Source organism: Mycolicibacter acidiphilus, from assembly GCF_018455725.1.
Taxonomy (GTDB): domain Bacteria; phylum Actinomycetota; class Actinomycetes; order Mycobacteriales; family Mycobacteriaceae; genus Mycobacterium; species Mycobacterium acidiphilum.
In genome coordinates this window covers 1-113,625 of record NZ_JAHCLR010000006.1, presented here as the reverse complement: position 1 = coordinate 113,625, position 113,625 = coordinate 1, and the positions used below count along the sequence as shown (strand labels likewise).

Sequence of the window (113,625 nt, the reverse complement as noted above, 5' to 3'; positions counted from 1 at the left end):
CCCGCTACGGTCCGGCCGCCACCTGAACGTGCACCCGGGTGGGCCGGCCGGGATCTGCCGACCCGTACATCCGATTGCCGTCGACGCTCGGATACCCGGCGGCCAGCAGCGGTTCGGTGAGTTCGTCGGCCACCGCCGGGGACGGCACCGTCACCTCAACATCGATGACATCCGGGGCGGTGAAGCCCGGGTCCCCGGAAAACACGGTGGGACCGATGTGCTCGACCCGCAGCGCGCGGTGCCCGCAGACGGTCCGCAGCCGGGCCACGATGCGCTGCGCCTGGTCGGCCCAGGTCGGATCCGCCGGCACCGTCTCCGTCGGGAACGGCACGGCGCGGCCGGCTTCGATGTTCGCCGCGAACGGCGCGATGCGCCGCTGCCACAGTTCACGGGCCTGCGCGGCCAGGTCGTCGGCGGTGCCGTGATTCTCCAGCCAGACGTCGGCCACCACCCGGCGCTGCTCCTCGGTGGCCTGGGCGGCGATCCGGGCCCGGGCGTCGGCTTCGGGCATGCCGCGCGACCCGGTGAGCCGGGCCACCCGCACCTCCTCGTCGGCGTGCACGACGACGACCAGCGGGAACAGCGGCGCCATCTGGGATTCGACCAGCAGCGGGATGTCCTCGACGACGATCGCGTCAGCGCCGGCCGCGTCGATCAGCTCCTGTCGACGCCGCGCCACCAGCGGGTGCACGATCCCGTTCAGGGTGGCGCGCTTGTCGTCGTCGCTGAACGCGATCGCCGCCAGCGCCGGGCGGTCCAGCGCCCCGTCGGGCAGCAGAATGCCCGGCCCGAAGGCCGTCACCAAGCCGGCCAGGCCTTCGGTGCCGGGTTCCACCACCTCGCGGGCGATGACGTCCCCATCGACGACGATGCCGCCACATTCAGCGAATGTGGCGGCAACCGTCGATTTACCGGCGCCGATGCCGCCGGTCAGACCGATACGCAGCATCAAGCAGCCAGGTCAGCCGTTATCAGGCGTTCCCGGCGAGCTTCTCCCGCAGCGCGGCGAGCTGCTCGTCGCTGGCCAGCGAACCACCGGCCGGAGCGTCGTCGCGGTGCGAACCGTTGGACACCCGCGAGGACTCGGCGTGCGCGACCTCGGCGAACTTCTCCATCTGCGCGGTGTGCATCTTGTGCCGGCGCTCGGCCTCCGCGTAGCGGGCCTCCCACTCGGTGCGCTGCTTGTCGAAGCCCTCGAGCCACTCGTTGGTCTCGGCGTCGAAGCCCTCCGGGAAGATGTAGTTGCCCTGCTCGTCGTAGCTGTCGGCCATGCCGTACTTCGAGGGGTCGAACTCCTCGGTGTAGTCCTCGTTGGCCTGCTTGAGGCTCAGCGAGATCCGGCGACGGTCCAGGTCGATGTCGATGACCTTGACCATGGCGTCGTCGCCGACGGCCACGACCTGGTCCGGCACCTCGACGTGCTGCTCAGCCAGCTCGGAGATGTGCACCAGGCCCTCGATGCCCTCCTCGACGCGGACGAACGCACCGAACGGCACCAGCTTGGTGACCTTGCCCGGCACGATCTGGCCGATCGCGTGGGTGCGGGCGAAGTGGCGCCACGGGTCTTCCTGGGTGGCCTTGAGGCTCAGCGAGACGCGCTCGCGGTCCATGTCCACGTCGAGGACCTCGACGGTGACCTCGTCGCCGACCTGCACGACCTCGGACGGGTGGTCGATGTGCTTCCAGGACAGCTCGGAGACGTGCACCAGGCCGTCCACGCCGCCCAGGTCGACGAACGCGCCGAAGTTGACGATCGAGGAGACGACACCCTTGCGGACCGCGCCCTTGACCAGCTGGTTGAGGAACTCGCTGCGCACCTCGGACTGGGTCTGCTCCAGCCAGGCGCGGCGGGACAGCACCACGTTGTTGCGGTTCTTGTCCAGCTCGATGATCTTGGCCTCGATCTCCTTGCCGATGTACGGCTGGAGGTCGCGGACCCGGCGCATCTCGACCAGCGAGGCGGGCAGGAAGCCGCGCAGCCCGATGTCGAGGATCAGGCCGCCCTTGACGACCTCGATGACGGTGCCCTTGACGGCCTCGTCCTTCTCCTTGAGCTCCTCGATCGTGCCCCAGGCGCGCTCGTACTGGGCGCGCTTCTTGGACAGGATCAGCCGGCCCTCTTTGTCCTCCTTGGTGAGGACCAGCGCCTCGACCTCGTCGCCGACGGAGACGACCTCGTGCGGGTCGACGTCGTGCTTGATGGAGAGCTCGCGGGACGGGATGACGCCCTCGGTCTTGTAACCGATGTCGAGCAGGACCTCGTCCCGGTCAACCTTGACGATGGTTCCCTCGACGATGTCGCCATCGTTGAAGTACTTGATCGTTTTGTCGATAGCAGCGAGGAAATCCTCGGCCGAGCCGATGTCGTTGATGGCTACTTGCGGCGAGGTCACGGTGGGACTTGGCATGTGTTGAGTTGCTCCGGACAGGTGAGGTCGTAGGGACAAAAGCTTTATTGGGTGCATGCCTGGGCATGCCTGCGGCCCGCGACCTGAGGGCGGACCACCTACCGAGGCTACTCGACACGTTGCACGCTGGACAAACCGGCTACGCTGCGTCGCTATGCGTCAGATGCGGATCCGCCCGCGGGCGGTCGGAGCACCGCGCACCGTGATCGTCCTGCTCGCCATCGTCACCGGGTTGCTGCTGCTGTTGTTCACTGCGGCCAACCCGGGCGGCACGCTCGTCGCGCTGGTGCTGGCGAGCCTGGCGATGCTGGTGGTACTGGCCTGCTACCGGTGGCTGGACCGTTGGGAACCGGAACCGCGCCGCCTGCTGCAGTTGGCCTTCCTGTGGGGCGCATCGGTGGCGGTGGTGCTGGCGGTGGGTCTGGAGACCTTCGGATCCCATGTGGCCACGGTGCGGCCGCTGGTGTCGAAGACCTTCGACGTGGCGGCGATCCAAGCGCCGTTCATCGAGGAGGCCGCCAAGGGGCTCTTCCTGCTGATCATGCTGACCGGCCGGCGGCGTCATCAGTTGAACTCGCTGACCGACTGCATGGTCTACGCCGGTATCACCGCGGTCGGGTTCGCCTGGATGGAAGACATCGTCTACATCGCGCCCGCCGACTCTCCCGACAAGATGGCCGTCGTGGCCATTGCCCGGCTGATCTTCGGGCCGTTCGCCCACCCGCTGTTCACCACGATGACCGGAATCGGCGTGTTCTTCGCGCTGCAGCGGCGTTCGTTCTGGTCCAAGGCCGTCGTGATCCTGCTCGGTTACCTCGCCGCGGTGGTCATGCACGCGTCGTGGAACGCCTCCCTGACCCTCGGCAACGCCAAGCTCTTCCTGGTCACCTACCTGTTCTGGATGGTGCCCATCTTCCTGCTGATGGTGGTGCTGGCCGTCCTGAGCCGGCGGCACGAACAGCATCTGGTCGCCGCGAAGCTCCCCGGGATGGTGACGGGCGGTCTGATCAGCCCCAACGAGGCCACCTGGCTGGGATCGATCCGCTGCCGCAAGCTGGCGATCCGCGAGGCGAAACGGATCGGGGGCCGGCCCGCCGCCAAGACCGTCAAGACATTCGCCGCGTCGGTGGTCGAGTTGGCGTTCGTGCGGGAACGCATCGACCGCGGTTTCGGCGACCCCGAGGTGTTCGCGTTGCAGCACGAGGACGCCTACGGGGTGGTCGCGGCCCGGGCCGCGGCGCCGGTGCTGCACACCATGGCCGGATACCGGTCGCCGCTGCCGGCCTGGGGCTGACCGGCCTCCCCGGTCTCGTTGACTCTGCGTCCAAGGCGGAAAAGTTCGAGAAGGCGGCGCCCTCAGCGCAGAGTCAACGTGGCGGACTGACTAGTGCGCGGCCGCGTCCCAGCTGTGCCCGTAGCCGACGGCGACCTCCAGCGGCACGTCCAGCGGGTAGGCGCCGCCCATCTGTTCGCGCACCAGCGCCTCCAGCCGCTCATGCTCACCCTCGGCGACCTCGAACAGCAGCTCGTCGTGCACCTGCAGCAGCATCCGAGACCGCAGGCCCGACGCGGCCAGCGCGCGGTCGACGTTGATCATCGCGACCTTGATGATGTCGGCGGCGCTGCCCTGGATCGGCGCGTTGAGCGCGGCCCGCTCCGCGGCGTCCCGGACCTGCCGGTTGTGGCTGTCCAGTTCCGGCAGGTAGCGCCGCCGGCCCAGCACGGTTGAGGTGTAGCCGTCCTTGCGGGCCTGCTCGACGACCGCGTGCAGATAGTCGCGCACCTTGCCGAACCGGGCGAAGTAGGCGTCCATCTGCTCTTTGGCCTCCTCGGTGGAGATCTTGAGCTGCTGGGCCAGCCCGTACGCACTCAGCCCGTAGGCCAGGCCGTAGGACATCGCCTTGACCCGACGGCGCAGATCGGGGGTGACCTCGTCGATCGGCACGCCGAACGCCCGAGACCCGACGAACGAGTGCAGGTCCTCGCCGGTGTTGAACGCCTCGATCAGCCCCTCGTCGTGCGACACGTGCGCCATGATCCGCATCTCGATCTGGCTGTAGTCCGCGGTCATGAGCGCCGCATAGCCGTCACCCACCACGAACGCATCCCGGATCAGCCGACCGGCCTCGGTGCGGACCGGGATGTTCTGCAGATTCGGTTCGGTCGATGACAGTCGTCCGGTCGCGGCGATCGTCTGGTTGAGGGTGGTGTGAATTCGACCGTCTGCGGCCGTCGCTTTCAGCAGCCCGTCGACGGTCACCTTCAGCCGGCTGGCGTCCCGGTGCTCCAGCAGGTGCTCCAGAAACGGGTGACCGGTCTTGTCGAACAGGATCTGCAGTGCGTCGGCGTCGGTGGTGTACCCGGTCTTGGTCTTCTTGGTCTTCGGCATGCCGAGTTCGTCGAAGAGCACCACCTGTAGCTGTTTGGGTGAGCCGAGGTTGATCTGCTTGCCGATCACCGCGTAGGCGGCTTCGGCGGCGTCGCGGATCCGGTCGCCGAACCGGCTCTGCAACTCCCCCAGCCGGTCCAGGTCGACGGCGATCCCGACGGCTTCGATGCCGGCGAGCACCCGCTGCAGCGGCAGTTCGATGTCGTCGAGCAGTGCCGCGGAGTCGATGCGGGCCAGTTCGGCGTCGAGCGCGTCGGCCAGGTCGACGACGGCCCGGGCCCGCAGGATCGCGGTCTGGGCCGCCTGCGGATCCTCATCGACGTCATCAAGCAGCGAAAGCTGTTGGTCCTCAGCGTTTTCCACCCGCAGTTCCCGCCGCAGATAGCGCACCGCGAGGTCGTCGAGGTTGAAGCTGCGCTGCCCGGGCCGGACCAGGTAGGCCGCGAGCGCGGTGTCGCAGGTGACCCCATTGAGTGTCCAGCCGCGCCCGGCCAGGTCGTGCATCGCCAGCTTCGCCTCATGCAGTGCCTTGGGTTTGCTCGCATCGGCGAGCCAGGCGCTCAGCGCCGCGTCGTCGTCTCCGGTCAGCGTCGCGGTGTCCAGGTAGCCGCCCTCGCCGTCGGCGGTGGCGATCGCCAGTGCGGTCGCGTCGCTGTCGAAGCTGCGGTGGCTGCCGGTGACCGCCAGCCCGCAGCGGCGGCCGTCCGCGGTGTGCTCGGCCACCCAGGCCGCGACCGTGCCGGGCGCCAGCAGGCCGCCGCGCACGTCGAAACCCTCGTCGGCCTCCGGCTCGATCGTGGACAGCGTTTCGAACAGCCGGTCGCGCAGCACCCGGAACTCCAGCTCGTCGAAGAGCCGGTGGATCTGCTCGCGGTCCCACGGCTGCAACTGCAGATCGTCAGGGGTCTGCGCCAGCGGCACGTCGCGCACTAGATCGGTGAGCTCCCGGTTGAGCAGCACGGTGGACAGGTTGGCGCGCAACGATTCTCCGACCTTGCCTTTCACCACGTCGGCGTGGTCGACCAGGCCCTGCAGCGAGCCGTACTCAGTGATCCACTTCGCGGCGGTCTTCTCGCCGACGCCCGGGATGCCCGGCAGGTTGTCGCTCGGGTCGCCGCGCAGCGCGGCGAAGTCCGGGTACTGGGTGGGGGTCAGGCCGTACTTCTCGACGACGGCGTCCGGGGTGAACCGGGTCAGGTCGCTGACGCCCTTGCGCGGGTAGAGCACGGTCACGTCGTCGGTGACCAGTTGCAGCGCGTCACGGTCACCGGTGACCACCAGCACCTGGTAGCCCTCGTTCGCGGCCCGGGTCGTCAGCGTGGCGATGAGGTCGTCGGCCTCGTAGCCCGCCTCGGCGAGGACCGTGATGCCCAGTGCCGCAAGCACTTCCTTGGCGACGTCGATCTGGCCGCGGAACTCGTCGGGGGTCGCCGAACGGTTGGCCTTGTACTCCGGGTAGCGCTCGGAGCGGAACGTCTGGCGCGACACGTCGAAGGCTGCCGCGACATGGGTGGGCGTCTCGTCGCGCAGCAGGTTGATCAGCATCGAGGTGAATCCGTACACCGCGTTGGTGGTCAGCCCGCTCTGCGTCTTGAAGTTCTCCGCCGGTAGGGCGAAGAACGCCCGGTAGGCCAGCGAGTTTCCGTCCAGCAGCAGCAGCGTGGGCTTGGCCTGCGTGTCGGGCGCAGCATCGGTCGGGGCGGTCTTGGCTGGGCTCACCCGACCAACTCTAGGCACCCGGGGCCAGCACCCGACGGCGCCGGTCAAACTGCAACACGTTTCAGTTTTGCGTTCGCTTGGCGGTAGGCTGACCGGGTGCCAGCAGCTACCTCTCAGCCCGCCATCGACGGGTGGTTCGCCACCGACGAGGCCGGCCTCCCCCACCTGATCGGTGCCAAGTGTCCGCAGTGCGGCACGTACGTCTTCCCGCCGCGGGAGAACAACTGCCCCAACCCCGCCTGCGACGGCGACGTGCTGGAGCCGGTCGCGCTGTCCCGGCGCGGCACGATCTGGAGCTACACCGAGAACCGGTACTCCCCGCCGGCGCCGTACCCGGCCAGCGAACCGTTCGAGCCGTTCGCGATCGCCGCGGTCGAACTCGAGGCCGAGGGGCTGATCGTGCTGGGCAAGGTCGTCACCGGCACCCTGGCCGCAGACCTGAAGGTCGGCATGGAGATGGAACTGACCACCATGCCGCTCTACACCGACGACGACGGCGTCGAGCGCACCGTCTACGCCTGGAAGAAGGTGGGCGCATGACCCCGCAGCCGCTGTACATCCTCGGTGCGGGCATGCACCCGTGGGGCAAGTGGGGCCGCGACTTCACCGAGTACGGGGTGATCGCCGCCCGTGCCGCCCTGGCCGACGCCGGCCTGGACGCCACCGCGATCCAGTTCATCGCCGGCGCGGACACCATCCGCAACGGCTACCCCGGCTTCATCGCCGGTTCCACGTTCGCCCAGAAGCTGGGCTGGAACGGGGTGCCGGTGTCCTCGTCGTACGCGGCCTGCGCCTCGGGTTCGCAGGCGCTGCAGAGCGCCCGGGCCCAGATCCTGGCCGGGTTCTGCGACGTGGCCCTGGTGATCGGCGCCGACACCACCCCCAAGGGCGCCTTCGCCCCGGTCGGCGGCGAGCGCAAGAACGACCCGGACTGGCAGCGCTTCCACCTGATCGGCGCGATGAACCCGGTGTACTTCGCGCTGCTGGCGCGCCGCCGGATGGACCTCTACGGCGCCACCTCCGAGGACTTCGCCCAGGTGAAGGTGAAGAACTCCCGGCACGGGTTGAGTAACCCGAATGCCCGCTACCGCAAGGAGTCCGCGGTGGCCGACGTGCTGGCCAGCCCGGTGGTCTCCGACCCGCTGCGCCAGCTGGACATCTGCGCCACCTCCGACGGCGCCGCGGCGCTGATCGTGGCCAGCGCCGAGTTCGCGAAGAAGCATCTCGGGTCGTTGGACGGGGTTCCGTCGGTGCGGGCGGTGTCCACCGTGACCCCGCAGTACCCGCAGCACCTGCCCGAACTGCCGGACATCGCAACGGATTCCACCGCGGTGGTGCCGGGTTCAGACCGGGTGTTCAAGGATCAGATCCTGGATGCCGCCTACGCCGAGGCTGGTATCGGGCCGGAGGACGTCAGCCTGGCCGAGGTCTACGACCTGTCGACCGCGCTGGAGATCGACTGGTACGAGCACCTGGGCCTGTGCGCCAAGGGTGAGGGCGAGCAGCTGCTGCGTAGCGGTGCGACGACGATCGGTGGCCGGGTTCCGGTGAACCCGTCGGGCGGGCTGGCATGCTTCGGCGAGGCGATCCCGGCGCAGGCGATCGCCCAGGTGTGTGAGCTGACCTGGCAGCTGCGCGGCACCGCAACCGGCCGGCAGGTCGAGGGCGCCACCGTCGGTGTCACCGCAAACCAGGGCCTGTTCGGGCACGGTTCGTCGGTGATCGTCGCCAAGTAGTTTCGCCAACGTGCAGAGTTGTCCACCCCCACCTGGGGAAACGCCGGACAACTCTGCACGCTCGCGGGAGACGGTCACCGTCAAGGTCAAACCCGGCAGCCGCAAGGGGCCGCTGGTGCAGACCGACGCCGACGGCCTCACCGTCTACGTGCGGGAACCCGCCGTCGAGGGCAAGGCCAACAAGGCGGTGATCCGGCTGCTGGCAGAGCATTTCGGGGTGCCGCCGAGCCGGGTGGAACTGGTCTCCGGGCCGGGCGCCCGCATCAAGCGGTTCCGGATCGGCCGCTGATCAGTCCTTGGCGTCCGGTTCCGGTTTGGGCAGCATCTCCTCCAGGGCCGCCCGGGTGATCCGCCGGAAGGCGCGCCGCGGCCGGTTGGCGTCGAGGATCGCTACCTCCAGGGTGCCCGGGCCGAGATTGCGCGGCTCCGAACCGTTCCCGGTGTCGGTCTTCTTCAACGCCTCGACCGCCAGGTGCAGGGCGTCGGCCAGCGCGGCGTTCTCGGTGTAGGACTCCTTGAGTGCGGTGATGATCGGCTCGGTGGTACCGCCCATCACGACGAAGTGCGGTTCGTCGGTGATCGACCCGTCGTAGGTGATCCGGTACAGCTCAGGCGGTTTCGTCTGCCCCTCGTAGGCGACCCCGGCGACGCACAACTCCACCTCGTAGGGCTTGGCCTGCTCGGTGAAGATGGTGCCCAGCGTCTGCGCGTAGACGTTGGCCAACTGTCGCGCGGTGACGTCCCGCCGGTCGTAGGCGTACCCGCGGGTGTCGGCGAACTGGATGCCGCCGCGGCGCAGGTTCTCGAACTCGTTGATCTTGCCCGCCGCGGCGAACCCGACCCGGTCGTAGAGTTCGCTGATCTTCTGCAGTGAGCGCGAAGGGTTTTCGGCGACGAACAGCACCCCGTCGGCGTAGGCCAGCGCGATCACGCTGCGCCCGCGGGCGATACCCTTGCGCGCCAGCTCGCTGCGCTCCCGCATCGCCTGCTCGGGCGAGATGAAGTACGGGAAGCTCATTTCTTGGCGCCCTTCGACTTCGGTGCCGGTGTGGCGGAATCATCGGTGCGAGTTCGGCTTTCGACGACACCGCGGGCGATGTCGGCGATCTTCTGCTCGGCCACGGCGACGGCGCCGTCGGCGTCGATGGTCACCGCGGTCGGGTAGATGCCGCGTACCAGATCCGGTCCGCCGGTGGCGGAGTCGTCGTCGGCGGCGTCGTAGAGCGCTTCGATCGCGACCCGCAGCGCCGAATCCGCATCGGCCACCTGCGCGTACAGCTTCTTCATCGACGACTTGGCGAAGATCGACCCGGATCCGACCGCCTGATAGCCCTCGCCCTCGATGTTCCAGCCGCCGGCCGCGTCGAACGACACGATGCGGCCCGCGTGCTGCTGGTCGGCGTCGTCGATGTCGTAACCGGCCAGCAGCGGCAGCGCCAGCAGCCCCTGCATCGCCGCACCGAGGTTGCCGCGCACCATGATCGCCAACCGGTTCACCTTGCCGGCGAAGGTCAGCGGCACGCCCTCGAGCTTCTCGTAGTGCTCCAGTTCGACGGCGTAGAGCCGGGCGAATTCGACGGCGACCGCCGCAGTGCCGGCGATGCCGGTCACCGTGTAGTCGTCGGTGATGTAGACCTTCTGGATGTCCCGGCCGGCGATCATGTTGCCCTGCGTGGAACGCCGGTCCCCGGCCATCAGCACGCCGCCCGGGTATTTCAGCGCGACGATCGTGGTGCCGTGCGGCAGGTCCGCGCTCGCCCCGGAACGCAGGTCCACCGCGGCAGTCGGCAACAACTCCGGCGCCTGACGACGCAGGAAATCCGAGAACGACGACAGGTCTACCGAATTGGACGGGAACACCGAGGCCGCGGAGTTGCCGGGCAGCCGATCACGATACGACCAGCTCACTGGCCGCCCTTTTGGACGTACGCCCGCACGAAGTCCTCCGCGTTCTCCTCCAGCACGTCGTCGATCTCATCGAGCAGGTCGTCGGTCTCCCCGGCCAGCTTCTCGCGACGCTCCTGACCTGCGGCAGCGCCGCCGGTGGGTTCGTCGTCGTCGCCCCCGCCACCGCCGCGCTTCGTCTGCTCCTGAGCCATCGCTGCCTCCTGCATCTGTATCGGCGGTGCACCAGGCGCACGCCGGTTTCTTCACCCTACCGCCCGGTGCCGACGTTGCCCCGGGTCTACGTCGTGAGTTGAGCGACGAGTTGAACCGCGTTGTCGACCGAGTCCAACAGCGCGCCGACGTGGGCTTTGCTGCCACGCAGCGGTTCCAGGGTGGGGATGCGCACCAGCGACTCGCCGCCCAGGTCGAAGATCACCGAGTCCCAGCTGGCCGCGGCGATATCGGCCCCGAACCGCCGCAGACATTCGCCGCGGAAGTAGGCGCGGGTGTCGGTGGGCGGATTGTGCACGGCGTCGAGCACCTGCTGCTCGGTGACCAGCCGCTGCATCGAGCCGCGGGCGACCAGCCGGTTGTAGAGCCCCTTGTCCAGGCGCACATCGGAGTACTGCAGGTCGATCAGGTGCAGTCGCGGCGCCGACCAGGTCAGGTTCTCCCGCTGCTTGAAACCTTCCAGGAGACGCAGTTTGGCCGGCCAGTCCAGCAGGTCGGCGCATTCCATCGGATCGCGCTCCAGCTGATCGAGCACCCGGGCCCAGGTCTCGACGACGTGCGTGGCCCGCGGGTCGGGGTCGCGGGCGTCGACCAGCTTCGACACCCGTTCCAGGTAAATCCGTTGCAGCGCAAGCGCGGTCATCTCGCGGCCGTCGGCCAGCGCGACGGTGGCCCGCAGTGACGGGTCCCGGCTGATCACGTGCACGGCGCGCACCGGGCGAGCCAGGGTCAGATCCGACAGGTCGATCCCGCGCTCGGGGCCCTCCTCGATGAGATCGAGCACCAATGCGGTGGTGCCGACCTTGAGGTAGGTCGACATCTCGGCCAGGTTGGCGTCGCCGATGATGACGTGCAGCCGGCGATATTTGTCGGCGTCGGCGTGCGGCTCGTCGCGGGTGTTGATGATGCCGCGCTTGAGGGTGGTCTCCAGCCCGACCTCGACCTCGATGTAGTCGGCGCGCTGCGACAGCTGGAAACCGGCCTCGTCACCGGCCGGACCGAGACCCACCCGACCGGACCCGGTGATCACCTGCCGGGACACCAGGAACGGGGTCAACCCGGTGATGATCGACGAGAACGGCGTCTGCCGGCTCATCAGATAGTTCTCGTGGGTGCCGTAGGAGGCGCCCTTGTTGTCGATGTTGTTCTTGTACAGCTGCAGCTTCGCCGCGCCCGGCACGCTGGCGACGTAGCGCGCGGCGGCCTCCATCACCCGTTCACCGGCCTTGTCCCAGATCACCGCGTCGAGCGGGTCGGTGACCTCCGGCGCGGAGTACTCCGGGTGGGCGTGGTCGACGTAGAGCCGGGCACCGTTGGTGAGGATCATGTTGGCCGCCCCGACCTCGTCGGCGTCGATGATCGGAGCGGGCCCGGTCGAGCGACTCAGGTCGAACCCGCGGGCGTCGCGCAGGGGCGATTCCACCTCGTAGTCCCAGCGGGTGCGTTTGGCCCGCGGCAGCCCGGCGGCGGCGGCGTAGGCGAGCACGGCCTGCGTCGAGGTGAGGATCGGATTCGCGGTCGGATCCGACGGCGAGGCGATACCGTATTCGACTTCGGTCCCGATGATCCGCTGCATCGCTCCAGCCTAGGCGAGAGCGCGGGGGTGACTCCCACTGGCGACCCACTGCCGCGAACGTGCAGAACTGTCCGGCCCCACCCGGGGCTTCGCCGGTGAAGTGTGCACGCTCGCGGCGATACGGTCCTACAGGTACTGGCCCAGGTTGGATTCGGTGTCGATGGCGCGGCTGGCACTCGAACTCTTGCCGGTGACCAGCGTGCGGATGTAGACGATCCGCTCGCCCTTCTTACCCGAGATCCGCGCCCAGTCATCAGGATTGGTGGTGTTGGGCAGGTCCTCGTTCTCGGCGAATTCGTCGACGATCGAGTCCAGCAGGTGCTGGATGCGCAGGCCCGGCTGACCGGTCTCCAGCACCGATTTGATCGCGTTCTTCTTCGCCCGGTCGACGACGTTCTGGATCATCGCCCCGGAGTTGAAGTCCTTGAAGTACATGACTTCCTTGTCACCGTTGGCGTAGGTGACCTCCAGGAACCGGTTGTCGTCGATCTCGGCGTACATCCGGTCGACGACCTTCTCGATCATCGCCTTGATGCACAGCGTCCGGTCGCCGCCGAACTCGGCGAGGTCGTCGGCGTGCACCGGCAGATCCACGGTCAGGTACTTGGAGAAGATGTCCTGCGCGGACTCGGCGTCCGGGCGCTCGATCTTGATCTTGACGTCGAGGCGGCCGGGCCGCAGGATCGCCGGGTCGATCATGTCCTCGCGGTTGGAGGCGCCGATCACGATGACGTTCTCCAGGCCCTCGACACCGTCGATCTCGCTCAGCAGCTGCGGAACGACCGTCGTCTCCACGTCCGAGGAGACACCGGTCCCGCGGGTGCGGAAGATCGAGTCCATCTCGTCGAAGAACACGATGACCGGGGTGCCCTCCGACGCCTTCTCCCGGGCACGCTGGAAGATCAGCCGGATGTGCCGCTCGGTCTCGCCGACGAACTTGTTCAGCAGCTCTGGGCCCTTGATGTTGAGGAAGTACGACTTGGCCTCATGCGAGTTGTCGCCGCGCACCTCGGCCATCTTCTTCGCCAGCGAGTTGGCGACCGCTTTGGCGATCAGCGTCTTGCCGCAGCCGGGCGGGCCGTAGAGCAGCACGCCTTTGGGTGGGCGCAGCGCGTACTCCCGGTAGAGCTCCTTGTGCAGGAACGGCAGCTCCACCGCGTCGCGGATCTGCTCGATCTGCCGGCCCAGGCCACCGATGTCGCTGTAGCTGACGTCGGGCACCTCCTCGAGCACCAGGTCTTCGACCTCGGCCTTGGGGATACGCTCGAAGGCGTAGCCGGCCTTGGTGTCCACCAGCAGCGAGTCGCCGGGGCGCAGCTTGCGGGGACGCCGGTCGTCGGCGGCGGCGTCCGGAATGGTCTCGGGCAGGTCCTCGGCGACCAGCGGCTCGGCCAGCCAGACGATGCGCTCCTCATCGGCGTGGCCCACCACCAGTGCGCGATGCCCGTCGGCCAGCACCTCGCGCAGGGTGGAGATCTCCCCCACCGACTCGAACGCGCCGGCCTCGACGACGGTCAGCGCCTCGTTGAGCCGGACGGTCTGGCCCTTGTGCAGGGTTTTCGCGTCGATGTTCGGCGAGCAGTTCAGCCGCATCTTGCGGCCCGAGGTGAACACGTCGACGGTGTCGTCGTCGTGGACGGCCACCAGCACGCCGTACCCGCTCGGCGGCTGACCGAGCCGGTCGACCTCCTCCCGCAGCGCGAGCAGCTGCTGCCGCGCGTCTTTGAGGGTGTCCATCAGTTTGGAATTGCGGGTGGTGAGCGACTCGATGTGCGCCTCGAGCTGACGCACGTCACGCCCGACCCGCGCGGTGCTGTGCGCGCCGGGTGCGCTGTCCAGTTGGTCCCGCAGCACCGCGGCTTCGCGGCGCAGTTCCTCGAGTTCTGCGAAGTCCTCGCCCGAAGCGGAAGCTCCGAAGCCCTCAGAACGCTCAGCGTCTCCCATGTGCTCCATAGTGCGCTCCTTTCCCGAACTGGAAGTTGAAGCGAACGGCTACCTCAACGCTACCGGCCATTGTGCATTGGCGTGCGCACTGACAATCCGACACACCGGCCGCGCTGTTAGCCTGAGCGGGAAATCTCGTCACCGAAAGGACCGCGTTGACCGTGAAATCCCTAGCCACAGGTGTTGTCGCCGCCGCGATGATCGGTGCCGCCGGCACAGCTGTGAGCTGCCTGGCAACCGTCGCGCCCGCCGCCGCCGAGGCGCCTGCGGTGGTGTTCTTCGCGCCGATGCCGCTGGATCCGGCTGCCGCTGTGCCACAACCGGATCAGCTGACCGACGTCCTCAACACGCTGGCCGACCCGGGTATCCCCGCCGCCGGCAAGTCCAACCTCATCGAGGGCGGCCTCGGCCCGCTGGAGATGAGCGTGATGGACCGCAAGATGGCCAAGGGCGTGCAGAACGGCAAGTTCCCGCTGTCGATCAGCGTCGCCAACATCGCCCCGGCCGGAATCGGCGCGGCCACCGCCGACGTCACCGCGTCCGGCCCGAAGATGGAACCGCGCTCGGTCAACCTCAGGTTCGTCGACCAGGACGGCTGGAAACTGTCCAAGACCTCGCTGATGACGCTGTCGCAGATGACCTCGTCGAACTGATCGCGGCTGGATGCACCGGCAACGCGCAACCATCATCGCCGCCGCACTGGCGGCGGTGATCGGATTGTCCGGTTGCACGCATCACGCAGCGCCCACGCTGCCGCTCGACGAACCCGAGACAACCTCGGCGTCGGCGACCGAGCCGCCCGCGGGAGCGCTGCCCGCACCGGAGGCGCTGACCGACGTGCTGTACCGGCTGGCCGACCCGGGGGTTCCCGGCGCCGACAAGTTGACCCTCATCGAGGGCACGCAGCCCGCCGATGCCGCCACCATCGACCGGTTCAGCACCGCGTTGCGCGACGGCGGCTACCTGCCGATGACGTTCGGCGCGACCGACGTCACCTGGTCGAGTCGGTATCCGGGAAATGCGACCGCCGACGTCAGCATCACCACCAACAAGCCCGAGGGCAGCGAGTTCACCTTCCCGATGGAGTTCAAGCCCTATCAGGGCGGCTGGCAACTGTCCCGGCAGACCGCCGAGACGCTGCTGGCGTTCGGCAAGGCGCACGCCCCGGCCACCCCCACCCCGTGACCATGTGGATCGGCTGGCTGGAATTCGACGTGCTCCTCGGTGACGTGCACTCGCTCAAACAGAAACGGTCCGTGGTGCGTCCGATCATCGCGGAGTTGCAGCGTAAGTTCACGGTGTCGGCCGCCGAGACGGATTCGACCGATCTGCACCGACGCAGCGGCATCGGAGTGGCGGCGGTCTCCGGCGACCGCGGCCATCTGGTGGACGTGCTGGATGCGGTCGAACGATTGGTGGCCGCGCGTCCCGAGATCGAACTGCTGTCAGTGCGCCGCGGCATGAGCCGCAGCGACGACTGACGGCACCTCAGTCAGGTCTGCTTGCGGCGGCGCCGCACCGGCGCGACCGCGCCCGGCGCAAGGCGGCGCACCGAGACCAGAAACGCGGTGTGCCCGCGCATGTTGTGCTGCGGGCGCACCGCCAGCCCCACCACGTCCCAGCCGCGCTGCAGGGTCTCCCAGGACCGCGGCTCGGTCCAGCACTGCTGCGCGCGCAGCGCCTCGACCACCTGCGAAAGCTGCGTGACAGTAGCGACGTAGACGATCAGCACACCGCCGGGCACCAGCACCCGTGACACCGCGTCGAGCACCTCCCACGGCGCGAGCATGTCGAGTACCACCCGGTCGATCGAGCCGTCGGGCAGGTCGGTGTCGGAGATGTCGCCGAGCACCAGCCGCCAGTTGTCCGGCTCCCCGCCGAAGAACGTGTCGACGTTGCGGCGGGCGTGCACCGCGTGGTCGTCGCGCACCTCGTAGGAGATGACCTGCCCCTCGGAGCCCACCGCCCGCAGTAGCGAACAGGTCAGCGCGCCCGATCCGGCCCCGGCCTCCAGCACCCGGGCGCCGGGGAAGATGTCACCCTCGTGGACGATCTGCGCGGCGTCCTTGGGGTAGATGACCTGGGCTCCGCGGGTCATCGACATGACGTAGTCGGCCAGCAGCGGCCGCAGCGCCAGGAAGGCGTCACCGCCGACGGACTGCACCACGCTGCCCTCCGGCAGCCCGATCAGCTCGTCGTGGCCGATCGCCCCGCGGTGGGTGTGGAACTCCGTGCCGGCGGCCAGCACGATCGTGTAGCGCCGCCCCTTGGCGTCGGTCAGCTGAACCCGATCGCCTTCGCAGAACACCCCGGTCGTCGTCACGAACGTGCAGCCTACGCACCGGCTCCCCTGCGCCTGGCCTTAGGCTGGCTAACCATGTGTGCGACGACCGGCAGCTACTACCGTCGGGCCGGCACCGACGTCTTCGACTCCACCTCGCTGACCCGCAGCAACTGGGGCCCGAACCTGCAGCACGGCTCACCGCCGCTGGCCCTGCTCACCCGGGCCGCCGAAGACCTGATCGCCGGCACACCGATGCGCATCGCCCGGTTGAGCCTGGACATCCTCGGGGCGATCCCGGTGGCTCGGCTGCGGGTGCAGGCCCGGGTGCAACGGCCGGGACGGCGGATCTGCCTGCTCAGCGCTGCGATGTGCGTCGACGGGGACGACCGGCCGGTGGCGCAGCTCAGCGCGTGGGTACTGGCGACCAGCGACACCGCGGATGTTGCCGCCGACCGGCACCCGCCGCTGGTCGAGGGCCCCGTCCAGCCACCGCCGGACTGGTTCGGTAGGACCGCCGGGTACGCCCAATCCGTCGAGTGGCGGGTTCAGCCGGACAACGCCGACGGCACCGCAGTGGCCTGGTTGAAGCCGGTGGTGGCGCTGATCGACGACGAGGCGACGACGCCGCTGCAGCGGCTGGCGATGGTGGTCGACTCGGCCAACGGGGTCGGCGCAGCGCTGGACATGGACCGCTACACGTTCATGAACACCGACACCGTCGTGCACCTGCACCGGCTGCCGAGCGGCGACGACTTCGGGTTGCAGGCGCGGGCATCGGTGGGACCGGACGGTATCGGCGTGACCACCGCGGAGCTCTTCGACCGGACCGGGTTCATCGGCACGTCGGCGCAGACGATCCTGGTGCAGCAGCGCTGACGCGGCCGGCTCAGAACACCGGCGGCACCGGGCAGTGCAGCACGCCGCAGACGGTGCGCAGCAACTCCGACTCCTCCACGGTGAGAACCCGATCGGCCATCACGGTCGTCACGACGGCGGAGACCACGGCCGCCTTGTCGTTGCCTTCGAGCCCATCGATCACCGGCCACACCTGTTCGAGGACGGACACCCCGAGACCCGGCATGAACGGAATGCTTTGCTGCGGGTACGCCACCGCGATGCCCGCCTGGAACGCCGCGGCCGCGGCCTGCGGGTCGCTGTTGCCGGTCTGCGCCAGCACCGCGAGCAGGTTGCAGACGGCGCCCTGTGCCCCGGCCAGGTTCTGCCGTCGACTCTGCCATGGCGACCCGGAAGTCAGGGCCTCATGCAGATGCACGAAAACCAGTGTGCCGAGGCAGTATTCGAAGACGTCGACTCGCCCGTCGGCGTTGATCAGCTCACCGAGCACTGAGGTCATCAGTCGCGTCTCGGTCGCTGGGCGGCTCCGCAACGCGGGAAAGGCGATGGCCGCAACCGGCAGTCGCAGCTGCGGGTCGAGGTTGAGCAGTTCACCGGCGCAGCGCCACGCCTCGTCGGCCAGCGGCTTTCCATGATGCCGCGCGATGACGGTGTACTGGGCTTGGCGCACATCGGGTTTACGGTCGAACACCAGGCCGTAGATCAGCGGCACCACGGTGTCCGGGTTGTGGGCGAGATGGGCGATCCGCTGTGGAATCGCATCGCGCATCCGCGCGCCCGCCGCGTAGGAGGCGGCCGTCGGGTTGCCGACGGCCGCGGTGTAATCACCCGCGCTGCGCGGCCCGGGCGGCGGTGCCACCGAACCGCCGGCGAAGTTCATCTGCGCGTCCTCGGCCAGTCCGTTCGGCCGCTGGCGAGACCAGCGGCGACGCAGCGCTTCGAGGTTGCCGGCGGCGAAATCCGGTTCGAAGACCCGGATCCGGTCGAGCAACGGTGGGTGCGTCGCGTACAGCGAGGACAGCTTCATGCCCGCTCCGAACAGCATGTGGCTGACGTTCTCCACCTTGGCGCTGTTGAGCTGCGAGCCGGCTTCTAGACCGCCGATCTTCTTCAGCGCCCCGGTCAGGCCGCTGGCCTGCCGGGTGTATTGCACGGCTGAGGCGTCGGCGAGGTACTCCCGCTGCCGGGAGACCGCCGCTTTGATCAGCCGGCCGAAGAACACCCCGATCCAGCCCGCGGCCATGATCACCAGCCCGGCCAACCACAGCGGAATACCGTTGCCACGATCCCGGTCCCGACTGCTGCGCCCGTCGCCGGAGTAGTACAGCACCCGCCCGATCACCGCCAGTACCGTGATCCCGGCCAGCACGCCGATCAGCTTGAGGCTCAACCGCATATCGCCGTTGACGATGTGACTGAACTCGTGGGCGATCACGCCCTGCAACTCGTCGCGGTTGAGCATGTCGAGTGTGCCCTGGGTGACGCACACGACCGCGTCGGCCGGGGTGTACCCGGCCGCGAACGCATTGATCGCCGGTTCGTTGGGCAGGTGGTAGAGCACCGGGACCGGGGTGCTCGCAGCGATCGCGATCTCCTCGACGACGTTGCGATACCGCTTGAGTTGCGGGTCGTCCGGCATGTCCGGCACCCGCACGCCGCCGAGACTCTCGGCGACCTTGATCCCGCCGCCGTGCCGCAGCATCAGTGTCTGCACCACCGACACCGCACCGATCATCAGCAGCACGAAGACGCTGACAGCCAGCGTGACCAGAACGAGTTGCTCCGTCGTCACCGGTTGAGGCAGGGCCGACGTCGCGAACGCGACCAGTGGCACGTCCACCACCGCGGTGATCCCGAGCACCGCGAGGATGAACAGGAACACCATCCTTTTCGACGCCGCGCGGACCTTGCGCTGGCGCTCGAAGAAATCCATGGCGTGCGGTTAGAACTGCACGCGCGGAACCTCGCGCGTCTCCGGGCCGGCCTCCAGCGGCGCCGCCGCGGTGAAACCGAACGTTCCGGCGATCATGTTGGCGGGGAACACTTCCCGCTTGTTGTTGTACGCCAGCACCGCGTCGTTGTACGCCTGCCGCGCGAACGCGACCCGGTTCTCCGTCGACGTCAGCTCCTCGGACAGCTGCATCATGTTCTGGCTGGCCTTCAGATCCGGGTAGGCCTCGCTCAGCGCGAACAGCCGGCCCAGGGCACCGCTCAGCGCCTGCTCGGACGACGCCAGCTTCCCCATCGCCTCGGGGTCGCCGGGGTTGGCGCTGGCCGCGGCCTGCGCGGTGACGGCGGTGTTGCGCGCGGCGACGATCGCCTCCAGGGTGCCCCGCTCATGCGCCAGGTAGGCCTTGGCGGTCTCCACCAGGTTCGGGATCAGGTCGTGCCGTCGGGTCAACTGGACGTCGATCTGGGCGAAGGCGTTCTTGTAGCCGTTCCGAGCGCGCACCAACCCGTTGTAGACGCCGAGCACGCTGAAAACGACGAGCGCCAGGACGGCGATGACGACGATGACGGAAATGCTCATGCTCTCCACCTCTGCTCTCGATGCGCGACCGCGCGCCCTATCGTTTCACAGGTTGCGGATTAAGGCTTGCTACAGCACCGCGGTGACGGCGGCGATCGCGAACCCGCCCAGGGCGGCGACACTGTCCTCCAGCAGCGCGACCGGCAGGTCATGGCCGCCGTTCGCGGCGACCATCCGCTCCCGCAGACCCACGCCCACCAGTGCGCCGATCACCGCACCGATCATCGCCGCACCGAGGGCCGTCCAGGTGTAGTTCCAGGCGGTGCCCAGCACGGCTCCGGCGAACGCGCCCAGCAGGATTCGCGCGACGAACTGCACGGCGGCCGTGCGCCGGGGCACCCCGGGCAGCAGATCGACGACGAGTTCGGCGACGGCCAGCACTGTCAGCACGGCGACGGTCACCGGCCGGCTCAGCCACTCCGCCCAGGTGCCGTCCAGGTTGATCCAGTGCAGGGCGGCCGCCCACGCCATCACCGCCGGGGCGGTGAACGCCCGTAGACCGGCGACGGCGCCGATCAGCAGCGCCAGGGCCAGCACGTAGAAATGCGTCACCACAACCTCCCGGGCCATCCACGACGACAACCGGACGCTAACACGGCAGCTGCCGCGTCAGCGGCTCAACGGACACTGTTCAAAATCGGCAGAAGCGGATGTCCGAGGCCAGAATCGCCTTCGCGCCGATCGCGGCCAGCTCATCCATGATCGTGTTGACGCCGCGGCGCGGCACCAGCGCACGGACCGCCGCCCAGTCCGGATCGGCGAGCGGGGCGATGGTCGGCGATTCCAGACCCGGGGTGATCGCGGTGGCCGCGTCGAGTACCGAACGGGGGCAGTCGTAGTCCAGCATCAGGTACTGCTGGCCGAACACCACACCTTGCACGCGGGCGGCCAGCTGGTCGCGCGCCGCCGCGGTCTCGGCACTGCGGCCGTTGGGCTGTGCAGCTTCGATCAGCACCGCCTCGGAATCGCAGAGGGACTCACCGAACGCGACCAGTCCGTGCGCCCGAAGCGTGCGCCCCGAGCCGACGACGTCGGCGATCGCGTCGGCGACACCGAGTTGGATCGAGATCTCGACGGCGCCGTCGAGCCGGATGACGGTGGCCTCAATACCCATGGTGGCCAGGTCATTGCGGACCAGGTTCGGGTAGGCGGTGGCGATCCGCAGCCCGGCCAGATCGGTGACGGCCCAGTCCCGGCCGGCCGGTGCGGCGTAGCGGAAACTCGACGCGCCGAAGCCCAGCGCCAGCCGTTCGGCGACCGGGGCCCCGGATTCGGCGGCCAGGTCGCGCCCGGTGATGCCGAGATCCAGCTCGCCGGAGCCGACGTAGATGGCGATGTCCTTGGGCCGCAGGAAGAAGAACTCGACCTTGTTCGCCGGGTCGATGACGGTGAGGTCCTTGGCGTCGGTGCGACGCCGGTAGCCGGCCTCGGCCAGCACCTCGGCGGCCGCCTCGCTCAGCGCGCCCTTGTTCGGAACCGCGATACGCAACATGGCCGGGGTCACAGCTTCCGGTACACGTCGGCCAGGGTCAGCCCGCGGGAGAGCATCAGCACCTGCGTCCAGTACAGCAACTGGCTGATCTCCCCGGCCAGCGCGTCGTCGGACTCGTGTTCGGCGGCCAGCCAGACCTCGCCGGCTTCTTCGAGGATCTTCTTGCCCAGGGTGTGCACGCCCGCGTCCAGTGCGGCGACCGTGCCGCTGCCGGCCGGGCGGGTCCGCGCGCGCTCACCGAGTTCAGCGAACAGGGCTTCGAAGGTCTTCACGGGCAGCGATTGTTTCATGCCCCGACCGGCAAAGTCACGCCGGATTAGGCGTGGTCGGGCATGTCCTCCAGCGACACGCCCCGGGTTTCGCGGACCCAGCGCCACACGAACAGCCCCGACAGCAGCGCATTGAGGGTGTACGCGGCGAACGCGAGGCCCAGTGCTCCGCTGAGCACCGGGAACGTCGCCGCGATCACCCAGTTCGCCAGCCACTGTGCCGCGGCCCCCAGTCCGAGCGCGGCCGCCCGGATCCGGTTGGGGAACATCTCCCCCAGCAGCACCCACACCACCGGCCCCCAGGACACCCCGAACGCGATCACGAACAGGTTCGCCGCGACCAGGGCGACGGCCCCGGGCACCGGCGCCAGGTGCGGGGCGCCGTCGACGATCGGGGCGCGCGCGAACAGGACCGTCATGGTGGCCAGGGTGACGGTCATGCCCGCCGACCCGGCCAGCAGCAGCCGTCGTCGGCCGACCCGGTCGATCAGGCCGATCGCGACGACGGTGACGGCGACGTTCACCGCGTTGGTGGCGACGGTGATCGCGAACGACGAGCTCACCCCGAACCCGACGGCCTGCCACAGCACCGTCGAATAGAAGAAGATCACGTTGATCCCGACGATCTGCTGGAACACCGCCAGCCCCAGGCCCACCCAGACGATCGGGTACAGCCCGCCGCCCGGACGGTGCAGCACCCGCCACGACGGCGGCACCTCGTGGCCCAGCGTTTCGCGGATCGCGTCGACGGTGGCGTCGGCGTCACGTTCGCCGTACAGCAGCGCGATCACCCGGCGGGCCTGCGGAAGGCGTTGCACGGCAACCAGATGCCGCGGTGATTCCGGCAGGGTGATCGTCATTGCACCGTAGGCCAGCGCGGGAATCGCCTCGGCGAAGAACATCCACCGCCAGGCGGGCAGTCCGAGCCACAGGTCGGCGTCCGCGCCGCCGGCCAGCGCCATCAGCGCCCAACCCACCAGTGGCGCAACGAAAATGCCGCAGACGATCGCCAGCTGCTTCAGCGAGCCGAGCCGGCCGCGCAGCTGCGGCGGGGACACCTCCGCGATGTAGGCCGGTATCACCGCGGAGGTCACGCCGATGCCGAGGCCACTGATCACCCGGAAGACGACAAGCACCTCGATGTCGATGGCCAGGCCCGCACCGACCGCGCCGATCACGTACAGCGCGGCGGCCAGGCGCATCACCGCCAGCCGGCCGAGCCGGTCGGCGATCCGCCCGGTCAGGATCGCACCCACCGCGGCGCCCAGCAGCGACACCCCGGCGACCATGCCCAATACGACGGGGCCGATCACGAATTCGTCGCGGATCGCACCGATCGTGCTGTTGATCAGCGAGACGTCGTAGCCGAACACCAGCCCGCCGATCGCGGCGGCCGACGCGGCCCGAACTGCTACGCGTGCGTGCACAGCTGCGCGTGGACGTCCCGCAGATCCGCTACCGTCAGACCCGCCAGCGAGACGACGTGGTGCCGGCCCGGGCCGGTCGGGACCTCGATGTGGTTGGGCACCACCAGCACCGGGCAGCCCGCCGCTTCGGCGGCGGCGGTGCCGGTCACCGAGTCCTCCACGGCCAGGCAGTCCGCCGGCTCGATGCCGAGCAGTTCCGCCGCCCGCAGGTACGGGTCGGGGGCCGGCTTGCCACGCGGCACCTCGTCACCGCAGACGGTCGCCGTGAAGTAGTGCCGGCCGATGGTGTCGAACGCCCGCTCGGCGAGCGCCCGCGGGGTGTTGGTCACCAGTGCCATCGGAACGCCCTGGGCAGCAAGGGAGTCCAGCATCTCCCGGGCGCCGTCGCACCAGGGCAGTCCGGCGTCGAACAGGCCGGCGGTGTAGTCGTGCATCCAGTGCGCCGTCGCCGCCATCGCCGCCGGGTCCGGGATCAAGCCCAGGTCGTCGTAGACGATCCGCATGGTGTCCTGCGCACTGCCGCCGATCGTCGACTCGCGCACCGCGGGCGTCAGCACCCCGCCCAGGTGCGCGTACAGCGCCTCCATCGCGACGTCCCACAGCTTCTCGGAGTCGACCAGGGTGCCGTCCATGTCCCACAGCACCGCCCGCAACCCCGACATCAGGTGTTGAAATACTTGGCTTCGGGGTGGTGCAGCACGAAGGCGTCGGTGGCCTGCTCGGGATGCAGCTGGAACTCCTCGGAGAGCTCCACCCCGATGCGGTCCGGTTCCAGCAGCGCGACGTTCTTGGCGCGCTCCTCCAGGTTGGGGCAGGCTCCGTAGCCGAACGAGAACCGGGACCCGCGGAAGCCGAGCTTGAAGTACTCCTCGATGGTGTCGGGGTCCTCCGACGACATCGGCCGGTTGCCGGCGAACATCAGTTCGTCGCGGATCCGCCGGTGCCAGGTCTCGGCCAGCGCCTCGGTGAGCTGCACGCCCAGTCCGTGGACCTCCATGTAGTCCCGGTAGGAGTTCTTGGCGAACAGGTCGTTGGCGTAGTCGGCGATCCGGGGACCCATCGTCACCAACTGCACCGGCCAGACGTCGACCTCACCCCGCTCGACGGCCATCTCGCGGGACCGGATGAAGTCGGCGATGCACCAGAACCGGCCGCGCTGCTGACGCGGGAAGCTGTAGCGGAACCGCTCCGGTGCGTCCGGGCGCGGTTCGGTCAGCACGATGACCTCGTTGCCCTCGGAGACCACCGGGAAGTAGCCGTACACCACGGCTGCGGTCGCCAGCACCCCGTCGGTGGAGAGCCGGTCCAGCCAGTACCGCAGCCGCGGCAGGCCCTCGGTCTGCACCAGTTCGTCGTAGCTCGGGTCGTCCGGGCCGCCGCGGCCGCCGCGCAGGCCCCACTGGCCGCGGAAGACGGCGCGCTCGTCGAGGTGCTTGGCGAAGTCGGCGACGGCGAGGCCCTTGATCACCCGCGACCCCCAGAACGGCGGGACCGGGATCTCGTTGTCGGTGGCGACGTCGGAGCGCGCGGGCACCACCAGGTCGGCGGCCTCCTTGTCGCGGCGCTTGGCGGCGATCTCCAGGGACCGTTCGCGGCGGGCCCGACGTTCGGCCTTCTTCTCCCGGGCGGCGATCGCCTCCGGGCTGTTCGGGTCCAGTCCCCCGCCGCGCTTGACGGTCATGATGTCGTCCATCAGCCGCAGGCCCTCGAACGCGTCGCGGGCGTAGTGCACCTCGCCCTTGAAGATGTCGGCCAGGTCGTCCTCGACGTAGGCGCGGGTCAGCGCGGCGCCGCCGAGCAGCACCGGCAGTTCCTCGGCGACCCCGCGGTCGTTCATCTCCTCGAGGTTTTCCTTCATGACCACGGTGGACTTCACCAGCAGCCCGGACATCCCGACGACGTCGGCCTTCTTCTCCTTGGCCACGTCGAGGATGGTCGCGATCGGCTGCTTGATGCCGATGTTGATGACCTCGTAGCCGTTGTTGCTCAAGATGATGTCGACGAGGTTCTTGCCGATGTCGTGCACGTCGCCCTTGACGGTGGCCAGCACGATGCGGCCCTTGCCGGCGTCGTCCTCGGACTTCTCCATGTGCGGTTCCAGGTAGGCGACCGCGGCCTTCATCACCTCGGCGGACTGCAGCACGAACGGCAGCTGCATCTGCCCGGAGCCGAACAGCTCACCGACGGTCTTCATGCCGTTGAGCAGGTCGTCGTTGATGATCGCCAGCGGCGACTTCTGGCCCATCGCCTCGTCGAGGTCGGCTTCCAGCCCGTTGCGCTCGCCGTCGACGATGCGCCGCGCCAGCCGCTCCAGCAGCGGCAGCGCGGCCAGTTCGGCCAGCCGGGTCTCCTTGTTCGACGCCGCCGAGACGCCCTCGAACATCGCCATCAGTTCCTGCAGCGGGTCGTAACCCTCACGCCGGCGGTCATAGACCAGATCCAGGGCGCAGTTGCGCTGGTCTTCGGGGATCCGGCTGATCGGCACGATCTTCGAGGCGTGCACGATCGCCGAGTCCAGCCCGGCCTCCTGGCATTCGTGCAGGAACACCGAGTTGACCACCTGGCGGGCGGCGGGGTTCAGCCCGAACGAGATGTTCGACAGGCCCAGCGTGGTCTGCACGTTCGGGCGGCGGGACTTGAGCAGCCGGATCGCCTCGATGGTCTCGATGCCGTCCTTGCGGGACTCCTCCTGACCGGTGGCGATGGTGAACGTCAGGGTGTCGATCAGGATCGAGGATTCGTCGACGCCCCAGTTGCCGGTGATGTCGTCGATCAGCCGCTCGGCGATCGCCACCTTCTTCTCCGCGGTGCGGGCCTGACCCTCCTCGTCGATGGTCAGCGCCACCACCGCGGCGCCGTGCTCGGCGACCAGCTGCATCGTCTTCTGGAACCGGGACTCCGGGCCGTCGCCGTCCTCGTAGTTGACCGAGTTGATGATGCTGCGCCCGCCGAGGTGCTCCAGGCCGGCCCGCAGCACCGGGACCTCGGTGGAGTCCAGCACGATCGGCAGCGTGGACGCGGTGGCCAACCGGCTGGCGATCGCGGCCATGTCGACGGCGCCGTCGCGGCCGACGTAGTCCACGCACAGGTCGAGGACGTGGGCGCCGTCGCGGGTCTGGTCCTTGGCGATGTCGAGGATCTGCTGATAGTCCTCGGCCAGCATGGCGTCGCGGAACCCGCGCGAGCCGTTGGCGTTGGTGCGCTCCCCGATGACCAGGATCGAGTTGTCCTGACGCAGGGTGGTCATCGAGTACAGCGACGACGCCGCCGGCTCGTAGCTGATCTGCCGTTCAGCGGGCTTGACCGCCGCGACCGCCTGCGCGACCTGGCGGATGTGCTCGGGCGTGGTGCCGCAGCAGCCGCCGACCATCTGCAGGCCGAACTCGGTGACGAAGCCGGTCAGCGCCTCGGCGAGTTCCTCGGCGCCCAGCGGGTATTCGGCGCCGTTCTTGCCCAGCACCGGCAGCCCGGCGTTGGGCATCACCGACACCGGGATGCGGGCGTGCCGGGACAGGTAGCGCAGGTGCTCGCTCATCTCGGCGGGCCCGGTGGCGCAGTTCAGCCCGATCATGTCGACGCCGAGCGGTTCGATGGCCGTCAGCGCCGCGCCGATCTCACTGCCCAGCAGCATGGTGCCGGTGGTCTCCACGGTGACGTGGCTGATGATCGGGATGTGGCGGCCGGCCTGCTTCATGGCCCGGCGCGACCCGAGCACCGCGGCCTTGAGCTGCAGCAGGTCCTGGCAGGTCTCCACCAGGATCGCGTCGGCGCCGCCGTCCAGCATGCCCAGCGCTGCCTCGGTGTAGGCGTCACGGATCACCGCGTACTCGGTGTGACCCAGCGTCGGCAGCTTGGTGCCCGGTCCCATCGAGCCGAGCACGTAGCGCTTGCGGTCGGCGGTGGCGAACTCGTCGGCGGCCCGGCGGGCGATCGCGGTGCCCTTCTCGGACAGCTCGCGGATCTTGTCGGCGATGTCGTAGTCGCCGAGGTTGGACAGGTTGCAGCCGAACGTGTTGGTCTCGACCGCGTCGGCGCCGGCCTCCAGGTACGCGCGGTGAATGGTCTCCAGCACGTCGGGGCGGGTTTCGTTGAGGATCTCGTTGCAACCCTCAAGCTGCAGGAAGTCGTCCAGTGTCAGATCCGCTGCCTGCAGCTGCGTGCCCATTGCCCCGTCACCCACCAGGACCCGTTGGGACAGGACCGAGAGCAGGTCGGTGTCGTAGGCACGGTCATTTTGAGCAGTCACCTGGCAAGAATAGCGGTGCGATGAAAATCGCTGGTCGCGCATCGGCACGGCGGATCGGCGCAGGCCTTACCCTGACGGTGTGACCCGACCGGATGACGTCACCGTCCTGCCCGAACTGCACGGCACCATCGTGGTGGCCGCGTTCGAGGGCTGGAACGACGCCGGCGACGCGGCCAGTGACGCAGTGCAGCACCTCAACAACATCTGGGACGCCCGCCTGCTCGTCGAGATCGACGACGAGGACTACTACGACTACCAGGTCAACCGTCCGGTGATCCGGCAGGTCGACGGGGTGACCCGGGAACTGGTGTGGCCGTCGATGCGCGTCACGCACTGCCGCCCGCCGGGCAGCGACCGCGACATCGTGCTGATGCACGGGGTGGAACCGAACATGCGCTGGCGCACGTTCTGCGCCGAACTGCTGGAGATCATCGAAGAGCTCGACGTGGACACGGTGGTGATCCTGGGTGCGCTGCTGGCCGACACCCCGCACACCCGCCCGGTCCCGGTGTCCGGGGCGGCGTACTCCGCGGAATCAGCCGAGCGGTTCGGCCTGACCGAGACCCGCTACGAGGGGCCCACCGGCATCACCGGGGTTTTCCAGGACGCCTGCGTGGCGGCCGGCATTCCGGCGGTGACGTTCTGGGCGGCGGTGCCGCACTACGTGTCGCAGCCGCCCAACCCCAAGGCGTCGGTGGCGCTGCTGCGCCGGGTGGAGGACATCCTCGACATCGAGGTGCCCCTCGGTGACCTGCCCACCCAGGCCGAGGAGTGGGAACTGGCGGTCACCGAGATGGCCAGCGAGGACGACGAGATCGCCGAGTACGTGTCGACGCTGGAGCAGCGCGGCGACGCCGAGGTCGACGTCAACGATGCGCTGAGCAAAGTCGACGGCGACGCGCTGGCCGCGGAGTTCGAGAAGTATCTGCGGCGACGACGGCGGTGAGCGAGACCCAGTGCCCGGTCACCCGAGCGGAGGCTCGCGCAGCCGCTCTGAAGTGGGCCGACGATCCATCATCCGTCACCGAGATCGTCTACGACGCGTTCAACTCCGACGAGCGCAGCGGTGGTTACGCGTTCATTTGCGACCGCGGCTTGACCATCTGTGGCATCGACGGCGGTGCGCAGTGGTCGGTGGATCCTGGGGACGACGAGAGTAGGCGCGCCAAGATCGACCGCTATTGGCAGCAGTCCCAACACAACAATCGGCTGCTCCGCCTCGAAGACGTCAGCGATTACCACCGGGTCGCCATCGCCGCCCTAGTGGCGGGCGTGAAGAGCGTCGGTGATCTCCCTGCCGGAGCACGTTCCGGCGTGACCGATACCGCACAACTCGACTGGTTGTTGGTGCAGCTACGCCGACAGGCACCGGTATGCACCGAGGCCGCGGCGCTGCGCGCGCTGGCCCGCGTTGACTGGCTTCTCGAAACACCCGACCACGGTGACCGAGCCCATCCGTGCCCCGTCTGCGGCCATCCTGCGGTGGGAATAGCCTGGCATTTCATCACCGTCTGCGACGAGTGTTATCCGAATACGGCCTGCCGTGACGGGCGAGTAGTCACCGGTTACAACACCGAACTCATGGGCGGCTTCGAGATCGCGCACGTCGACGACGGCAGCATTTGCAATCATGGGGCGATCCGGATCGAGGGCCACCCGGTCCAGATGGGCGAGGCGAAGTTCGGCGGCGTGTTCGTCGGCGCCGATCCTGCCCGAGACGCCGACGCCGAGCGTGCGTAAACCAGGGAGTGCTACCCCTTCTCGATGCCCTTGGTGTAACTGCTGGTCGACCGGCCCAGCGCAGCGACCTCGGCGTCCATCCGCGGCATCAGCTCACCGGCCTGCTTGCCGATCTGGGCCTCGGCGAACGGGCTCGACAGCAGCGGCTTGAGCCAGCGGAACGCCCCCACCCAACCGGGGCAGTACACCCGGACACTGCGCTTCTCAATGCCCTTGACGAACGCATCCGCGCACGCCCCCACCGACGTGGTCTTGTTCAGCGGCCAGGGCAGTTTCGCGAGCATCTCCGCGGCGGTCGACAGGTCCTTCTTGGTGTCGCGGACCAGTGCGGTGTCGATCCAGGACATGTGCGCCGAGCCGACGGCCACCCCGCGACCGGCCAACTCCAGCCGCAGCGCGTTGGCGAGGTGCTCGGCCCCGGCCTTCGACGCGTCGTAGGGCAGCATCCCGGGTGCTGCGGTGAACGCCGCCAGCGACGACACCACCAGCACATACCCGCGCCGGTCGATGATCGACGGCAGCGTGGCCCGCACGGTGTTGAACACCCCGACCAGGTTGACGTCGATGACCTGCCGGAACGCCGCCGGGTCCACCCCGAGCACCGAGCCGTAGCTGGCGATGCCGGCGTTGGCCACCACCGCGTCGATGCCACCGAACTTCTCGATGCCGGCTGCCGCGGCCGCCTCCATCGCCTCAAGGTCGCGCACGTCGGCGGCCACGGTCAGCACCCGGTCGCCGCCGAGTTCGTCGGCGACGGCCTTGAGCTGGACCTCGTCCAGGTCGGTCAGCACCAGCTTGGCGCCCTTGCGGTGCAGCCGACGGGCCGCCTCCGCGCCGATGCCGTGGGCACCGCCAGTGATGAACACGACCTGGTTGTTGACAGACTTCACAGGGCTCATCCGCCGAACGGTACCACCGGTACCGAGAACTACAGCCGCACGCCCAGCAATGCGTCGACCGCGGTCGCCACCAGTGCGGGCGCCACCGTGTCATGGCCCCCGTACTCCACGGCGTCGGCAACCCAGCCATCCAGTGCGGCAAGCGCTTTGACGGTGTCCAGGTCATCGGCGAGATAGCGGCGCAGCCGGGCGACGACGTCGTCGGCGGCCGGGCCGGCAGGCAGTGCGACAGCGGTGCGCCACCGCGCCAGCCGGGCCTGCGCGTCGGCGAGCGTCGTCTCGTCCCAGAACCGGTCGGACCGGTAGTGCCCGGCCAACAGACCCAGCCGGATCACGGCCGGCTCCACCCCCTGCTCGCGCAGTTTGGACACCAGCACCAGGTTGCCGCGGCTCTTGGACATCTTGTGCCCGTCGAGGCCGATCATTCCGGCGTGCACGTAGTGCCGGGCGAAGCGTCGCTCACCGGTGACGCATTCACCGTGTGCGGCGGAGAACTCGTGGTGCGGGAACACCAGATCCGAACCGCCGCCCTGAATGTCCAGGCCGGTGCCGATGCGGCTCAGTGCGATCGCCGTGCACTCCACATGCCAGCCGGGGCGGCCGGCCCCGAACGGCGACGGCCAGCTGGGCTCCCCCGGCCGCGCCGCCCGCCACAGCAGGGCGTCGAGTGGGTCGGTCTTGCCGGCCCTGTCCGGGTCGCCGCCGCGCTCACCGAACAGCTCCAGCATGGTGGCGCGGTCGTAACCGGACTCGTAGCCGAACCAGGCGGTGGCGTCGGCGCGGTAGTAGACGTCTGGGTATTCGCCGTCGACGACGTAGGCCGCCCCGGCGGCCACCATCTTCTCGACCAGTTCGATGACCTCGGTGATCGCCTCGGTGGCGGCCACGTAGTGCTGCGGCGGCAGTACCCGCAGCGCGGTCATGTCGGCGGCGAACAGCTCCACCTGCTCGGCCCCCAGTTGCCGCCAGTCCACCCCGTCGCGGTCGGCGCGTTCGAACAGCGGGTCGTCGACGTCGGTGACGTTCTGCACGTAGGTGACGTCATGCCCGGCGTCCAGCCACAGCCGGTGGATCAGGTCGAACGCCAGGTAGGTGGCCGCGTGGCCGAGGTGGGTGGCGTCGTAGGGGGTGATGCCGCAGACGTACATGGTGGCCGTTTTCCCCGGTGACACCGGGCGGACCTGACGGTCGGCGGTGTCGTACAGGCGCAGCGCCGGTCCCCGCCCGGGCAGTGCGGGAACGTCCGGCGCGGGCCACGATTGCATGGCCTCGACTTTAAGGCCCGCGACCCGACCGGCCACCGCCCGGATCACCCCGACGCCGCTGACCCCGGTGTTAGCCTGCCGCGATGGCAGCCGACAACTTCCGCTTCCACGACATGGATACCGGCCCGGCGGAACTGGCCGGGCAGCTTCCACGCAATGCCACGTACATGGGGTTCCGGCCCGGCCCAGACCGCCCCGACTACTGCATCTTCATGCTGGAGAAGCCGCTGCAGTGGATTCTGCCGGCGGGATTCGATGAGAGCCGCTTCGCCCCCGACGGGATGGTCCGCACTGTTCCCGAATTCGGCCGGGTCGCCTCAGTCCCGTCCGTGCTGGCGTTTACCCGTCTGGTCGGTGATCGGATCGATCCGAGCGCCCGGAAACTGCCGGTCGGGCTGGCCTACATCCTGAACTGGAACCTCGGCCAGGAGGCCGTCGTCGACTTCGACAAGGTGCACTACGCAGCGGTGGTGCACCTGTCCGCACAGCCGGACCCGGGCGGCGCCCCCACCGGCTGAGTCAGAGCAACGCCTGCCGGATCGCGTCCAGCAATATCGGCGCCACCTCGTGCCGACACATCAGCAGGTCGGGCAGGTAGGGGTCGGGCCGGTTGTAGCGCAGCGGGGAGCCGTCCAGCCGGGAGGCGTGCAGCCCGGCGGCCAGCACCACCCCCGCCGGCGCCGCCGAATCCCACTCCCACTGGCCGCCGGCGTGCAGGTAGGCGTCCACGTCGCCGCGCACCACGGCCATCGCCTTGGCGCCCGCCGATCCCATCGGCACCGGCTCGATCGGCACCGTCGGGCGCAGGCGTCGCAGCAGCGCCGGCATCCGGTTGGCGCTCACCGCGACCCGGATGGTCTGCAGCGCACCGGTCAGCGGCGCCCGTTCGGCGACGGTGTCGGTGCGGTAGACGACGTTGCCGTAGGCGGGCAGGCCCACCGCCGCATCGGTGATGACGCCCGGACCGTCACCGTCGCGCTGCCACAGCGCGATGTGCACCGCCCAGTCGTCGCGGCCACGGGTGGTGAACTCGCGGGTGCCGTCCAGCGGGTCGATGATCCAGACCCGATCCGAGCGCAACCGGATCAGGTTGTCCGGGGACTCCTCGCTGAGCACGGCGTCATCCGGTCGAACTTCCTTCAACCGCTTGAGGATTCGATCGTTGGCCATCTGGTCGCCGATGTCGCCGAGTCGCCACGGCTGGTCGAACCCGACCTCGTCGCGCACCGCCAGCAGCAGCTGCCCGGCGTCTGCGGCCAGTTCGGCGGCCAGGGCGGCATCGGTCAGTGTCACGGCTGCGATTATCCCGGCTCGTCGGTTTCCAGCAGTCGCTTGGGGTGCATGCCGTCGACCTGGCCGATGAACGGCGGGTGGATGCTGTAGCCGAGCATCCGGCGGATGTCCTCGGAGACGACGCGCACCGTGTCGCGGGTCGCCGACAGCGTGAACGCCTCCTGCGGGCGCAGCCACGGCTCGCAGTACTGCGCGGTCACCGCCAACCGGTCGTGCGGCGAGCGGTTCGCACCGCCGCCGTGCCACAGCGTGCCGCCGAAGAACACGCAGGATCCGGCCGTCATCAGCACGGGTTCGCGCTCGGTCTCGGCGGGCTGACGATCGGCCCACAGCTGACTGCCGGGCACCACGTCGGTGGCGCCATTGTCGGCCGTGAAATCGTCGATCGCCCAGATCGTGGCCGCCCCCAACGCTTTTCGTGGCCGTGGGATCGGGTAGAAGCCGTCATCGGTGTGCAGCATCTGCGCCTGCTCACCGGGCCGGATGTTGATCACCTGCAGCATCGACAGCAGGTAATTCGGCAGGAACAGCCGGTCCAGCAGGGCCAGCACCCGCGGGTGGTCGACGATCCGGTCGCACGAGCGGGTCTTGTTCAGCACGCTGTACACCCGTTGCGTCGCCCGGCCTTCGAAACCGTTGCGGCCGGTGTGATCCAGCAACGGCGTCACCTCGGCGCGGATCTCCGCCAACTCGGCAGCACTGAGCAGATCCGGCAGGATGACGTACCCGTCGCGCTCCAGGGCGGCCAGATCCGCATCGACCACCGCCGGATCGACGCTGTCGCCGCTGCTCGCGGTGCGCCGGTACGTGCCGGCCAGATCCTTGTCCAGCAGGTCCGCCACCAGCTTCACGTCCTCACCCATCAGCGGGCCTCCTTCGATCGGGGCGCATCAGAACGCCGGCCAGGGTATCGGGCGATACCGGTCCGGGGCCGGCATCACCGGATGATCCAACAGGCCGCAGGCGCGTGATCGCAGCGCGCTGATCTCCCCGGTGGTCACGTGCGGTCGCAGCGACTCGGCCAGCGGACCGGACAGCGCGTCGACGAGCCCGGACACCGCCGCCAGGGCGTCGTCGTCGATCTTCTGCCCCGCCCAGCCCCACAGCACCGTGCGCAGCTTGTCCTCGACGTGCAGGCACAGACCGTGGTCCACCCCGTACACACCGCCGTCGACACCGGACAGGATGTGGCCGCCCTTGCGGTCGGCATTGTTGACCAGCACGTCGAACACCGCGATCCGGCGCAGCCGGGTGTCGTCGGCGTGCACCAGCAGGACCGGATCGCCGCCGTGATCGCGGGCCTGCAGCACCGGCAGATATCCGGGTGGCACCGCACCGGCGGGGACGACGTCGACCAGGCCCGGTCCGGGGTCCGGGTCCCCGTCGTCGAGCACATCACCGGGCTGCTGCACCCACCGCTGCAGCATGCCCGACCCGGCCGGCCCGTCTCGAATGATGGTGTGGGGCACGATGTTCCAGCCCAACTGCACCGAGATGAGGTACGCGCCGAGTTCTCGCCCGGCCAGCGTGCCATCCGGGAAGTCCCACAGCGGCTGTTCGCCGGCGACCGGCTTGTACACGCAGTGCACCCGGTGCTCGTCGAGCGTCGACTCGCACAGGAAGGTGGCGTTGCTCGCCGAGCGGATCCGTCCCAGGACCGTCAGCTGCCCGCGGCGCAGCACCTCACGGTCGTCAGGCTTCGGGGGCATCGTCGGGCTCGAAAGCGCCGCGCCGGTAGCCGTTGGTGCGAACACAGATGTGCCCGGCCGGGTCCAGCGGTTCGTCGCAGAGCGGGCACGGCGGGCGGCCGGCCGAGATGACCCGGTTGGATCGGGTGGCGAACTGCCGGGCCGACTCCGGGGTGAGGAACACCCGCACCGCGTCCGGCCCGTCCTCGGTGTCGTCGAGCACCACCGAGGCGTCGAACTCGGTGTCGCTGACCGCCAGCAACTCCACCACGACGGTCTGCGCCTCCGAGTCCCAGCCCAGTCCCATCGTGCCGACCCGGAACTCCGCGTCGACCGGGGTGATCAGCGGGTTGAGGTCGTCGATCTCGGCGGGCTCCGGCGGGACCGGGGTGCCGAACCGGCGGTTCACCTCCAGCAGCAGCGCACCGATCCGTTCGGCCAGCACCGCCACCTGCTGTTTCTCCAGCACCACCGACACCACTCGGTCGTCGTGCACCGCCTGCAGGTAGAAGGTGCGGTTTCCGGGCTGCCCGACGGTCCCGGCCACGAAGCGGTCGGGCGTGCGGAAGACGTGGATTGCTCGGGACATCGCTTCTCCAAAATACCGGCAGTACCGTTCGCACCGCCGTTTCTTGACTTACGTGGCGGTTCCACCGACGATGGCGTCGCTCACCCGGTCGTCGCGCGGGGGCGGCGCCGTCACCGCCGCCGACAGTTGCGCGCCGGTGTGGTTGAGGTGGATGACGAACGGGCGCAGCGCGGTGTAGCGGATCACGCTCACCGACGCCGGGTCGGCCACGATCCGCTGAAATGCGTCCAGGTGCACGCCGAACGCGTCGGCGATCACCGCCTTGATGACGTCGCCGTGGGTGCAGGCCACCCACAGCACGTCGGCGCCGTGCTCGTCGGCCAGCCGCCGGTCATGCTCGCGGACCGCCGCGACCGCCCGGGCCTGCACCTGCGCCAGGCCCTCGCCGTCGGGGAAGACCGCGGCGCTGGGATGCGTCTGCACCACCTGCCACAGTTCCTCGCCGGCCAGGTCGGCCATCTTGCGACCGGTCCAGGAGCCGTAGTCCACCTCGGCGAGCCGCTCGTCGACCGTCGGAGTCAGCCCGAGCGCCGCGGCCAGTGGCTCCAGCGTGTTCCGGCAGCGCAGCAGCGGCGAACGCACCAGCGCCTTGATCGCCAGGCCGCCGAGCCGGTCGGCCACCTGCGCGGCCTGCTCGCGACCGGTGTCGTCGAGGTCGACCCCCTCTGAGCGTCCGGCGAGCACACCGGCGGTGTTGGAAGTGGATCTGCCGTGCCGCAGCAGGATGACGGTCATCGGGTCGCCTAGCCCGCCATGCCGCCGGTGAGGACGCCGGTCGCCAGCAGGCCCAGGATCGTCACACCGACGACCACCCGGTATCCGACGAACCAGTACATGCTGTGGTTCACCAGGAATTTCAGGAACCAGGCGACCGCCGCCCAGCCCACGGCGAAGGCGATCACGGTGGCCACCACCAGCTGCGGCCCGGAGGCGGCCATCCCGGTGCCGGCCGGGTGGAACGCGTCGGGCAGCGAGAACAGCCCGGAGGCGAAGACGGCGGGGATCGCCAGCAGGAATCCGAATCGGGCGGCCAGTTCCCGGTCCAGACCAAGGAACAGCCCGGCGCTGATCGTCGCCCCGGACCGCGACACGCCGGGCACCAGGGCCAGCGCCTGCGCGGTGCCCACCAGCACGGCGTCCGCGAAGGTCAGATCTTCGTCGTGCCGGGTCTGCCGGCCGACGTATTCGGCGAGGGCGATCACCGCGGAGAACACCACCAGCGCGGTGGCCACCACCCACAGGTTGCGCACCCCGGACCGGATCACGTCCTTGAACACCAGGCCTAGCACGCAGATCGGGATGGTGCCGATGATGACGAACCAGCCCATCCGGTAGTCGACGTCGTCGTGGGCGGCCAGCAGCCCGCCGCCGCGGGATGGTGCGCCCGCGCTGACCCAGGACTTCCGGGTGCTGGCCATCACCCCGACCAGCCAGGCTTTGGCGATCCGCACGATGTCCTTGGCGAAATACACCACCACGGCGACCTCGGTGCCGAGCTGGGTCACCGCGGTGAACGACGCGCCGGCGTCACCGGCGAAGAACAGCCGCGACACCAGCGCCAGGTGCCCGGACGAGGAGACCGGCAGGAACTCGGTCAGCCCCTGAACGACCGCCAGGACGACGACCTGCAACCACGGCATCTCCGGTGCGCACACGACGACGACCGTACCGGGCGGCCGCTAGCGGGTGAGATCGGCTACCACGTCGCGAACGGCGGCCGCCAGGCTGCGCTCATCGGTGAGGTCGATGTCGATGAGGTTCCGGCTGGCCGTCGCCACCACGTCCTCGGCCTGCGGGACGGGGCCGTCCAGCCGCGGCCGGTACAGCTCGACCAACAGCTGCTGGTGTTCGATGCGGAAGGAGAAGCTGCGGCCGCCGTCGGCCTGCCCGAACCCGCTACCGAAAATGCCGGTCCAGATCTCCTCGATGACGAATTCCGAACCGGCCAGTTGCCAGTCTTCGGCGACAGTCATGACAGGCAACAATACCGTAAGCAAACTTATAGTGACGGGAGGCTGGCCGATCGGTGTCAGCCTTTTCCTTAGAATCGGCTTTCACCCGCCGATCCGACCGTGGAGACCTGCCCGTGCCGAAGCATCGCCACCGCACCGCCCTGCTGGTCGGGCTGCTGCTGCTCACCGGATGTTCGGCGAATCCGGTCACCGCGCCGCCGCCGACGATCGCACCCGCCCAACCGGCCGACTCCCCCGCCGTCACGAGGCACCCGGCCGGTGAGGTGCGGCCGCTGACCGCGCGCGCCACCGCGGCCGTCTTCGACGCCGGCACCGGGCAGCTGGCGGTGCTGTGCCCCGGCGCTGACCCGCAGGCCCCGGCCACGCTCAGCCTGTTCGGCGGGCCCGACCGCTCGACCGCGATCGCGCTCCCCGGCCCGGCGACCGCCCTGACCGGCGACGGCCACGGGGCGGTGTACCTGGCCGGCCGCGGCGGCTACCTCAGCGTCGACCTGGCGGCGCGGCACACCACCCGGATCGATGTGGACGACGCCGCCGACGTCGATTTCACCGCGATCACCCGGCGTGCCGACGACACCATGGTGCTGGGCAGCGCCGACGGCGCCGTGTACACCCTGGCGCAGCCGGAGGGTTCTACCGCGCGGGCCACCAACCGGGCGAAGATCTTCGCCCGGGTCGACTCGCTGGTGGCGCAGGGAAACACCGTGGTGGTGCTGGACCGCGCGCAGACGTCGGTGACCACCATCGGGGCCGACGGCAAGCCGCAGTACGCGCTGCGCGCCGGGCAGGGGGCGACGAATCTGGCGGTCGACCCGCGCGGGCCGGTGCTGGCGACCGACACCCGCGGCGGCGAACTGCTGGTGTACGGCACCGATCCGCTGCTTCTGCGGCAGGCCTACCCGGTGCCTGACGAGCCCTACGGGGTGGCCGGTTCGAGTGAGCTGGCGTGGGTGTCACAGACCGCGACGAACACCGTGATCGGCTACGATCTGGGCACCGGAATCCCCGTGGAGAAAGTACGGTACCCAACCGTGCAGCAGCCCAACACGCTCACGTTCGACGACACGTCGGGCACGCTGTACGTGATTTCGGGGTCCGGGGCCGGGGTTCAGGTCATCAAGAACGCGGCGGGCCGGCATTGACCGCGCCGACGCGGGGCCGGTTGCCGGCAGGCTGGGAGACCGACCTGTCCGACGACTACGAGTGGATTCCGCTGCGGCTGCCACCGGAGCTCACCCGGATCAACGCATCCACCCGGTTGTCGATCGAGGCCGAGTACCGCGGCTGGGAGCTGACCCGGGTGCGGCTGTACACCGATGGGAGTAGACGGGTTTTGTTGCGCCGCAAGAAGTCTCAACTCAACAAGGTCGCCGGGTCGGTCGACCAGCCGGGCCTGTAGGCCGATGGACTACTACGGCGTGCTGCGCCGCGGGATGTTCCTGGTGCCACCGGAGCGCATCCACACCCTGGCCTTCGGCGCGCTGCGCGCCGCCACCGCCACAGCGCCGCTGCGCCGCGGCCTGCGCCGCCGACTGGCACCCGCTGACCCGGCGCTGGCGACCACCGTGTTCGGGGTCCGCTTCCCCGGCCCGCTGGGCCTGGCCGCCGGGTTCGACAAGGACGGCGTCGGGCTGAACGCCTGGGGCGCGCTGGGTTTCGGTTACGCCGAGGTTGGCACCGTCACCGCCGCCCCGCAGCCCGGCAACCCGTCGCCACGGCTGTTCCGGCTGCCCGACGACCGGGCGCTGCTGAACCGGATGGGGTTCAACAACCACGGCGCGGGCGCCCTGGCGGTGCAGCTGGCGCGGCACCGCAGCGACGTGCCGATCGGGGTCAACATCGGCAAGACCAAGACCACCGCACCCGAACACGCCGTCGAGGACTACCGGGCCAGCGCCCGCCTGCTCGGTCCGCTGGCCGCCTACCTGGTGGTCAACGTCAGCTCGCCGAACACCCCGGGGCTGCGCGACCTGCAGGCCGTCGACCAGTTGCGGCCGATCCTGGCCGCTGTGCGCGCGGAGACGTCGACGCCGGTGCTGGTCAAGATCGCGCCGGATCTGACCGACGCCGACGTCGACGCGATCGCCGACCTGGCGGTGGAGTTGGGGCTGGCGGGCATCGTCGCCACCAACACCACGGTGTCCCGCGACGGGCTGCTCACGCTCGGGGTCTCCGAGCTGGGCTCCGGCGGGATCTCCGGGCCGCCGGTGGCCCGCCGGTCGCTGGAGGTGCTGCGCCGACTGTACGGCCGGGTGGGTGACCTGCTGGTGCTGATCAGCGTCGGCGGGATCGAGACCGCCGACGACGCCTGGGAGCGGATCACCGCCGGCGCGACCCTGCTGCAGGGCTACACCGGGTTCATCTACGGCGGCGGGCTGTGGGCCAAGCACATCCACGACGGCCTGGCGACCCGGCTGCGCGCCGAAGGCTACGAGTCGCTGTCCGACGCGATCGGCTCGGACACCCGGTGATTTCGGCGCGGTCCGACTCGCTGAGCGGGACGGACCGCGCCGAAGTCGCCTACTGCGCGTAGGTGCCGACGATCACCGCGCGGGCGATCGCATGCATGAACAGGTTGAAGCCCAGGTAGGCCGGGGTGGCCTCCTCCGGCAGATCCAGCTTCTCCACGTCGACCGCGTGCACCGCGACGTAGTAGCGGTGCGGCCCGTGACCGGCTGGCGGGGCGGCGCCGATGTAGCGGCGCAGCCCGGCGTCGTTGGCCAGGGTCACCGCGTCACCAGGCAGCAGGCTGCCGTCGCCGACGCCCTCCGGGAGTTCGGTGCAGGTGGCCGGCAGGTTGAACACCGCCCAGTGCCAGAACCCCGACGCGGTCGGCGCGTCCGGGTCGTAGCAGGTGACCGCGAAGCTGCGGGTCTGCTCGGGGAAGCCCGACCAGCTCAGCTGCGGGCTGGCGTCCTGACCGCCGGCGCCCATGATGCCGCTGACCTGGGCGTTGGCCAGCTGACCGCCGTCGTGAAACGACGTCGAGGTCAACGTGAACCCGGGCAGCTTCGGCAGCACGGCGTACGGGTCGGGGGCTTGGGTCATGGCGATCCTCTCGGCAGGGCGGTGGGTCAACAGTGTGTCAGCAAATAGTCCAGTACGCGCGTACCGAATTTCAGTGCGTCGACCGGAACGCGCTCATCGACGCCGTGGAATAACGCACTGAAATCGAGTTCCGGCGGCAGCCGCAGTGGCGCGAAACCGAAACAGCGAATGCCTAACCGGGCAAAAGCTTTCGCATCCGTACCGCCGGACAGCATGTAGGGGACGGTACGCGCGTCGGGGTCGCAGGTGAGCAACGCGGCATTCATCGCGTCGACCAGATCACCGGAGAAATCGGTCTGGTAGGCCGGTTCCGCGGTGACCCACTCCCGGGTGACGTCCGGACCGATCAGCGCGTCCACCTCGGCTTCGAACGCGTCCTGGCGGCCCGGCAGGATCCGGCAGTCCAGCACCGCCTCCGCGGTCGCCGGGATCACGTTCGCCTTGTAGCCGGCGCTGAGCATCGTCGGGTTGGCGGTGTCGCGCAGGGTGGCGTTGATGATCCGGGCGATCGGCCCCAGTTTGGCGATCGCCCCCTCCAGGTCCGGCGAGTCCGGGTCGAAGGTGTAGCCGGTCTCCTCGGTCACCGCCGCCAGGAACTGCAGCACCGGTTCGGTGAGCACCAGCGGGAACCGGTGCCGGCCCAGTCGGGCCACCGCCTCGGCGACCGCGGTGACGGCGTTGTCCTCGTGCACCATCGAGCCGTGCCCGGCGGTGCCGCGGGCGGTGAGCCGCATCCAGCGGATGCCCTTCTCGGCGGTCTCGACCAAGTACAGCCGGCGCTCCCCGCCGTCCCGGCGCGGCACGGTCAGCGAGAACCCGCCGACCTCCCCGATCGCCTCGGTGATCCCGGTGAACAGGTCGGGCCGGTGGTCGACCAGCCACTGCGTGCCGTACTTCCCGCCGGCCTCCTCGTCGGCGACGAACGCGAACACCAGATCCCGTGGCGGCACCACCCCGGCCTGCTTGAAGCGCCGCGCCACGGCGATCATCATGCCGACCATGTCCTTCATGTCGACCGCGCCGCGACCCCACACGTAGCCGTCCTCGACGGCACCGGAGAACGGGTGCACACTCCACTCGCTCGCCTCGGCCGGCACCACGTCAAGGTGGCCGTGGATGAGCAGCGCGCCACGCGACGGGTCACTGCCGGGCAGCCGGGCGAAGACGTTGCCGCGCCCCGGCGCCCCGGACTCGACGTATTCGGTGGTGTAGCCGACTTCTTCGAGCCGGGCGGCGACCCACCGGGCGCACTCGGCCTCCCCCTTGGTGGTCGCCAGCTCCCCGGTGTTGCTGGTGTCGAACCGGATCAGCGCACTGACCAGTTCGACCACTTCGTCCACCGCTGCGCCGACCGGATCAGGGCTAACCGTCACAGTTACCTTTCCTACACCATTTCGCCGCCGGCCGACCGCCGCCCGGGTTTGGGTCTGCGCAACCCCATCCGCTAGCCTTAGCCAGCCGACCGAAGGGTCTGGTCCGAGTGGCGGAATGGCAGACGCGCTAGCTTGAGGTGCTAGTGCCCTATTAACGGGCGTGGGGGTTCAAGTCCCCCCTCGGACACACATTGTCAGCTGGAAAAATCACGACACCTGCCCCAGGCAGCGTCGGAACAGCATCCACTTCTTCGCCGACTTGGCTTCATCATCACCGTCATCCGGAGTCTCCAAACTGTAGCGGCCGACTTCTGCGGAATGTAGTCACAGATCGCCACAAACCGTCGTCTCTAGACGTGGAGTACCGGCTCCGAGTCACTGACCAGCTCCTGACCGACCGTCTGACATCCGCCGGCGCCGTCGTACTGGAAGGTCCGAAGGCCCGCGGGAAAACCTGGACCGCACGGCAGTTCGCCGCCAGCGAAGTCCTGCTCGATATCGACTCCAGTGCCCGCCACGCGCTCGAAGCCGACCCGGCCCTGATCCTCGACGGAGCACCACCTCGGCTGGTCGACGAATGGCAGATCGGCGGGCCCCCGCTGCGGAATCACGTGCGGCGCGCTGTCGATGACCGCCAGTCCCCCGGACAGTTCATCCTCACCGGCTCATCGACTCCGGCAGACGACGTGACACGCCGCAGCGGGGCCGGACGGTTCGCCAGGATCGCGATGCGCCCGATGTCGCTGTACGAACTCGGCGATTCCACCGGCGAAATCTCGGTGGCCGGCCTCCTGGCCGGACAGCGCGCATCCTGTCCGGATCCCGGACTGGGAGTACGCGACATCATCGAACGCATCGCCGTCGGCGGCTGGCCCGCCAACCTGGGCAGCTCCGTCGACAGCGCGCTGCAGCGCAACATCGACTACCTGGATCACGCACGCGAAGTCGATATCCCATCGATCTCTGGGCCACGACGCGACCCCGAACGCCTGCGACGACTACTGACGTCCCTGGCGCGGAACACCGCAACCGAGGTGAAGATCGCTGCGCTGGCGCGGGAAACGTTGGGCAACAACGAAACAGCACTCGCTCGATCTACGATCTACGATTACCTGGCCGCGCTCGAACGGCTCATGCTCATCGACGACGTGCCGGCGTGGTCAACGCACCTGCGATCTCGCGCGACGCTGCGACAAGAGCCCAAGCGCCACTTCGTCGATCCTTCACTCGCCGTCGCCGCACTTGCCAGCACCCCGAAACGGCTGCTGGACGATCTCCGTTTCGTTGGGTTCCTGTTCGAGTCCCTCGTCGTGCGGGATCTGCGGGTACTGTCGGCACCCGTGCGCGGGACTGTTGCGCACTATCGGGACAGCAACGGCCTAGAGGTTGATGTCATCCTTCAGATTCCCGATGGGACGTGGGGAGCCTTCGAAGTGAAACTCGGCACCGGCTGCATCGACGACGCGGCCGCCTCACTGCTCAAGTTCGCTTCCACCATCGATACGGAGAAAGCCGGTGAACCCGCCGTTCTCGGCGTCATCACCACGGCAACCTACGGCTACACCCGCAAAGACGGAATCCAGGTGATCCCCGTCGCCGCCTTACGCCCATGAGACACCCGATGCGGCATCGCTGGATTCACCTGATCGTTACCGCTCTCCTGCTCACCGCGTGCGCGCCGCCGGGCACCACCCCGACATCCCGCGAGCCTGGCCACACGCAACCGGCCGACTTCCTTCCGACACTCGCCGACTACGCAATGGCCGACGACGACAGCTGGGCGATTCAGCAGCGAGTCGAGGCGGGCAGGATCGACACTGGCCTCCTGGTGGAAAGCTGGCCGCACCGAACCGACCCGCCGGGTTGCGACGACCCACCCTACGGGCGGATTGACGGCACAGCCGCCGAGACGGTCGGACGCGAGATCAATCTCGGGCCGGTGGGATTGGGCAGCGAGGTCTCGATCCGGATTATCCGCGGAGCCGCCACCACCCTGCTCAGCGACACCCGGGACTGGGCCAAGCGCTGTCGCGACACCCGCTTGATGTTCGACGAGGACGGCGGCAATCCCTACGTCCGACCCACCGCGATCAGCGTGCTGCCGCAGCGGGACGTCGACGGCGTCGAGGTGCTGCGGATACTGCTGACCGACAACCGGGAGAACCGCTTCCAGACTGAGGGGACGCGGGACCGGATCGTGTCACTGGCCTCGGTTAACGGCCTCACTGTCTACGAACACAGCCACGGCGCAGGGGAACTCGCCGACCGGCTGCTGGCCCTGACCATCCGGCGCCTGCTGACCGACACCCCACCGGCCCTGCCGGAAGCACACCACAGCGCCGACAGCAGCCTGGCCCGACGGTCGGACATCGAGATCGCCCGGTTGCTGCCACCCATCACCCGCTTGCAGGGGAATTGGGCACTCACCCAGGCGCTGCCGGTGCTGCACGCCCGGCCCGAGTACTACCTGCCCGAGCCGGCGATCTCCCCGACCGGCTGCGACGCGTCGCCGTTCAACAACATCAGCAACCTGGCACCGCGCGCCGACCTCAACCGCGGATTCCGCGAGGTGGCCACCGCCACCGCGGCCAAACCAGGACAGTCCGATTATCTGGCCGGTGCCTTCGACAGCTTCCGCAACACAGACGACACCGTCCGCCTCGGCATCGAAGGACCCGGGGTCGACGTCATCGCCGAGACCGCGGCCTGGGCGCGTCGATGTGCCACCTATACCGAGACAGGACCGCCGGAGCACAAGACCCGCGGCACCGTCGAGCTGCTGCCGATCGAGCCGCCAGCGGGCGTCGACGACATCGTCAGCGTCCACTTGGCGCAGACCGGCACCTACGATCCCGACTTGACCGCTTCGATCATGCGGATCCGGGGCCTGCTCGTGGTCACCCTGCCCGCCGTCGGCCGACAGTCCAGTCCCCTGTTCGAGCAGACACTCACCAATCTGCGTAACGCGGAGTTCACCGAAACGCCGCCACCGACCAGACCACCGGAGCCGGACTACGAGGCCGAACCGCCCGGACGGGTGGCCCTACCGGCCCCTACCGACGAAGCCACCGAGCGACTCGGCCGCGTCGCCACCGGCACCCTGGTTGACAGCGAGCCCTACCACTTCTCCGGGTACATGCCCGGCGATGCGAAGGTCCGCAGCCCCGACACGCTGTACTTCCACTCCCCGACCGGATCGATCAACTGCGCATTCCGGCAGCACTACGGCGGACTGACCTGTGCCGTCCCGGCCGGCAGCTATCCGCGCAACCCCACGCCGGCCGACGCGCGTGGCACCTGGTTCGACGACTACGTGCACTTCGGTAGAGACACGATCACGAACGGGATGTCGGCCTACCTGCCGTACGTCGACGCCGAGGCCACGGTCCTGCCCTACGGCAGCACGATCCGGCTCACAAGCGACGCGCCAAACGGTGGCACCGAATGCCTGATGGCTCGCGACGGGCTGACCTGCGTCGACTACGACACCCGAGTCGGGCTGCACCTCAGCCGGGATGACCTGACCCCGCTGGTCGGGACGGAGGCGCTGCGCATCGATGATCGGAACGAACCGGGCTGACCGCCCCGAATCGTCGTAGGCTCGATGACGAGATGACTCGACCTGGCGGTTTCCTCCGCCGGAGCGCGGTGACCACATTCCGCGACCGGCGCGAAGCCGGTCGTGTGCTCGCCGAACACCTGTCGGAGTACCGGGCCGCGGCCGACGCCCTGGTGCTGGGCCTGGCCCGCGGCGGCGTCCCGGTCGGCTGGGAGGTGGCCGCGGCGCTGCGGGTTCCGCTGGACGTCTTCCTGGTCCGCAAGCTCGGGGTGCCGACCTGGCCGGAGTTGGCGATGGGGGCGCTGGCCGGCGGTGGCCGCGTGGTGCTGAACGAGTCGGTGCTGACCGAGCTGAACATCGATGACGCAGTGGTGCAGTCGGTGATCGAGCGCGAAAGCGTCGAACTGCGACGACGCGAACTGGCCTACCGGGGTGGTCGGCCCGCACCGGACCTGCGCGGCCGGGTGGTGATCCTCGTCGACGACGGCATCGCGACCGGTGCGTCGATGCTGGCGGCGGTGCGGGCGGTCCGCGGCGTCGACCCGGCCGCGGTTGTGGTCGCGGTGCCGGTCGGGCCCGCCTCGGCGTGCGCCACGATCGCCCGGGAAGCCGACGACGTGGTGTGCGCGCTCACCCCGCCGCGCTTCGACGCCGTCGGCCAGGTCTACCTGGATTTCCACCAGGTCGGCGACGACGAGGTCACCGAACTGCTGGCCGCCCCCACCTGCTAGTCGGCCTTCTCCGCCTCGACGGTCTCGGTTGCCTCGTCGGCCGCATCGGCGTCGTCTTCATCGAGGTCGGAGTCGTCATCGTCATCGTCGTCCGACTCCTCAGCGCCCACGCGAGTCTCAGCCTCGTCGTCCTCGCTGTCTTCGCCGTCTTCGTCTTCGTCCTCGTCGGCGGCGCGGCGCTGGACACCGCCACCGCGCCGCTCTCGCACCGCGTCGACGATCAGCAGCAGCACACCGAGCACGCTGGCGCCGATGCACACCCACGCGACCAGCGCATTGCTGGTGACGACCGCGAACACCAGTGCGGCAAGTCCCACCGCCGCCAACACCAACGCGACGATCAGCATCGGTTCACCTCCCGCCCGCCGAGCACACTATCGACACCACCAGCCGGCGATGCGCCCGTGGTCAGTTAGTACCCCGGTTGAAATGGTTGAAGCCGCCGCCGTCGCTGGTGGCACTGGTGTCGACCGGCGCCGCCGAACCCCGCTGGCCCAACTCTTCCAGCTGGGACTCCAGGTAGGTCTTGAGGCGGGTGCGGTATTCACGCTCGAACGTCCGCAGCTGCTCCAGTCGGCCTTCCAGCACCGTGCGCTGCTGGTTGATGGTGCCCATGATCTCGGAGTGCTTGCGCTCCGCGTCGGCCTGCAGTGCGTCGGCCTTCTCCTGCGCCTGCCGCAGCTGGGTCTCCGACCGGGTCTGCGCGTCGGTCAGCATCGCGTCGGCGCGCTGGCGTGCGTCGGTGACGGTCGTCTCCGCGGTGTGCCGCGCCTCGCTGAGGATCTGGTCCGCGTTGGCGCGGGCGTCGCTGAGCAGCTTGTCGGCTTCCGCCTTGGCGGTTCCGGTGAGCCGGTCGGCGGTGTCCTGAGCAAGGCTCAGCATCCGGGCGGCCTTCATCGCGTGCTCTTCGTTCGACGACTCGGCGACGACCGGCTGCACCACCGGCGCCGGCGGTGCCACCGGCTCGGGGGTCGGTTCGTAGACAGGGATCGCCGTGGTGGCCTGCGTCGCCCCACCGGCGCGGGCCGTGGCCAGGTCCTGGTCGAGCTCGCTGATCCGCTGGCGCAGATCGGCGTTCTCCTCGATGAGCCGAGTCAGTTCGGTCTCCACCAAGTCGAGGAAGGCGTCGACCTCATCCTCGTTGTAGCCGCGTTTGCCGATCGGCGGCTTGCTGAACGCGACGTTGTGTACGTCGGCTGGTGTTAGTGGCATTGCCTGCCCCCTCAAGTCAGGTCGGTAGGTCCGATCGCGCAAGTGTAGATCGATCGGGAATACGCTATCCGTGTCGCAACTGCCGTCCATCCTGTCACATCAGACCCGATGACCGGCAATGAGAATGATATTAAGAATGAATTTCAAATTACCGTCACAGAAATCTCGGCAAAGCAAACAAGTTCCGGTGACGGCGATCACGGCCTCCGGACCGCCCCCGCGTCGCGGCGCGGCGACGGCCGATCGCGCTCGCCGCGTCGCAGCGCGACGGCGCCCGCAGCGGACCGTCGCGGCCACCCTCGGCCGGTGCCCGGTCACCCCAACTCCGGGGCCTGGCTCGTAAAGGCGAATCATCCTGCGGTGCAGCTGATTCCATGCGCCCCGCAAACCATCGGCACCGCTGGCGAGTACCGCGACACCTCCGGGTATCACCACAGCCGGCGGAGCCGTATTATTCACAAACATAGACCGTAAAAATTGACAGCGGGTCGGCACGCAAACCGGTGGGCGACACGATGAATCGGAAGGACACCCTCAGGATGACAACGAACGATGTGGTCGTGGCGACCAACGCGGCCGACTCGGTGGCAGTAGACGAGGTGCGGTCGAGCTACGCCGAGCTGCTGGGCCGGCAGGCGGCCCTCGGTGCGGCGCTGTTCGCCGCGGTCAACACGGCCGGCCCGGCCTTCGACGACGCCCACCGGGCCGTGCAGGACTTCATCGACGAGGGGGTGCGTCCGCAGCTGCGTGCCGCCGTCGAGGTCATCTACCCCGCGTCGGTCAACGTGGAGCGGTCCCGGCTGCTGGTCGAGGGCCTCCTGGGCGAGACCCACCTGATCGAGCAGGCCGCCGCCCGCATCGGCCGGGACACCGACCGGGTGCAGATCGCCGCCCACGTCGAGGCGCTGCGGGTGCTGCTGGAGGCACTGCTGGGCAAGGTGGCCGACCTGCTGCTGCCGGCGCTGGCCGAGACCAGCGGCATCTCGCTCGCCGACCTCGCCGCCCAGCTGCCGGGGCAGCCGGAGGCCACGGACCACCCGGCGCAGCCCGCGGCGGGTGGTCACGACCACGGCGGTCACGGCGGCCACGCCGGCTGCAGCTGCGGCGAGGAGGACGAGGAGATGCCGGAGCTCGACGTCCGGGAGATCCCGCACGCGATCCGGCACGCGACGGTGTTCGGCGCCTTCGACGCCGTGCCGGTCGGCGGTTCGATGATCCTGGTGGCACCGCACGACCCGATCCCGCTGCTGCACCAGCTCGCCGAGCGCAGCGGTGGCCGGCTGGCGGTCGGTTACGAGGAGCGCGGACCGCAGGCCTGGCGGCTGCGCCTGACCCGGGTCTGAGTCCGCGGTGGGGCCCGGCGCGCTGCGCCGGGCCTCACGCCGCGTGCTGCAGCGCCAATTCCATTCCGATGAAGGCCAGCAGCAGCAGCACCATGATCGACAGGTCCAGCCGGATCGCACCGATGGTCAGCTGCGGGATCAGCCGGCGCAGCAACTTCACCGGCGGATCGGTGAGGCTCATGATGATCTCGAGGATCACCACGGTGGCGCCGCGCGGCTGCCAGTCCCGGCTGAAGGAACGGATGAACTCGATGACGATCCGGGCGATCAGCAACAGCCAGAAGACGAACAGCGCGATACCGAGAACCGTGAAGAACAGCGCCAACGCAACCCGACCTTACTGACGAGGGGATGCCGGCCGCGACGTCCGCGACGTCTGTCGGCCGACCCGACTGCCCGTCAGCCTACCGATACGCGTAGAAGCCGGTTTCGGCGATCCGGCGGCGCTCCTCCGGCGACACGTCGACGTCGGCCGGTGACAGCAGGAAGACCTTCGTCGCCACCTTGTCGAACGATCCGCGCAGTGCGAACGCCAGGCCGGCCGCGAAGTCGACCAGTCGCTTGGCGTCGGCGTTGTCCATCGAGACCAAGTCCATGATCACCGGGGTGCCGTCGCGGAACCGTTCGCCGATGGTGCGCGCCTCGGAGTAGTCCTTGGGACGCAGCGTGGTGATCTTCGACATCGGGCTGCCCTCGTCGAACTGCATCGCGATCCGGCGCGGGTCCATCGCCAGCGCACCGCCGGTCGCACCGCGCAGCGTGCCGAACCGCGGCCGCTCGAAGTCCCGGGGGCGGTCGAATTCCCGTCCACGGTAACGGGATTCGCGACGGTCGTCGTCGTAGCCACCCCGGTAGCCGCCCGCGTTGTCGTCGTACTCCCCCTCGAAACGCTCGTCGAAGCGTCCCTCGGGCCGGCTCGCGACCCGGTCGAAGACGTCCTCCGACAACCGTTCCGGACGCGGCGCGTAGCCGCGTGCCGACTCGGCGTCGTCCTCGTAGTAGTCGTCGTCGTAATCCTCCATCGGAGCCATCCCGAAGTAGGCCTTGACCTTGTGGAGTGTGCTCATCGCGGGACCCTTTCAGGCTGCATGATCTGGCGTCGATCTGATGTCTGTGATGAAGGTGTGACTGAAGTGACTGATATTGGTGACGTTAACGGCCCGGAACGCATTAGCGCGGCACCGACACGCGCACAGCGGAATCCGGTTTCACTTGCATCGGATCCTCACCGGGGTTCCAGCCACACCAGCGACGCCAATCGCCCGGTCAGGCCGTCGCGGCGATGGCTGAACAGGTTGGGGTCGGCGACCGTGCAGCGCGGGTCGGTCTCGATCGCCGTGACACCCAAATCCGTTAGCTGCCGGGTTATTCCGGCCCGCAGATCCAGGCCGGGCGTGCCGCCCATCGTGGTCGTGCGGCTGCCGGGCAGCGCCGCCTCGACGGCGTCGGCCATCGCGGCGGGCACCTCGTAGTGCGCGCCGCTGACGGCCGGGCCCAGCAGCACCGAGATGTCCGCGGCCTGGGCACCGGCGTTCAGCATCGCCTCCAGCGCCCGGACCACCACGCCGCGCTCCGCACCGACCCGGCCGGCGTGCACCGCGGCCACCACGCCCGCCCGGGCGTCGGCCATCAGCACCGGCACGCAGTCGGCGGTCACCACCACCACGGCCAGGCCGGGCACGGTGGTGACCAGCGCGTCGGTCGCCTCGACAGGACTGTCACGCGGGCCGTCGACCACCTCGACCCGATCGCCGTGCACCTGGTTCATCCAGACCAGCCGCTGCGCGCCGAGACCGGTCGCCGCGGCCAGCCGAAACCGGTTCGCGGCGACCGCATTCGGATCGTCGCCGACGTGATCGCCGAGGTTGAAGGAGTCGAACGGCGCCGTGGACGCACCACCCGCGCGGGTGGTCGTCACCCGCCGGACGCGAAAGCTCACTCGGGTGCCGCTAGTGCCGCATGAACGGCGGGACGTCGACGTCGTCGTCGCCGATATCGTGGCCGTCGCCGTCCCGGCCGCCGCCGACGCTGACGGTCGCACCGTTGGTCGGGGTCGGAACGCTGACCGCATCGACCGGGTCGAACAGCGAGGAGGTGACCTTGCCGGCCTTCCCCGGGGCGATCGACTGGCCGATCGGGGCGCTCACCGGCTTGCGGTGGGCACCGCCGGAGGAGTCGAAGCCGGCCGCGATCACCGTCACCCGCACCTCGTCGCCGAGCGAGTCGTCGATCACGGTGCCGAAGATGATGTTGGCCTCGGGGTGCGCGGCGTCCTGCACCAGCGAGGCCGCCTCGTTGATCTCGAACAGGCCGAGGTCGCTGCCGCCGGCCACGCTCATCAGCACACCCTGGGCGCCCTCCATGGACGCCTCCAGCAGCGGCGAATTGATCGCGATCTCAGCGGCTTTCAGCGCCCGGCCGTCGCCGCGTGCGGAGCCGATGCCCATCAGCGCGGTGCCGGCACCGCTCATGATGCCCTTGACGTCGGCGAAGTCGACGTTGATCAGGCCCGGCGTGGTGATCAGGTCGGTGATGCCCTGCACACCGTTGAGCAGCACCTCATCGGCGCTGCGGAACGCGTCCATCAGCGAGACCTGGGCGTCGCCCATCTGCAGCAGCCGGTCGTTGGGGATCACGATCAGCGTGTCGCAGCTCTCCCGCAGCGTGGCGATGCCGTTCTCGGCCTGGTTGCCACGCCGCTTGCCCTCGAAGGAGAACGGCCGGGTGACGACGCCGACGGTCAGCGCGCCCAGCTTGCGGGCGATGGTCGCGACAACGGGCGCGCCGCCGGTCCCGGTGCCGCCGCCCTCACCGGCGGTGACGAACACCATGTCGGCACCGCGCAGCAGTTCCTCGATCTCGTCCTTGGCGTCCTCGGCGGCCCGCCGGCCGACCTCCGGGTCGGCGCCGGCGCCGAGGCCCCGGGTCGACTCGCGGCCGACGTCGAGCTTGACGTCGGCGTCGCTCATCAACAGTGCCTGGGCGTCGGTGTTGATCGCGATGAACTCGACCCCTTTGAGGCCCTGTTCGATCATCCGGTTGACGGCGTTGACGCCACCGCCGCCGATACCCACGACTTTGATGACGGCCAGATAGTTGTGCGGTGGGGTCATCGTTCGTCTTCCTCCCTGGTGGGATTCCTTGCTCCGGCTGGCGCGCTGCAGAACTCCCCGGCGTGTCGCAAACCCTCAACCTCAACCAAAGGCTTAGAGTTATGTCAAGTTGTTCCGCGCAACCGCCACAGTAGGGCCGCTTCGCCCGTCATCGGCGCCGACGCGCCGCGACACGCCAGGTGATTTTTTACGGCCGGCGCTAGCGGACCGTCGGCAGATCCGGACTCGACACGTCGTAGATGTGGCCGGGCTGGGTCAGCAGCGCCGCCAGTTTCTGCGCTTTCTCCGCGGTGCGGTCGGTGTTCCCCCACACCACGATCCGGCCGTCGGTCAGCGTCAGGGTGATCGACGACACCGACGGTGCGGCGATCCGGCTGACCTGTCCGGCCACCTCCGGCGCCAGCGCCGTCAGCACCCGCAGCGCCGCGCGACTGGCCGGATCGGTCGGGCCGGGGTCGTCGACGTCGAAATACGGCAGGCCCGGCGGTGGCGGCGCCGTCGCGAAATCCACGCCATCCCGGTCGAACAGGTGCGGCCCGTCCGGGAAGTCCTTGACCGCCACCGCGATCCGCTCGACGACGGCGATGCGCAGCGTCGACGGGTACTGCCGCTGCACCCGAACACTGGCCACCCGCCGGATCTCCGAGACCCGGTCGGCGACCGCACTGGTGTCGACCTGCAGCAGCGGCGTGCCCAACTGCACCGCGGCGACCGCGACCACCTCGTCGCGGGTGACCTCGGCGATCCCTTCGACCTCGACGGCCCGCACCGACATCAGCGGGGTGAAGTACAGGATCAGCCCCAGCCCCACCGCCGACACCAGCGTCAACACGGTGATCAGCGCCATCTTCAGGCCGCGAATGGCGCCGCGCGGCACCCGGCTCGCCGGCTCGGTCGACCGGGTTCGCAACCGCCGCTTGGCCTCCCGGCGGGCCTGCTCGATCGCCTCCGCCCGGGCCTGCGCTTCACGACGTTCGGCTCGCTCCCGGCGCGCCCGCCGCCGCGGTCCCTCCACCTCGTCGGGTTGCGGCTCGGCCGCCTCCTGCGCGTCGTCGGCCTGCTGTTCGGAATCCTCGACCTCCGGTGGCACATCCGGGGTTTCGGACGGCTCGCTCACAGCACACTCGGCCGACCGGGGATCGTCCGGTCGGCTCGTTCGTGCAGCGCGGTCACGATCTCCGGGCCGAGGATCGTCACGTCGCCCGCACCCATCGTCACGATCACGTCACCCGGTACCGCCGCCGCGGCCACTGCCGCCGGCACCGCGGAGAAGTCCGGCAGGTAGTGCACCGGCACCCGCACGTGCTCGGCGACGATCGCGCCGCTGACGCCCGGGATCGGCTGTTCGCGCGCACCGTAGACGTCGAGCACGAAGACCTCGTCGGCGCCGCTCAGTGCAGCACCGAATTCCGCGGCGAAAGTCTTTGTCCGCGAATACAGATGGGGCTGGAACACCACCACACTGCGGCCGGCGCCGAGTTCGGTCAGCATCGCCCGCACCGCGGCGAGCGTCGCCGCGATCTCGGTGGGATGGTGCGCGTAGTCGTCGAAAACCCGCACCGAGCCGACGGCGTCGACCAGTTCGAAGCGCCGGCGCACCCCCTCGAACCCGGCCAGCCCGTCCAGCACGGCGTCCAGCGGCGCCCCGATCTCGGTGGCCGCCAGCAGCGCCCCGAGCGCGTTGAGCGCCATGTGCCGGCCCGGGATCGACAGCCGCATCGCCTCGACGCGGTCGGAGCCGGCCAGCGCGATCTGCGCGACCGCACCGGTGCCCTGCTGCTCCCAGTCCAGCAGTCGGGCGGCCAGCGGCGCATCGCCGCCACTCCCGTAGCGCAGCACTCGGATCCCCTGCGCCGCACTGCGATCCGCCAGTGCGGCGGCACCCGGATCGTCGACGCACACCACCAGCGCCCCACCGAGTGCGATCCGTGCCGCGAACTCGTCGAACACGTGCGTGTAGGCGTCGGCGCTGCCGAAGAAGTCCAGGTGGTCGGCTTCGATGTTGGTCACCACGGCGACGTCTGGGGTGTACTCCAGCAGCGAGCCGTCGCTCTCATCGGCCTCGGCGACGAAGCAGTCGCCACTGCCGTGGTGCGCGTTGGTACCGGCCTCGCCGAGTTCGCCGCCGACCGCGAACGACGGGTCCAGCCCGCAGTGCTGCAGCGCGACCACCAGCATCGAGGTGGTGGACGTCTTGCCGTGGGTGCCGGTGACCATCAGCGTGGTGTAGTCGGCCATCAGCTTGGCCAGCACCACCGGGCGCAGCACCACCGGGATGCCGCGGCGGTGGGCTTCGACCAGTTCCGGGTTGGTCTTGGGGATCGCCGCATGGGTGCTGACGACGGTCGTGGGCCCGCCGGGAAGCAGATCCAGTGCGGACGGGTCGTGGCCGACCCTGACCTGTGCACCGCGGGCCCGCAACGCCTGCAGGCCGCGGGACTCCTTGGCGTCCGACCCCGACACCAGCCCACCGCGGTCCAGCAGGATCCGGGCGATACCGGACATGCCCGCTCCCCCGATGCCGATCATGTGCACCCGCTGCAGTTCGGGCGGCAGCTCCCGGGCGCTCACTGGCCGCCCCTCGCTGCGCTCGCGACGTCCAGCGCGACGGTGCTCATCCCGCTCACTGGCCGCCCCTCGCTGCGCTCGCGACGTCCAGCGCGACGGTGCTCATCCCGCTCACTGGCCGCCCCTCGCTGCGCTCGCGACGTCCAGCGCGACGGTGCTCATCCCGCTCACTGGCCGCCCCTCGCTGCGCTCGCGACGTCCAGCGCGACGGTGCTCATCCCGCTCACTGGCCGCCCCTCGCTGCGCTCGCGACGTCCAGCGCGACGGTGCTCATCCCGCTCACTGGCCGCCCCTCGCTGCGCTCGCGACGTCCAGCGCGACGGTGCTCATCCCGCTCACTGGCCGCCCCTCGCTGCGCTCGCGACGTCCAGCGCGACGGTGCTCATCCCGCTCACTGGCCGCCCCTCGCTGCGCTCGCGACGTCCAGCGCGACGGTGCTCATCCCGCTCACTGGCCGCCCCTCGCTGCGCTCGCGACGTCCAGCGCGACGGTGCTCATCCCGCTCACTGGCCGCCCCTCGCTGCGCTCGCGACGTCCAGCGCGACGGAAGCCACCCGGCGGGCCGCATCCGGATGCCCGGCCGTCACCGCCGCCTCCGTCATCGCGGCCAGCCGCGGCCCGTCGGTGAGCAGCCCCGCCACCGTCTCCGCCACGAAATCAGGGGTCAGGGCGGCGTCGTCGACCAGCAGACCGCCGCCGGCCTCGACCACCGGCAGCGCGTTCAGCCGCTGCTCGCCGTTGCCGATCGGCAGTGGCACGTAGACCGCCGGCAACCCGACCGCCGACACCTCGGCGACCGTCATCGCCCCGGACCGGCAGATCGCCAGGTCGGCGGCGGCGTACGCCAAGTCCATCCGGTCCAGGTAAGGCACCGCCACGTACGGCGGTGCGCCCGCGGCGGGTGCGGGCAGGTCCAGGGTGTTCTTCGGCCCGTGCGCGTGCAGCACCGAAACACCGGCTGCCGCAAGCTGTTCGGCGGCGCCGGAGACCGCCCGGTTGATCGACTGCGCGCCCTGGGAGCCGCCGAAGACCAGCAGCACCCGCGCGTCGTCGGCGAACCCGAACTCGGCGCGGGCCGCCGACCGCAGCGCCGCGCGGTCCAGCGACGTGATCGCCTCCCGCACCGGCACACCGACCACCTCGGTGCGCCGCAGACCGCAGTCGGCCACCGCGGACAGCACCCGACGGGCACCGCGGGCACCGACCCGGTTGGCCAGGCCGGCCCGGGCGTTGGCCTCATGGATGACGACTGGGACACGGCGACGCAGCCCCCGGGCGGCCAGGTAGGCCGGCAGCGCCACGTAACCGCCGAAGCCGATCACCACGTCGGCCTCGACGGTGTCGAGCACCGCCCGAGTCTGCCGGACGGCGCGCAGCACCCGCAGCGGCAGCCGGGCCAGGTCAGCGTTGAGCTTGCGGGGCAGCGGCACCGGCGTGATCAGTTCCAGTCGGTAGCCGCGAGCCGGCACCAGCCGTGTCTCCAGTCCCCGGGCGGTGCCCAGCGCGGTGATCGCGACGTCGGGGTCCAGGGCGGTCAGGGCGTCGGCGACGGCCATCGCGGGCTCGACATGACCGGCGGTGCCGCCGCCGGCGAGCACCACCGATATCGGCCTGCGGTGCACCGGCGTGCTGTCGGAGTCGTTCACCCGTAACGCTGACCTTCCAATGAGCGTGCGCGTCCACCCGACGGACGCCGGCCGCCTCCATGATGCCCGGTCGCGGATCCGGATCGTTGCACCGACCGGGTCCGCGCCGACCGGGCGGCGGTCTTGCGCGCGGGTGTCCGGCCGTTCCGGCGCTCCCGTTCGGGGGACTGCGGGCGTGATCGCAGCCGGTCGCGCAGCGCCTCGGCCCGAGTCGGTGCGTAGGGTTCGGGCAGCGGCAGCCGCAGCAGGCGGTTCATCCGGTCGTCGCGGCCGGCCCGCAGCGCGGCCACCGCCTCCGGTTCGTGCCGTGCCGCGTTGGCCATCAGGCCGATCATCAGAAGGGTTGTGGCCGTGGACGTCCCGCCCGCGGAGATCAGCGGCAGCTGGAGTCCGGTCACCGGCAGCAGCCCGATCACATAGCCGACGTTGATGAACGACTGACCGATCACCCACATCGTGGTGGTCGCGGTGAGCAGTCGCAGGAACGGGTCGGCGGACCGTTTGGCAATCCGCATCCCGGTGTAGCCGAACAGCCCGAACAGCGCCAGCAGTCCGAACGCGCCGACAAAGCCGAGTTCCTCGCCGATGATCGCGAAGATGAAGTCGTTATGTGCGTTGGGCAGGTAGTTCCACTTCGCGGTCCCCTGCCCCAGCCCGTCACCGAAGACGCCGCCGTTCGCCAGCGCGAACTTCGCCTGTTTGGCCTGGTATCCCGAGCCCAGAGCGTCCGCGTCGGGGTCCAGCCAGGACCGCACCCGGTCGGACCGGTAGCCCTCCGAGATGGCCAGTACCGCCGCGGCGGCGACGACCGCGGCCAGCGAGGTGGTGAACACCTTCAGCGGCAGGCCGGCGTACCAGAGCAGCGACAGCAGGATGATGCCCAGCGACACCGTCTGGCCGAGGTCGGGCTGGGCGACGATCAGGATCAGTGCGACGACGGCGGCCGGCACCAGTGGCACCAGCATCTCGAACAGCGTCGCCTGTTCCATCCGGCGGGCCGCCAGCAGGTGCGCACCCCAGATCGCGAAGGCGATCTTCGCCAGCTCGGAGGGCTGCATGGAGAACCCGGCGATGACGAACCAGCCGCGGGAGCCGTTGGACAGCGTGCCGATCCCGGGGATCAGCACCAGCACCAGCAGCACGATGGTGAATGCGAAGCCGGGCAGCGCGATCCGGCGCAGGAACCGGACCGGCATCCGCAGCGCCACGTAGCAGGCGCCCAGCCCGATCACGGTCCAGAGCACCTGCTTGGCGAAGATCCGCCACGCCGACCCGTCGGCTCCGTAGGACTCCACCCCCGACGCCGAGAGCACCATGATCAGCCCCAGCGTGGTCAGCAGCGCAGCGACGGCGACGATCAGGTGAAAGGAGGTCATCGGGCGGCCGAGCCACGCCCCGAACCGGGTGCGCGGGCCGGCCGCGTCGGTGCTGACGTGCGCGGTCGGTGCCGCCTCGTCGGCTGCCGCGGCGTCAGCGGAGCCCCGGCGCCGCAGCCGGGCGAGTGCGCCGATCACGCGGACCTACTCGGCGGCGGCGCGTGCGGCGGCCGCGAACGCCTCGCCGCGGGCGGCGTATCCGGTGAACTGGTCGAACGATGCGCCCGCCGGTGCCAGCAGCACCGTGTCGCCGGGTGCGGCCAATTCGCCGGCGGCGGCCACCACCGTCGTCATCACCCGGGCACCCAGCGGCCCGTCGGACTCGGAGATCACTCGTGTCACACGAGCATCTGGAGAAACGACAGCAACATCCATACCAGCATCTTCGCTTGCCACAACGTGGACAACCGGGACATTCGGTGCGTGTCGGGATAACGCCTCGGCAACCGCCTGGCGGTCTCGGCCGATCAGCACGGCCCCGACCAGGTGATCGGCGATCCGGGTGACGGTGGCGTCGAGCGCGGCGTCGGTGGCGCCCTTGAGCAGGCCACCGGCCACCCACACCACCCGGGGATGCGACAGCACCGACGCCTCGGCGGCATGCAGATTGGTGGCCTTGGAATCGTCGACGTAGCTGACGCCGCCGGCGACCGCGACCAGTTCGGCACGATGCCGCCCGACCTGGAACGACGCCAGCGCGGCCGCGATCGCCTCGGCCGGCACACCGGCACTGCGGGCCAGTGCGGCGGCGGCCAGCGCGTCCAGCACCCCGACCGGGCCCGGCACCGGTATCGACGCCACCGGCGCCAGCGCCAGGCTGTCGGCGAACGCCCGGTCCACCAGCGCCCCGCCGACCACGCCGAACTCCCCCGGCGCCGGCTCGCCCAGCCGGAAGCCGACCTTGACCCCGGCGGGGGCGTCGGGCAGCAACGCCGCCGCCCGGGCGTCATCCATGCCGACGACCGCGACCTCGCCGTGCAGCGCGCGCGCCTTGTCGGCGGTGTAGCCGGCCATGCCGCCATGCCAGTCCAGGTGGTCCTCGGCGATGTTGAGCACGGCGCCGGCTGCCGGTCGCAGTGACGGCGCCCAGTGCAGCTGGAAACTGGACAGCTCGACCGCGAGCAGTTCGGATTCATGCGGCGGTCCCAGCTTCCGCTCTCCTCCGTCGAGCCTCGCTGAACCGCCGGCCGGCTCGCTCAGCACATCGAGCACCGGGCTGCCGATGTTGCCGCAGAGCTGGGCGCGCAACCCCGCCGCGAGAAGCATCGCGTGCAGCATCGACGTCGTCGTCGTCTTGCCGTTGGTGCCGGTCACCACCAGCCAGCGCCGCGGCGGCCCGTAGTGCCCGGCGGCATCCAGGCGCCAGGCCAGTTCGACGTCACCCCAGATCGGCACTCCCGCTGCCGCGGCCGCGGCCAGCACTGGGGTGCTCGGCGGAAATCCGGGGCTGGTGACGACGAGGTCGTAGCCGCTGATCTGCGCGGCGGCCGCCGACGGGCTCAGCGTCGCCACGTCGGGATAGGCGCGCAACGCAGCCGGGTCGTCGTCGCAGAGCGACAGGTCCACGCCCAGCGGCGTCAACGCGGCCAGCACGGCCCGCCCGGTCACCCCGGCGCCGGCGACCAGCACCCGCGCCCCGGGCGACAGCTCGCTCAGCACGTCAGCCGCCGACGGCGGTGAACCACTCGCCGTAGAACAGTGAGACGCCCAACCCGCAGGCGATAGCCGTCAGCAGCCAGAACCGGATGATGACCGTGGTCTCCGCCCAGCCGGCCAGCTCGAAGTGATGGTGGAACGGCGCCATCCGGAACACCCGGCGACCGGTGGTGCGAAACGCCAGGATCTGGATGACGACCGAGACGATCTCGGCGACGAACAGCCCGCCGAGCACCACCGCGAGGATCTCGGTGCGGGTCGTGATCGACAGCCCGGCGATGATCCCGCCCAGCGCCAGCGATCCGGTGTCGCCCATGAAGATCTTCGCCGGGGCGGCGTTCCACCACAGGAAGCCGACGCAGGCGCCGGCAGTCGCGGCGGCCACCAGCGCCAGGTCCAGCGGGTCGCGGACGTTGTAGCAACCCGGTCCCGGTGCAATAGCGCACGCGTTGTGGTGCTGCTGGACGGTGATCAGCACGTAGGCGGCGCTGACCATCGCCATCGCCCCGGCCGCCAGACCGTCCAGGCCGTCGGTGAAGTTCACCGCGTTGGACCAGGCGCTGACGATCAGGACGACGAACAGCACGAACGCCACGGCCGGCAGGGTGACGGTGGCGATCTCCCGCACGTAGGACAGTTCCGGGCTACCCGGGGTCAGGCCGGCGTTGTTGCGGAATCTCAGCACGAGCATGCCGAACAGGACGGCCGCACCGACCTGCCCGACGGTCTTCGCGGTCTTGTTCAGCCCGAGGTTGCGCGAGCGGCGGATCTTGATGAGGTCGTCGATGAACCCGACCACGCCCAGCGCGGTGGCCAGACCCAGCACCAGCAGGCCGGATGCGGACGGCCCGGTGCCGTAGAAGACGAAGCCGGCCAGTTGCGCGGTGAGATAGCCGGCCCAGATGCCGGTGACGATCGCCACCCCGCCCATCGACGGGGTGCCGCGTTTGGCCTGGTGGCTCTGCGGGCCGTCCTCGCGGATCTCCTGACCGAAGCCCTGCCGGGTGAACAGCCGGATCAGCACCGGGGTGAGCAGGATGGCCACCATCAGCGCGACGCCGGCGGCGATCAGGATCATGATCATCGGGCGGTGCCCTTATCGTCGGCGACCAGCGCCCCGACCAGCTTCTCGGCCAGCACGGTCAGTCCGGCGGAGTTCGACGCCTTGACCAGCACCACGTCGCCGGACTCGAGTTCGGCCCGCAGCAGGGCGAGTGCAGCGTCGACGTCGGCGACGGCGACGGCCTCGGCTCCGAACGAGCCCTCCATCACCGCGCCGTGGTACATCGCGCTCATCGATCTCCCAACTCCGACGACAATAAGCCGACTCACATCTAAGCGCACCGCCAGCCGACCGATGCGGTCATGCTCGGTTATCGCGTCGTCGCCCAGCTCCGCCATCTCCCCCAGCACCGCCCAGCTGCGCCGCGACACCGGGCCGTCACCGCGGGCGATCCAGGCCAACGACTGCAGGGCGGCCCGCATCGAATCGGGGTTGGCGTTGTAGGCGTCATCGATCACGGTCACCCCGTCGGCGCGGGTCTGCACCTGCATGCGGTGCGCCGACACCGGGCCGGCCGCGGCCAGCGCAGCGGCCACCTGTTCGGGGGTAGCGCCGCAGTGCAGTGCGACCGCCGCCGCGCACAGTGCGTTGCCGACCTGGTGGTCGCCGGAGACCGCCAGCGCCACCTCCGCGGATTGCTCCCCGGCGTGCAGTGTGAAGCGCGGGCGGGCCAGTTCGTCGAGGGTGACCGGGCCGGCCCAGACGTCGGCGCCTTCGGTGCGGCTGACCCGCACCACCCTCGCCTGCGTCTGTGCGGCCATCGCGGCGACCGCCGTGTCGTCGGCGTTCAGCACCACCAGACCGTCTGCCGGAACGGACTGTGGCAGTTCAGCTTTCGTTTCGGCGATCGCCTCGCGCGAGCCGAACTCGCCCAGGTGCGCGGTCCCGACGTTGAGCACCACCCCGATCTGCGGCGGGGCGATCGCCGCCAGGGCGGCGATGTTGCCCCGATGCCGCGCCGACAGTTCCAGGATCAGGTAGTCGGTGCTCTCGTCGGCCCGCAGCACCGTCCACGGGTGGCCCAGCTCGTTGTTGAAGGAACCGGGCGGCGCCACCACCTGCCCCAGCGGCGCCAGCACCGCCGCCAGCATGTCCTTGGTGGAGGTCTTGCCGGCCGAACCGGTGACCCCGATGATCGTCAGTCCGCTCGCGACCAGCTCGGCGGCCACGGCGGCGGCCAGTTTCGCCAGCGCGGCCAGCACCGCGGCACCGGATCCGGCATCGTCGTCGTGCTCCAGCACGCCGGATCGGCTGTTGGATCCGATCGGGTCGACGACTATCGCCGGCACCCCGACCGGGCGCGCCGCCAGCACCACCACCGCACCGGCCCCGATCGCCGCGGCCGCATGGTCGTGGCCGTCGACGCGGGCGCCGGGCAGCGCCAGGAACAACCCGCCGGGTGCGATCTTGCGGGAGTCGAACTCGACGGTCCCGGTGACCAGGGTGGTCGCGGCCCGCTCCGGGGTGATGTCGGTGAGACGGCCGCCGACGATCTCGGCGATCCGGGCCAGGCTCAACGCGATCACGGTCGGGACTCCAGTGCCGCCGCCAACTCCACCCGGTCGTCGAACGGTTCGGTTCGCCCACCTGCGGTCTGCCCGGTTTCGTGGCCCTTCCCGGCCACCAGCACGATGTCGCCGGGCCGCGCCCAGCGCACCGCGTGGGCGATCGCGGCCCGCCGGTCACCGACCTCGACCACCTCCGCGGCGCCGTCGGCGGCACCGGCCAGCACGTCGCGGCGAATCGCGGCGGGGTCCTCGCTGCGCGGGTTGTCGTCGGTGATTACCACCAGGTCGGCCAGATCCGCGGCGATCCGCCCCATCGGGGCGCGCTTGCCGTGGTCCCGGTCGCCACCGGCGCCGAACACCACCGCCACCCGGGCCTGCGGGTGGTGCCGGTCGCGGCGCAGGGTCTGCAGCACCGCCTCCAGCGCGCCGGGCTTGTGCGCGTAGTCGACCAGCGCCAGGAAGCCCTGACCCCGGTCGATCGGCTCCAGTCGGCCGGGCACGCTGGCGTCGCGCAGCGCCGGCGCCGCCTGCTCCGGCGACACCCCGACCGCGTCGAGAACCGCCAGGGCGACAAGGCAATTGGCGATGTTGTAGGCACCCGGCAGTCGGATGCCGACTCGGTGGTGCACCCCGGCGGGGTCGACCACCGTGAATTCCTGACTGCCGTCGGGCTGCTGGGTCACCTGCTCGACGGTCCACTGGGCCGACTTGCCGGTGACGCTGACGGTGACGGCGTTCGCCGCCCGCTGCGCCATCGCCGCACCGGCGTCGTCGTCCACGCAGACCACCGCGGTGGCAGCGTGCACCGGCGACGCCGGGTCGAACAGCCTGGCCTTGGCCTCGAAGTACTCCGCCATCGTGTGGTGGAAGTCCAGGTGGTCGCGGGACAGGTTGGTGAAACCGCCGACCGCGAAACGTATCCCGTCCACCCGGCCCAGGCTCAGCGCGTGGCTGGACACCTCCATCACCGCGGTGTCCACCCCGCGCTGCGCCATCGCCGCCAGCAGTGCCTGCAGCGCCGGCGCTTCCGGGGTGGTCAGCGCACTGGGCACGTCGACGCCGTCGATGCGGGTGCCCACGGTGCCGATCAGGCCGACGGTGCGACCTGCGGCCCGCAACCCGGCCTCGATCAGATAGGTGGTGGTGGTCTTGCCCGATGTTCCGGTGATGCCGATGACCGTCACCCGGTCGCTGGGCCGGCTGTAGACGGTGGCAGCCAGTTCTCCGAGCACGTCGCGGGGGGCGGGGTGCACCAGCACCGGCACCGGGCAGTCCGCACCGATCTCGGCGGCCCCGGCGGCGTCGGTGAGCACGGCAGCCGCCCCGCGCTCGATCGCGTCGACCGCATACCGGGCGCCGTGGGTGACCGAACCGGGCAGCGCCGCGAACAGGTCGCCGGGCAGCGCGGCCTGAGCGCGCAGCGTGACCCCAGTGACCTGCACCTCCGGGGCCGAACCGCCGGCCGTCAGACCCGCCCCGACCTGGTCGGCCAGCGTCTGCAGCGATACCCCGGCGTTGCCGGCGGGCCGCAGTTCGGTAGACACGCGCCATCACCTCCGTTCGCTGGTGAGCCTCGCCTGGATCGGCGATGACACCTTACCGAGCGATGGGTGTGCTGCCGTCCAGCAGCAGCCTGCTGTCGGGCAGGTGGTGTAGGTCTGTCCAGCAGGACTCTGCCAGTCGATGTGCCCGTCCGGGTGCCGCCGATCCTCACAGCCGTGGAAGATCTTGAGCAGGCGATGCTTTCAGCACAAGCGCCGGAGGTTGGTGACAAGTCGGCAACCCTGAACAACGACGATCCGTGTGTCGGCCAGTGTCTCTTCGACCCTCGGACGCAGGTTTCGAGCACCACGGGACGGCACACTCACCGCGACCGCGTATCTTGAGTTCGCCGATTCGCGAGAGGAATCTCGCCGATTCGCGGGACACACACTCGCCGATTCACTGAATTCGGCCGGGGCCGGCGCCGTCGCCGTCGCCGTCGGGCATCAGGACACGAATCTCCAGCAGGCTCAGGCATCGGGCGTCAGCATGCGGCGGTAAATTCGGCATCGTATCCAGTGTCGAGCAACCTGACGAGCCAGTCGTGCACACCTACGCGCCCGACGAGGCGATCCGGCATGCTCGGCCACTACCTCCGCGTGACCGCCTCGTCATCGAGGATGTACCCGAGGATGAGTGGGCGGCTTTCGAGGCTGCACTCGCGGGCGCATGACCAACGCCCAGCCATTGGGCGTGGTCGTGGACACACCCCATGCCCTCGGCAATGCTGCCGCCAGGAATTTTGTCGATTGAGGTATGGCGAAACGGCACAGGCATCTGACCTTCCAAGTCTGAGTGATACCCCCGCCGACGCCAGGCGCAGAACGGCTCCTACATCACCTGCAGCAACTGCGGCGGTCCCGGGTCCGGCGACAACGGCACGTTGGCCCGCTGCAGCAGCCACGCCGCGATGTTGTGGAACAGCGGGGCCACCGACGTGCCCGGTGCGCCGTCCGCAGTGCGGTGCGGGTTGTCCATCATCAGACCGATCACATACCGCGGGTTGTCGGCGGGCGCGATGCCGGCGAACGTGGTCCAGTACACGTCGTCGTAGTAGCACCCGCAGGCCGGGTTGATCTGCTGCGCGGTGCCGGTCTTGCCGGCGATCTGGTAACCGTCGACCGCTGCCTGCGGCCCGGTGCCCTGCTGATACCCCATCGGATCGTGCTGGGTCACCGCGCGCAGCATGTTGCGCACGGTCTGCGCGGTCTGCGCTGAAACCACCTGCACGCCTTCCGGCCTCGCCTCAGCGGTGCGGACACCATCCGGGGAGATCGTGGCCTGCACGATCCGCGGCGGGATCCGCACACCGTCATTGGCGAGGGCCTGATACATCGCGGTCATCTGCAGCAGCGTCATCGAAAGGCCCTGGCCGATGGGCAGGTTCGCGAATGTGCTTCCCGACCACTGGTCGATCGGGGGCACCACGCCGGCGCTCTCCCCCGGCAGACCGATCCCGGTTCGCTGACCGAGGCCGAACTTCTCCAGCATGTCGAACCAGCGCTCCGGCCCGATCCGCTGCGCGAGCATCAGGGTGCCCACGTTCGACGACTTGGCGAAGATCCCGGTCGTCGTGTACGGCGTCACGCCGTGCACCCAGGCGTCGTTGACGGTGACGTCGGCGACGTCGATCGAGCCCGGAACCTGCAGCACCTCATCGGGATTCGTCAGTCCGTACTCGATGGCCGCCGCAGCCGTCACGAGCTTGTTCACCGAACCCGGCTCGAACGGGGACGACACCGCCGGGTTGCCCAGCTGCCGGTCCTCTTGGCGGCCGATGTCCTGCGACGGGTCGAAGGTGTTGTCGCCGGCCATCGCCAGCACCTCGCCCGTGTGCGCATCGAGCACCACCGCGCCGACGGCCTTCGCGCCGGAGGCGTTCTTGGCCTGCTGCACCTGCTGCTGGACGTAGAACTGGATGTCGTCTTCCAGGGTGAGCTGGACGGTCGAGCCGTTGACGGCGCGATGCCGGTTGCGGTAGCTGCCCGGGATCACCACGCCGTCGGAGCCGCGGTCATAGGTGACCGAGCCGTCGGTGCCGGCCAGGACGGCGTCCATCGAGTCCTCCAGACCAAGCAGACCGTGTCCGTCCCAGTCGATTCCACCGATGATGTTCGCCGCCAGCGACCCGCCCGGATACTGCCGCAGATCCTGTCGCTCACTGCCCACCTCCGGGCACTTCGCGCTGATCGCCTCCGCCACCGCCGGATCGACCGCTCGGGCCAGGTAGACGAAGGTCTCGTTGCTGCGCAGCTTCTTCAGCACGGCGGCGGCATCCGGCTTGTTGCCGAGCCGGACGGCGACCTCCCTGGCGATCTCCTGCAGTCGCCGCTGAGGCTCGGGGGCTTTCGGGTTGTTCTTGCGGGCTTCCTCCAACTGCTTGCCGATCTTGATCGGCTGGAAGGTCAGTGCCCTCGCCTCGATGGTGAACGCCAGCTTGTCGCCGGAGCGGTCGATGATGTCGCCGCGCATCGCCTGCTGGACGTCGGTGACCTTGAGCTGGCCCGCCGCCTCGTCCCGCAGCCCCGACGCCCGGGGCACCTGCAGGTAGAACAGCTGCGCGGCCGACAGTGCCAACACCAGGAAGATGATCACGTTTCCGGTTCGGTGCCGGAACACGAATGATGCGCTGCGCGAACCGAGTTCGGTCGGCGGTCGGGTGCGACGCTCCCGCGCTGACCGGCCCGGAGCCGAGTTCTGCTTCGCCGCCTTGGGCCCAGCCGGCTTGCCGCGCCGTACACCCGCGGCGGGCTTGCGCACCGGCGGGGCCGCTCGGCCGGGCCGTTTCATCCCGCGACTCCCGGGGTGGTCGGCACGGGCACCGGACCCGGCGCGAGCGGCACCGCCGGGTCAACCGGTGGCAGCACGACCGGGGACACCCCCTCCGGCGGAAGTCCGACGGGCGGTGCGTCCACCGGCGGAAGTCCATCCGGGACCGGGACGCTCCCAGCGACGTCCGGGAACGGCACGACGCCGACGCCGCCGTCGTGCGTGCGCATCGGCACCGGGACTCCCGGCATCGTCGGCACCGGCAGTCCGGGCAGCGGCAGTCCGGGGATCGCCGATCCGGGCACCGCCGGCCCGGGCACCATCGGTGCCGCCGGGCCGACGGGCGTTACCCGGACTGGTATCTCGGCCCCGCGCGCCGGCGGCGGCGGGGCGGCCTGCTCATCGGGGAGTTTGGTGTTCAGCGGCGGTGGCGGCACCCCTTCGGCCGGCTTCGGCACACCGACGACCACCCAGTTGCCGGCCGGATCCTGGATCAGATGCGCGGTGTCCCGGCTGGGGATCATCCCGAGGTTGCGTGCCTCTTCGGCGAGCGCCGGCGCTGACTGCGCAGTCAGCACGTCGCGTTCGAGCGCCTCCTTCTGCTGCTGCAGCACCCGGTTGTGTTCCCGGAGGCTGCCCAACTGGTAGGACCGTTCGGCGGCATCGGTCGACAGCCACAGCGTGATACCCAGCCCGATGCCGAGCGAACCGATGATCAGGACCACGAACGGCACCTTGGCGGCGAGGGTCCGCGGCCGCAGGTCGATCGAGGCCAGCCGGGAGATCACCCGGTCGCGCAGCGGCGGGCGTATCACCTTGGGAGACTTGGCCTTGCGCGCCTTCGCCCGCGCCTTGGCCTGCTCGGTGCCCTTCGCCGGCTTCGGTCGGGCGTTCAGCCGGGGCAGCGCACCGGTCTGCGGTCCGGACCGCTGACGCGCTTCACGACTCGGCGCCGGCGCGGTTCCGGGTTGCCGACGCACCCGCCGTGGCTGCGGCGGTTCGCCGGTCCGGCGCACCCGGGGACCGGATTCGGCACGCGCACGACGATCACCGTTGCGCACCACGGGTTTCCGTTTGGTCGTCATCGATCCCCCCTCACCGGCACTGCCCTCCCCGACGCAACCCGCTCCACCGCACGCAATCGCACGGCCGCGGCCCGCGGATTGCGCTCGATCTCATCCGCGTCGGCCCGCTCGGCTCCGCGGGTCAGGACCGTGAATCTCGGTTCGTCACCGGGCAGTTCGACCGGCAGCCCGACCGGGGTGCGAGACGCACTCGCCGCGGCGAACAGCTGCTTGACGATGCGGTCCTCCAGCGACTGGTACGCCATCACCGCCACCCGGCCACCGACGGCAAGAGCGTCGAGTGCAGCCGGAACGGCGGCCTCCAGTGACTCCAGTTCGGCGTTGACGGCGATCCGCAGCGCCTGGAAGGTTCGCTTGGCGGGGTGCCCGCCGGTGCGCCGTGCGGGTGCCGGAATCGCCTGGTACAGCAGTTCGGTCAGCTCCGCCGTCGACGTGAACGGCGTCTGCTCCCGACGCCGGACGATCTGCGCAGCGATTCGTGATGCGAACCGCTCCTCGCCGTAGCGGCGCAGGATGCCGGTGATCGCTTTCGCGTCGTAGGTGTTGAGGATGTCCGCCGCCGTCAGCGGACCCTCGGGGTCCATCCGCATGTCCAGCGGCGCATCGTGGGCGTAGGAGAATCCCCGCTCGGTGCGGTCCAGCTGCATCGAGGAGACGCCCAGGTCGAACAGCACCCCGTCGACGGATCCGGTTGCCGGCAGGCCGGATTCGATCAGCGCGTCGACGATGCCGTCGTAGCGGGTGCGGACCAGGGTCAGCCGGTCGGCGAACCGGGCCAGTCGATCGCCGGCGATGTCGAGGGCGGTGGGGTCGCGGTCGAGTCCGATCAGCCGCAGCGCCGGGAATTCGGTGAGGAACCGCTCGGCGTGCCCGCCGGCGCCCAGTGTGCAGTCGACCAGGATCGCGCCTGCGCCGTCCGGCCCGTTGCGGGTCAGCGCCGGGGCCAGCAACTCCACGCAACGGTGCAGGAGCACGGGCAGATGGCCGAATTCACCCTGGTCCGCCACCGCGACACCTCCCGGTCGGACTTCCCGTCGCGACCCTGCCTCGAGGTCCCTGTCCGATGCGAACCTGACGTCGGGGAAGTACGCCAGGGTCGGTTCGGGCAGAGGCCACGAGGCACGGGCACGTGCCTCAAATGATGTCGCTGAGTGCTTCATCGCTGGCCGCGGAGAAGTTCTCTTCATGGGTTTGCTGGTAGTCGCTCCAGGCCTGTGCGTCCCAGATCTCGAGGTAGTCGACCGATCCGATGACGACGCACTCCTTGGACAGGTTCGCGTAGCGGCGGTGGTCGGCCGACAGCGTGATCCGGCCCTGGCCGTCGGGGTGCTGTTCGTCGGTGGCCGCGGCCAGGTTGCGCAGGAACGCCCGGGCGTCCGGGTTGCTCCGCGACGCCTTGGCGGCGCGCCGGGCAAGCTGCTCGAACTCCGCCCGCGGGTACACGGCGAGGCTGTGGTCTTGGCTCTTGGTGACCATCAACCCCCCTGCCAGTGCGTCGCGGAACTTCGCCGGCAGCGTCAGCCGCCCTTTGTCGTCAAGCTTTGGCGTGTAGGTGCCGAGGAACATCGGCCACCTCCCACCAAACCGTCGACTTCAGCCACGATACCCCACTTCCACCCACTACGCACCATTTCTTGGGCAAACATCGTCGTCATGCCCCACTCAACCGGGTCTCTGCCTGCCCGATCTGCCGCCGCCAGACCATCCGCACGGCAGGAAACGCCAGGTCACACCGAAAAATCGGTCAAGTGGGGCACAGTGGGGTGAAATCCCGCCAGCAGGCCGGCACCGCCGTCCGCGCAAACGAAAACAGGGCAGCCGATGGGCTGCCCTGCTCTTACCGTGCTGAGTCTTCGGTTACTGCTCGAAACGCCGGCGGAAACGGTCTTCCATGCGGCTGGTGAACGAACCGCCCGAGCCCTTGGCCCGTCGTGCGGGCGCACCTCCCGGACTCGGCACGCCGGCCCGCTCAGCGGTCTGCCGGCCGGTGACGGCGAACACCGCCCCGCCGAACATCACCACGAACCCGAGCACGCTCAGAATCAAGAACCACCGGCTCACGCTCGTCGAGAACGGAATCCCCGACACCAGCATCACCAAGCCGACGACGAACAGGCTCATCCCCTGCAGCCGCCGCCGGGTGGTCGGGGTGCGCAGTGCGCCACCGCGAACACTGGACGCGAACTTGGGATCCTCGGCGTAAAGGGCACTCTCAATCTCATCGAGCATGCGCTGTTCATGATCGGAGAGTGGCATCCGTCCCTCCTTGCCGAAGTCTGGTCACATGGCTCCCGTCGCACGGATCCGGAATCGGTGCCGACGACTACCACTGATGATACGAGGTCGACCTGCGCCGTACCACAGGGTTCGACCGATGATTGTAGCCGCTCGACGACCCCGCACGTCCAGCCAACGAAGCAGGCCGGACCGCACAGGGCGATAACCGGCGCCGCCCACCCGGCAAGCCGGATAATGTGCGGGCGCACCGCACCGCATCACCGACCGGGAGGACACCGCACCGTGGCGACATTCCTCGTCGACCTGTCGGCGGCCGACATGGCCGGCCACCTCGGCGCGGCACTGCAGGTGTACGTCACCGCGATGGGGTATCCCGCCGGCACCGAACGGCACCGGGCCGCGCTGTGGCTGGAGCACATCCAGCGGCGTGGCTGGCGAGCCGTCGCCGCAGTGGAGACCGCCGACCCGCCCGACGCGCCCGCGCCGGCGGACGGCGAAACCCGCGACGCGATGATGCTCGGCGTGGCCTACGGCTACTGCGGGGCGCCCGATCAGTGGTGGCAGCAGCAGGTGCGGCTCGGCCTACAGCGCGCCGGACTCGCCGACGACGCGATCGATCACCTGATGACCGGGTACTTCGAGCTCACCGAATTGCACGTCCTGCCGTCGGCACAGGGGCGCGGCCTGGGCGAGGCATTGGCCCGCCGGCTGCTCACCGGACGCGAGGAACCCCACGTCCTGCTGTCGACACCGGAGATCAACGGCGAGGGGAACCGGGCCTGGCGGCTGTATCGGCGACTGGGATTCACCGACATCGTCCGAGGCCACTACTTCACCGGCGACCCGCGCGCATTCGCGATCCTGGGGCGGACACTGCCGCTGGACCAGCCGTCCGGCGGCGGGTAACCCCGGTGCGCCGACGGGTCTGGCACGATGACTGCGTGCATCTTCGGCGTTCACCCGTTCGACGGCCCACCGCGCGTCGCCGGTTGCTGACGTTCGTCGCACTGCTGCTGATCCTGTCGCCGCTGACGGCGGGGTGCCTGCGCGTGCGGGCGAACATCACGATCTCCCCCGACGACCAGGTCTCCGGCCAGATCGTTGCCGCCGCCAAACCGCGCAACGACAGCGATACCGGGCCCAAGCTCAACCCCGACCTGCCGTTCATGAACAAGGTGGCGATCACCGGCTACAGCCGCGACGGCTTCGTCGGCTCGCAGGCGGTGTTCTCCGGCCTGACGTTCGCCGAACTGCCGCAGCTGGCCGACATGAACCGGGATGCGGCCGGAGTGGACCTGACGCTGCGCCGCGCCGGCGACGTGGTCATCCTGGAGGGCCGAGTCGACCTGACCTCGCTCGTCGACCCGGAGGCCGACGTCGAACTGACCGTCACCTTCCCCGGTGAGGTGACGTCCACCAACGGCGAACGGGTCGGCGACGACACCGCGCAGTGGCACCTGAAGCCGGGCATCGTGAGCACCATGACCGCCCAGGCCCGCTACACCGACCCGAGCACCCGGTCGTTCCACCACGCCGCGGGCTGGCTGGCCCTGTCGACGCTGGTCGTCGCCGGGCTGGTCGCACTGATCGCCTGGTACGGCCGGGACCGGTCACCGCGCTTCCGCGCGCCGGACGCCGACCTCGGCTGACACCTCAGTTCGACGGCGACCAGTAGTCGAGCATCTGCGCGAACGTCGTGAACGCCGCGCCCGAGACGCCGTACGTCGCCTCCAGGTGGACGCTCAGCGGGAACCCGAGGCCGCCGACGCCGTCGACCACCCGCTTGTACAGGTCGAGCATCAGCTTGCGGCGCTGCTCAGGCTCACTGGCGGCCAGCGTCTTGACGAACTCCTGCTCGGCTGCGACCACCGCGTTGCCCGGATCCTGGATCAGCCAGTTGATCAGCCCCACCCGGTTCTCGAACGTCGGGACGAAGCCGAACGACAGCAGGATCTCCGGGCGGTGGTCACTGTTCTTGGCGAACTCGGTCAGGAAGCCGACGATCGCCTCCGAATACAGCAGCTGGGTCAGCCCGAACGTCGCACCCCGGTCGCACTTGAAATTGAACCGGCCGACCTCGTCGGCGCGGGTCGGGATCAGGATCACGCCGCGGTTGGGCACCAGGTCGCCGAAGGTGGCCAGCGCGTCGGTGGGTGCCACACCGGAACCCTCCCCGTCGGCCATGGTGCGGGGCACGCCCACGAAGACGACGCCCTCGATGCCGGCGTCGCACAGCTCGGTGACCCGGCCGCGCAGCGACGCCTCGTCGGAGAACGCGGTGACCTGGGTGCACAGCCCGGCCATCGGCGCCAACTCCGGCTTGATCGTCTTCCAGAAGTCCAGCACGTCGAGCTTGGGCTTCATCTCGACCGGGCGGTCGTCCTCCTCGGCGATCATTCCCGGCATCAGAATGTGCTGGATCCGGCCCGCGATGCCGGCCTCGTCGGCGAACCGCAACACCTTGTGCGCTTCCTCGATCGCCTGCTCGTGGCCGCGATCCAGATTCGGCGGGACGAGCTCCAGTGCGATGGTGTTCATGGCCACGAGGGCGCTCCTCATCAGATCGTCCGGATCGGTCCGTTGTCGGCACCCGAACCGGCACCGGCACAAGAACGGTGAGCTTAGCGAAGGTCGCGGCGAATCTCGGCAGCCGGTGCGACTGCCCGGCCGCTGCCGGTCGCAATCCCCTTCGGACTTCCGGTTCGGAGGTAGTGGCACACTCTACGCTGAACGCACGCCGAGCTACGTCGCAGAAGAGAAAGGGGCGCCGCGCTGAGCATCAAAGCAGCGGCACCGTCAGCCTCCGAGTTGGCCGGCGCCATCACCGAACGGTTGCGCGATCACCTGCGTGACCGGCGACGCGACACCGCCTACATCGGCGGCGCGTACGAAGACCTGGTCGACGGCCTCGAGGCGTTCGTGCTCAGCGGCGGCAAACGGCTACGGCCGGCGTTCGCCTACTGGGGTTGGCGCGCGGTGACCGGCCGCGACGCCGACGACCGCGAACTGCTGTTGTTCTCCGCGCTCGAACTGCTGCACGCCTGCGCACTGGTGCACGACGACGTGATCGACGCGTCGGCGACCCGCCGCGGCAGCCTCACCGCGCACCGCAAGTTCACCGAACTGCACCGGGACCGCGATTGGCGGGGCAATGCCGACCAGTTCGGGATATCGGCCGCCATTCTGCTCGGCGACCTGGCGCTGGTCTGGGCCGACGACATCGTCGGCGAGACCGACCTGCCCGCTGATGCCCACCGCCGGGTCCGGCGGGTCTGGTCCGACATCCGCACCGAGGTGCTGGGCGGGCAGTACCTGGACATCGTCGCCGAGGCCAGCGGGGTCGAGTCGATCGCGTCGGCGATGACGGTCAACACCTACAAAACGGCGTCCTACACGGTGGTGCGTCCCCTGCAACTCGGTGTCGCCGCCGCCGCCGACCGGCCGGATCTGCAGGCACTCTTCCACGAGCTTGGCACCGACCTCGGGGTGGCGTTTCAGCTCCGCGACGACGTGCTCGGTGTCTTCGGCGACCCGGAGGTGACCGGCAAGCCGTCCGGCGACGACCTGCGCTCGGGCAAGCGCACCGTGCTGGTCGCCGAGGCGGTGAAGCTCGCCGATGCGACCGACCCGGTCGCGGCCGAGCGGCTGCGGGCCGGGCTCGGCACCGACCTCACCGACGCGCAGGTCGGTGAGCTGTGCGCGATGATCGTGGACATCGGCGCGCTGGCCGCCGTCGAAGACCGGATCAGCGAACTGACCGGACGCGCGGTAGTCGCGCTGACGGCCGCCCCCATCGATGACGTCGCAAAAGCCGGACTGGCGGAATTGGCCCGACGGGTCGCCGACCGGTCCGCCTGACCCGCCCGCGGAGTGCCCATGCCTACCCCCACCGTTCCGGACGCCCAGCCGGCCGGCCCCCTGGCCCGGCTGTGGCGGTTCGCCGCCGGCCCGCAGGCCGGTCCGGCCTGGCTCGGCTGCCTGGGCGCGCTGCTGATCACCGTGGGCGGACTCGGCGCCGGCAGCACCCGCACTCACGACCCGGTGCTCGAATCGCTGCACCTGTCCTGGCTGCGGTTCGGTCACGGCCTGGTGCTGTCCTCGGTGCTGCTGTGGGCCGGCGTCGCGGTGATGCTGCTGGCCTGGCTGGGGCTGGGCCGGTGGGTGCTGGACGGGACCGCCTCGGAGTACACCCTGGTCGCCAGCACCGGGTTCTGGCTGGCACCGCTGCTGCTGTCGGTGCCGGTGTTCAGCCGCGACACCTACTCCTACCTGGCGCAGGGTGCCCTGCTGCGGGACGGCTTCGACCCGTACCAGGTCGGTCCGGTCGACAACCCCAACCCGCTGCTCGACGACGTCAGCCCGATCTGGTCGTCGACGACGGCACCGTACGGGCCGGCCTTCATCCTGATCGCCCGGCTGGTGACGATGCTGGTCGGCGACAACGTGGTGCTCGGGACCATGGTGCTGCGACTGTGCATGCTGCCCGGGCTGGCGCTGCTGATCTGGGCGGCACCGCGGGTGGCCCGGCGGGTCGGCGGCAGCGCCCCGGCCGCGCTGCTGCTGGCGGTGCTCAACCCGCTGGTGATCATCCACCTGATGGGCGGCGTCCACAACGAGATGCTGATGGTCGGCCTGATGATCGCCGGTATCGCGCTGACCCTGGACCGGCGGCCGGTCGCCGGCGTCGCACTGGTGGCGCTGGCGGCCGCGGTCAAGGCGACGGCCGCGATCGCCCTGCCGTTCCTGGTGTGGGTGTGGATGCGCCAACTGCGTGAACGCCCCGGTTACCGTGCACCGCTGGCGTTCGGCGCTGCCACGGCGATCTCCGGGCTGATCGTCGTGGCGGTGTTCGCGGCGCTGTCGACACTGGCCGGGGTCGGCATGGGCTGGCTCACCGCGCTGCTGGCCGGCAACGTGAAGATCATCAACTGGCTGACGATCCCCACCGCGGCCGCCAACCTGATCCACACCGTCGCCGGACTGTTCGTCTCGATGAACTTCTGGACGGTGCTGCACGCCGCCCGCCTCATCGGAATCGTGGTGATCGCGCTGGCACTGCCGGTGCTGTGGTGGCGGGCCCGCGCCGACGACCGCGCCGCGGTCAGCGGCATCGCCTGGGCCATGCTGGTCGTGGTGCTGTTCGTGCCGGCGGCACTGCCCTGGTACTACACCTGGCCGCTGGCCGTGGCAGCGACGGTGGTCAACTCACCGACGGCGATCGCCAACATCGCCGCCGCGTCCACCTGGATCATGGTCATCTTCAAACCCGATGGCGCCCACGGCATGTACGCCTGGGGCCATGTGCTTGCCGCGACCGGCTGCGCGGTGTTCGCCTGGTACCGGTTGGCCCGGCGCCCGGCGCCGGTCAGCGCACCGTCGGTCAGTACGCCATAGCCTGCGCCCGGCGCATCACCTCACGCGCCTGGTGCGCGTGCAGGGCGTCGATCGGGCGGGCGTTGGGGACCGGTTCCCGCAGACCGTCCCGGGTGACCGACAGCGACGGGTCCGGCGTGAACAGCCACCGCACCACGTCGGTCTTTTCGTAGCCGCCGTCGTAGAGCACGGCCAGCAGCCCCGGCAGACTCCGGACCACCGCGCCGGTGTCGGTGAAGAACAGCTGCGGGATCACCAGAGCGCCGTCCCTGCGGACCGCCACCAGATTGTTATCCCGGAGATGCTGATGCACCCTGGTCACCGGCACACCGAGCAACGCGGCGACCTCGGGCAGGTTGTATGTCGGCTCGTCGGCGGCGAGGACGTCGTCGCTGGCCGGAATGCTACTCACGCCGACCAGTTTAGAAGCCGCCCCGACAGCGTCTGCAGATCCACCGGGCGACCGCGCCCGCGGCCTACCATTAGCCCCGTGACTGTGGCTATGGGCGCCGACCCGCTGGTGGGTGCCCTGCTGGACGGCCGCTACCGGATCGAGGCGCCGATCGCCACCGGTGGCACGTCCACGGTGTACCGCGGTCTCGACGAGCGACTGGACCGGCCGATCGCCGTGAAGGTGATGGATCCCCGCTACACCGGCGATCAGCAGTTCCTGACCCGGTTCCAGCGGGAGGCGCGCGCCGTCGCCCGACTCAAGGACCCCGGTCTGGTGGCCGTGTACGACCAGGGCCTCGGTACGCCGCAGGGCGCCGAACACCCGTTCCTGGTGATGGAACTCGTCGAGGGCGGAACGCTGCGCGAGTTGCTGAACGAACGCGGCCCGATGCCGCCGCACGCCGTCGCCGCGGTGCTGCGCCCGGTGCTGGGCGCACTCGGCGTCGCGCACCGCGCCGGACTGGTGCACCGCGACATCAAGCCGGAGAACATCCTGATATCCACCGACGGCGAGGTGAAGGTCGCCGATTTCGGACTGGTCCGCGCGATCGCGGCGGCCGGGATCACCTCGACCAGTGTGATTCTGGGGACCGCTGCCTACCTCTCCCCCGAGCAGGTCCGGGACGGTGACGCCGGCCCGCCCAGCGACGTCTACGGGGTCGGCGTGCTGACCTACGAACTGCTGACCGGCCGGACCCCGTTCACCGGCGACTCCACCCTGGCCATCGCCTATCAGCGGCTGGACCGCGACGTGCCGCCGCCCAGCTCCGCGATCGACGGTGTGCCAAGGGAATTCGATGAGTTGGTGGCCCGCGCGACCGCCCTCGACCCGGCCCGCCGCTATCCCGACGGGATCGCGATGGCCGATGCGGTCGACGCGATCACCCACCGGCTGGGGCTGCCCCCGTTCCGGGTGCCGGCGCCGCAGCGCTTCGCCCGGCACGGCGCAGCCCGTCCCGGCCGGAGGCCCAGCCCCACCCTGCACCTGCCCCGCGACCCCCGAGACCCGGCCGCGGACGACGATCTCGATGACGAATATCAGTCGGCGGCAGCGGAATTCGCCGGGGTGGAACTGAGCCGGTTCGCACTGGAGCGTGCCCACGCGCGCCGCATGACGGTGATCTGGCTGGCGGTGGTGTTCGCGCTCACCGGCCTGGTGGCCGCGGTGGCGTGGACGCTGGGCAACAGCGTCGGCGCACTGATCTAGCGCATCCCCGCCGAGCGTGCAGAATCGTCCGCCAAAACCCCAGGTCGGGGCGGATCATTCTGCACGCTCAGCGAAGAAGAGAGCTGGGTCTAGCCGCGCAGCATCTCGGCGACGAGGAACGCCAATTCCAGGCTCTGCTGGGTGTTCAGCCGCGGGTCGCAGGCGGTCTCGTAGCGGCCGCCGAGGTCCGCATCTGAAATGTCCTGTGCCCCACCGAGGCACTCGGTGACGTTCTCGCCGGTGAACTCCAGGTGCACGCCGCCCGGGTGGGTGCCCAGCGCGTTGTGTACCTCGAAGAAGCCCTGCACCTCGTCGACGATCCGGTCGAAGTGGCGGGTCTTGTGGCCGGTGGACGCCTCGTGGGTGTTGCCGTGCATCGGGTCGCACTGCCAGATCACCTGATGCCCGGTGGCCTGCACCTTCTCGATGATCGGCGGCAGCAGGTCGCGGACCTTTCCGTTGCCCATCCGGCCGATCAGCGTGAGCCGGCCCGGAACGTTGTGCGGGTCAAGGCGTTCGACGTATTCGACGGCCTGGTCCGGGGTGGTGGTGGGGCCGAGTTTCACGCCGATCGGGTTGGCGATCACCTCGGCCAGCGCGATATGCGCGTGGTCGAGCTGACGGGTCCGCTCCCCGATCCACAGGTAGTGCGCCGACAGGTCGTAGAGCTGCGGCTTGCCGTCGATGTCGGCCATCCGCAGCATGGCCCGCTCGTAATCGAGCACCAGCGCCTCATGGCTGGCGTAGATCTCCGCGGTCTGCAGCTCCCGGTCGGCAACCCCGCAGGCGCTCATGAACTTCAGGCCGCGGTCGATCTCCCCGGCCAGCGCCTCGTAGCGGGCACCCGCCGGCGAGGTGCGGACGAATTCCCGGTTCCAGTCGTGCACCAGTTCCAGCGACGCCAGCCCCGACGACGTCAGCGCCCGCACCAAGTTCATCGCCGCGCTGGCGTTGGCGTAGGCCCGCACCAGCCGGGACGGGTCGTGCTCCCGCACCGCGGGGTCGGCGGCCAGGCCGTTGACCATGTCGCCTCGGTAGGACTTCAGGCCCAGCGAATCGATGTCGGCCGAGCGCGGCTTGGCGTACTGGCCGGCGATGCGGGCCAGCTTGACCACCGGCATGGAGGCGCCGTAGGTCAGCACCACCGCCATCTGCAGCAGCGTGCGGATGTTGCCCTTGATGTGCGGCTCGGTGTTGTCGGTGAACGTCTCGGCGCAGTCGCCGCCCTGCAGCAGGAACGCCTCGCCCCGCGCCACCTGGGCCAGCAGCCCCTGCAGCCGAACCACCTCGGAGGCCACCGTGATCGGCGGGACGCTCTCCAGCACCGTGCGCATCGCCCGGGCCTGGTCCGCAGGCCAGCTGGGCTGCTGCACCGCCGGGCGGGCCAGTGCGGCGTCGAGCCGCGCGCGCAGGTCCGCGGGCAGCGGCGGTAGCGCCGGCAGCTGGTCGATCGGTACGTCAACGGTCCAGTTCACCCGTCCATGGTAGCGGGGTGCCGACCTGCGCTGATCAGGCCAGTTCGCTGCCGGTGATCACTCCGAAGCGGCGCAGCTGGTCGCGGGCGTCCACCAGGGCGTCGTGGCTGCCCGCCGACCGCGGCGGCAACCGGGGTTTGCCGCGGTCCTCCCAGAGCTGCCGCAGCTCCCGAGTGAACTTGGGCATGTCCTGCGGCAGTTCGGGCATCGTCCCCCACAGCTGGCAGAGCACGACGTGGTCGTATGCGCCGACCCAGGCCCACAGTTCGATCGGCTCGGCACCGCCGACGCCGACGCCGAGGAACTCCTCCAGGTCGGCGCGGATCCGGCTACGCGAGCGCCACACCTTCGACGCCGGCGACGGCAGCTTGGGCAGCACATGCGTACGCACCCAGGCGCCGGCCCGGCCCGGATCGAATTCGGTGGAGACCGCGTAGTACTCCCGGCCGTCCTCGGCGACCACCCCGATCGAGATCAACTCGATGGTCCGGCCGTCCTCGATGAACTCGGTGTCGTAGAAGTACCTCACCGCTGATATCCGCTCGGCGGTCGAGGCCGGCGCGGTTGCGTCGGAATCGGCATGGTCGGTGCTGCTCCCATCGGTGTGCGCGGAGCCACCGGCGGCGCGGGCCGCACCGGCGGCACGTGCCGAACCGGCGAGGCGATCCGCGGCGGCGGGGCCGGCCGGGTCGGCGGCACCGGACCGGGGTGCCCGGTTGCGGGCGCGCCCTGCTGGCGCAGCCGCGGGATCATGAACTCCACGGTCGGGGCCGATGCGGCACGGACCTCGCGGTCCAGGGTGGCGTCGACCGCCGTCTCGGTGGGCACCTGCGGCCGACCCGCGATCGCGTCCTGCAGCCACAGCTTGGCCTGCACCACCGGCCGGCGCAGCCGACGCTCGCGATCCAGTGCGCGGCGCATCTTCTCGCGGCTGTTCAGGTAGCGCCAGCGGGCCCACGGCGCGTGCGGCCGGGACAGTCGCACCGCGCCGATCACCAGCAGCGGAAAGAAGAACATGCCGATCAGCCCGGTCCAGACCTTGCCCTTGAACACCACCACGACCGCCAGTGGCAGCGCCAGCACCAGACCGGCGAACACCCCGGTGTGGATCAGCGGTGAATGGGTGTCGTGCCACACCGACAGCAGGAAGGTCAGCGGATGAAAACCCAGCACCAGCAGCCCGGTCACCGCGGTGGCGGCGAACACCGCGTCCACCGAGGCCCGGCCGTCCTCCTCCCAGTACACGTCGGACAGGTGCAGGATCAGCGCGTACTCGTCGAGCACCAGGGCCGCGCCGATCCCGAATCCGGTGGCCGCGAGGCTGAACTCGGGTTCGTGGCCGTTGGCGCCGAGCGCCACCAGCGTCACCCCGGCGGTCATGACCAGCAGCACCCCGAACACCACATGGTGGATGTGCACCGACCCGATCTGGACATTGCGCGGCTGCCACCACTTCGGCGTGCCTCCGGTGGCGGTCCGGCCGTGGATGTACCGCACCACACTGCGGGTCACCAGGAACGTCACCAGGAACGCCAGCAGGCAACACAGCAGCGGCAGCTTGCCACGGTCGACGATGTCGTCGCGGAACCAGTCGAGCACCTTAGAGAACGTACAGCGTCCGGGCACACCGCACCGGGATGGCGGCCGGTATGGCGGCGGTGCAGATAGGCTGTCCTGCGACATGACTACTTTGCGGTCGCCCGACCCGGGCCGCCGGCGCGGGGGCGTAACCGCATGGTGGGCGTTCAGCCTGCTGGCGGTCGCGGCGCTGGGTTACACCACGTGGCAGGTGCTGAACAGCACTCCGTACCACATCGACATCGACGTCTACCGGATGGCGGCACAAGCGTGGCGCGACGGGAAACCGCTCTACGGCGACGACTGGTTCCACACCCAGATCGACGGAACGGTGCTGCCGTTCACCTATCCCCCGATCGCCGCGGTGCTGTTCGCCCCGTTCACCTGGGTGCCGCTGGGCAGCGCCACCGCCGCGCTGACGGTGATCTCGACGGCGCTGCTGGTGGTGTCGGTCACGATCGTGCTCACCGGTCTCGACGTGGCCGTCGGGCCCACCGGCTGCGGTCCGCTGTGGTGGCGCCGGGGCATCGTGGCGACGGCGATCGTCGCCGTGGCCGTCTGGGCCGGGGCCGAACCGGTCTGGGCGAACTTCGACTTCGGCCAGATCAACGCGGTGTTGATGACGCTGGTGCTGCTGGACTGCGTGCCGCAGCGCACCCGCTGGCCGCGCGGAGCCCTGCTGGGGGTGGCGGTTGCGCTGAAACTGACCCCGGCGGTGTTCCTGCTGTACTTCCTGCTGCGCCGTGACATCCGCGCCGCGGTGACGACGGTGCTGTCGTTCCTGACGGCGACGGGTGTGGGTTTCCTGCTGGCCTGGCACGACTCCTGGCAGTACTGGACGCACACCGTGCGCAACACCGACCGGATCGGCGGCGCGTCCCTGAACACCAACCAGAACCTGGCCGGTGCGCTGGCCCGCCTGCCGCTCACCGACGGTCAGCGCTCCGCACTGTGGATGGCCGGGTCACTGCTGGTGCTCGCGGTGACGGTGTGGGCGGTCCGCCGGGTGCTGCGGGCCGACCGGCGGGGTGCGCCGATCCTGGCGCTGATCTGCGTGGCGCTGTTCGGACTGGTGGTGTCACCGGTGTCGTGGTCACACCACTGGGTCTGGATGGTGCCCGTGGTGGTCGCGCTCGCCGTGCTCGCGTGGCAGTGGCGATCCGCAGCCCTGGGCATGCTAAGCGCGGCCGGCGCGGCGCTGATGGTGTTCAGCCCGATCGAATTGCTGCCGGAGCACCACGAGGCGGCCGCCGCCGGGTGGCGTCAACTGGCCGGGGCCTCATACGTGTGGTGGGCACTGGCGGTGATCATCACCGCCGGTGCGCTGAAAGCCCGCACCGCGGAGGATCAGCCGGCGGCGGTCTCCGGTATCCGGGCCGAGGGCTGAGCGGGCCGTCCCGCTTCGGACTCACCGTGCGAGGCAGCGTTTTTGACGCTGGCAGCGTAGATGTCGACGTATTCCTGGCCGGTGAGTCGCATCAACTCGTAGATCACCTCGTCGGTGATGGCCCGCTCGATGAAGCGGTTGTCGGCCATCCCCTCGAAGCGGGAGAAGTCCATCGGCTTGCCGAACCGCACCGTAACCCGGGCGAACCGCAGCATCTTGGTGCCGGGCGGGTTGACGACGTTGGTGCCGATCATCGCCACCGGAATCACCGGGACACCGGTGTGCAGTGCCACCCGGGCCAGGCCGGTCTTGCCCTTGTACAGCCGGCCGTCCGGCGACCGGGTGCCCTCCGGGTAGATGCCGAGGAGTTTCCCCTCGGCCAGAAGCCGTTCGGCCGTGCGCAGTGCGGCCTGCGCGGTGTCGGCATCGGTCCGGTCGATCGGCACCTGGCCGACCGCGGTGTAGAACCACCGGGTGAACCAGCCTTTGACGCCCTTGCCGGTGAAGTACTCCGACTTGGCCAGGAAGGTGATCCGGCGCCGCACCACCAGCGGCAGGTAGAAGCTGTCCATCACCGCCAGGTGGTTGCTCGCCAGGATCATCGGCCCGTCGTCAGGGATGTTCTCCAGGCCTTCGACCTTCGGTCGACCGATCAGCGCCAGCAGGGGTCCCAGGAGCACGTACTTGAACAGCCAGTACCACATAGCCCCACCCTCCTGCTTGCGAACACCGACCGGCGCTCGGCGCCAACTTTACCGACCCGCGGTGGCCGCGGCCAGACAGCGCCGCCTCGAAGGGTCGTCCGCTACTGCTCGACGGTGACGGGGATGTGCTGGTAGCCGGTCTTCGGTGCCGCACCGTCAGGCTCTCGGACGCCGTCCCCCGGTCCATCCGGCGGTGTCGGCGCACCGTCGCCGAACACCGCCCGGATCACGTCCAGCAGCGCCACACTGTGCTCCGCGACGATCGTGAGCAGCGGGTGCTCCTCACCGGCGGCCAGCGCCACCAGCGCGCACACCGGGCACCAGACCTGTTGGCACTTGCCGGGGCTGTCGCTCACCGCCAGCAGCGCCGCGGCCCGCACCGCGGGGTCGAGACGGTCCAGGATGGCCTGCGCGAGCCGCCGCAGTTCAGGTCCGAGCTCACCGAGGTCCGGATGCACGCCAGTCACGGGGCCCGCACCTCCTCACCGCTGTTCACCGGCCACACCTGCGGGTCCGGCTGAAACCGCACCGTCAGTTCACTGCCGCGCAACGTCGCGTCGAGCACCGTGCACCGACGCAGCACTGACGCCAACCGCACCCGGCGCCGCGTACCGCCCGCACCGATGATCAAATCGTCGCCGGATCGCCCCAGTGTCAAGGCGCCGGAGTCGATCTGCGGCAACTCTAGCCGCAGTCGGTACACCGCTCCCAGCCCGGAACCCGACTCCCGGTCGACGACGGGCCGCAGCGGACCCGGCGGCGGCGACCCGCCCCGGCGCCGGCCGGCCTCGACGAGTTCGCCCAGCGACTTGGGACCGATCGGCTCTTCCGCCAGATGCGGGATCAGCACCATCGCCACATCGCCGATGGTGCGGTCCAACTCCTCGAGCACCGTCTGCTGCTCGTGGATCCGCCGGGCGTACCAGTCGAACGCCGGATGCGCCGGAAGATTGACGTAGGCGTACGAATCATCTTGCAGCAGAACCTGGTTGACGAGCATCTCTTCGACGCGCACCCCGCTCAGCGCCAGCGCGCCGAGCGTGCGCACCGCTTCGGCGGCAACCACCCGTTCGGCGGTCAGCACCAGGTGCGCGCCGACCGTCGCCTCGTCGGTGAGCAGCGTGGCGAGTCGCTCGACCGCGGCGCTGACCCGCTCGGTCAACTCGACCAGGGCGACTGATCGGCCGTCGTCGATCACGCTGAGCCGACGGTGCCGGGGCCAGGCCCGCTCGGTGTAGAGCGCGACGGTGGCCGGCAGGGTCAGCATCCGCATCGCATCGGCGGTCGACGCGCAGTCGACGACGATCCGATCCCACCGGCCGGCGCCGGCCAACTCCCCGACCTCGTGCAGGCCGAGCACCTCCTGAACGCCGGGCAGCGCGGAAAGTTCTTCGGGCGCAACATCACCCAGATCGGATTCCGGGAAGCGCCCGGCCAGCACCGCCGACACGTCACGCCAGTGCCGTTCGAGCAGTGCCAGGGTGTCCAGTGCCAGCACGTCGAGGGTGCCGGCACCCAGGCCGGCGTCGTCGACCACAACCCGGACCGGGTCGCGGTCACCGCTGGGCGGCACCGCGACGCCGAGCACGTCGCCGAGCGAATGCGCCTGGTCGGTGGAGATCAACAGCACCCGAGCACCCGAGCACGCCTGCTCGACAGCGGTGGCCGCCGCCAGAGTGGACTTGCCGACCCCGCCTTTACCGACGAACAGGCTGATCCGGGCCCGACCAGCCGAAGCGGACGTCACTGGCTCGGTCGGGCTCACTCAGCCTCGGCTCGTTTCTTCAGGTCCTTCAGCGCGGTGTCGGTCAGCCGCCGCTCCGCCTTGCGCTTGAGCAGCCCAATCATCGGGATCATCAGATCCACCGACAGTTCGTAGACGACCTCGGTGCCGGATCCCTTGGGCAACAGGCGATATTCGCCGTCGAGCGCCTTCAGCAGCGAACTGGAGATCAGCGACCAGCGCACCGTGCGGCGGTCAGCGGACCAGTCGTAGGCCAGCGTCATCGTGTCGGTGAGGACCGCGGCGTCCAGCCTCAGCCGCGCCACCTTCGGGTAGCCGTCAGCGTCGGTCTCGAGCACCTCGGCCTCTTTGTACTCCGAGACCCAGTCCGGGTAGGCGCCGATATCGGCGATCACCTTCATCACCGTGCCCGGATCGGCGTCGATGAAGATCGTCTGCGCTGTCTTGTCCGCCACCTGGTTACTTCCCTAAGTCGTCTGCGCCTGCCACCGGCCCTCGGCAGAAACGGTACCCCGCAGTGCCCGCCGCCGGATCGGTCAGGCCGACGCCGACGGGGCGACGCCGACCGGCCGGGAGCGCTCCGCCTCGGACTTGACCTCGAAAGCCATCCGCTTGCCGGCCACCCGACGGCTGTGCGTGAGCTTGGCCAGGTTCAGCCGGGCGAGTGCCTTGCCGGTGACCCCGGCGGGCTCGGCGTGCAGGAAATAGTGCAGGACGACGCCGTCGAGCACCTCCTCCAGCCAGATCTCCATGGTGCCGGTCAGCGGCCCGGCCACCGTCCAGCGGATGCCCTTGTCCGCCCGGTCCTCGACCACCTGGAGTTGCAGGTCGGGGAACCACCGGCGCCAACTCGACGGGTCGGAGACCGCGGCGCCGACCCGCACACCCGGTGCGGCGACGAACGTCTCGTCGGCAACCTGGATACTGTTCATCGCCCTAGCTTCACACACGGCGGCGTCCGGACGGAACGCCGAGCAGAGGTAGCCGGTGCCGGCGGGGCCGCGGCGTGAACACCGTCACACCCGTCACGCCACGCCGACTAGGCTGAGTCGACAGCCAACGGGCAGCCGTAGAGAGGTCATTGCAATGCGTGAGTTCAGTGTTCCCGCACCGTTCACCGTCGAGGAGCACGACAACGTCGCCGCGGTCGTCTTCGAGCACGAACGCGACCACCCGGACGCCGTGATCTACCAGCGCCTGATCGACGGCGTCTGGACAGACGTCACGTGCGCCGCCGCGGCCGCACAGGTCCGCTCGGCGGCACTGGGCCTGATCGCCCGCGGCGTGCAGGCCGGCGACCGGGTCGTCCTCTTCTCCGCCACCCGCTACGAGTGGGCGATCCTGGACTTCGCGATCCTGTCCGTCGGCGCCGTGACGGTGCCGATCTACGAGACGTCGTCGGCGGAGCAGGTGCGCTGGGTGATGCAGGACTCCGAGGCGGTGTTGGCGTTCGGCGAGACCGACGCGCACGCCGGGGTGGTCAACGAGCTCACCGGCGAACTGCCGGCGCTGCGCCATGTGCTGACGATCGACGGGTCTGGCCCCAAGGCCCTCGACGAGCTCGCCGAGGCGGGCGCCGGACAGGACGCGGCGCAGTTGACCGCGCGGTTGGACGCGCTGCGCGCCGCCGACCCGGCGACGCTGATCTACACCTCGGGCACCACCGGCCGTCCCAAGGGCTGCCAGCTGACCCACGCCAACCTCATCTACGAGGTTCGCGGCGACACCACGGCACTGCCGACGCGGCTGGCCCCCGGTGAGCGCCTGCTGGTGTTCTTGCCGCTGGCCCACGTGCTGGCCCGGGCGATCGCCCTGGCGGCCTTCACCAACCGGGTGACGGTCGGGTTCACCAGCGACATCAAGAACCTGGTGCCGATGTTCTCGGTGTTCAAGCCGACGGTGGTGGTGTCGGTGCCCCGCGTCTTCGAGAAGGTCTACAACACCGCCGCGCAGAACGCGGCCAACGACGGCAAGGGCAAGATCTTCGAGATCGCCGCGCAGACCGCGGTGGAGTACAGCCAGGCCATCGACTCCGGCGGCCCGGGGTTGCTGCTGCGCATCAAGCACGCGATCTTCGACAAGCTGGTCTACCACAAGCTGCGCGCCGCGCTGGGCGGCAACTGCGACGCCGCGGTCTCCGGCGGGGCTCCGCTGGGCGAGCGGCTCGGCCACTTCTACCGCGGCGTCGGGCTGACCATCTACGAGGGCTACGGGCTGACCGAGACCACCGCCGCCATCACCGTCAACGGGCTCGACAACATCAAGATCGGCACGGTCGGCCAGCTGATCCCGGGCAACAGCATGCGGATCGCCGAGGACGGTGAGCTACTGGTGCGCGGCGGCGTGGTGTTCGGCGGGTACTGGAAGAACGACGCCGCGACCGCCGAGGCGATCGTCGACGGCTGGTTCCGGACCGGTGACATCGGCGAGATCGACCCGGACGGCTACCTGAAGATCACCGGCCGCAAGAAGGAGCTGATCGTCACCGCCGGCGGCAAGAACGTCGCCCCGGCGGTGCTGGAGGACCAGCTGCGCGCGCACCCGCTGATCAGCCAGGCGCTGGTCGTCGGCGACGCCAAGCCGTTCATCGGTGCGCTGATCACGATCGACCCGGAGGCGTTCGACGGCTGGAAGCAGCGCAACAGCAAGCCGGCCGGCGCCTCGGTGGCCGACCTCACCGACGACCCGGACCTGACCGCCGAGGTGGACGCCGCGGTCAAGCAGGCCAACCTGTCGGTCTCGCACGCCGAATCGATCCGCAAGTTCCGGATCCTGCCGGTCGACTTCACTGAGGCCACCGGCGAGCTGACCCCCACCCTGAAGGTGAAGCGCAAGGTGGTGTCGGAGAAGTTCGCCGACGCCATCGAGGCCATCTACAGCAAGGGCTGACCGGGCCGGAACGGGATCAGCCCCGCAGCAGCGCGGCCAGGCGCTGCGCCTGGGTGTCCCAGCGCCAGTGCTGCTGCACCCAGTCCCGGGCGGCGGCGCCCATCGCCGCGGCGCGGTCGGGGTCGGCGAGCAGCGCGGCGACCGCGGCGCCGACCTGCTCGACCGAGGTCCCGTCGACCACCGATCCGGTGCGGCCGGCCAGCACGGTCTCGGGGGCACCGCCGGAGCTGCCGGCGACCACCGGCACACCGGCGGCACCGGCCTCCAGGAACACGATCCCCAGGCCTTCGACGTCCAGGCCGGCGCCACGGGTGCGACACGGCATCGCGAAGACGTCGCCCAGGGTGTAGTGGGCCGGCAGTTCATCGGCCTTGACCCCGCCGGTGAACGTCACGTGCTCGGCCACCCCGCACTCCCGGGCCAGCCGCTGCAGGTGCTCCAGGTATGGTCCCCCGCCGACGATCACCAGCACGGCCCCGTCGACGCGGCGCCGGATCGCCGGCAGCGCCCGGATCAGCATGTCCTGGCCCTTGCGGGGTACCAGGCGTGACACGCACACCACTGTGGGCCGCTCCCCCAGCCGGTACCGGGACCGCAGGTCGGCGCGGGCCGCCGGATCGGGGCGGAACCGGTCGGTGTCCACGCCGGGCGGCAGGTGTTCCAGGGCGGCGCCGGGTCCGAACGCCGACGCGAACCGGCCGCGGGTGTAGTGGCTGACGAAGGTGACCACGTCGGTGCCGTCACCGATCCGGCGCAGCACCTGCCGGGCGCCGGGCAGCATCGACCAGCCGACCTCGTGCCCGTGGGTGCTGGCCAGCACTCGGGTCGCCCCGGCCGACCGGGCCCGGCCGGCCAGCAGTGCCAGCGGCGCCGCGGCGCCGAACCAGACGGTGTCGATGCCCTGCTCGGCGATGATCCGGCGCATCCGGGTGTCGACGGCCGGCACCGGCAGCATCAGGGTGCCGGGATGGCGCACCACCCGGTAGCCGATGTCGGCGGCCGCCCGGTCGTAGCCGTCGGCCCCCTTCCAGCGCGGCGCGTAGACCGTCACGTCGTGGTCGCCGGCGAGCGCGACGCGCCGGACCAGCTCCTCCAGGTAGGACTGAATGCCGCCGGGTCGCGGCGGAAAGTCATTGGTAACCAGCAGAACCCGGCTCACCGCAGCGATGCTAGCCACTGCTGCCACCCGGCGAGCACGTCGGGTAGCCCCACCCCGAGCACCCGGTGCACGGCACTGGCGACGTCGACGTGCCCGATGCCACAGGCCGCCAGATAGAGCTCCCGCAGCTTGGCCGGTCCGAACCAGTCGGCGACGAAGCGGGCGAACGCCCAGGCCCGGTCGTAGGCCTGCGTGCGGCTCGGCCCGGGGGTGTCGAGGTCGGCGTCCGACGGCAACGTGAGCACCGATCCGGTCAGGGCGGCCAGACTCTGCTCGGGCCGGGCGACGAAGTCGGCCACGCCCTCGACCAGCCATCGCGGCGCATCGGCGGCGGTGTCGACCCGGGTGGCGTAGTGAAACAACTCGTGGGTCAACACGATCCGCAGCGCCGGGGTGCTCATCTCGTCGGCGTCGGGCGCGAAGACCACGCGCTGACCGATCACCAGGCGGTGCTGCGGGTCGACGCGGTCGGCCACCGCAACCGCCGCCACGTCGGACCACTGGGCGATGTCGCCGTCGGTGTCACCACTGGCCAGGGCGGCGAACTGGCGAGCCGAGTCCGTCGCGGTCACCACGATGCGATGCGACCAGTCGGTACCCCAGAACGCCTCGACCGCTTCGACGGAGGCGCCGATGTTCACGGCGATCCGATCCAGCAGCGCCTGGCCCTGCGGTCCGCCGCGGTTCACCAGTTCGACCGTGCGATGCTCGCCGACCACCAGCGCCGGATCCGACGCCCGTTCTGCAGGGAAGGTCAGAAAGGTTGCGGCACCGACCAATTCGACCGCCAGCACGGCGGCCAGCCGGCGGCGGGTGCGGCGTCGCTCAGTAACGACGCGCGTTGTGGATCGGGCCGGACGCGTTCATCGGCACCACCGCGACCGGCTGACCGTAGGTGGACGAGTGGATCATCATGCCGTCGCCGACGTAGATGCCGGAGTGCGACGCGTCGCCGTAGAACGTCAGCACGTCACCGGGCTGCAGGTCCGACAGCGAGACCGGCTGTCCGCCGTTGGCCTGCGCCTGGCTGGAGTGCGGCAGCGAGATGCCGGCCTGGTGGAAGGCCCACATCACCAGTCCGGAGCAGTCGAATCCGCCCGGTGCGGCGCCGCCCCAGACGTAGGGCGTGCCGACCTGGGTCAGCGCCGCCTGGACCGCGGTGGCGGCCGCGCCACCACCAGCACCGTCGCCGGGTGTGGCGAACGGCATCTCGAATCGGGGTGCCGGGGCGTCGGCGCCGGGCGCCGGAGCCTGCGCTTCGGGTGCGGGGGCGCCGGGGAGGCCCTCGGGGACCGGGCCAGGGGTGGCGAGCGCCGTGCGCTGCTGCGGCGTCAGGGCGTAGTACTGCGACTTGACCACCGAGATCTGCAGCTGCAGCCGGCTCTGCTTGGCCTGCAGTTCAGCGCGCACACCGGCGGCCTGCTCGGCGGCGGACTTGGCGTCGTCGGCGGACTTGGCCGATGCCTGTTCGGCGCGATTCGCCTGCTCATTGGCGGCCCGGAAGCGATCCATCTGCACCGACAGGTCACTGGCCACCACGCGCTGCACGGCGAGCTTGTCGATCAGCTGCTGCGGCGCCTCGGCGGTGAGGATGGCGTCCATTCCCCCGGTGCGACCGCCCATGTAGGTGGTGGCGGCGTAGCGGTTCACCGCAGCCCGGTAGGTGGCGAGTTGTTCGACGGCGGCGTCCAGCGCGGCCTGGTCGTCGGCGTGGGTCTTGTCGGCGGCCTGCTGGGCGGCCAGTTTCTCATCGAGGTTGAGCTGGGCGGTGTGCATCGCCTCGGTGGTCTGCTCGGCCTGCCGGGACAGTTCGCTGAGCTTGGCCAGGGCGTCGTTCGCGGGATCGGCGTGTGCGGGACCCAGGAGTGCCGAGACCACCGAGGCCGTCGCCGCCAGCCCGGCCAGAGCGCCGACAGCAGGGCGTTTCACCCCGCGCAGACTCCAGTGCATACCGTCGAGCTCCAAGATTTGCGTCCTTAACACTGCCGGTGACGTGTCGAATACCGAGTCGCATCGTAGCGGATCTACGGAACGTCTCGAATAGGTTACGAAACCGCAACGGCGTTGTCCATCGCGAGCCGCAACTCTAACAGCAGTGCCAGGCCAACCCCTAAACGGGTACGTCGGCCGTCAGGCTACCCCTGACTCATGCCGCCCCACCGAACCGTGTCGAACATCACGAATCGGGACCAGCCGCAGCCGGGGGGCCAGCCCGACATCGGCGAGCACGTTCAGGGCGGCGCGCTCGTCTTCGAGCAGTTCGGTGGGCACGCCGAGCAGCACGCTGACCACGCAGTCCCGGCACGCCGGTCCGCGCACCGCGCAGGTGTCGCAGTCGATCACCACGGGCTCCGACTCGGACCGGGTCGGCGCGGCGGGGTTCGGGATCTGTTCCATCGGTGTTTCCTCTCTATCCGGTCAGATATCGGCACGGTAAGTGCGGCCACCGACAGGTTGTCGGTGGCGCGGCTTACGTTCTGGCTTATGACCCCGGGTGCGCAGACAGGGCAGTTGAGCTTCACCGACCTCGAAACCCGGCACGGGGACGCCCGGGACGGCCCGGCGCTGCACGAGACGACGTTCGTGGTGGTGGACCTGGAGACCACCGGCGCGCGCTGCGCCCCGACCGGGGACGCCGACGCCGACGCGATCACCGAGATCGGCGCGGTGAAGGTCCGCGGCGGCGTCGTCGAGGGCGAGTTCGCCACCCTGGTCAACCCGCGCCGGCAGATCCCCGCTCAGATCACCCGGCTGACCGGGATCACCGCGGAGATGGTGCACGACGCGCCCACCATCGACGTCGCCCTGCCGATGTTCCTGGAGTTCGCCGGGCTCGACCGCGGCACGGTGCTGGTCGCCCACAACGCCGGATTCGACGTCGGCTTCCTGACCGCGGCCGCGGGTCGCTGCGGGGTGCCCTGGCCGCGCCCGCCGGTGCTGTGCACGGTGCGACTGGCCCGCCGGGTACTCAGCCGCGACGAAGCGCCCAGCGTGCGGCTCGCCGAACTGGCCCGGCTGTTCGCGATCACCACCCGTCCGACCCACCGCGCCCTGGACGACGCGCGCGCCACCGTCGACGTGCTGCACGCGCTGCTCGACCGGCTGGGTAATCAGCAGGTGCGCAGCTACCCCGATCTGCGGGCCTATCTCGCGCACGCGACACCGGCCCAGCGCCGTAAACGGGTGCTCGCCGAGGGACTGCCGCACCGGCCGGGGGTGTATCTGTTCCGCGGCCCGTCGGACGAGGTGCTCTACGTCGGCACCAGCACCGACCTGCGCCGCCGGGTCGGGCAGTACTTCAACGGGTCCGACCGCCGGCAGCGCATCTCCGAGATGGTGGAACTGAGCACTCGCGTCGACCACGTCGAGTGCGCGCATCCGCTCGAGGCCGGGGTCCGGGAGCTGCGGCTGCTCGCCGCTCACGCGCCGCCGTACAACCGGCGGTCTAAGAACCCGCGACGGTGGTGGTGGGTGACGCTGTCCGAGGAGGCGTTCCCGCGGCTGACGGTCACGCGCAGTCCGCACCGGCAGCGGGCGGTCGGCCCGTTCGGCGCCCGCACCGACGCCGCCGAGGTCGCAGAACTGCTGGCCCGCTGTTCCGGCCTGCGCACCTGCACCACCCGCTTGGGCCGCTCCGGCCGGCACCGCTGTCCGCCCCGCGAAGTCGCCGGCTGCCCGGCCGCGCAGGACCTCACGGCGGTGCAGTACGCCGACGCGGCCGGTCGGGCCGCGGCACTGATCGACGGTGCCGACAGCACGGCGTTGGATGCGGCGGTGCAGCAGGTGACGGCGCTGGCGGACCGCGGCCGCTACGAGAGCGCCGCCCGGCTGCGTGATCGCACCGCCACCGCGATCGAGGCGCTGTGGCGCAGCCAGCGGGCCCGCGCCCTGGCCGCGCTGCCGGAGCTGGTGGTCGCCGCGCCGGACGGCCAGGGCGGCTGGCAGCTCGCGGTGATCCGCTACGGCCGGCTGGCGGCCGCCGGCTGCGCCGCACCCGGGGTGCCGCCGCTGCCCGTCGTCGACGCCATCACCCTCGCCGCCGAGTCGGTGCTGCCCGAGCAGGCGCCACTGGGCGGTGCACTGGTCGAGGAGACGGCCCTGATCGCCCGCTGGCTGGCCGCACCAGGGGTGCGGATCGTGCGCGTCACCGGCCCGGACACCGACGACGCCACCGGCTGGGTCACGCCGCTGGGCGCCGCCGGGGCGTGGGCGCGGTGGGCGGCGACGGCACGCTCGGCGCGATTGGCCTCAGAGCTGGGCGCCGAACCGTACCCAGCGGGCGAGCAGTTGTTCGGCCGCGCCGCTGTCGATCGCGGTGGCCGCGCGCTCCAGCCCGTTCTCCCACGCCGGCAGCCACTCGGCGCTGCTGGATAGCCCGGCGTGGGCGACCATCGCCCCGGCGGCGTTGAGGACCACCGCGTCCCGTACCGGCCCCGGCGTGCCGGCCAGTACCGAGCGCGCTTCGGCGGCGTTGGCCTGCGCGTCGCCGCCGAGCAGCTGCGACACGTCGGCGCGGGCGAAGCCGAAACCGGCCGGGTCGAACGTCAGCCGGTCCACGGTGCCGGCCTGCACCCGCCATACGGTGCTGGTGGTGGTCGTCGTCAGCTCGTCGAGCCCGTCGTCGCCGTGCACCACCAGCACGCTGGACCGGCGGGCCGCGAACACCCCGGCCATCACCTCGGCCAGATCGGCGAACGCGCAGCCGATCAGTCCGGCCCGCGGGCGGGCCGGGTTGGTCAGTGGCCCCAGCAGGTTGAACACCGTCGGCACCCCGATCTCCCGCCGCGCCGCGGAGGCGTTGCGGTAGGACGGCTGGAACTGCGGGGCGAAGCAGAACCCGATCCCGACCTCGGCGACGCTGCGCGCCACCGTCTCCGGGTCCAGGTCGATGCGCACCCCGAGCGCCTCCAGCGTGTCGGCGCCGCCCGCCAGCGATCCGGCGGCCCGGTTGCCGTGTTTGACGACGGGGATCCCGGCCGCGGCCACCACGATCGCAGCCATCGTGGACAGGTTCACGGTGTTGGCGCCGTCACCGCCGGTGCCGACGACGTCGACGGTGTCGGTGCCGATCTCATCAGTCGGAACCCGGCGGCCGTGCGCCAGCATGACGTCGGCCAGCTCCACGATCTCCGCGGAGGTGGGGCGCTTCATCGTCATCGCCACCCCGAACGCCGCGATCTGGGCGGGGGTCGCGGCGCCGGCGAAGACCTGCTCCATGACCCACCCGGCCTGACCGCGCTCCAGGTCCGCACCGGCCGTCAGCCGCCCGAGCACCTGCCGCCACTGCCCGGCCTGCCCCGCCGGCTGCACCTCTCCACCTGGCTCGATCACCGGCCGATCGTCGCACGTCGCCCCGGTGCCGCCCAAGCCGACCGCAACCGGCGCGACACGCGCTCGGAACCAATTGTCTGCCCCGGCTGGAGTTCGACAACTACATAGCGTCATACTTGCGGATGTGACGAGCGCTGTGGGGTCCTCGGGAACTGCCATTACATCGCGTGTGCATTCGCTGAACCGGCCCAACATGGTCAGTGTCGGCACCATCGTGTGGCTTTCCAGTGAGCTGATGTTCTTTGCCGGCCTGTTCGCGATGTATTTCACCGCGCGAGCCCAGTCCGGGGGCGCGTGGCCGCCACCGCCGACCGAGCTGAACCTCTGGGAAGCGGTCCCGGTGACGCTGGTGCTGATCGCATCGTCGTTCACCTGCCAGATGGGCGTGTTCGCCGCCGAGCGCGGTGACGTGTTCGGGCTGCGGCGCTGGTATCTGCTGACCTTCCTGATGGGCCTGGCCTTCGTGATCGGTCAGGGCTACGAGTACAGCGTCCTGGTCCGCGAGCACGGCACGACGATCTCGTCGAGCGCCTACGGCAGTGTCTTCTACATCTGCACCGGCTTCCACGGCTTACACGTCATCGGCGGTCTGGTCGCGTTCATCTTCCTGATGCTCCGCACCACGATGAGCAAGTTCACCCCGGCACAGGCCACCGCGTCGATCGTCGTGTCGTACTACTGGCACTTCGTCGACATCGTGTGGATCGCCCTGTTCGCCACGATCTACTTCATCCGATGAGTCAGCGCCCAACGAAGAGGAGTGCCGGGTTGAAGACACCGAGAGGGCTGTGGCCGGCCCGGACCGATCGCAACCAGACCGTCGCCCGACGCCGCCTCCGCCGCCGGCTCTCCGGCGGCCTGCTGCTGCTGGTGGCCCTGATGCTCGCCGGCGGGACGGCGGCGCTGCTCAGCCCGACCCCGCAGGTAGCGGTCGCAGACGAGTCGAATTCGGCGCTGCTCCGCACCGGCAAGCAGCTCTTCGACACCTCCTGCATCACCTGCCACGGCGCCAACCTGCAGGGTGTGCCGGGTCGCGGGCCCAGCCTGGTCGGCGTCGGCGAGGCGGCCGTCTACTTCCAGGTGTCGACCGGGCGGATGCCGGCGGCGCGCGGTGAGGCCCAGGCCCCCCGCAAGGACCCGATGTTCGACGACAGCCAGATCGACGCGCTCGGCGCGTACGTGCAGGCCAACGGCGGCGGCCCCACCGTGGTCCGCAACGCCGACGGCAGCATCGCCCAGGCCTCGCTGCGCGGCGACGACCTCGGCCGCGGCGGCGACCTGTTCCGGCTGAACTGCGCCTCCTGCCACAACTTCACCGGCCGTGGCGGCGCCCTGTCGTCGGGCAAGTACGCCCCGGACCTGGCGCCCGCCAACGAGCAGCAGATCTACGCCGCTATGGTCTCGGGCCCGCAGAACATGCCGCGGTTCTCCGACCGGCAGCTCTCCCTCGAGGAGAAGAAGGACATCATCGCCTACGTCAAGAACGTCACCGAGGAGCGCGAACCGGGTGGCTACGGGCTCGGCGGGTTCGGCCCGGCGCCTGAGGGCATGGCGATGTGGATTGTCGGGATGGTCGCTGCCATCGGCGCGGCACTGTGGATCGGGGCACGAGCATGAGCGACGACAAGACGAAACTTCCCGACGACGCCGCCCTGGCGGAGATGTCGCGCGAGGAACTCGTCGAGCTCGGCGGCCGGCTGGACGGCGTGGAGACGCTGTACAAGGAGCCGCGCTGGCCGATCGAGGGCACCCGCGCCGAGAAGCGGGCCGAGCGCAACGTGGCCGCCTGGTTCCTGGCGGCAGGCGGTTTCGGGCTGGCCCTGCTGCTGATCTTCCTGTTCTGGCCGTGGGAGTACGCACCGAGCGAATCCCCCGGCGGCGCGATGTACGCGCTCGCGACCCCGCTGTACGGGCTGACCTTCGGGTTGTCGGTGCTGGCGATCGGTGTCGGCGCGGTGCTGTTCGTCAAGAAGTTCATCCCCGAGGAGATCTCGATCCAGGAGCGCCACGACGGCAGCTCCGCCGAGGTGCACCGCAAGACGGTGGCGGCCAACCTGACCGACGCCTTCGAGGGCTCCACCATCGGCCGTCGCAAGCTGCTCGGCGCTTCACTGGGCATCGGCTTCGGCGCGTTCGGGCTGGGCACCGCGGTCGCCGGCATCGGCGGGCTGATCAACAACCCGTGGAAGCCCGTCGTCGACACCGCCGAGGGCAAGAAGGCCGTGCTGTGGACGTCCGGCTGGACCCCCCGCTATGCCGGCGAGACCATCTACCTGGCCCGGGCGACCGGCCAGAACGCCACCGCGTTCGTCAAGATGCGCCCAGAGGACCTGGACGCCGGCGGCATGGAGACGGTCTTCCCGTGGCGGGAGTCCGACGGTGACGGCACCACCGAGGAGTCGCACGAGAAGCTGAACGAGATCATGATGGGTGTCCGCAACCCGGTGATGCTGATCCGCATCCGGCCGGACGACATGCCCAAGGTGGTCAAGCGCGCCGGTCAGGAGAGCTTCAACTTCGGCGACTTCTTCGCCTACACGAAGATCTGTTCCCACCTGGGCTGCCCGTCGTCGCTGTTCGAGCAGCAGACCTACCGGATCCTCTGCCCGTGCCACCAGTCGCAGTTCGACGCGTTGCACTTCGCGAAGCCGATCTTCGGCCCGGCCGCCCGTGCCCTGGCACAGCTGCCCATCACCATCGACTCAAACGGACATCTGGTCGCCAACGGCGACTTCGTAGAACCTGTCGGACCGGCCTTCTGGGAGCGCACCTCATGAGCCCTGCAATCGGTGATCTGCTGGCCCGCCAGGCAGACGACATCGACACGCGCTACCACCCCGCGGCAGCGCTGCGACGCCAGTTCAACAAGGTCTTCCCGACGCACTGGTCGTTCCTGCTCGGTGAGGTCGCGCTGTACAGCTTCCTGATCCTGCTGCTGTCCGGTGTGTACCTGACCCTGTTCTTCGACCCGTCGATGACCGAGGTCACCTACAACGGCGTCTACCAGCCGCTGCGCGGCGTGCAGATGTCCCGGGCCTACGAGTCGGCGCTGAACATCTCCTTCGAGATCCGCGGCGGCCTGTTCGTCCGGCAGATCCACCACTGGGCGGCGCTGATGTTCGCGGCGTCGATCATGGTGCACCTGGCCCGCATCTTCTTCACCGGCGCGTTCCGCCGGCCCCGCGAGGCCAACTGGGTGATCGGCTCGCTGCTGCTGATCCTGGCCATGTTCGAGGGCTACTTCGGCTACTCGCTCCCCGACGACCTGCTCTCGGGCATCGGTCTGCGGGCGGCGCTGTCCTCGATCACGCTGGGCATGCCGGTGATCGGCACCTGGCTGCACTGGGCGCTGTTCGGCGGAGACTTCCCCGGCAACATCCTGATCCCCCGGCTGTACGCGCTGCACATCCTGCTGATCCCGGGCATCATCCTGGCGCTGATCGGCGTGCACCTGGCGCTGGTCTGGTTCCAGAAGCACACCCAGTTCCCCGGACCCGGCCGCACCGAGCACAACGTGGTCGGCGTGCGCGTGATGCCGGTGTTCGCGGTCAAGTCGGGTGCGTTCTTCGCGATGATCACCGGGATCCTCGGCCTGATGGGCGGGCTGATGCAGATCAACCCGATCTGGAACCTCGGCCCCTACAAGCCGTCCCAGGTGTCGGCCGGCAGCCAGCCGGACTTCTACATGATGTGGACCGAGGGCCTGGCCCGGCTCTGGCCGGCCTGGGAGTTCTACTTCTGGGGCCACACGATCCCCGGGCCGGTCGGCGTCGCGCTGATCATGGGTCTGGTGTTCGGCCTGCTGACCCTCTACCCGTTCCTGGAGAAGAAGTTCACCGGGGACTACGCGCACCACAACCTGCTGCAGCGCCCGCGGGACGCTCCGGTTCGGACCGCGATCGGCGCGATGGCGATCGCCTTCTACATGGTGCTGACGCTGGCGGCGATGAACGACATCATCGCGTGGAAGTTCCACATCTCGCTGAACGCGACGACGTGGATCGGCCGCATCGGGATGGTGGTGCTGCCGCCGATCGTGTTCTTCATGACCTACCGCTGGTGCGTCGGTCTGCAGCGCAGCGACCGGGACGTGCTGGAGCACGGCGTCGAGACCGGCATCATCAAGCGGCTGCCGCACGGTGCCTACATCGAGCTGCACCAGCCGCTCGGCCCGGTCGACGACCACGGTCACCCGCTGCCGCTGGAGTACCAGGGTGCAGCGGTGCCCAAGAAGATGAACAAGCTCGGATCGGCCGGCGCCCCCGGCGGTGGCAGCTTCCTCAAGCCCGACCCGGTGGCCGAGGATGCGGCGCTGACCGCGGCGGCCCACGCGGCCGAGCACCGCGCACTGACCGCCCTGGCCGAGCACCAGGACGCCGGCGCGACGGACGGTCACCACTAGCGCATCGGATCGACGCGTGACAGAGAGCCTGCGGAGCCTGCTCCGCAGGCTCTCTGTTTTGTCGGGCACCGCACCGGGAATCGAGCCCGGGCCGTGATGTCCGACGGCGGATTCATCGACCACACCCGCGCTGGCTATGACCGCATCGCCGAGCCGTACGCCGACCGATTCCATGACCACCTGCGGGACAAGCCCGTCGACCAGGCGATGCTGCGGGCGTTCGCCGGCCTGGTGGCCGCGACGGGCAACGATCGTGTCGCCGATGTGGGCTGCGGCACTGGTGCCACCACTGTTCTCCTACGTGACCTCGGTGCGGACGCAGTCGGTATCGACCTGTCCCCCAACATGATCCGGCTGGCCCGCCGGCTGAACCCTGATATCAGGTTCACCGTTGGCTGCATGACCTCGATCGACGCGGCCGACGCCGGTTTCGGCGGGGTCTGCGCGTGGTACTCGATCATCCACACCCCCGATGACCGGCTGCAGCCGGTGTTCGACGAGTTCAGCCGCGTCCTCATCGACGGCGGTCTGCTCTTGCTGGCGTTCCAGGTGGGTGATCGGCCGCGGATCCTGCGCGAGGCCTTCGGTGAGCCGGTGGACCTGACGTTCCACCGCCGAACGCCCGAGTTCGTGGCGACCCTTCTGGCCCAGGCGAACCTGCGCGTCCACTCCCGGCTCATCCGGGAACCGGAGGGCACCGAGTCGACCCCGCAGGCCTACCTCATCGCCCGGAAAGCACTGTAACGCGGCGAAGCGTCAGCCGAAGCGGACCGGCGATGTGAGCACCTCACGCAGTTGCCGCAGGTGCAGCCACGGAATCACCGGCATCGCCAGCGTGATCGCGCCGGCCACCCCGTAGCAGACCCAGGACCCGGTGTCCTTGCCAACCGCCATCAAGTAGGTGGCCACCGCGACGGCGGTCAGCCCCGCGCCGATGGCGCCCGTGAGTTCGGTGATCCCGCGCAGCAGCACCCGGTCCACCGCGGCCTGATTCGGCCGTACCCGTCGCACCGTCTGCTCACGGCGGCCGGGCGCGTGCACGTCCGCCCGGGTCGGCACCGGTTGCTGCAGCGGCACCCGGGTGGGCGGCCGGTCCCCGAACCCGATACCCGGCGGAGCGGCCTGGCGGGCCCGCAGCAGCACCGGAATGGCCGCGAGGATAACCAGCACCGAAACGCCGATCACGATGTACAGCAGCCCGGTGTGCGGGTTCTTCGGCTGGTGGAAGCCACGGCCGAGATCGACCAGGGCGACGATCGCCGCGACGCTCATTCCCAGTAGCACCAGCCAGATCAGCGCGCACAGGCCGATCAGGACCCGGTCGACCACCTCCGGCGAGTGTCCCGGCCGCGCCCAGCGGTCCCCGCCGTTTCTGCTCACCATCAGCAGCTCGTCTGCGGTGCGTCGTTGCTGTTCGAGGAGAGCACCCGGCCGTCGCTGCTGGTGATCGAACAGTTGAGCTTGCTCAGCCGCAGCATGCTGGTGGCCTCCACCGAGCCCACCTCCGACTGGGAGATCGGCGTCAGCGTCAGCGACCACGGAATGTAGGCGTTGCGCTGGGTTCGCCGCTGTCCGGAGGCGTCCACGTAGGTGATCGTGATCTGGTCGAACGGGGCCTTGGTGCCGGTCACCGTGTAGGTGACCTGCAGCGGACGCGCCTGCGTTGCCGTGGTCGTGGTCGTGACCTCCGCGGTCGTGGTGGTCGGTTCCGGCGCCGGTGCCTCGGCGACCGGCGGCGGGGGCGGGGGTTCCTCGCTGGTCGGCGGGGGTGGTGGTGGCTCCTCGCTGGTCGGCGGGGGCGGCGGCGTGGTTGTGCTGGTCGTGGTGCGCGTGGTGGTGATCTCGTCCTGCACCGGCGGCAGCAGCGGGGTGCTGGTGCTGGTGGCCGGCGTGGCGATCTCCTGAGTCTCGGTGCGGGCGAACAGCAGTGCCACCGACACCACCAGGGCGATCGCCGCGATGATCACGGTGACACCGACGACCCACGGCCAGCGCGGCGCATGGGGATGCGAATCGGTCTCGGCAGGGGCGTCGTAACTGTCGTAGTCGTACAGTCGCGGGTCCATCGGCACATACGGGCCGGTCATGAACTGTTCGGACTCCGGCGCCGAATAGGCCTGGGAGTACGCGGTGTCGCTGGGCCGGGCCGGGGCGGGTGCCTCCGGAGCCTCGTCCACCACCAGATCGGCTACCGATCCCCCGTCGGCGATGGCGAGGTCGTCCGAGATGCCCTCGGCGGACGGCTGACCGCTATCGGGGTCTTCCGATCCAGGCCCCGGTTCCGGGGGATTCGGCCCGCTCATTCCCGCCCATCCTGTTCAAGCCGCGGTGCCCACGTGGGTAGTGTTCTCACCCACCACGGCCCACGCGATCCGACATCGGTCGTTCACGCACCGGCAACCCTACCCAACGGTGTTCGGCCCACGGCTGCGACAGACCGACTGAGAACCTGCCAATTCACAGTGGCGGTCGCGCGACAGGCCCGGGTCAGTGCTTCTCGGGGCCGATGTAGTACTCGAACACCAGGCCGGCGACGCTGCCCAGCACCAGCACAACGCCCGCGCCGATCAGCCACGGCAGCCACAGGGCGATGCCGACGGCGACCACCGAACCGCACAGCGCGACCAGGATCGGCCACCAGCTGTGCGGGCTGAAGAAGCCCAGTTCGCCCGCGCCGTCACTGACCTCGGCCGCCTCGTAGTCCTCCGGGCGGGTGTCCAGCCGACGGGCCACGAACCGGAAGAAGGTGGCCACGATCAGGGCCATCGCGCCGGTCAGCAGCAGTGCGGTGGTACCGGCCCACTCGACGGCGCCCTCGTGGCCGCCACTGGTGCCGAACAGTGCGGTCAGGACCGCGTAGATCACGCCCACCACGATGAAGAAGGTGGCGACGAACTCGAACAGCCTGGATTCGATGCGCATGCGGGTGTCCCTACTTGTTGCTGGCTTGAGGTGCTAGCAGGCCACGGCGGGTGTCGAACGGGTGGGTCGTGGTCGACAGCGGGTCCTGGTGGATCGCCTCCAGGGCCTCCGCGTTGCTCTTACCGGCGACCCGCTGGTCGAGGTACGCCTTGAAGTCGTTGGGCGACACCACCCGAACCTCGAAGTTCATCATCGCGTGGTAGGTACCGCACATCTCGGCGCAGTGACCGACGAACGCGCCTTCCTTGGTGATCTCGCTGATCTGGAAGGTGTTGACCTGGTTGTTGCGCTCCGGCCAGGCCATCACGTCGCGCTTGAAGAGGAACTCCGGCACCCAGAAGGCGTGCACGACGTCCGCGGAGTTCAGCACGAACTGGATGCGCTTGCCGCTGGGCAGCACCAGCACCGGGACCTCCTGGCTGGTCCCCAGCGTCTCGACCTTGTCGAAGTTCAGGAAGGTGCGGTCCTCGGGGTTCAGGCCGCGGATCGGCCCGACCAGTTCCTCGCCGTGCTCGTCGACGCCCTCGGGCTTGGAGGTCATCGCCTCCTTGCGCGCCTTGTCCTCGCCGTCGTAGGTGAGGGTGCCGTCGTGGAAGTCGACCTTCTGGTAGCCGAACTTCCAGTTCCACTGGAACGCGGTGACGTCGACGACGACTTCGGGGTTCGGCTCCTGGTGCAGCATCTTCTCCTGCACGACGACCGTGAAGTAGAAGATGATGGCGACCGCGAGGAACGGCAGCACGGTCAGCCCGAGCTCCAGCGGCATGTTGTAGCCGAACTGCCGCGGCAACTCGGTGTCGGTGGCCTTCTTGCGGTGGAAGATCGCCGCCCAGAAGATCATCCCCCAGACCATCAGGCCGATGACGACCGATGCGATGACCATGCCGATCCAGAGCCGGTAGTTGGCGTGCGCCTCCGGGGTGATGCCCTTGGGCCAGCCGAAGCCGACGACGTCGGTCCAGTCGAAGCTGCATCCGCTGAGCGTCACCGCAAGCAGCCCGAACACGCCGGTTCCCACCAGCGGCCGAACCAGACGGCTACGCCCAACGCCGTGCCCGCGACGTGTCACGTTGGCGCCTCCTGTGTCACAAACTCAAGCCGGCCGACCCGGCGGAGCAGTCGAATACTACGCAGCGTAGACCACCGGGATCGCTCAGGTTCGACGTACCTGCCGGTTGGCTGCCCCGGACGTGTCGGCGCGAGGTCGCTGATGCGGGGCAGCGGCGTCGCGGCGCAGGTGCGGCATACTTATCCGCGATGTGTGGACTGCTGGCCTTCGTGCACGCCCCGGCCGGCACGGCCGACTCCGACCGGGATAGGACCGCCACGGCCGACGCCGTGGCCCGGGCGACCCGTCTCATGCGCCACCGCGGCCCTGACGAACCCGGCGGCAGCTGGGCCGGCGAGCAGGTGGTGTTCGGCTTCAACCGGCTGTCGTTCATCGACATCGCCCATTCCCACCAGCCCATGCGCTGGGGCCCGCCGGAGGCACCGGACCGATACGAGCTGGTCTTCAACGGCGAGATCTACAACTACCTGGAACTACGGGCCGAACTGTCGGCCGAGCACGGCGCGATTTTCGCGACCGACGGCGACGGGGAGGCGATCGTCGCCGGCTACCACCACTGGGGTGTCGAGGTGCTGACCCGGCTGCGCGGCATGTTCGCGTTCGCGATCTGGGACAACGCGACCGGCGAACTGTTCTGCGCCCGCGACCCGTTCGGGATCAAACCGCTGTTCATGGCCACCGGCCCTGGCGGCACCGCAGTGGGCAGCGAGAAGAAATGCCTGCTGGACCTGGCCGACCTGGTGGGATTCGACACCGCCATCGACACCCGCGCGGTCCAGCACTACACCGTGCTGCAGTACGTTCCGGAGCCGGAGACGCTGCACCGCGGCGTGCGTCGGCTCGAATCCGGCTGTTATGCCCGGATCCGCCCGGGGCAGGCACCGCAGACCACCCGGTATTTCCAGCCGAGGTTCGACGCGACGCCGATCACCCGGGGCACCGAACAGGCCCGCTACGACGAGATCACCGCGGTGCTCGAGGACTCGGTCGCCAAGCACATGCGGGCCGACGTGACCGTCGGGGCGTTCCTGTCCGGCGGGATCGACTCGACCGCGATCGCGGCGCTGGCGATCCGGCACAACCCGAAGCTGATCACGTTCACCACGGGTTTCGAGCGGGAGGGCTTCTCCGAGGTGGATGTCGCGGCGGCGTCCGCCGAGGCGATCGGCGCCCGACACGTGGTCAAGGTGGTCTCCCCCGACGAGTTCGTGGCCGCGCTGCCGGAGATCGTGTGGTACCTCGACGACCCGGTGGCCGACCCGGCGCTGGTGCCGCTGTACTTCGTCGCGAAGGAAGCCCGCAAGCACGTCAAGGTGGTGCTCTCCGGCGAGGGCGCCGACGAACTGTTCGGCGGGTACACCATCTACCGCGAGCCGCTGTCGCTGAAGCCGTTCGACTATCTGCCGGGCCCGCTGCGGCGCGGCGCCGGACGTGCGTCGCGCCGGCTGCCCGACGGGATGCGCGGCAAGAGCCTGCTGCACCGCGGCTCGCTGACATTGGAGCAGCGCTACTACGGCAACGCCCGCAGTTTCTCCGATGAGCAGCTGCAGGCGGTGCTGCCCGGGTTCCGGCGCGACTGGCTGCACACCGACGTGACCGGGCCGCTGTATGCGGAGTCCGCCGGCTGGGACCCGGTGGCCCGGATGCAGCACATCGACCTGTTCACCTGGCTGCGCGGCGACATCCTGGTCAAGGCCGACAAGATGACGATGGCGAACTCACTGGAGCTGCGGGTGCCGTTCCTGGACCCCGAGGTGTTCAAGGTGGCCTCGCGGTTGCCGGTGTCGGCCAAGATCACCCGCACCACAACGAAGTACGCGCTGCGCCGCGCCCTGGAGCCGATCGTGCCGGCGCATGTGCTGAACCGGCCCAAACTCGGCTTCCCGGTGCCGATCCGGCACTGGCTGCGCACCGGTGTGCTGCTGGACTGGGCGTACGCGACGGTGAACGCCTCGCAGGCCGGTCATCTGATCGATCTGGACGCGGTGCGGACGATGCTCGATGAGCATCAGCGCGGCGAGAGCGACCACAGCCGCCGGCTGTGGACGGTGCTGATCTTCATGCTGTGGCACGCGATCTTCGTCGAGCACAGTGTGGTGCCGCAGATCAGCGAGCCGGCCTACCCGGTGCAGCTGTAGGAGCGCCCACCCCACCCCTCGCGAGCAGTCGCAAAAGCCCCCAAATCCGGCTGAATTTGGGGGCTTTCGCGTCTGGTCGCGCTACTACTTGAGCGCGGCGCCGATCTCCTTGGCGGCGTCGTCGCCGTAGGCGCCGGCGAGCCGGGTGAGCGCGCTGTCGCGGTCCCACGTCCACTCCTGGGTTCCGGTGGACTCCAGCACCAGCACGGCCACCAGCGAACCGAGCTGCGCGGAGCGCTCCAGGGACAGGCCCGCGCTGCGGCCGGTGAGGAATCCGGCGCGGAACGCGTCGCCCACCCCGGTGGGGTCGGTCTGGCTGTTCTCCGGCACCACCTCGACGTGGATGGTCGTGCCGTCGGGGTCGACCAGGTCGACGCCCTTGGCGCCCAGCGTGGTGACCCGCAGGCCGACCTGCTTCATGACGTCGGCCTCGGTCCAGCCGGTCTTGGACAGCAGCAGGTCCCACTCGTAGTCGTTGGTGAACAGGATGCTGGCGCCGTCGATGAGACCGCGGATCTCCTCGCCGGTCAGCCGGGCCAGCTGCTGCGACGGGTCGGCGGCGAAGGCCAGGCCGAGCTTGCGGCACTCCTCGGTGTGGGCGAACATCGCCTCGGGGTCGTTGGCCCCGATGATCACCAGCTCCGGCTTGCCGACGGCGTCGACCAGCTTGGCCAGCGAGATGTTGCGGGCCTCCGACATCGCGCCCGGGTAGAACGACGCGATCTGGGCCATCTCGGTGTCGGTGGTGCAGACGAACCGGGCGGTGTGCGCGGTGGTCGATTCCAGCACGCCGGCGCAGTTGACGCCGTGCGCCTCGAGCCAGTTGCGGTAGTCGGCGAAGTCGGTGCCGGCCGCCCCGACCAGGGTGGCGTCGCCGCCGAGCACGCCGATCGCGTAGGCGATGTTGCCGGCCACCCCGCCGCGGTGCACCACCAGGTCGTCGACCAGGAAGCTCAAGGAGACCTTCTGCAGGTGATCGGCGAGCAGCTGCTCGGAGAACCGACCGGGAAAGCGCATCAAATGGTCGGTCGCGATCGACCCGGTCACCGCAATCGTCACTGAACTATCCGCCCTTCATCACTGAAACATTGATCTAGCTGAGGTAACCCACGGTAGCGTTCCCGCAGCCCGGGGCGAGCGGCGGGCAGCCGGAACCCCCGACCCGGTGACGACGACGAGCCGCTGCGCGACGGTGTCGCGCAGCGGCTCGGTCGGTCAGTGGCGGTGGTCGATCAGTTGAACGAGTCGCCGCAGGAGCACGAGCCCCCGGCGTTCGGGTTCTCGATCGTGAAGCCCTGCTTGTCGATCTGGTCGGCGTAACCGATGTGCGAACCCTCCAGGTACGGGGCGCTCATCCGGTCGACCGCCAGCTTCACGCCGTCGAACTCCGCGACGATGTCGCCGTCGAGGGTCCGGTCGTCGAAGAACAGGTTGTAGCGCAGGCCGGCGCAGCCGCCCGGCTGGACCGAGATCCGCAGGGTCAGGTCGTCACGGCCCTCCTGCGCGAGCAGCGACTTCACCTTGGCCGCGGCCTCATCGGTCAAGATCACGCCGAGCGGCTCGGTGGTGGTCTGATCCTGAACAGTCATTGCGTCTCCCTAGTGAGATTGATCGTGTGGCGGGTCGGCGTCGAGGTTCCACGGGCACCGGAAACCCACCGGTCCAACGATACCCTGCGGGGCTATCGGGCAGCACCGCCTCTACTGCGGTTTCTGCTCGGTCTCGGGCGGCGGACGACCGATCTGTGCGGCGGTCGCCGACGTCAGGCCGATCAGCTGGTTCGCCGCATCGACCAGCGCGAACCGCACCGAGCCGGCATGGTCGGCGATCGCCCGGGCGGCGAAGACGCCCGCCGCGCGCAGCGCCGGTTCGTCCAGGCAGATCTGGCCGGCCAGCACCAGCACCGGCAACTGCCGGGCCCGCGCGGCGTCGGCCAGCGAACCGACCACCTTGCCGTGCAGTGACTGCTCGTCGAAGCGGCCCTCCCCGGTGACCAGCAGGTCGGCCGCGCCGAGGTCCGCCGCCAGCCCGGTGTGGCGGGCCACGATCTCCGCGCCGGACTCCGCGGTGCCGCCCAGCGCCAGCAACGCCGCGCCGATGCCGCCGGCCGCCCCGGCGCCGGCCGCCGCACTGACCGCCCGGCCGGCGACGGCGTCCAGTTCCGTCGCCCAGGCGGCCAGGCGCGATTCGAGCACCGCCACGGTGGCGGCGTCCGCGCCTTTCTGCGGTCCGAACACCCGGGCCGTGCCCCACGGACCGAGCAGCGGGTATTCGACGTCACAGGCGGCGATCAACTCGATGCCCGCCAGCCGCGCCCGCCCGGCCGCCAGGCCGCCCAGCTGGTCGGTCATGGCGCGGCCGCCATCGGTGCAGGCGCTCCCGCCGAGGCCGACCACGATCCGCTCCGCCCCGGCTCGCAGTGCCGCGTCGATGAGCTGCCCGACTCCCCCGCTGTTGGCCGCGAGCGCGGTCCGCGGCGACGGCGGTTCGCCCAGCAGCGCGAGGCCGCAGGCCTGAGCGCATTCCAGGTAGGCGGTCTTCGAGTCGGCGTCGAACACCCACTCGGCGTCCGCCGGCTCGCCTAGCGGGCCGCAGACACCGAGTCGGCGCACCTCCCCCAGCCGGGCGGCCAGCACCGCGACGAACCCCGGCCCGCCGTCGGACTGCGGCGCGATCGTCAGCCGGTCGCGGGGCCGGCTGCGGTGCCAGCCGGTGGCGATGGCCCCGGCCGCCTGCACCGCGGTCAGGCTCTCCCCGTAACAATCCGGCGCGATCAACACCCGGAGCACGGTCGCCCTCGGGTCGGCAGACGCACCCACGCCACCCATACCGGCAGGGTATAAGAGCCATGCGGACGGCGCGGTCGGCCGGGCAAGTAATCTGGCGGGCGTGAAGTTGCCTGGTCGTAAGAGAGACGCCGAGCGCAGCGGCGGCGCCGTCGACCTCGTCAGCACCGCCGGCGCCGAACTCGACGCCGCAGCCGCGCCCGGCGGCACCGCCCCCAAGGGGCGGCCCACCCCGAAGCGTGACGCGAAACGGCGCGGTCCGGTGGCACCGGCGCCGATGACCTCCGCCGAGGCCCGCGCCCGGCGCAAGGCGCTGGCCGGTCCGAAGCTGAGCAAGGAAGAACGGCGGCGCAAGAAGGAACAGCTTCGCGAGCGCCGATCCGATCATCACCAGCGGATGCTCGCCGGTGACGAGACGGCGCTGCTGGAACGCGACCGGGGACCGGTCCGGCGGTACATCCGCGACGTCGTCGACACCCGGCGCAACCTGCTGGGCCTGTTCATGCCGACGGCGCTGGCGGTGGTGTTCGTGGCGATGGCCGACCCGCGGCTGCAGTTCTACATCACCCCGGCGATGATGCTGCTGATGGTGCTGATGGCGGTCGACGCCGTGGTGCTGACCCGCAAGATCGGCCGACTGGTCGACGCCAAGTTCCCGAATAACACCGAGAGCCGGCTGCGGCTGGGGCTGTACGGGGCGCAGCGGGCGTCGACGGTGCGCCGGATGCGGACCCCGCGCCCGCAGGTGCAGCGCGGCGACAAGCTCGACTGAGCTCCCCTCGGGCCGATCGCCATGGATTTCGCCGCGGTGCTCCCGCCGGACGCCGACGCGGCCGACGCCGCCCGTGCTCGTCAGGACGCGCTCACCAAACCGCTCGGTTCCCTGGGTCGCCTGGAGGAACTGTCGATCTGGCTCTCCGCATGCCAGGGGCGGTGTCCGGCAACGCAATTCGAGCGCGCCCGAGTGGTGGTGTTCGCCGGGGACCACGGCGTCACCCGGGCCGGCGTCTCCGCCTACCCCGCGGAGGTGACCGCGCAGATGGTCGCCAACATCGACCGCGGCGGGGCTGCCATCAACGCGCTCGCCGCGGCCGGCGGCGCCGGGGTGCGGGTGATCGACATGGCGCTCGACGCCGACCCGCTGTCCGACGACATCAGCCGGTATCGGGTCCGACGCGGCAGCGGTGACATCAGCGTCGAGGACGCCCTGACCGCCGATCAGGTGGTCGCCGCGGTCGACGCGGGCCGCCGGATCGCCGACGACGAGGTGGACGCCGGCGCCGACCTGCTGATACCGGGCGACATGGGGATCGGGAACTCCACCCCCGCAACGGCTTTGATCGCCGCCCTGACCGGGACGGAGCCGGTCGACGCGGTCGGTTACGGCACCGGGATCGACGACGCCGGCTGGGCCCGCAAGACTGCCGCGGTGCGCAATGCGCTGTTCCGCGCGCGGCCGGAACGCGCGGATCCCCTCGGCCTGCTGCGCTGTTGCGGCGGAGCCGACCTGGCGGCGCTGGCCGGGTTCTGCGCCCAGGCGGCGATCCGGCGGACCCCGGTGCTGCTCGACGGCCTGGCGACGACGGCGGCGGCCCTGGTCGCCGAACGGCTCGCTCCCGGCGCGCGACTGTGGTGGCGGGCCGGACACCGGTCGGTGGAACCGGCGCACGCCCTGGCCTGCACCGCGCTGGGCCTGGAACCGATCCTGGATCTTCGGATGCGCCTCGGCGAGGGCACCGGAGCCGCGGCGGCGCTGCCGATCCTGCGCGCGGCGGTCGCCACGCTGTCGTCGATGTCGACGTTCGACGAAGCCGGCATCACCGGACCGCACCCGTGATCCGCTCGCTGAGCGCGGCGGTGGCGCTGGGCACGGCGCTGCCGATGCCGCTCGGCGACCGCCCACCGGGGCGCGGCGCGATGACGGCGCTGCCGGTGGTCGGGGCCGCACTCGGTGCGCTCGCCGCGGGTGTGGCGTGGGCCGGTGCGCAGGCGTTCGGGCCGACGAATCCGCTGATCGGCCTGCTGACGGTGGCGGCCCTGCTGGCGGCGACCCGCGGCCTGCACATCGACGGGGTGGCCGACACCGCGGACGGCCTCGGCTGCTACCGGCCGGCCCCGCAGGCGCTGCAGGTGATGCGCGACGGGTCGACCGGGCCGTTCGGGGTGGTCGCGGTGGTGCTGGTGATCGGCCTGCAGGCGCTGGCGTTCAGCGCGCTGTCGCCGGCGGCGATCGTGACCGCGGTTTGCGCCGGCCGGGTGGCGGCGGTGCTGGCCTGCCGGCGCGGCGTTCCGGCGGCGGCGGGCAGCAGCCTCGGGATCACCGTCGCCGGCACGCAGCCGATCCCGGTGGTGGCCGTCTGGGTGGCGGTGCTGGCGGGCGGTGCGGCGTGGGCGGCGCCGCTGCCGTGGCAGGGGCCGGTGTGCGTGCTGGCGGGACTGGCGGGCACCGCCGCACTGGTCCGGCACTGCGTCCGGCGGTTCGGCGGCATCAACGGCGACGTGCTGGGTGCGGCGATCGAATGGGCGACGGCGGTGACGGCCGTGCTGCTGGTGGCGTGCGCCCAGTAGCAGACCGTCGAACCGACAAAATGCACACAATTCTCCACATTAGTAGCGTGCCGTACCGCAATGGGGTTGAATAACGCCTGGGGGTTGGGAACAGCACCGGGGAGGGACTGCTCAATGGCACGTCACCACAGGTACAGCAAACGCAGCAGGGAGTCGCGCAAAGCGCTGATCGGTGTCACCGACACCTGGTCACGATGGGACGACCCACCCGCCGACGTCTACGACGATCCGACCGACCTGGCCGTACCCGACGAGTACCGGTACGGGTCCGCCGTCCGCTGATCCGATCGGGATCAGTCCAGCCGGGCCATCCAGCCGTGCGTGTCGGCGAACGTGCCCCGCTGAATGCCGGTGAGCGTGTCGCGCAATGCCATCGTCACCTCGCCGGGCTGACCGTCGGCGATGGTGAACTCCCCGTCGGCGGATTTGATCCGCGACACCGGGGTGATGACGGCGGCGGTGCCGCAGGCGAACACCTCGGTGATCTCGCCGGCCGCCGCCTTCTTCTGCCATTCGGTGATGTCGATCTTGCGTTCCTCGACCGCGAATCCGGCGTCGGTTGCCAACTGCAGCAACGAATCCCGGGTGATGCCCGGCAGCAGGGACCCGGACAGCTCCGGGGTGACCAGCCGGGCCGATCCGCCGCTGCCGAAGACGAAGAACAGGTTCATCCCGCCCATCTCCTCGACGTAGCGGCGTTCGGCGGCGTCCAGCCACACCACCTGGTCGCAGCCGTTGTCGGCCGCCTGCGCCTGGGCGATCAGCGAAGCGGCGTAGTTGCCGCCGAACTTCGCGGCGCCGGTGCCGCCGGGGCAGGCCCGCACGTACTCCGTCGACAGCCAGACGCTGACCGGTTTGACGCCGCCCTTGAAGTACGCACCGGCCGGTGAACCCATCACGAGGTAGCGGTACTCGTTGGCCGGCCGCACCCCCAGACCCGGCTCGGTGGCGAAGACGAACGGCCGCAGGTACAGCGACTCCTCACCGCCGGCCGGCGGCACCCAGGCGCTGTCGACGGCGATCAGCTGGCGCAGCGATTCGATGAACAGTTCGTCGGGCAGCTCCGGGATCGCCAGCCGCCGCGACGACGCGCGCAGCCGGGCGGCGTTGGCCTCCGGCCGGAACGACACGATCGAGCCGTCGGTCCAGCGGTAGGCCTTCAGCCCCTCGAACACCTCCTGCGCGTAGTGCAGCACGATCGCCGACGGGTCGAGTTCGATCGGCCCGTACGGGATGACCCGAGCGTTGTGCCAGCCGGCGGCGACGGTGTAGTCGATGGAGACCATGTGGTCGGTGTGGAACTTGCCGAAACCCGGTTCCGCCAGAATGGATTTGCGCACCTCGTTCGCGGTCGGATTAGCGGTGACCGACACGGAGAACTCAGGGAGGCCGCTTTTCATGCAGCGATTGTATATCCGCCGCGCTAGCGGGTTTTTGCTGTCACGAACGGCGGCCGGACCACCTCGCACTCGACCGCCCGGCCGCGCACGTCGACGCTGACCCGGGCACCGTCCTCGACGCCGGCGGCACTGTCGATCAGCGCCAGCGCGATACCGGTGTTCAGGGTCGGCGAGAACGTGCCCGACGTGGTGACCCCGACCTGCCGGTCCCCGTCGACACCAGCACTGAGGACCGCCAGATCCGCCCGCAGCACGCCGCGGCCGGTGACCTTCAGCCCGCGCAGTCGCCGCGCCGGGCCGGCCGCCTTCTCCGCCAGCAGCGCGTCACGGCCGAAGAACGCCGGTTTGTTCCAGCCGATCGCCCAGCCGCAGCCGGCCTGCAACGGCGAGATGTCCAGTGCCAGTTCGTGTCCGTGCAGCGGGTAGCCCATCTCGGTGCGCAGCGTGTCGCGGGCGCCGAGACCGGCCAGTTCGCCGCCGGCCGCCTTCACCACCGTCACCAGCGCATCGAACACCACCGCGGCCGAATCCCACAGCGGCAGCAGTTCATAGCCGTGTTCGCCGGTGTACCCGGAACGGCAGACGCGCACCGGTACGTCGGCGTAGCTGGCGTCGACGTAGGCCATGTAGTCCATCTCGGTCGGCAGGCCCAGCCCGGCGATCACGTCGGCGGCCCGCGGGCCCTGCACCGCCAGCACCGCGCGTGACCGGTGCTCGTCGGTGACCGTCACCCCGGCGGGTGCCACGGCCTGCAGCGCAGCCACCACCGCCGCGGTGTTGGCCGCGTTCGGCACCAGGAAGATCTCGTCGTCGGAGACGTAGTAGGCGATGAGGTCGTCTATGACACCGCCGGTTTCGGTGCAGCACAACGTGTACTGCGCCTTGCCGGGACCGATCCGCGTCAGGTCGTTGGTGAGGCACGAGTTGATGAACGCCGCCGCGCCCGGACCGCGCACGGTCGCCTTGCCCAGATGACTGACGTCGAACAGGCCGACGGTGTTGCGGGTCGCGTTGTGTTCGGCGACTGTGCCCGCATACGAGACCGGCATCAGCCAGCCGCCGAACTCGGCGAAGCTGGCGCCCAGTTCGCGGTGTCGGTCTTCCAGGGGTCCGTGTTGCGGTTCGCTCACGACGAGCCACCTTAGTCGGCACACTTGGTGGGGTGATCGATTTGGCTGCGCTGCAGGCTGCCGGGGTCGCCGACGCCCCGGCCCGGGCCGGGCTCATCGAGTACCTGGACGGGCTGGGGTTCACCGCCGAGCAAATGGTCGAGGCCGAGCGCCGCGGGCGGCTGTTCGGGCTGGCCGGTGACGTCCTGGGCTGGTCCGGCCCGCCGATCTACAGTCTGCGCAGCGCCGCGGAGACACTCGGTGTCCCGGTCGAGGAGGTGGCACGAGCCTGGGTCATGCTCGGCCTGACCATCGCCGATCGCGACGAACTCGCACTGAGTCAGGCCGACGTGGACATGCTCACGACCTGGATCGAGATGCGGTCGTTCCTCGGCGAACCCGTGGACGCCTTTCTGCGGGTGCTCGGAGCGACGATGGCCCGGCTGGCCGAGGCGGAGTCGAGCATGATCCGGAACACCCAGCCCGACGTGTGGCTCGGCCACACCGACGACGAACTCACCACCGCGCGGGCCTGGCGCGCAGCCGCGGGCTTCATCCCCCGGATCGGCGCGATGCTCGATGCGGTCCACCGCCATCACCAGGTCGGGACCAGGACTTTTCTGGAAGGCCTGGCGGGGAGCCCGTCGGCGGGAATCGTGTGCGGTGTGGGTTTCGCCGACCTGTCCGGTTTCACCGCGCTGACCCGGGTACTCACCCCGCCGGAACTGTCGGCGCTGCTCACCGAGTTCGGCGGGACCGTCGCCGACATGGTGCACGCCGACGGCGGCCGGGTGGTGAAGTTCATCGGCGACGCCGTGATGTGGGTCAGTTCGACACCCGAACTGCTGGCCAAGGCGGCCGTCGACCTGGTGACCCATCCGAAGGTGGCCGAGGCCGGCCTTCAGGTGCGCGCCGGACTCGGCTATGGCGAGATACTGCCGCTCGCGGGCGACTACTTCGGCAATCCGGTGAACCTGGCCGCGCGACTGGTCGGCGCCGCCGCGCCCGGACAGATCCTGGTAGCCGACAACGTCCGCGATCTCCTGCCCGACTGGCCGGTGACGCCGTTGGATCCGTTGTCGCTCAAGGGCTTCGACGCGCCCATCACCGCATATGAGCTGAACCTGTCCACCGATCGTTAGGGTGAGTGCTTGTGAGCACCGCACCCGGATTCCCCGTCCCCACCGTCACCGCCGTCACCGCCCTGCCCGCCGATCCCGGCGAGGCCGTGCTGATCGTCCCGGTCGTCGCCGCCGACGACGAGTCGGGCGTGCGGGTCGCCGCGACCGACCCGGCGCTGCCGGCCGCGGCGGTCGCCGAGATCGAGGCCGGCCTGGCCGCACTGAACGCCAAGGGCGGCACCGAGCAGGTGAGCCGGCTGGTGGTGGCGGAACTTCCGGTGGCCAGCGTGCTGACTGTCGGGCTGGGCCAGCCCCGTGACTCCTGGCCGGCCGAGACGATCCGTCGCGCCGCCGGCGCCGCGGCCCGGTCCCTGACCGGTGCCCGCAGCGTGATCAGCGCGCTGGGGGCGCTGCCCGGCGACGGGGTCGTCGCCGCCGGCGTCGAAGGGCTGATCCTCGGCGGCTACCGTTTCACCGCCTTCCGCAGTGCCAAGACCGCTCCGAAAGACCCGGCGCTGGCGACGATCACGGTCCTGAGCAGCGCCGCCGACGCCGACGAGCAGGTGGCGCACGGATCCGACGTGGCGGCCGCGGTCGCCACCGCCCGGGACTTCGTCAACACCCCCCCGAGCCATCTGTATCCGGCCGAGTTCGCCGACCGGGCCCGGGCGCTGGGCGAGTCCGCCGGCCTGGATGTCGAGGTGCTCGACGAGCAGGCGCTCGCCGCCGCCGGCTACGGCGGGGTGATCGGCGTCGGCCAGGGCTCGTCGCGCGCACCGCGACTGGTGCGGCTGGCCTACCGGCCGGCGGCGCCGGTCAAGAAGGTGGCACTGGTCGGCAAGGGCATCACGTTCGACACCGGCGGCATCTCGATCAAACCGGCCGCCAACATGCACCACATGACCTCGGACATGGGCGGGGCGGCTGCGGTGATCGCAACCGTGGTGCTGGCCGCGCGGCGGCGGCTGCCGGTCGAGGTGATCGCCACGGTGCCGATGGCCGAGAACATGCCGTCGGCCACCGCGCAGCGCCCCGGCGACGTGCTCACCCAGTACGGCGGCATCACGGTGGAGGTGCTCAACACCGACGCCGAGGGTCGGCTGATCCTGGCCGACGCGATCGTGCGGGCCTGCGAAGACGGTCCGGACTACCTGATCGAGACGTCGACGCTGACCGGCGCGCAGACCGTCGCACTGGGCAACCGGACCCCCGGGGTGATGGGCTCCGACGAGTTCCGGGATCGGGTGGCCGGGATCTCGCAGGCGGTCGGCGAGAACGCCTGGGCGATGCCACTGCCCGACGAACTCAAGGACGACCTGAAGTCGACCGTGGCCGATCTGGCGAACGTCAGCGGACAGCGTTTCGCCGGCATGCTGGTCGCGGGCACCTATCTGCGCGAGTTCGTCGCGGCCGGGGTGGCCTGGGCGCATATCGACGTCGCCGGTCCGGCCTACAACGCATCCGGTCCGTGGGGATACACCCCCAAGGGCGGCACCGGGGTGCCGACCCGGACCATGTTCGCCGTACTGGAGGACATCTCCGCCCGGGGCTGAGGTTCGCCGCCCGGGGCTGAGCAATGGCCGGCTCCGGCGCCAATCACCGGTCAGCACAGCGCATTTGAGCTGTGTTGCTGGATGCCGCGCGCGATCCGAGCCGCACCGGCGTCGCGGCGGGCCGACAGCCCCACCTGGTTGCGCGGCGACCGCACCGCAATGACAGGATGGTTGGGACAGTCCGCCCGCCTGCGCCACCCGGTGTTCGCCGCTGTGGTAAGCCAGAGGACGAGGCAGAGCGGCACACCGATCGATCGAGGAGTCAACAGCGATGGCGTTCTCAGTTCAGATGCCGGCACTCGGTGAGAGCGTCACCGAGGGAACCGTCACCCGCTGGCTCAAGCAGGAAGGCGACACCGTCGAGGTCGACGAGCCACTGCTGGAGGTTTCCACCGACAAGGTCGACACCGAGATCCCGGCGCCGGTCTCCGGCGTGCTCACCAAGATCGTCGCCCAGGAGGACGACACGGTGGAGGTCGGCGGCGAGCTCGCGGTGATCGGCGAGGCCGGCGAATCCGCCGCCGCACCCGCTGCACCGGCCGCCGCGCCTGCCGCACCGGCACCCGAGCCCGCGGCACCCGCGCCCACCCCGCCGCCCGCCCCCGCGCCCGAGCCGGCGGCCCCGGCTGCGGCCGCCCCCGCCGGCGGCGGCACCCCGGTGCTGATGCCGGAGCTGGGCGAATCGGTCACCGAGGGCACCGTCACGCGCTGGCTGAAGCAGGTCGGCGACTCGGTCGCCGAGGACGAGCCACTGGTGGAGGTCTCCACCGACAAGGTCGACACCGAGATCCCGTCGCCGATCGCCGGCACCCTGCTCTCGATCACCGCGCCGGAGGACGCCACCGTGGCGGTCGGCGGCGAACTGGCCAAGATCGGCACGGCGTCGGCGGCAGCGCCGGCCCCGGCCGCCGCACCTCCGGCACCGCCGGCCCCGGCAGCCGCTCCGACGCCTCCCCCGGCACCGCCGGCACCCGCACCCGCACCGCC

The 113,625-nt window shown here is 70.0% G+C and carries 107 protein-coding genes, 1 tRNA gene and 3 pseudogenes; 40 read left to right on the top strand and 71 right to left on the bottom strand.

The features are described 5' to 3' along the window. Positions 1-7: 7 nt before the first annotated feature. A pseudogene (gene coaE, locus KIH27_RS05515) lies at positions 8-949 on the bottom strand (dephospho-CoA kinase); the annotation flags it as partial. Between the two features lie 22 nt (positions 950-971). Continuing rightward, positions 972-2,408, bottom strand: a complete 1,437-nt coding sequence (gene rpsA, locus KIH27_RS05510) for a 30S ribosomal protein S1 (protein ID WP_214091920.1) — start codon at positions 2,406-2,408, stop codon at positions 972-974. Between the two features lie 154 nt (positions 2,409-2,562). Between rpsA and KIH27_RS05505 the strand changes: the two genes are divergently transcribed. Beyond that, entirely contained in the window at positions 2,563-3,702 is a 1,140-nt protein-coding gene (locus tag KIH27_RS05505; protein WP_372451306.1) for a PrsW family intramembrane metalloprotease, read from the top strand. A 90-nt stretch (positions 3,703-3,792) separates the two neighbouring features. On the opposite strand, the gene polA is transcribed toward KIH27_RS05505, so the two are convergent. Further along, positions 3,793-6,516, bottom strand: a complete 2,724-nt coding sequence (gene polA / locus KIH27_RS05500) for a DNA polymerase I (protein ID WP_214091919.1) — start codon at positions 6,514-6,516, stop codon at positions 3,793-3,795. Between the two features lie 96 nt (positions 6,517-6,612). Between polA and KIH27_RS05495 the strand changes: the two genes are divergently transcribed. Genes KIH27_RS05495 through KIH27_RS22435 form a run of 3 tightly spaced genes read left to right on the top strand, consistent with a single transcriptional unit; the run spans position 6,613 to position 8,541 of the window. Beyond that, a complete protein-coding gene (locus tag KIH27_RS05495; RefSeq protein ID WP_214091918.1) occupies positions 6,613-7,056 on the top strand; it encodes a Zn-ribbon domain-containing OB-fold protein in 444 nt (147 codons plus the stop codon). Next, entirely contained in the window at positions 7,053-8,252 is a 1,200-nt protein-coding gene (locus KIH27_RS05490; protein ID WP_214091917.1) for a lipid-transfer protein, read from the top strand. The genes KIH27_RS05495 and KIH27_RS05490 overlap by 4 nt, the downstream gene beginning before the upstream one ends. A 10-nt stretch (positions 8,253-8,262) precedes the next feature. Beyond that, positions 8,263-8,541: a DUF167 domain-containing protein gene (locus KIH27_RS22435; protein WP_214091916.1), complete on the top strand. Its 279-nt coding sequence runs from the start codon at positions 8,263-8,265 to the stop codon at positions 8,539-8,541. On the opposite strand, the gene prcA is transcribed toward KIH27_RS22435, so the two are convergent. From prcA to arc, 5 genes are all read right to left on the bottom strand, one after another. Beyond that, on the bottom strand, positions 8,542-9,270 hold the full coding sequence (gene prcA / locus KIH27_RS05480) for a proteasome subunit alpha (protein ID WP_214091915.1): 729 nt from the start codon (positions 9,268-9,270) through the stop codon (positions 8,542-8,544). It abuts the gene before it with no gap. Continuing rightward, the gene (prcB, locus tag KIH27_RS05475; RefSeq protein WP_214091914.1) at positions 9,267-10,160 is read right to left on the bottom strand and encodes a proteasome subunit beta; all 894 of its coding nucleotides are present in this window, start codon (positions 10,158-10,160) and stop codon (positions 9,267-9,269) included. Before prcB ends, prcA begins: the two co-directional genes overlap by 4 nt. Continuing rightward, positions 10,157-10,351 (bottom strand): ubiquitin-like protein Pup, encoded by a 195-nt coding sequence (locus tag KIH27_RS05470; RefSeq protein ID WP_214091913.1) that lies wholly within the window; start codon positions 10,349-10,351, stop codon positions 10,157-10,159. The genes prcB and KIH27_RS05470 overlap by 4 nt, the downstream gene beginning before the upstream one ends. Before the next feature lie 86 nt (positions 10,352-10,437). Then, a complete protein-coding gene (gene dop, locus KIH27_RS05465) occupies positions 10,438-11,946 on the bottom strand; it encodes a depupylase/deamidase Dop (RefSeq protein ID WP_214091912.1) in 1,509 nt (502 codons plus the stop codon). A 126-nt stretch (positions 11,947-12,072) separates the two neighbouring features. Next, entirely contained in the window at positions 12,073-13,890 is a 1,818-nt protein-coding gene (gene arc, locus KIH27_RS05460) for a proteasome ATPase (RefSeq protein WP_214091977.1), read from the bottom strand. Between the two features lie 161 nt (positions 13,891-14,051). Between arc and KIH27_RS05455 the strand changes: the two genes are divergently transcribed. The 3 genes from KIH27_RS05455 to KIH27_RS05445 are packed head-to-tail and all read left to right on the top strand — an operon-like array spanning position 14,052 to position 15,371. After that, positions 14,052-14,543 (top strand): MTB12 family secreted protein, encoded by a 492-nt coding sequence (locus KIH27_RS05455; RefSeq protein WP_307856793.1) that lies wholly within the window; start codon positions 14,052-14,054, stop codon positions 14,541-14,543. 10 nt (positions 14,544-14,553) lie between these two features. Next, positions 14,554-15,075 (top strand): lipoprotein LppK, encoded by a 522-nt coding sequence (gene lppK / locus KIH27_RS05450; RefSeq protein ID WP_214091910.1) that lies wholly within the window; start codon positions 14,554-14,556, stop codon positions 15,073-15,075. 2 nt (positions 15,076-15,077) lie between these two features. Further along, positions 15,078-15,371: a DUF503 domain-containing protein gene (locus KIH27_RS05445; RefSeq protein ID WP_214091976.1), complete on the top strand. Its 294-nt coding sequence runs from the start codon at positions 15,078-15,080 to the stop codon at positions 15,369-15,371. Positions 15,372-15,382: 11 nt separating this feature from the next. Here KIH27_RS05445 and KIH27_RS05440 read toward each other — a convergent pair whose 3' ends face one another. After that, entirely contained in the window at positions 15,383-16,213 is an 831-nt protein-coding gene (locus tag KIH27_RS05440; protein ID WP_214091909.1) for a tRNA (adenine-N1)-methyltransferase, read from the bottom strand. Positions 16,214-16,267: 54 nt separating this feature from the next. Here KIH27_RS05440 and KIH27_RS05435 point away from each other — a divergent pair, with 54 nt between their 5' ends. Then, a complete protein-coding gene (locus KIH27_RS05435) occupies positions 16,268-17,050 on the top strand; it encodes a thioesterase family protein (protein ID WP_214091908.1) in 783 nt (260 codons plus the stop codon). A gap of 10 nt (positions 17,051-17,060) precedes the next feature. Here the strand turns inward: KIH27_RS05435 and KIH27_RS05430 are convergent, their stop codons facing one another. From KIH27_RS05430 to metH, 8 genes are all read right to left on the bottom strand, one after another. After that, entirely contained in the window at positions 17,061-18,962 is a 1,902-nt protein-coding gene (locus KIH27_RS05430; protein ID WP_214091907.1) for a M48 family metallopeptidase, read from the bottom strand. Positions 18,963-18,971: 9 nt separating this feature from the next. Continuing rightward, positions 18,972-19,559 (bottom strand): LemA family protein, encoded by a 588-nt coding sequence (locus tag KIH27_RS05425; protein WP_214091906.1) that lies wholly within the window; start codon positions 19,557-19,559, stop codon positions 18,972-18,974. Positions 19,560-19,628: 69 nt separating this feature from the next. After that, positions 19,629-20,111, bottom strand: a complete 483-nt coding sequence (locus KIH27_RS05420; RefSeq protein ID WP_214091905.1) for a DUF4126 family protein — start codon at positions 20,109-20,111, stop codon at positions 19,629-19,631. A gap of 79 nt (positions 20,112-20,190) precedes the next feature. After that, positions 20,191-21,051 (bottom strand): ATP phosphoribosyltransferase, encoded by an 861-nt coding sequence (hisG, locus tag KIH27_RS05415; protein ID WP_214091904.1) that lies wholly within the window; start codon positions 21,049-21,051, stop codon positions 20,191-20,193. A gap of 8 nt (positions 21,052-21,059) precedes the next feature. After that, on the bottom strand, positions 21,060-21,341 hold the full coding sequence (locus tag KIH27_RS05410) for a phosphoribosyl-ATP diphosphatase (protein ID WP_214091903.1): 282 nt from the start codon (positions 21,339-21,341) through the stop codon (positions 21,060-21,062). A 26-nt stretch (positions 21,342-21,367) separates the two neighbouring features. Next, positions 21,368-22,747, bottom strand: coding sequence for a sugar porter family MFS transporter (locus KIH27_RS05405; RefSeq protein ID WP_214091902.1), 1,380 nt, complete (start codon positions 22,745-22,747; stop codon positions 21,368-21,370). Next, positions 22,732-23,400 carry an HAD family hydrolase gene (locus KIH27_RS05400; RefSeq protein WP_214091975.1) on the bottom strand — a complete coding sequence of 223 codons (669 nt, stop codon included), beginning with the start codon at positions 23,398-23,400 and terminating at the stop codon, positions 22,732-22,734. The genes KIH27_RS05405 and KIH27_RS05400 overlap by 16 nt, the downstream gene beginning before the upstream one ends. An 8-nt stretch (positions 23,401-23,408) precedes the next feature. After that, entirely contained in the window at positions 23,409-27,035 is a 3,627-nt protein-coding gene (gene metH, locus KIH27_RS05395; RefSeq protein ID WP_250149610.1) for a methionine synthase, read from the bottom strand. Between the two features lie 37 nt (positions 27,036-27,072). On the opposite strand from metH, the gene KIH27_RS05390 reads away from it, so the two are divergent. Both KIH27_RS05390 and KIH27_RS05385 read left to right on the top strand, forming a co-directional pair. After that, on the top strand, positions 27,073-27,939 hold the full coding sequence (locus tag KIH27_RS05390; RefSeq protein ID WP_214091900.1) for a PAC2 family protein: 867 nt from the start codon (positions 27,073-27,075) through the stop codon (positions 27,937-27,939). Next, positions 27,936-28,733, top strand: a complete 798-nt coding sequence (locus tag KIH27_RS05385; RefSeq protein ID WP_214091899.1) for a hypothetical protein — start codon at positions 27,936-27,938, stop codon at positions 28,731-28,733. Before KIH27_RS05390 ends, KIH27_RS05385 begins: the two co-directional genes overlap by 4 nt. Positions 28,734-28,744: 11 nt before the next feature. On the opposite strand, the gene KIH27_RS05380 is transcribed toward KIH27_RS05385, so the two are convergent. Together KIH27_RS05380 and mshC are read right to left on the bottom strand one after the other, a co-directional pair. Beyond that, positions 28,745-29,632: an SDR family oxidoreductase gene (locus KIH27_RS05380; protein WP_250149609.1), complete on the bottom strand. Its 888-nt coding sequence runs from the start codon at positions 29,630-29,632 to the stop codon at positions 28,745-28,747. Positions 29,633-29,661: 29 nt separating this feature from the next. Beyond that, positions 29,662-30,897: a cysteine--1-D-myo-inosityl 2-amino-2-deoxy-alpha-D-glucopyranoside ligase gene (gene mshC / locus KIH27_RS05375; RefSeq protein WP_214091898.1), complete on the bottom strand. Its 1,236-nt coding sequence runs from the start codon at positions 30,895-30,897 to the stop codon at positions 29,662-29,664. Between the two features lie 83 nt (positions 30,898-30,980). Between mshC and KIH27_RS05370 the strand changes: the two genes are divergently transcribed. Then, on the top strand, positions 30,981-31,415 hold the full coding sequence (locus KIH27_RS05370; protein WP_214091897.1) for a hypothetical protein: 435 nt from the start codon (positions 30,981-30,983) through the stop codon (positions 31,413-31,415). Position 31,416: 1 nt separating this feature from the next. On the opposite strand, the gene KIH27_RS05365 is transcribed toward KIH27_RS05370, so the two are convergent. Genes KIH27_RS05365 through KIH27_RS05335 form a run of 7 tightly spaced genes read right to left on the bottom strand, consistent with a single transcriptional unit; the run spans position 31,417 to position 36,440 of the window. Continuing rightward, complete coding sequence (locus KIH27_RS05365) at positions 31,417-32,190, bottom strand: 3'(2'),5'-bisphosphate nucleotidase CysQ (protein ID WP_214091896.1); 774 nt, start codon at positions 32,188-32,190, stop codon at positions 31,417-31,419. A gap of 8 nt (positions 32,191-32,198) precedes the next feature. Further along, the gene (locus KIH27_RS05360; protein ID WP_214091895.1) at positions 32,199-33,053 is read right to left on the bottom strand and encodes a phytanoyl-CoA dioxygenase family protein; all 855 of its coding nucleotides are present in this window, start codon (positions 33,051-33,053) and stop codon (positions 32,199-32,201) included. 27 nt (positions 33,054-33,080) lie between these two features. After that, entirely contained in the window at positions 33,081-33,899 is an 819-nt protein-coding gene (locus tag KIH27_RS05355; protein WP_214091894.1) for an SCO1664 family protein, read from the bottom strand. Then, positions 33,883-34,467, bottom strand: coding sequence for a DUF3090 domain-containing protein (locus KIH27_RS05350; RefSeq protein ID WP_214091893.1), 585 nt, complete (start codon positions 34,465-34,467; stop codon positions 33,883-33,885). The genes KIH27_RS05355 and KIH27_RS05350 overlap by 17 nt, the downstream gene beginning before the upstream one ends. Positions 34,468-34,515: 48 nt before the next feature. Further along, positions 34,516-35,202, bottom strand: a complete 687-nt coding sequence (locus KIH27_RS05345) for a histidine phosphatase family protein (protein ID WP_214091892.1) — start codon at positions 35,200-35,202, stop codon at positions 34,516-34,518. Positions 35,203-35,210: 8 nt separating this feature from the next. Further along, positions 35,211-36,107: an undecaprenyl-diphosphate phosphatase gene (locus KIH27_RS05340; protein ID WP_214091973.1), complete on the bottom strand. Its 897-nt coding sequence runs from the start codon at positions 36,105-36,107 to the stop codon at positions 35,211-35,213. Between the two features lie 39 nt (positions 36,108-36,146). Beyond that, on the bottom strand, positions 36,147-36,440 hold the full coding sequence (locus tag KIH27_RS05335) for a hypothetical protein (protein WP_214091891.1): 294 nt from the start codon (positions 36,438-36,440) through the stop codon (positions 36,147-36,149). Positions 36,441-36,547: 107 nt separating this feature from the next. Between KIH27_RS05335 and KIH27_RS05330 the strand changes: the two genes are divergently transcribed. From KIH27_RS05330 to KIH27_RS05320, 3 genes are read left to right on the top strand one after another with little or no spacing between them, the layout of a single operon-like run. Next, on the top strand, positions 36,548-37,582 hold the full coding sequence (locus KIH27_RS05330) for a YncE family protein (protein ID WP_214091972.1): 1,035 nt from the start codon (positions 36,548-36,550) through the stop codon (positions 37,580-37,582). Next, the gene (locus KIH27_RS05325) at positions 37,579-37,839 is read left to right on the top strand and encodes a DUF5703 family protein (RefSeq protein ID WP_214091890.1); all 261 of its coding nucleotides are present in this window, start codon (positions 37,579-37,581) and stop codon (positions 37,837-37,839) included. Before KIH27_RS05330 ends, KIH27_RS05325 begins: the two co-directional genes overlap by 4 nt. 4 nt (positions 37,840-37,843) lie before the next feature. Then, positions 37,844-38,911: a quinone-dependent dihydroorotate dehydrogenase gene (locus KIH27_RS05320; RefSeq protein WP_214091889.1), complete on the top strand. Its 1,068-nt coding sequence runs from the start codon at positions 37,844-37,846 to the stop codon at positions 38,909-38,911. Positions 38,912-38,960: 49 nt separating this feature from the next. On the opposite strand, the gene KIH27_RS05315 is transcribed toward KIH27_RS05320, so the two are convergent. Together KIH27_RS05315 and KIH27_RS05310 are read right to left on the bottom strand one after the other, a co-directional pair. Next, on the bottom strand, positions 38,961-39,488 hold the full coding sequence (locus KIH27_RS05315) for a YbhB/YbcL family Raf kinase inhibitor-like protein (RefSeq protein WP_214091888.1): 528 nt from the start codon (positions 39,486-39,488) through the stop codon (positions 38,961-38,963). Positions 39,489-39,514: 26 nt separating this feature from the next. Then, a complete protein-coding gene (locus KIH27_RS05310) occupies positions 39,515-40,861 on the bottom strand; it encodes a M20/M25/M40 family metallo-hydrolase (RefSeq protein WP_214091887.1) in 1,347 nt (448 codons plus the stop codon). A gap of 101 nt (positions 40,862-40,962) precedes the next feature. On the opposite strand from KIH27_RS05310, the gene KIH27_RS05305 reads away from it, so the two are divergent. From KIH27_RS05305 to KIH27_RS05290, 4 genes are all read left to right on the top strand, one after another. After that, positions 40,963-41,048: transfer RNA gene (locus tag KIH27_RS05305), tRNA-Leu, on the top strand. Between the two features lie 169 nt (positions 41,049-41,217). Further along, the gene (locus KIH27_RS05300) at positions 41,218-42,474 is read left to right on the top strand and encodes an ATP-binding protein (protein ID WP_214091886.1); all 1,257 of its coding nucleotides are present in this window, start codon (positions 41,218-41,220) and stop codon (positions 42,472-42,474) included. Then, positions 42,471-44,441 carry a hypothetical protein gene (locus tag KIH27_RS05295; protein WP_214091885.1) on the top strand — a complete coding sequence of 657 codons (1,971 nt, stop codon included), beginning with the start codon at positions 42,471-42,473 and terminating at the stop codon, positions 44,439-44,441. The genes KIH27_RS05300 and KIH27_RS05295 overlap by 4 nt, the downstream gene beginning before the upstream one ends. A gap of 32 nt (positions 44,442-44,473) precedes the next feature. Next, on the top strand, positions 44,474-45,151 hold the full coding sequence (locus KIH27_RS05290; protein ID WP_214091884.1) for a phosphoribosyltransferase: 678 nt from the start codon (positions 44,474-44,476) through the stop codon (positions 45,149-45,151). On the opposite strand, the gene KIH27_RS05285 is transcribed toward KIH27_RS05290, so the two are convergent. Both KIH27_RS05285 and wag31 read right to left on the bottom strand, forming a co-directional pair. Beyond that, positions 45,148-45,498, bottom strand: coding sequence for a hypothetical protein (locus tag KIH27_RS05285; RefSeq protein ID WP_214091883.1), 351 nt, complete (start codon positions 45,496-45,498; stop codon positions 45,148-45,150). The two genes, KIH27_RS05290 and KIH27_RS05285, sit on opposite strands and share 4 nt — an antisense overlap. Positions 45,499-45,559: 61 nt before the next feature. Beyond that, positions 45,560-46,363 carry a DivIVA-like cell division protein Wag31 gene (wag31, locus tag KIH27_RS05280; protein WP_214091882.1) on the bottom strand — a complete coding sequence of 268 codons (804 nt, stop codon included), beginning with the start codon at positions 46,361-46,363 and terminating at the stop codon, positions 45,560-45,562. 560 nt (positions 46,364-46,923) lie between these two features. On the opposite strand from wag31, the gene KIH27_RS05275 reads away from it, so the two are divergent. Further along, positions 46,924-47,706 carry a DUF2249 domain-containing protein gene (locus tag KIH27_RS05275; protein WP_307856792.1) on the top strand — a complete coding sequence of 261 codons (783 nt, stop codon included), beginning with the start codon at positions 46,924-46,926 and terminating at the stop codon, positions 47,704-47,706. A 34-nt stretch (positions 47,707-47,740) separates the two neighbouring features. On the opposite strand, the gene KIH27_RS05270 is transcribed toward KIH27_RS05275, so the two are convergent. From KIH27_RS05270 to KIH27_RS05190, 17 genes are all read right to left on the bottom strand, one after another. Beyond that, positions 47,741-48,031, bottom strand: coding sequence for a YggT family protein (locus tag KIH27_RS05270; protein ID WP_214091880.1), 291 nt, complete (start codon positions 48,029-48,031; stop codon positions 47,741-47,743). 79 nt (positions 48,032-48,110) lie between these two features. Continuing rightward, complete coding sequence (locus KIH27_RS05265) at positions 48,111-48,773, bottom strand: cell division protein SepF (RefSeq protein ID WP_214091879.1); 663 nt, start codon at positions 48,771-48,773, stop codon at positions 48,111-48,113. A 158-nt stretch (positions 48,774-48,931) separates the two neighbouring features. Further along, a complete protein-coding gene (pgeF, locus tag KIH27_RS05260; protein ID WP_214091878.1) occupies positions 48,932-49,645 on the bottom strand; it encodes a peptidoglycan editing factor PgeF in 714 nt (237 codons plus the stop codon). Positions 49,646-49,655: 10 nt separating this feature from the next. Next, positions 49,656-50,819 carry a cell division protein FtsZ gene (gene ftsZ, locus KIH27_RS05255; RefSeq protein WP_214091877.1) on the bottom strand — a complete coding sequence of 388 codons (1,164 nt, stop codon included), beginning with the start codon at positions 50,817-50,819 and terminating at the stop codon, positions 49,656-49,658. A gap of 199 nt (positions 50,820-51,018) precedes the next feature. After that, the gene (locus tag KIH27_RS05250; RefSeq protein ID WP_214091876.1) at positions 51,019-51,936 is read right to left on the bottom strand and encodes a cell division protein FtsQ/DivIB; all 918 of its coding nucleotides are present in this window, start codon (positions 51,934-51,936) and stop codon (positions 51,019-51,021) included. Next, positions 51,933-53,390, bottom strand: a complete 1,458-nt coding sequence (murC, locus tag KIH27_RS05245; RefSeq protein ID WP_214091875.1) for a UDP-N-acetylmuramate--L-alanine ligase — start codon at positions 53,388-53,390, stop codon at positions 51,933-51,935. The genes KIH27_RS05250 and murC overlap by 4 nt, the downstream gene beginning before the upstream one ends. Positions 53,391-53,890: 500 nt before the next feature. Next, positions 53,891-55,033 carry an undecaprenyldiphospho-muramoylpentapeptide beta-N-acetylglucosaminyltransferase gene (gene murG, locus KIH27_RS05240; RefSeq protein ID WP_307856791.1) on the bottom strand — a complete coding sequence of 381 codons (1,143 nt, stop codon included), beginning with the start codon at positions 55,031-55,033 and terminating at the stop codon, positions 53,891-53,893. Continuing rightward, positions 55,030-56,547 carry a putative lipid II flippase FtsW gene (ftsW, locus tag KIH27_RS05235; protein ID WP_214091874.1) on the bottom strand — a complete coding sequence of 506 codons (1,518 nt, stop codon included), beginning with the start codon at positions 56,545-56,547 and terminating at the stop codon, positions 55,030-55,032. Before ftsW ends, murG begins: the two co-directional genes overlap by 4 nt. Positions 56,548-56,553: 6 nt before the next feature. Continuing rightward, positions 56,554-58,068 carry a UDP-N-acetylmuramoyl-L-alanine--D-glutamate ligase gene (gene murD, locus KIH27_RS05230; protein ID WP_372451305.1) on the bottom strand — a complete coding sequence of 505 codons (1,515 nt, stop codon included), beginning with the start codon at positions 58,066-58,068 and terminating at the stop codon, positions 56,554-56,556. A gap of 1 nt (position 58,069) precedes the next feature. After that, the gene (gene mraY / locus KIH27_RS05225) at positions 58,070-59,149 is read right to left on the bottom strand and encodes a phospho-N-acetylmuramoyl-pentapeptide-transferase (RefSeq protein ID WP_214091873.1); all 1,080 of its coding nucleotides are present in this window, start codon (positions 59,147-59,149) and stop codon (positions 58,070-58,072) included. Then, the gene (locus KIH27_RS05220) at positions 59,146-60,654 is read right to left on the bottom strand and encodes a UDP-N-acetylmuramoyl-tripeptide--D-alanyl-D-alanine ligase (RefSeq protein WP_214091872.1); all 1,509 of its coding nucleotides are present in this window, start codon (positions 60,652-60,654) and stop codon (positions 59,146-59,148) included. The genes mraY and KIH27_RS05220 overlap by 4 nt, the downstream gene beginning before the upstream one ends. Beyond that, positions 60,651-62,180 carry a UDP-N-acetylmuramoyl-L-alanyl-D-glutamate--2,6-diaminopimelate ligase gene (locus KIH27_RS05215; protein ID WP_214091871.1) on the bottom strand — a complete coding sequence of 510 codons (1,530 nt, stop codon included), beginning with the start codon at positions 62,178-62,180 and terminating at the stop codon, positions 60,651-60,653. Before KIH27_RS05215 ends, KIH27_RS05220 begins: the two co-directional genes overlap by 4 nt. 829 nt (positions 62,181-63,009) lie before the next feature. Continuing rightward, a complete protein-coding gene (locus KIH27_RS05210; RefSeq protein ID WP_214091870.1) occupies positions 63,010-64,968 on the bottom strand; it encodes a peptidoglycan D,D-transpeptidase FtsI family protein in 1,959 nt (652 codons plus the stop codon). Beyond that, on the bottom strand, positions 64,965-66,032 hold the full coding sequence (ftsL, locus tag KIH27_RS05205; protein WP_214091869.1) for a cell division protein FtsL: 1,068 nt from the start codon (positions 66,030-66,032) through the stop codon (positions 64,965-64,967). The genes KIH27_RS05210 and ftsL overlap by 4 nt, the downstream gene beginning before the upstream one ends. Beyond that, on the bottom strand, positions 66,029-67,192 hold the full coding sequence (rsmH, locus tag KIH27_RS05200; RefSeq protein ID WP_214091868.1) for a 16S rRNA (cytosine(1402)-N(4))-methyltransferase RsmH: 1,164 nt from the start codon (positions 67,190-67,192) through the stop codon (positions 66,029-66,031). The genes ftsL and rsmH overlap by 4 nt, the downstream gene beginning before the upstream one ends. Further along, the gene (gene mraZ / locus KIH27_RS05195; protein WP_214091867.1) at positions 67,167-67,598 is read right to left on the bottom strand and encodes a division/cell wall cluster transcriptional repressor MraZ; all 432 of its coding nucleotides are present in this window, start codon (positions 67,596-67,598) and stop codon (positions 67,167-67,169) included. Before mraZ ends, rsmH begins: the two co-directional genes overlap by 26 nt. 291 nt (positions 67,599-67,889) lie before the next feature. Next, positions 67,890-68,288, bottom strand: coding sequence for an SCO2097 family morphological protein (locus KIH27_RS05190; RefSeq protein WP_214091866.1), 399 nt, complete (start codon positions 68,286-68,288; stop codon positions 67,890-67,892). Positions 68,289-68,552: 264 nt separating this feature from the next. Here KIH27_RS05190 and KIH27_RS05185 point away from each other — a divergent pair, with 264 nt between their 5' ends. Together KIH27_RS05185 and KIH27_RS05180 are read left to right on the top strand one after the other, a co-directional pair. After that, positions 68,553-69,176: a GNAT family N-acetyltransferase gene (locus KIH27_RS05185; RefSeq protein WP_214091865.1), complete on the top strand. Its 624-nt coding sequence runs from the start codon at positions 68,553-68,555 to the stop codon at positions 69,174-69,176. Between the two features lie 35 nt (positions 69,177-69,211). Continuing rightward, positions 69,212-69,919 (top strand): LppM family (lipo)protein, encoded by a 708-nt coding sequence (locus tag KIH27_RS05180; RefSeq protein ID WP_214091864.1) that lies wholly within the window; start codon positions 69,212-69,214, stop codon positions 69,917-69,919. A 4-nt stretch (positions 69,920-69,923) separates the two neighbouring features. On the opposite strand, the gene KIH27_RS05175 is transcribed toward KIH27_RS05180, so the two are convergent. After that, positions 69,924-70,814, bottom strand: coding sequence for a mycobacterial-type methylenetetrahydrofolate reductase (locus KIH27_RS05175; RefSeq protein ID WP_214091863.1), 891 nt, complete (start codon positions 70,812-70,814; stop codon positions 69,924-69,926). A 234-nt stretch (positions 70,815-71,048) separates the two neighbouring features. Here KIH27_RS05175 and idsA2 point away from each other — a divergent pair, with 234 nt between their 5' ends. After that, positions 71,049-72,128 (top strand): bifunctional (2E,6E)-farnesyl/geranyl diphosphate synthase, encoded by a 1,080-nt coding sequence (gene idsA2 / locus KIH27_RS05170; protein ID WP_214091969.1) that lies wholly within the window; start codon positions 71,049-71,051, stop codon positions 72,126-72,128. Positions 72,129-72,146: 18 nt separating this feature from the next. Then, positions 72,147-73,664, top strand: a complete 1,518-nt coding sequence (locus KIH27_RS05165; RefSeq protein ID WP_214091861.1) for an alpha-(1->6)-mannopyranosyltransferase A — start codon at positions 72,147-72,149, stop codon at positions 73,662-73,664. Here KIH27_RS05165 and KIH27_RS05160 read toward each other — a convergent pair. Next, entirely contained in the window at positions 73,651-74,055 is a 405-nt protein-coding gene (locus KIH27_RS05160; protein WP_214091860.1) for an Rv2175c family DNA-binding protein, read from the bottom strand. The genes KIH27_RS05165 and KIH27_RS05160 overlap by 14 nt on opposite strands. Before the next feature lie 90 nt (positions 74,056-74,145). Between KIH27_RS05160 and KIH27_RS05155 the strand changes: the two genes are divergently transcribed. Further along, positions 74,146-75,303, top strand: a complete 1,158-nt coding sequence (locus KIH27_RS05155) for a protein kinase domain-containing protein (RefSeq protein ID WP_214091968.1) — start codon at positions 74,146-74,148, stop codon at positions 75,301-75,303. Between the two features lie 89 nt (positions 75,304-75,392). Here KIH27_RS05155 and KIH27_RS05150 read toward each other — a convergent pair whose 3' ends face one another. The 3 genes and pseudogenes from KIH27_RS05150 to KIH27_RS05140 form a co-directional block, all read right to left on the bottom strand. After that, positions 75,393-76,778, bottom strand: a complete 1,386-nt coding sequence (locus tag KIH27_RS05150) for a class II 3-deoxy-7-phosphoheptulonate synthase (protein WP_214091859.1) — start codon at positions 76,776-76,778, stop codon at positions 75,393-75,395. 34 nt (positions 76,779-76,812) lie between these two features. Beyond that, entirely contained in the window at positions 76,813-77,307 is a 495-nt protein-coding gene (locus KIH27_RS05145) for a polyadenylate-specific 3'-exoribonuclease AS (RefSeq protein WP_214091858.1), read from the bottom strand. A 236-nt stretch (positions 77,308-77,543) separates the two neighbouring features. Beyond that, positions 77,544-78,377: pseudogene (locus tag KIH27_RS05140) on the bottom strand (hypothetical protein); the annotation flags it as partial. An 82-nt stretch (positions 78,378-78,459) separates the two neighbouring features. Here KIH27_RS05140 and KIH27_RS05135 point away from each other — a divergent pair. Next, positions 78,460-79,743, top strand: a complete 1,284-nt coding sequence (locus KIH27_RS05135) for a glycosyltransferase 87 family protein (RefSeq protein ID WP_214091857.1) — start codon at positions 78,460-78,462, stop codon at positions 79,741-79,743. Here the strand turns inward: KIH27_RS05135 and KIH27_RS05130 are convergent. From KIH27_RS05130 to KIH27_RS05110, 5 genes are all read right to left on the bottom strand, one after another. Next, positions 79,704-80,447: a lysophospholipid acyltransferase family protein gene (locus tag KIH27_RS05130; RefSeq protein WP_214091856.1), complete on the bottom strand. Its 744-nt coding sequence runs from the start codon at positions 80,445-80,447 to the stop codon at positions 79,704-79,706. The two genes, KIH27_RS05135 and KIH27_RS05130, sit on opposite strands and share 40 nt — an antisense overlap. A 101-nt stretch (positions 80,448-80,548) precedes the next feature. Further along, positions 80,549-80,914 carry a hypothetical protein gene (locus tag KIH27_RS05125; RefSeq protein ID WP_214091855.1) on the bottom strand — a complete coding sequence of 122 codons (366 nt, stop codon included), beginning with the start codon at positions 80,912-80,914 and terminating at the stop codon, positions 80,549-80,551. After that, complete coding sequence (locus KIH27_RS05120; RefSeq protein ID WP_307856789.1) at positions 80,911-82,212, bottom strand: ArsA family ATPase; 1,302 nt, start codon at positions 82,210-82,212, stop codon at positions 80,911-80,913. Before KIH27_RS05120 ends, KIH27_RS05125 begins: the two co-directional genes overlap by 4 nt. Then, a complete protein-coding gene (locus tag KIH27_RS05115) occupies positions 82,209-82,646 on the bottom strand; it encodes an SRPBCC family protein (RefSeq protein ID WP_214091854.1) in 438 nt (145 codons plus the stop codon). The genes KIH27_RS05120 and KIH27_RS05115 overlap by 4 nt, the downstream gene beginning before the upstream one ends. Before the next feature lie 81 nt (positions 82,647-82,727). After that, a complete protein-coding gene (locus tag KIH27_RS05110; protein WP_214091853.1) occupies positions 82,728-83,123 on the bottom strand; it encodes a polyketide cyclase / dehydrase and lipid transport in 396 nt (131 codons plus the stop codon). 154 nt (positions 83,124-83,277) lie between these two features. Here KIH27_RS05110 and KIH27_RS05105 point away from each other — a divergent pair, with 154 nt between their 5' ends. Further along, positions 83,278-85,080 (top strand): AMP-dependent synthetase/ligase, encoded by a 1,803-nt coding sequence (locus KIH27_RS05105; RefSeq protein WP_214091852.1) that lies wholly within the window; start codon positions 83,278-83,280, stop codon positions 85,078-85,080. Positions 85,081-85,096: 16 nt separating this feature from the next. On the opposite strand, the gene KIH27_RS05100 is transcribed toward KIH27_RS05105, so the two are convergent. From KIH27_RS05100 to KIH27_RS05085, 4 genes are all read right to left on the bottom strand, one after another. Further along, positions 85,097-86,239, bottom strand: coding sequence for a glycosyltransferase family 4 protein (locus KIH27_RS05100; protein ID WP_214091851.1), 1,143 nt, complete (start codon positions 86,237-86,239; stop codon positions 85,097-85,099). After that, the gene (locus tag KIH27_RS05095; RefSeq protein ID WP_372451302.1) at positions 86,236-87,033 is read right to left on the bottom strand and encodes a hypothetical protein; all 798 of its coding nucleotides are present in this window, start codon (positions 87,031-87,033) and stop codon (positions 86,236-86,238) included. The genes KIH27_RS05100 and KIH27_RS05095 overlap by 4 nt, the downstream gene beginning before the upstream one ends. 31 nt (positions 87,034-87,064) lie before the next feature. Beyond that, positions 87,065-88,204 carry a peptidoglycan hydrolase RipC gene (gene ripC, locus KIH27_RS05090; protein WP_372451301.1) on the bottom strand — a complete coding sequence of 380 codons (1,140 nt, stop codon included), beginning with the start codon at positions 88,202-88,204 and terminating at the stop codon, positions 87,065-87,067. Positions 88,205-88,369: 165 nt separating this feature from the next. Further along, entirely contained in the window at positions 88,370-88,636 is a 267-nt protein-coding gene (locus KIH27_RS05085) for a hypothetical protein (RefSeq protein WP_214091850.1), read from the bottom strand. An 87-nt stretch (positions 88,637-88,723) separates the two neighbouring features. On the opposite strand from KIH27_RS05085, the pseudogene KIH27_RS05080 reads away from it, so the two are divergent. After that, positions 88,724-90,466, top strand: a pseudogene (locus KIH27_RS05080) (DEDD exonuclease domain-containing protein); the annotation flags it as partial. A gap of 21 nt (positions 90,467-90,487) precedes the next feature. Here KIH27_RS05080 and trpD read toward each other — a convergent pair. Further along, positions 90,488-91,570 (bottom strand): anthranilate phosphoribosyltransferase, encoded by a 1,083-nt coding sequence (gene trpD / locus KIH27_RS05075; RefSeq protein ID WP_307856788.1) that lies wholly within the window; start codon positions 91,568-91,570, stop codon positions 90,488-90,490. Positions 91,571-91,694: 124 nt separating this feature from the next. Here trpD and ctaE point away from each other — a divergent pair, with 124 nt between their 5' ends. The 5 genes from ctaE (at position 91,695) to KIH27_RS05050 (ending at position 96,716) form a co-directional block, all read left to right on the top strand. After that, positions 91,695-92,309, top strand: coding sequence for an aa3-type cytochrome oxidase subunit III (gene ctaE / locus KIH27_RS05070; RefSeq protein ID WP_214091848.1), 615 nt, complete (start codon positions 91,695-91,697; stop codon positions 92,307-92,309). Then, positions 92,306-93,187 (top strand): cytochrome bc1 complex diheme cytochrome c subunit, encoded by an 882-nt coding sequence (qcrC, locus tag KIH27_RS05065; RefSeq protein ID WP_250149605.1) that lies wholly within the window; start codon positions 92,306-92,308, stop codon positions 93,185-93,187. Before ctaE ends, qcrC begins: the two co-directional genes overlap by 4 nt. After that, complete coding sequence (gene qcrA / locus KIH27_RS05060) at positions 93,184-94,347, top strand: cytochrome bc1 complex Rieske iron-sulfur subunit (protein ID WP_214091847.1); 1,164 nt, start codon at positions 93,184-93,186, stop codon at positions 94,345-94,347. The genes qcrC and qcrA overlap by 4 nt, the downstream gene beginning before the upstream one ends. Next, on the top strand, positions 94,344-95,972 hold the full coding sequence (gene qcrB, locus KIH27_RS05055) for a cytochrome bc1 complex cytochrome b subunit (protein WP_214091846.1): 1,629 nt from the start codon (positions 94,344-94,346) through the stop codon (positions 95,970-95,972). The genes qcrA and qcrB overlap by 4 nt, the downstream gene beginning before the upstream one ends. 96 nt (positions 95,973-96,068) lie before the next feature. Then, on the top strand, positions 96,069-96,716 hold the full coding sequence (locus KIH27_RS05050) for a class I SAM-dependent DNA methyltransferase (protein ID WP_214091845.1): 648 nt from the start codon (positions 96,069-96,071) through the stop codon (positions 96,714-96,716). A gap of 12 nt (positions 96,717-96,728) precedes the next feature. Here the strand turns inward: KIH27_RS05050 and KIH27_RS05045 are convergent, their stop codons facing one another. The 4 genes from KIH27_RS05045 to ctaC form a co-directional block, all read right to left on the bottom strand. After that, positions 96,729-97,355, bottom strand: a complete 627-nt coding sequence (locus KIH27_RS05045) for a DUF2561 family protein (protein WP_214091844.1) — start codon at positions 97,353-97,355, stop codon at positions 96,729-96,731. Continuing rightward, on the bottom strand, positions 97,355-98,275 hold the full coding sequence (locus tag KIH27_RS05040; protein WP_214091843.1) for an MmpS family transport accessory protein: 921 nt from the start codon (positions 98,273-98,275) through the stop codon (positions 97,355-97,357). The genes KIH27_RS05045 and KIH27_RS05040 overlap by 1 nt, the downstream gene beginning before the upstream one ends. A gap of 184 nt (positions 98,276-98,459) precedes the next feature. Then, entirely contained in the window at positions 98,460-98,894 is a 435-nt protein-coding gene (locus tag KIH27_RS05035) for a cytochrome c oxidase subunit 4 (protein ID WP_214091842.1), read from the bottom strand. A 10-nt stretch (positions 98,895-98,904) separates the two neighbouring features. Beyond that, positions 98,905-99,963: an aa3-type cytochrome oxidase subunit II gene (gene ctaC, locus KIH27_RS05030; protein ID WP_214091841.1), complete on the bottom strand. Its 1,059-nt coding sequence runs from the start codon at positions 99,961-99,963 to the stop codon at positions 98,905-98,907. Positions 99,964-100,151: 188 nt separating this feature from the next. On the opposite strand from ctaC, the gene asnB reads away from it, so the two are divergent. Beyond that, on the top strand, positions 100,152-102,101 hold the full coding sequence (asnB, locus tag KIH27_RS05025; RefSeq protein WP_214091840.1) for an asparagine synthase (glutamine-hydrolyzing): 1,950 nt from the start codon (positions 100,152-100,154) through the stop codon (positions 102,099-102,101). 84 nt (positions 102,102-102,185) lie between these two features. Here asnB and KIH27_RS05020 read toward each other — a convergent pair whose 3' ends face one another. The 3 genes from KIH27_RS05020 to KIH27_RS05010 all read right to left on the bottom strand — a co-directional run bounded on the left by KIH27_RS05020 (position 102,186) and on the right by KIH27_RS05010 (position 104,929). Further along, a complete protein-coding gene (locus KIH27_RS05020) occupies positions 102,186-103,160 on the bottom strand; it encodes a carbohydrate kinase family protein (RefSeq protein ID WP_214091839.1) in 975 nt (324 codons plus the stop codon). 173 nt (positions 103,161-103,333) lie between these two features. Continuing rightward, positions 103,334-103,690, bottom strand: a complete 357-nt coding sequence (locus KIH27_RS05015) for a HesB/IscA family protein (RefSeq protein WP_214091838.1) — start codon at positions 103,688-103,690, stop codon at positions 103,334-103,336. 111 nt (positions 103,691-103,801) lie between these two features. Then, on the bottom strand, positions 103,802-104,929 hold the full coding sequence (locus tag KIH27_RS05010; RefSeq protein WP_214091837.1) for a glycerate kinase family protein: 1,128 nt from the start codon (positions 104,927-104,929) through the stop codon (positions 103,802-103,804). 61 nt (positions 104,930-104,990) lie between these two features. Between KIH27_RS05010 and KIH27_RS05005 the strand changes: the two genes are divergently transcribed. The 4 genes from KIH27_RS05005 (at position 104,991) to KIH27_RS04990 (ending at position 107,737) form a co-directional block, all read left to right on the top strand. Further along, complete coding sequence (locus tag KIH27_RS05005) at positions 104,991-105,659, top strand: DUF3043 domain-containing protein (RefSeq protein WP_214091836.1); 669 nt, start codon at positions 104,991-104,993, stop codon at positions 105,657-105,659. A gap of 21 nt (positions 105,660-105,680) precedes the next feature. Beyond that, positions 105,681-106,724, top strand: a complete 1,044-nt coding sequence (gene cobT, locus KIH27_RS05000; RefSeq protein ID WP_214091835.1) for a nicotinate-nucleotide--dimethylbenzimidazole phosphoribosyltransferase — start codon at positions 105,681-105,683, stop codon at positions 106,722-106,724. Beyond that, the gene (locus tag KIH27_RS04995; protein WP_214091834.1) at positions 106,721-107,455 is read left to right on the top strand and encodes an adenosylcobinamide-GDP ribazoletransferase; all 735 of its coding nucleotides are present in this window, start codon (positions 106,721-106,723) and stop codon (positions 107,453-107,455) included. Before cobT ends, KIH27_RS04995 begins: the two co-directional genes overlap by 4 nt. A gap of 114 nt (positions 107,456-107,569) precedes the next feature. After that, complete coding sequence (locus KIH27_RS04990) at positions 107,570-107,737, top strand: hypothetical protein (protein ID WP_214091833.1); 168 nt, start codon at positions 107,570-107,572, stop codon at positions 107,735-107,737. A gap of 11 nt (positions 107,738-107,748) precedes the next feature. Here the strand turns inward: KIH27_RS04990 and KIH27_RS04985 are convergent, their stop codons facing one another. Next, complete coding sequence (locus KIH27_RS04985) at positions 107,749-108,855, bottom strand: branched-chain amino acid aminotransferase (RefSeq protein ID WP_214091832.1); 1,107 nt, start codon at positions 108,853-108,855, stop codon at positions 107,749-107,751. A 23-nt stretch (positions 108,856-108,878) separates the two neighbouring features. Further along, the gene (gene gcvT, locus KIH27_RS04980) at positions 108,879-109,985 is read right to left on the bottom strand and encodes a glycine cleavage system aminomethyltransferase GcvT (protein WP_214091831.1); all 1,107 of its coding nucleotides are present in this window, start codon (positions 109,983-109,985) and stop codon (positions 108,879-108,881) included. A gap of 32 nt (positions 109,986-110,017) precedes the next feature. Between gcvT and KIH27_RS04975 the strand changes: the two genes are divergently transcribed. The 3 genes from KIH27_RS04975 to KIH27_RS04965 all read left to right on the top strand — a co-directional run. Then, complete coding sequence (locus KIH27_RS04975; RefSeq protein ID WP_214091830.1) at positions 110,018-111,106, top strand: adenylate/guanylate cyclase domain-containing protein; 1,089 nt, start codon at positions 110,018-110,020, stop codon at positions 111,104-111,106. Between the two features lie 11 nt (positions 111,107-111,117). Continuing rightward, positions 111,118-112,638 carry a leucyl aminopeptidase gene (locus KIH27_RS04970; protein WP_214091829.1) on the top strand — a complete coding sequence of 507 codons (1,521 nt, stop codon included), beginning with the start codon at positions 111,118-111,120 and terminating at the stop codon, positions 112,636-112,638. Positions 112,639-112,909: 271 nt separating this feature from the next. Then, on the top strand, positions 112,910-113,625 hold a 716-nt coding region (locus tag KIH27_RS04965), incomplete at its 3' end, for a biotin/lipoyl-containing protein (RefSeq protein WP_284144687.1).

Excerpts from the sequence above, each read along its gene's own strand:
- KIH27_RS05290 (WP_214091884.1), top strand. The coding sequence starts at position 44,474 with ATGACTCGACCTGGCGGTTTCCTCCGCCGGAGCGCGGTGACCACATTC.
- KIH27_RS05335 (WP_214091891.1), bottom strand. The coding sequence starts at position 36,440 with ATGACTGTCGCCGAAGACTGGCAACTGGCCGGTTCGGAATTCGTCATC.
- KIH27_RS05010 (WP_214091837.1), bottom strand. The coding sequence starts at position 104,929 with ATGGGTGGCGTGGGTGCGTCTGCCGACCCGAGGGCGACCGTGCTCCGG.
- mshC (WP_214091898.1), bottom strand. The coding sequence starts at position 30,897 with ATGCAATCGTGGCCCGCGCCGGACGTTCCCGCACTGCCCGGGCGGGGA.
- KIH27_RS05135 (WP_214091857.1), top strand. The coding sequence starts at position 78,460 with ATGACTACTTTGCGGTCGCCCGACCCGGGCCGCCGGCGCGGGGGCGTA.
- KIH27_RS05210 (WP_214091870.1), bottom strand. The coding sequence starts at position 64,968 with ATGAAACGGCCCGGCCGAGCGGCCCCGCCGGTGCGCAAGCCCGCCGCG.
- wag31 (WP_214091882.1), bottom strand. The coding sequence starts at position 46,363 with ATGCCACTAACACCAGCCGACGTACACAACGTCGCGTTCAGCAAGCCG.
- KIH27_RS05345 (WP_214091892.1), bottom strand. The coding sequence starts at position 35,202 with ATGACCGTCATCCTGCTGCGGCACGGCAGATCCACTTCCAACACCGCC.
- KIH27_RS05380 (WP_250149609.1), bottom strand. The coding sequence starts at position 29,632 with ATGAGCCCTGTGAAGTCTGTCAACAACCAGGTCGTGTTCATCACTGGC.
- prcA (WP_214091915.1), bottom strand. The coding sequence starts at position 9,270 with ATGAGCTTCCCGTACTTCATCTCGCCCGAGCAGGCGATGCGGGAGCGC.
- KIH27_RS05425 (WP_214091906.1), bottom strand. The coding sequence starts at position 19,559 with ATGAGCATTTCCGTCATCGTCGTCATCGCCGTCCTGGCGCTCGTCGTT.
- hisG (WP_214091904.1), bottom strand. The coding sequence starts at position 21,051 with ATGTTGCGTATCGCGGTTCCGAACAAGGGCGCGCTGAGCGAGGCGGCC.
- KIH27_RS05015 (WP_214091838.1), bottom strand. The coding sequence starts at position 103,690 with ATGACTGTTCAGGATCAGACCACCACCGAGCCGCTCGGCGTGATCTTG.
- KIH27_RS05190 (WP_214091866.1), bottom strand. The coding sequence starts at position 68,288 with ATGCCACTCTCCGATCATGAACAGCGCATGCTCGATGAGATTGAGAGT.
- KIH27_RS05350 (WP_214091893.1), bottom strand. The coding sequence starts at position 34,467 with ATGTCCCGAGCAATCCACGTCTTCCGCACGCCCGACCGCTTCGTGGCC.
- KIH27_RS05320 (WP_214091889.1), top strand. The coding sequence starts at position 37,844 with ATGGACTACTACGGCGTGCTGCGCCGCGGGATGTTCCTGGTGCCACCG.
- KIH27_RS05035 (WP_214091842.1), bottom strand. The coding sequence starts at position 98,894 with ATGCGCATCGAATCCAGGCTGTTCGAGTTCGTCGCCACCTTCTTCATC.
- KIH27_RS04985 (WP_214091832.1), bottom strand. The coding sequence starts at position 108,855 with ATGAAAAGCGGCCTCCCTGAGTTCTCCGTGTCGGTCACCGCTAATCCG.
- lppK (WP_214091910.1), top strand. The coding sequence starts at position 14,554 with ATGCACCGGCAACGCGCAACCATCATCGCCGCCGCACTGGCGGCGGTG.
- dop (WP_214091912.1), bottom strand. The coding sequence starts at position 11,946 with ATGCAGCGGATCATCGGGACCGAAGTCGAATACGGTATCGCCTCGCCG.
- qcrA (WP_214091847.1), top strand. The coding sequence starts at position 93,184 with ATGAGCGACGACAAGACGAAACTTCCCGACGACGCCGCCCTGGCGGAG.
- KIH27_RS05285 (WP_214091883.1), bottom strand. The coding sequence starts at position 45,498 with ATGCTGATCGTCGCGTTGGTGTTGGCGGCGGTGGGACTTGCCGCACTG.
- KIH27_RS05050 (WP_214091845.1), top strand. The coding sequence starts at position 96,069 with ATGTCCGACGGCGGATTCATCGACCACACCCGCGCTGGCTATGACCGC.
- KIH27_RS05295 (WP_214091885.1), top strand. The coding sequence starts at position 42,471 with ATGAGACACCCGATGCGGCATCGCTGGATTCACCTGATCGTTACCGCT.
- KIH27_RS05265 (WP_214091879.1), bottom strand. The coding sequence starts at position 48,773 with ATGAGCACACTCCACAAGGTCAAGGCCTACTTCGGGATGGCTCCGATG.
- KIH27_RS05110 (WP_214091853.1), bottom strand. The coding sequence starts at position 83,123 with ATGAACAGTATCCAGGTTGCCGACGAGACGTTCGTCGCCGCACCGGGT.
- rsmH (WP_214091868.1), bottom strand. The coding sequence starts at position 67,192 with ATGAAGCACTCAGCGACATCATTTGAGGCACGTGCCCGTGCCTCGTGG.
- KIH27_RS05410 (WP_214091903.1), bottom strand. The coding sequence starts at position 21,341 with ATGAAACAATCGCTGCCCGTGAAGACCTTCGAAGCCCTGTTCGCTGAA.
- KIH27_RS05130 (WP_214091856.1), bottom strand. The coding sequence starts at position 80,447 with ATGTGGTACTGGCTGTTCAAGTACGTGCTCCTGGGACCCCTGCTGGCG.
- qcrB (WP_214091846.1), top strand. The coding sequence starts at position 94,344 with ATGAGCCCTGCAATCGGTGATCTGCTGGCCCGCCAGGCAGACGACATC.
- ftsL (WP_214091869.1), bottom strand. The coding sequence starts at position 66,032 with ATGACGACCAAACGGAAACCCGTGGTGCGCAACGGTGATCGTCGTGCG.
- KIH27_RS04990 (WP_214091833.1), top strand. The coding sequence starts at position 107,570 with ATGGCACGTCACCACAGGTACAGCAAACGCAGCAGGGAGTCGCGCAAA.
- KIH27_RS05340 (WP_214091973.1), bottom strand. The coding sequence starts at position 36,107 with ATGCCGTGGTTGCAGGTCGTCGTCCTGGCGGTCGTTCAGGGGCTGACC.
- KIH27_RS05505 (WP_372451306.1), top strand. The coding sequence starts at position 2,563 with ATGCGTCAGATGCGGATCCGCCCGCGGGCGGTCGGAGCACCGCGCACC.
- KIH27_RS05360 (WP_214091895.1), bottom strand. The coding sequence starts at position 33,053 with ATGGGTGAGGACGTGAAGCTGGTGGCGGACCTGCTGGACAAGGATCTG.
- KIH27_RS05165 (WP_214091861.1), top strand. The coding sequence starts at position 72,147 with ATGCCTACCCCCACCGTTCCGGACGCCCAGCCGGCCGGCCCCCTGGCC.
- cobT (WP_214091835.1), top strand. The coding sequence starts at position 105,681 with ATGGATTTCGCCGCGGTGCTCCCGCCGGACGCCGACGCGGCCGACGCC.
- KIH27_RS05435 (WP_214091908.1), top strand. The coding sequence starts at position 16,268 with ATGTGTGCGACGACCGGCAGCTACTACCGTCGGGCCGGCACCGACGTC.
- mraY (WP_214091873.1), bottom strand. The coding sequence starts at position 59,149 with ATGATCATGATCCTGATCGCCGCCGGCGTCGCGCTGATGGTGGCCATC.
- KIH27_RS05315 (WP_214091888.1), bottom strand. The coding sequence starts at position 39,488 with ATGACCCAAGCCCCCGACCCGTACGCCGTGCTGCCGAAGCTGCCCGGG.
- KIH27_RS05370 (WP_214091897.1), top strand. The coding sequence starts at position 30,981 with ATGGCAGCCGACAACTTCCGCTTCCACGACATGGATACCGGCCCGGCG.
- KIH27_RS05445 (WP_214091976.1), top strand. The coding sequence starts at position 15,078 with ATGTGGATCGGCTGGCTGGAATTCGACGTGCTCCTCGGTGACGTGCAC.
- metH (WP_250149610.1), bottom strand. The coding sequence starts at position 27,035 with ATGCGCGACCAGCGATTTTCATCGCACCGCTATTCTTGCCAGGTGACT.
- KIH27_RS05355 (WP_214091894.1), bottom strand. The coding sequence starts at position 33,899 with ATGCCCCCGAAGCCTGACGACCGTGAGGTGCTGCGCCGCGGGCAGCTG.
- KIH27_RS05105 (WP_214091852.1), top strand. The coding sequence starts at position 83,278 with ATGCGTGAGTTCAGTGTTCCCGCACCGTTCACCGTCGAGGAGCACGAC.
- KIH27_RS05490 (WP_214091917.1), top strand. The coding sequence starts at position 7,053 with ATGACCCCGCAGCCGCTGTACATCCTCGGTGCGGGCATGCACCCGTGG.
- ftsZ (WP_214091877.1), bottom strand. The coding sequence starts at position 50,819 with ATGACCCCACCGCACAACTATCTGGCCGTCATCAAAGTCGTGGGTATC.
- asnB (WP_214091840.1), top strand. The coding sequence starts at position 100,152 with ATGTGTGGACTGCTGGCCTTCGTGCACGCCCCGGCCGGCACGGCCGAC.
- KIH27_RS05155 (WP_214091968.1), top strand. The coding sequence starts at position 74,146 with ATGGGCGCCGACCCGCTGGTGGGTGCCCTGCTGGACGGCCGCTACCGG.
- KIH27_RS05045 (WP_214091844.1), bottom strand. The coding sequence starts at position 97,355 with ATGGTGAGCAGAAACGGCGGGGACCGCTGGGCGCGGCCGGGACACTCG.
- mraZ (WP_214091867.1), bottom strand. The coding sequence starts at position 67,598 with ATGTTCCTCGGCACCTACACGCCAAAGCTTGACGACAAAGGGCGGCTG.
- arc (WP_214091977.1), bottom strand. The coding sequence starts at position 13,890 with ATGGGAGACGCTGAGCGTTCTGAGGGCTTCGGAGCTTCCGCTTCGGGC.
- KIH27_RS05470 (WP_214091913.1), bottom strand. The coding sequence starts at position 10,351 with ATGGCTCAGGAGCAGACGAAGCGCGGCGGTGGCGGGGGCGACGACGAC.
- rpsA (WP_214091920.1), bottom strand. The coding sequence starts at position 2,408 with ATGCCAAGTCCCACCGTGACCTCGCCGCAAGTAGCCATCAACGACATC.
- qcrC (WP_250149605.1), top strand. The coding sequence starts at position 92,306 with ATGAGTCAGCGCCCAACGAAGAGGAGTGCCGGGTTGAAGACACCGAGA.
- KIH27_RS05085 (WP_214091850.1), bottom strand. The coding sequence starts at position 88,636 with ATGGAACAGATCCCGAACCCCGCCGCGCCGACCCGGTCCGAGTCGGAG.
- KIH27_RS05040 (WP_214091843.1), bottom strand. The coding sequence starts at position 98,275 with ATGAGCGGGCCGAATCCCCCGGAACCGGGGCCTGGATCGGAAGACCCC.
- KIH27_RS05430 (WP_214091907.1), bottom strand. The coding sequence starts at position 18,962 with ATGGATTTCTTCGAGCGCCAGCGCAAGGTCCGCGCGGCGTCGAAAAGG.